Raw genomic sequence first — 112,059 nt, 5'->3', positions numbered from 1 at the left:
TCAACGAGCGAAGAAACGGCACTCCGTCATCAACGTATTCTGAGGCCATCGACCCGACGTACCCGACCGTGACTTCCTGAGCCACCTGCCCCAGTTGTACCTGACGCCATTCAGCGACCAATCAAACCACCCAGCCTCTCGCGGATGGTCAGTTCGAGCTCACGACCGCGATCAAACTCTCCGTACAGCTCTTGGGTGAGACGTTCAATCTTCTCGTCGATCGGCTCTGCATCTTCCTCTGCCGCCGCCGCACCGACGTACCGACCTGGGGTGAGGACGAAGTCGTGCTTCTCGACCTCCTCAAGCTTGGCAGCCTTCGCGAAACCAGGCACGTCCTCGTAGCCGCCGTCCCTGTTCCGCCACGAGTGATAAGTGTCAGCGATCTTCGCGACGTCGTCGTCATCCAGGACCCGCAATTTCCGGGACTCCATGCGTCCGAGCTGACGGGCATCGATGAACAGCACCTCACCCTTACGTTCACGGTGTCCGTTGCCGTGGCGGTTCTTCGAGAAGAACCACAGGCTCACCGGGATGCCAGTGTTGAAGAAGAGCTTGTCGGGCATTGCGACGACGCAGTCCACCAGTTCGGACTCCACCAACCTCCGGCGGATGTCTCCCTCGCCGCCAGATTTGGAACTGAGGCTTCCGTTGGCCAAGACGATGCCAGCATGCCCATCAGGCGCCAGGTGGTGAATGAAGTGCTGAATCCACGCGAAGTTTGCATTCCCCTCAGGCGGCAACCCGTACTTCCAACGCGGATCATCCTGAAGCTTGGGGTGAAACCAGTCACTCTGATTAAACTTCGGATTCGCGAGCACGTAATCCACTCGCAGATCAGGATGCAGATCTTCGGCAAAAGAATCGGCTGCCTTATTACCGAGATCAGCATCAAGACCGCGGATCGCCAGGTTCATCTTGGCCAGCTTCCACGTGGTGTGGGTGTACTCCTGGCCGTAGATCGAGATGTCATCCCGGTGGCCACCGTGGGCCTTCACAAAATCCATGGATTCGACGAACATGCCGCCGGACCCACAGGCCGGGTCAAAGACACGTCCCTTATAGGGCTCGAGCATCTCCACCAGCACCTTGACCACCGAACGCGGCGTGTAGAAAGCGCCCGCGTCCTTGCCTGACTCCCGACCGGCGAACTGGCCGAGGAAGTACTCGTAGACGCGGCCGAGGACATCGTCGCTGCCGTGGTCCTGCGATACATGGAAGCCGATAGAGCCGATGAGGTCCACCAACTCACCCAGCTTGCGCTGATCGAGCCCCTCACGGGCGTAGTTATTCGGGAGCACGCCCACGAGCGTGGGGTTCTCCTTCTCAATGAGGTCCATGGCCTGGTCGATCCGCTCGCCGACGCGCTCGGTCTTGGCCAGGTCCTGCACCGCGCTGTAACGAGCAGCCATAGGCACCCAGAAGACGTTCTCCGCGGTGTACTCGTCGCGGTCCTCCAGAGTCTCTGCGATCTCCTGAGGGTCAAGACCGTCCTCTTGGAGCTCTTCCTCGAGCTTCTGGCGGTGTTCGACGAAGCGGTCGGAGATGTATTTCAGGAACACGAGGCCGAGCACCACGTGCTTGTACTCGCCCGGCTCCTGATTTCCGCGGAGAGTCTCAGCTGCTTCCCAGAGCGTCTGCTCGAGGGTCTTCTTCGCCTGCCCCTTCGCAGCGCCCTTCTTCGCACCCCGCTTGGCGGTTCCAGCCTCAGCCAAATCTTTACCCCTCATCATGCGGTCTGGCCAACGGCATCAACTCTACCGAGAACCTACGACACATTTGCCTGACGGGAGGATGCCTGCCACCGCCAAGTTTTCCAGCTATCCAGTTCCCGTTGCCGCTGCTGTTGCCGCAGCGATCAGATTCACGGTGCCTCCTGAGATGATGCCGGCGGGCAGAGGAACCAGGACCTGCTCGCGGAGCCTCTGCCATTTGGACGGGACGTCGGATTCCACCTCGGCGGCTTGCATTGCAAAATAGGCATGCTGAACGGCCTCTTCAGTTGCAGACCTCCCGTGCCGCTCATACTCCCGCAAGCAAATAAGCAGCCGCTCAAGACATCTCCTGATGTAAGAACTGGTCGCCTCCGGCAGTGAGGAGTCCGCGTCCAGCACGCTCAACGACTCTTCCATAAGTTCGATAAGCCGAGCCTGAGACTCTGCATTGATGATGACTCGCATCTGATCAAGATCGAGAAGTTCACCGAGTTGGTCCAAGAGGTCAAGATCAGATTCCTTGAAGTCAGCTGCACCCGTGACTGGACGCTGAGTCCAGCGCGACTTAATAGCGAGGATGCCCCGACCGAGCCTTGGCCACAAATCCTGGTAGCCACGCACCTTGCGCCCTTTAGATGCCATGCGCTCTACTCGCTCCGCGATCTCCTCTAGCAGTCGCATAGCTGTCAGGTGCTTCCGAAGACCGGACGCAGACTTAGTACCTCGAAGGGCCTCCATGCTTCGCCCTTCACCCGCCTGCCATTCCCTGAGAATGACGGAGAGCTCTTCTGCGGGATTCCCCATACTGCCGCCTCACTTCCGATCGGTCCCTCAGCCCGAAGAGACCCGTAGCAAGGTTACAGCTGAGCTTCAGAACTTCGCTCGCGAGGCCGTTATATGACTCACACCAGCAGCCCTGTCAATCACGAGCCAAAACAATAGGCCTCGAGTTAAGGGAGGAAACTGCCGCTCACCAGCCAGGCCAGCTTCTGTGCCGATCGCGTCAGGTCATCCGCTCCCGACAGGCTCAGCCGCTCTGACCCAGATGGGCCCGGGCGAAGGCCAGGGACTCAGCCAGCCAGCGCTCCCGCTCCCCCACCTTCCGGGCCGACCGGGTGGAGACCTCCACCGCCACGACGCCGTCGAAGCCGCCGTCGCCGAACTCCGGGCTGCCGATGAGCTGCATGGCCTCGGCCACGCGCTGCTCTCCCTGGCCGGGGATGAGGTGGTCATCCTTGAAGCCGTTGGACCAGCCGTCAGTCAGATGGACATGGCGCAGGCGTGGTCCCAGCGCCTGCACTGCGCTGAGGGAATCTGCCTCCGCGGTGGCCGCATGGGAGAAGTCCCAGGTCACGTGGGGGTAGGGCTGATCCACCGGATCCCAGTGCGGAAGGTACATCGTGGCTTCACGTCCACCGGCCCGCCAGGGGTACATGTTCTCCACGGCGAAGAGGACTCCGGTGCGCTCCTCGATCTCCGCGATCCCCTCGGCGAATCCTTCGGCGTAGCCGGTCTGCCACCGGAACGGCGGATGCGCCACCACGACGCCGCAGCCCACGTCCAGGGCCAGCTGCGCGCTGCGGGCCAGCTTCTCCCAGGCCGAGCCCCACACCTGCTGGGTCAGCAGCAGGGTGGGGGCGTGGATGGCCATGATCTCCAGCCCGAACTTCTCCGACAGGCGGTTGAGCACCTCGGCCTGCTGGGTCTCGGTGCGGTGGGTGACCATCACCTCCACCCCGTCATAGCCGAGGTCCTGGGCGATGGAGAATCCCTCTGCGACGCCCAGCGGATACACGGAGGAGGTGGACAGGGCCACCGGGATGTCAGCTGTGGGCACGTTCAACCGCCGCCTCTGCACGCGGACGTCCGGCCGGACGCTGCGGCTTCTTCAGCTCACGGGCCAGGTCGACATGCCCGACGCCGGGCGCGTGGCTCACAACCTCGGCTTGGTCCCGGGCCAGCGTGTCCAGGCGCTGCAGGATCAGGCCCTCACGCAGAGCCCATGGACAGATCTGCAACTCCTCGATCCCGAAGACCTTCATCGCCTGCTCAGCGACCAGGGCACCGGCGAAGACCTGCGGGGCGCGGGTCACCGAGACCCCGGGCAGCTCAGCACGCTGCTCTGCGGACATCTCCCCCAGCTTCTTGACCAGGGGTTTCAGGCTCTTCCGGTTCAGGGTCCGCTTCACATAAGGTCCCTCGGCCGAGGGAGCGGCGCCTGTCATCCGGGCCAGCGAGCGGAAGGTCTTGGAGGTGGCCATCACCTCGGTATGGTGGTTCAGCGCCGGGAACTCAAGGCGGGCCGCCTCCAGCTCTTCGCGCACATAGGTCTTGAGCTCTCGGACCTGTTCCTTCGACGGCGGCTTCTCTCCCGGCAGCGCGTCCTTCGGGCCGGCCAACCAGTCGCGGGTCAGCCGTCCGGCGCCCAACGGGGCCGACATGGCCGTGGCCGGCAGCTCGTCCTGGCCGTAGGCGATCTCGAAGGATCCGCCGCCGATGTCGAAGTTCAGGATGCGTCCCGCGCTCCAGCCCCGCCAGCGACGCACGGCGAAGAACGTCATCGCCGACTCCTGGGCACCGGTGAGCTCCATAAGCTCCACGCCGGTCTCCTCGGTCACCCGAGCCAACACTGCATCACCGTTGCTGGCCTCGCGGATGGCTGAGGTGCAGAAGGACAGCATGTCATCAGCCCGGTGACGCGCCGCGAAACGGGTCGCCTCAGCGATGAAGCTGATCAGCTCCTCCTGGCCCTCAGCGGTGATGGCCCCGAACTCATCGAGGTACTTCACCAGAGACAGAGGGCGCTTATGGGAGGCGAAGGCGTCCGGCTTAGCACCGATATGTGCATCCACCAGCAGCAGATGCACCGTATTCGACCCGATGTCCAGCACGCCCAGACGCATAGCTGCGAACTCCTAGGAGGATCCGGCCTTGGTGCTGGCCGTCGACTTCTTCGATGTGCTCTTGGCGCCGCCGGACTTCTTGGCGGCAGGCTTCTTGGCCGTGGAGCTCTTGGGGGCGCTCTTCTTGGCCGGGCCCTTGGCCCGCTTCTCCGCCAGCAGCGAGTAGGCGTGCTCCTTGGTCAGCTGCTCCACCGAGACGCTGCGCGGCACCGTCACGTTGGTCTCACCGTCGGTGACGTAGGGGCCGAAGCGGCCGTCCTTGACCACCACAGGCTTCTCCGTGGTCGGGTCATTGCCGAACTCCGCCAGCGGCGGCTGAGCCGCGCGGCGGCCCCGCTGCTTGGGCTGGGCGTAGATCGCCTTGGCCTCGTCCAAGGTGATGGTGAACATCTGTTCCTCGGACTCCAGGGAGCGGGAATCGCTGCCCTTCTTCAGATACGGACCGAACCGGCCGTTCTGGGCGGTGATCTCCTCGCCGTCGTCGTCGGTTCCCACCACACGGGGCAGCGAGAGGATCTTCAGCGCGTCCTCCAGAGTCACCGTCTCCAGGGTCATCCCGCTCAGCAGGGACCCGGTGCGCGGCTTCTGCTTGGCCGGCTTCTTCTTCGGCTTCGGCTTGCCGTTCTTGTAGTACTCCGTGGGCTGCGCGTCCAGGTAGGCCTCCAGCTCCTCCTCAGTCATCTCCGGGATGACCTCGGTGACATAGGGACCGTAGCGCCCGTCCTTGGCGACGATCTCACGGCCGGTCTCCGGATCGTTCCCCAGTACCTTGCCCGAATGCTGAGCCTGCTCGAAGAGCTCCTCCACCTTGGCCGCGGTGAGCTCGTCCGGGGCCAGATCCTGAGGCAGATTGGCCCGCTGCATCTCCAACTCGCCCTCGGCGTTGACGACGCCGTCCGGGTTGGGACGCTCCAGATACGGTCCGTAGCGGCCCACCCGCAGATGGGTGTTCTCCGCCACCGCCATGGAGTTGATCGCCCGGGCATCGATCTCACCCAGGTTGTCCACCACGTCCTTCAGCCCCTGCTCACCGGAGGAGGCTCCGAAGTAGAAGCCCTGCAGCCAGGCCTCGCGTTCGATCTCTCCGCGGGCGATCTGGTCGAGGTCGTCCTCCATGCGGGCGGTGAAGTCATAGTCCACGTACCGGCCGAAGTGCTCCTCCAGCAGGCGGATCACGCTGAACGCGGTCCAGGAGGGCACCAGGGCCGAGCCGCGCTTGGTCACATAGCCGCGGTCCATGATGGTCGAGATGGTGGGCGCGTAGGTGGAGGGACGGCCGATCTCCCGCTTCTCCAGCTCCGCGACGATGCTCGCCTCGGTGTAGCGGGCCGGCGGAGTGGTCTCGTGGCCCTTGGCCTCGATGTCCTCACCGGTGAGCCTCTCACCCTCCTCCAGCTTGGGCAGCCGCTTCTCCGACTCCTTGGCCTTGGCGGCGTCGGACTCCTCCGACTCCTTGACCTCCTCGTAGGCGGCCAGGAAGCCCGGGAAGGTGATGACCGTGCCGGAGGCGCCGAAGGTGGCGCGGCGCCCGTCGGCGGCCTCACCGGTCAGCCGCACCGAGGCGGTGAAGCCCTTCGCGTCCTGCATCTGCGAGGCGACGGTGCGCTTCCAGATCAGCTCGTAGAGCTTGAACTCATCGGCGGAGAGCTCCTTGGCCACCTGGCCGGGCGTCCGGAAGTGGTCACCGGCCGGGCGGATCGCCTCGTGGGCCTCCTGGGCGGTCTCGTTCTTCTTGGCGTAGAAGCGCGGCTTCTCCGGGACGTGGTCCGCACCGAAGAGCTCGGTGGCCTGCCGACGGGCCGCCTGGATGGCCTCGTTGGAGAGCGTCACCGAGTCGGTACGCATATAGGTGATGTAGCCGTTCTCGTAGAGACGCTGTGCCACCTGCATGGTCACCCGGGAGGAGAAGCGCAGGCGGCGGGCCGCCTCCTGCTGCAGGGTGGAGGTGGTGAAGGCCGGCTGCGGGCGGCGGCTGTAGGGCTTCTCCTCCAGCGAGTCCACGGAGAAGGGGGCATCGGTCAGACCGGCCGCCAGCGACTCGGCGTCGTCCTTCTTCAGGACGGCGACCTCCTGCTTGGAGCGGGTCTGCTTGAGCTCACCACGGTCGTCGAAGTCGGATCCGGTGGCGATGCGGGCGTCGTCCAGCGCCGTCAGCTTGGCCGAGAACTCCTCACCGCCATCGGTGGAGAAGGTGCCGCTGAGGTCCCAGTACGACGCCGGGATGAACGCCATGCGCTCGCGCTCACGCTCCACCACCAGACGGGTGGCCACAGACTGCACGCGTCCCGCCGAGAGGCCCCGGCCGACCTTGCGCCAGAGCACCGGCGAGATCTCATAGCCGTAGAGCCGGTCCAGGATGCGCCGAGTCTCCTGGGCGTCCACCAGGTCCTGATCGATCTCGCGGACGTTCTCCAGCGCACGGGTGATCCCCTCGCGGGTGATCTCGGTGAAGGTCATCCGATAGACCGGGACCTTGGGCTTGAGCACCTCCAGCAGGTGCCACGCGATGGCCTCGCCCTCGCGGTCGGCATCGGGTGCCAGGTAGAGCTCATCGGCTTCCTTGAGCCGCTGCTTGAGCTCGCGCACCTTGGACTTCTTCGAGTCGGAGATCACGTAGTAGGGCTTGAAGCCCTCCTCCGGGTTCACCGCGAACTTGCCGAAGGGCCCCTTCTTCATGTCCGCAGGCAGATCGGAGGGCTGCGGCAGGTCACGGATATGCCCGGCCGATGCGTCGACGATGAAGTCGTCGCCCAAGTACTTGGCGATCGACTTGGACTTGGCCGGGGACTCGACGATGACGAGCTTCTTGCCTGCGGGCACTGCTCTCCTAGAACCGGGTGACGGGTGCGTAGACGACGGACGGGCCGTCGGAAGCTCACTATAACAGCGGGGTGAGACGGGGACTCTGCGGCCTGGACTCATCTATTGGCACGGATGTGTTGCCACAACGACCCCGACCCCACTCAGACGTGCCAATCGAGGCAGAAGTGACGGCCGCCGCGGCTCAAGGGTGGGTGAGGAAGCCTTCGACGTAGAGGTCGAGGACCTCATCGCGCAGCGGCTCCTCCTCGGCATCGACCAGGGACGCGACCGCGGTGATCAGCTGGGAGGCGGTGAACTCGCCGTCGGCGGCCCCCAGCAGGCCGGCCGCCGCACTGCTGACCGGGCGCACCCGGCGGAAGCCGCCGCCCTGCCGGGCGAGGATGACCTCCGGATGCTGGGCCCCGAAGCGCTGATAGCGCTCCTCGGTGACATCCTCCGGAGCGATGAGGATCTGATCCGTCACCTCGGCCGGACCGGTGCGCACCGCCAGGGCGCGCTCAGCAGTGCGTCCGATCACCGGACCCAGCGGCTGCTGGACCTCCCCGGTGAGCTCCTCGAAGCGCTGCCACAGACCGGAGGATCCGCCGGCGCCGTCGGGGCCGGACTGATCGAGGCCGGTGTCGTCAGGGGAAGGGTGATCGGGGACTGGCCCGGCCGGCCTCTGCAGCCAGATCATGCCGAAGCCGACTCCGGCCACACCCCGGTCCTCGAAGTCTTGCAGGTAGTCGGCATAACGACGCCGATAATCGGCCAGGTCGCGCTCCTCGGAGGCGTCCCGCAGCCAGGTCTCGGCATAGCCGGCCGGGTTCTGGAAGTCACGCTGGATGAACCAGGCATGCAGCCCGGCCGCCCGGGCCCAGATGCGCGGACGCTCCGACCAGCCGCCGGACTCTTCGGTCCCGGCATGGATCTCCCAGTTGCCGAGCATCTGAGCGGTGCCGCCCTCAGCCAGGATCTCCGGCAGACCGGTGATCAGCTCCTCCATGAGGGAGTCGCCCTCGCGACCGCCGTCGCGGTAGGTGTAGCGCTCCTCCTCCGCCTCATCCTGGGTCCGGGGCGTGATGACGAAGGGCGGATTGGAGACCACCAGGTCGAAGCTGCGTCCGGCCACCGGCTCCAGCAGGCTGCCGTGGAGCAGCTCCACGCGCGAACCGAGGTCCTCAGGATCCAGCCCCAGCGGCTCAGCGTTGAGCAGCAGATTGAATCGGGTGAACTCCAGAGCACGCTCGGAGAGATCGGTGCCCACCACATGCTCGGCGTGATCGAGCAGGTGGAACAGCTGGATCCCGCACCCGGTCCCCACGTCCAGGGCATTCCGCACGCTCGGGCGGTGCGTGATGGAGGCCAGGGTCAGGCTGGCCTGCCCGACGCCGAGCACGTGATCGGCGGGAAGCGGCCCGTCCATCTGGTGGGCGGAGAGGTCACTGGTCACCCAGAGATGGGCGGTCCCCTCCTGCTGCTCAGCCTCATAGGGACGCAGATCCACCTGCGGCCGGATGAAGGTCCCCTCCGCAGCGGTCTCGCTGCAGACCAGGTTCAGCCGCTCCAGGCCCTCGGTGCGGACCTGAGGCAGGGCGGCGTCGAGCTGCTCAGCGGTGACGTCCACCGCCAGCAGCCACAGTCCGGTGAGCACCGCACAGGGATCGATGTGCTCGGCCGTCGCCTGAGCGGTGATCGCGCGGCCGGCCCGCGGAGACAGCGGGGCCGATCCTGCACTCGGCCGCTCCCCCGCCTGGTCGCCAGGCCGGGGACGCTGAGCCCCGGCGGCCTGGGCGAAGAGCTCCAGGATGCGCAGCTGCCCCGGAACGATCTGCTCCCGGTCCAGCGCGGCGACGGCGTCGGGGCCCAGCAGCCGGGCCACCTCCTCGTTGGTGAACCGAGCTGTGACCAGGTCCTCGCGGAGGAGGGCGATCAGCTCCGTCTCCGCCGAGGCGGGGGCGGGAGGGGTCGGCGTCGTCGTCATGCACTTCCTTCTCTCGGAATCAGGCCTGCCGGGCGCGCCGGGGCTTCTCCAACGGACCCGAGTTGGGGTGGTCCGGGTCCTGCTGCAGCCGTGCCTGGCAGTTCTCGCACCGCTGGGTCTCCGGGATGTGCCGGCAGTCCTGGCAGTAGAGCTTCAGCGTGGAGCAGCCGCGGTCCATACAGTTGTAGAACTCGGAGGTGGGTCCGCTGCAGTTCGAGCACTCGCCGATCGTGACCGCATCCTCGCTGAAGCGGGTGTTCATGCGGCCGTCGAAGACGTAGAGCTCGCCCTCCCACAGCCCGGCGTCGCCGTAGGTCTCGCCATAGCGGACGATGCCGCCGTCGATCTGATAGACGTCCTGGAACCCACGCCGGCGCATCAGGGAGGAGAGCACTTCGCAGCGGATGCCGCCGGTGCAGTAGGTGACCACCGGCTGGTCCTTCAGATGGTCGTATCTGCCGGAGTCCAGCTCACGGATGAAGTCGCGGGTGGTCTCGGTCTCCGGGACGACGGCATCCTTGAACCGACCGATCTGGGCCTCCATGGCGTTGCGGCCGTCGAAGAAGGTGACCTCGGTGCCCTCCGCGCGCTTGCGCTCGACCAGCTCATGGACCTCCTCCGGCTTCAGGTGTTCGCCTCCGCCGACGACGCCGTCCTGGTCCACCTCCACCTCGTCAGGGACGCCGAAGGCCACCAGCTCGGGCCTGACCTTCACCGACAGGCGCGGGAACTGCTCAGCCCCGCCCTCGGACCATTTGAACTCCATAGACCGGAAGGGCGCATAGGAGCGTGTCTGCTTCACATACTTCTTCACGGCCTTCATATCGCCGCCGACAGTGCCGTTGATCCCGTGCTCGGAGATCAGGATGCGGCCTTTCAGGCCCAGCTCACGGCACAGCGTGTGCTGCCAGAGCTTCACTGCCTCCGGATCGGAGAGCGGCGTGAAGGCGTAATACAGGACGATGCGGGATTCACTCACTCCTACGAGGGTACCGTCCGGGTTGCGCGTGAGGCATCGGTCCTCACTGAGGTGCAGATTCCCTATGGTCTATCTCTCGGACCTCTTATATGGTCGTTGCATGACTAGTGAGCTGAACGACGCACTCGTCCGAGACTGGGTGACCGGCTGGGCGAGGACCCATGACTATGACGTCAGCCATGAGGGCAACGTCCATTCGGCCCTGCGCGCCGGCGACTCTGACGAGTGGGAATACGTCATCTACGCCCCCGAAGGCAGCGACCTGCGCAAGGCCGCCTCCAGCGTGGCCAAGAGCCCGAAGCGTCTGCTCACCATCATCAGCGGCCCCGACGACGAGACTGCCGACTCCGAGATCGAAGACGCTGAGATCGACGGTCTGGAACTGATCAGCGACGAAGAGAAGCTGATGGTCGTGGACATGGACACCCAGGACGTCGAGGATCCGATCACTCCTGAGGGCTTCACCACTCAGCGCGAAGACTTCGAGGGCTGGACACTGTTCACGGTCCTGCACGGCGAGGGCGCAGAGGCCCAGGTGGCGGCTCGCGGCCGCGTCGCCGTCGTGGGAAGCTACGCGATCCTGGATCGCATCTTCACCTCGCCCGACTACCGGCGCCAGGGACTGGGCACCTTCGTGACCCGCGCGCTGATCGCCATCGCTCTGGAGCAGGACGTCGAAGAGGGGTTGCTGGTCGCCACAGAGGACGGCCGCGAGCTCTACGAGTACCTGGGCTGGACACTGCTGGGCGAGGTTCGCGTATTCGGTGCGCCCGGAGCACAGAGCACCCGCTCCTCCTCGCATTCGCAGTTCGACGACCTGGCGCGCTGACGCTTTGTGTTCATGTGACGCTTTTGAACATATGCCCTGCGTGGCGGCGGTCTTGGGATAGGATCAGGGTGCTGCCACAGATATGATCAACAGTTCACGGCCGTAAGGGGCTTCAGCTTCTCCTGAAGACCCCTGACCAAGCGAGGCCTCGCCTCGGCCGCTCCTTCACGTGGCAGCTTCATGTCCCACGACTGAAAGGAGCGGTGATGACCGCCCCCACCTCTCTGACCGAGCGGCTCGACGCCGGCCCCGTCATCTGTGCCGAAGGCTTCCTCTTCGAACTCGAGCGGCGCGGTTACCTCAGCGCGGGCGAGTTCGTTCCCGAAGTCGCCCTGGAGTTCCCCGAAGCGCTGAAGTCCCTGCACGTGGACTTCCAGCGGGCCGGCTCCGACATCGTCGAGGCCTTCACCTATAACGGTCACCGCGAGAAGATGCGGGTGATCGGCAAAGAGGATCTGCTCGAGCCGCTGAACCGCTCCGCGCTGCGCATCGCCCGCGAGGTGGCCGACGCCCGTCCCGGGGATCTGATGGCCGGAAACATCTCCAACTCGAACATCTGGGACCCCGCCGATCCGGCCAAACAGGCTGAGGTGCGGACCATGTTCGAGGAGATGGTCGGCTGGGCAGTGGAGGAGGGCGCTGATCTCATCATCGGCGAGACCTTCTACTACGCCGGAGAGGCGCTGGCCGCACTCGAGATCGCCCGCGCCAGCGGCCTGCCGGTGGTGCTGACCCTGGCACCGATGGCCTTCGAGGAGATGGCCGACGGCGTCGGCGTCGTGGAGACCGCTCAGCGCCTGGAACAGGGCGGGGCAGATGTGGTCGGGCTCAACTGCTTCCGCGGCCCGGAGACCATTCAGCCGTGGCTGCGGAAGATCCGGGAGAAGGTCTCCTGCCACGTGGGCGCGCTCCCCGTCCCCTACCGGACGACGGCGGAGGAGCCCACCTTCTTCAACCTCTCCGATGTGCGCGCCTCCGCGCCCTCCCCGCATGGCCGCACCTTCCCCACCGCCCTGGACCCGCTCTTCCACAACCGCTACGAGCTCGGTGCCTGGGCTCAGGAAGCCCATCAGCTGGGCGTGAACTACCTGGGGGTGTGCTGCGGGGCTTCCCCGATGCACATCCGCGAAGTGGCTGAGGCCGTCGGGCGCACCACGGAGGCCAACCGGTTCTCCGAGAACATGAGCAACCACTTCATGTACGGCAGCAACGAACGGCTCCCGGAGAACATCACCGCCCTGGGCGCCTCGGCCTGATCGGCGCGCCGCCGCCTGAGCGGAGCGCGCCGCCGCGCCGATCGGCCGGGCGACGCCGGAGGCCGCTGTGCCGCCTACAGATCGGTACGCTGGACGTCAGTGACTGATGCCTACGATCTGCTCCAGCGTGCCGGCCTCTCCACCCATGTGGGCGAAGACAGCCGACTTCGGCATGTCCAGACGTTGCCTCCACGCCGGGCCCAGCGGGCCGGCTGGCCCTCCTGGGTGCCCCAGGAGGTGCGCGCGGGCTACCGGCAGGTCGGCGTCTCCGGCCTCTACACCCACCAGGTCCAGGCGGCCGAGGCGCTGCACGCCGGCCAGCACGTCATCCTGGCCACCGGCACGGCCTCCGGAAAGTCGTTGGGCACCCAGCTGCCCGGCCTGGCGTCGATCTGCGGAGCGGAGGCTGGCCCCACCGGCGCCACCATCCTGTACCTCTCCCCCACCAAGGCCTTGGCGGCCGATCAGCTGGACGCGCTGACCGAGCTGGCCGAGGCCATCGGACCGGCTGGACCGGCCGGTGGGGTGCGCCCGGCGTCGTACGACGGGGACACCGAGCAGCAGGAGCGCCGATGGGTGCGCCAGCACGCCAATGTGGTGCTGACCAACCCGGACATGCTCAACGTGGGGATCCTGCCCAACCACCGCGCGTGGGCCCGGTTCCTCTCCCGGCTGCGCTACGTGATCATCGATGAGGCCCACAGCTTCCGCGGGATCTTCGGCTCCCACATCGCCCTGCTGATGCGGCGGCTGCGACGGGTCTGCGCGCACTACGGCGGCGATCCGGTCTTCGCCGGGGCCAGTGCCACCAGTGGGGACCCGGCGGCCTCCTTCGCACGACTGATCGGCGCTGAGCAGGAGCAGGTCGCCGCGGTCACCGAGGACGGATCCCCCCATGAGGCCGTGGATGTCTACCTGTGGGAGTCCTCCCCGGCGGAGGCCACCGGAGACAATGATGCTCCGCTCAAGCGCAGCCTCACCGTGGAGGCCGCCGACCTGATGACCGACCTGGTGGTGGCCGGCTACCGCACGCTCTCCTTCATCAAGTCCCGCCGCGGGGCGGAGACCATCGCGCAGATCGCCTCGGACCAGCTGGCCGAGGTCGACCTCGAGCTGAAGGGGCGGGTGGCGGCCTACCGCTCCGGCTACCTGAAGGAGGAGCGGCGCGAGCTCGAAGATGCTCTGCGCGCAGGACGGCTGCTCGGGGTGGCCTCCACCCCGGCACTGGAACTGGGCATCGACATCTCCGGACTGGATGTGGTGCTGATCGCCGGATGGCCCGGAACCCGCGCTTCCTTCTTCCAGCAGCTGGGACGGGCAGGACGCCCGGGCGCCGACGGCTCCGCCCAGCGCGGCGCCGCCTTCTTCGTGGCCGGGGACGACCCGTTGGACTCCTACCTGCTCAGCCACCCGGAGGCGATCTTCGAAGCGCGGATCGAAGATGCGGTCACCGATCCCGCCAACCCGCATGTGGCCGCGCCGCATCTGCTGGCCGCCGCCCAGGAGCTGCCGATCGCCCCCGATGAGGCCGATGACACCGCGCTGTTCCCCGCCGGGCGTTGGCTGTTGGACGCGCTCACCGAGCAGGGGCACCTGCGACGCCGCCCGCGCGGATGGTTCTTCGCCCACGACGACGCCAGCGCCGCCGACTGGGTGAAGCTGCGCTCCGACGGCGGCGGGCCCTGCACGATCGTCGACGCCGAGGACGGTTCGGTCATCGGGGACATGGGCTCCGCACAGGCCCAGCCGCAGGCCCATCCCGGAGCGATCTACGTCCACCAGGGGCGCAGCTATCTGGTGGAGGACCTGGACCAGCAGGAGGGCGTCGTGCTGGTCTCGGCGGTGAATCCGCCGTACTACACCCAGGCCCGAGAGACCACCTCCATCGAGGTGCTCGAGACCTCCGACTCGGCCGCCTGGCGACGCTATGGGATCCACACCGGGACCGTGGAGGTGACCAGCGCCGTCGTCGGGTTCCAGCGCAAAGCTCTGGGCACCTCGGAGGTGCTCTCCGATGAGCCCCTGGAGCTGCCGCCGTCGACCCTGCGCACCCAGGCCATGTGGATCACCGCTCCGGAGACTGCCCTCTCCGAGGCCGGGGTGATCCCGGAGCACATCCCCGGGGCGCTGCATGCCGCCGAGCACGCGATGATCGGGCTGCTGCCGCTGCTGACCTCCGGGGACCGCTGGGACATCGGCGGAGTCTCCACTGCGCTGCACCGAGACACCGAGCAGCCCACGATCTTCGTCTATGACGGGCACCCGGGCGGGGCGGGGTTCGCTGAGCGCGGCTATGAGCTGGCCGAGGAGTGGAACCGCACCACGGCGGCAACCATCCGCAGCTGCCCCTGCGAGTCCGGCTGCCCCAGCTGCGTACAGTCGCCGAAGTGCGGCAATAAGAACTCTCCGCTGGAGAAGCTCGCCGCGCTGCACCTGCTCGAGGCTCTGCTGGACTCTGTGACGCGGACATGACGATTCCTCCGGAGATCCGCTACCCTGATTATCTGCTTCACGAGCAGCGACGATGAGCTGCGCGCGGCAACCCCGCGCCGGCTCGCAGGATCCGTTCACCGTCGCTCACCAACCCCATGTTCACGGGTGGTCCCGGATCCCGAAGCGGTCTGCTTTCACCGGCCTGGGCGTCACCCCGCCCGAGCCGGTACTGACTGGAGCGGACAAGAGCACACGGAAGGATACCGTTCGGCGTGATTGAGCTGAACGAGGTCAGCAAGGTCTACCCCGGCGGGGTGACGGCGCTGAACTCAGTGAACCTGCAGATCCCCGCAGGTGAGATCCACGGCATCGTGGGGCGCTCCGGCGCCGGCAAGTCCACTCTGATCCGCTGCCTGACCGGCCTGGATCAGGTGACCCAGGGGCAGATCAGCATCGACGGCGTCGATCTCTCCGCCGCCCGCGGAGCCGAACTGGTGAAGGCCCGCCGCAGCATCGGGATGGTCTTCCAGCACGTGAACCTGCTGGACTCGCGCACTGCCGCCCAGAACATCGCCCACCCGCTGGAGATCGCCCGGGTGCCCAAGGCCGAGAGGAAGCGCCGCGTGGCCGAGCTGCTGGAGCTGGTCGGCCTGGCCGACCGGGCGGACAACTATCCCGCCCAGCTCTCCGGCGGGCAGAAGCAGCGTGTGGGCATCGCCCGCGCCCTGGCCGCCGAGCCGGGGGTGCTGCTCTGCGACGAGCCGACCTCTGCCCTCGATTCGGCGACCACGCGACAGATCCTGGAGCTGATCGGCCAGCTGCGCGACCGGCTGGGCATCACTGTCATCATCATCACCCACGAGATGTCTGTGGTGCGCGAGATCTGCGACTCGGTCTCCCTGCTCGACGCCGGCAGCATCGTCCGCAGCGGTCAGCTGCTCGAGGTCATCTCCGACCGCAGCTCGCCGCTGTCCAAGGAGCTCATCTCTCTGCCGCCGACCTCCGCTCTGGAAGCCGGCGCGCAGCTGATCGATGTGCTGCTGACCGAATCCGATCGGATCAGCCACGTGGGTGACCTGTTCACCCTGCTCAGCGACAACGGGCTGCCCGCCCGGGTGGAGGCAGGCTCCATCGAGACCATCCAGGGACGCCAGGTCGGTCGGCTGCACATCCGCCCCGAAGGCGCCGCCGCGGCGCAGAAGACCCTCGAGGTCCTGAGCGCAGCCGGACTGCACGCCGAGCTGACCACTGCCGCCGCCCTGGAGACTGAGGCCGACGCCGGCGCAGAGGCGCAGGCCGGCCGGAAGGAGGAGTCCTGATGCTGCTCGCCGAGGGACGCTGGCTCAACAACCCGGTGGTGGAGAACCAGCTGCTCGACGCCGTCCTGGAGACGCTCTACATGACAGCGGCCACCGGCTTCTTCACCGTCCTGTTCGGACTGCCGCTGGGCGTGCTGCTGCATAACCTGGGGCCCAAGGGCCTGCGTCCGATGAGCCCGGTGTACCGCGCCCTCAGCCTGGTGGTGGACTTCGGACGCGCGGTGCCGTTCATCGTGCTGATGCTCTGGATCATCCCCTTCACCCGGCTGATCGTGGGCACCGCCATCGGCTGGGAGGCCGCCGTGGTGCCGCTGACCGTCGGAGCCATCCCCTTCTTCGCGCGCATGGTGGAGAACTCCCTGCGTGAGGTCTCCTGGGGCAAGGTGGAGGCGGTGCGCATGATGGGAGCATCAGACCTGCATGTCACCTGGAACGTGCTGCTGCGTGAGGGCCTGCCCGGGATCGTGGGCGGACTGACCATCACCCTGGTCACCCTGATCAGCTTCACCGCCATGGCCGGCGCTGTGGGCGGCGGCGGCCTGGGCCAGCTGGCCATCAACTACGGCTACAACCGCTACCAGGCCGATGTCATGCTCATCTGCGTGATCCTGCTGGTCCTGATCGTCACTGCGGTCCAGTACACCGGAAACTTCATCTCCCGACGGCTCGACCACCGCTGATCCGGCCGTCCCACCACGCATCATCCCTTCACACGAAAGAGGTACTGCCATGTCTCACCCCCGCACACACCGCGCGCTGAGCGTCTCCGCGGCCGCCGTCGCGGCTCTCGCCCTGACCTCCTGCGGCCTGGCCGGCGGAGACGACGAGTCCACCATTCCGGAGGCCGAGGACGGGATCACCACGCTGACCGTGGGCGCCTCCCCTGCCCCGCATGCGGCCATCCTGGAGTTCGTGGACGAGAACCTGGCCGAGGAGGCCGGACTCGACCTGGAGATCGAGGAGTTCGACGACTACCAGATCCCCAATGAGGCGCTGAACGACGGCGACCTCCACGCCAACTACTTCCAGCACCAGCCCTGGTTCGACAACGAGGTGGAGGAGAACGGCTACGATCTGGTCCACTTCGAGGACGTGCACATCGAGCCCTTCGCGCTCTACTCGAGCCAGATCGACGACGCCGAGGACCTTCCCGACGGCGCCACCATCGCGCTGAACAACGACCCCTCCAACCAGGCCCGCGGCCTGGTGCTGCTCCAGGAGGCCGGGCTGATCACCCTGGCCGAGGGCGCCGACGCCGAGTCCGCCACCTTCAACGACGTGGAGGACAACCCGCAGGACTTCGAGTTCGTCGAAGCCGACGCCTCCGCCCTGACCCGCACCCTGGACGACGTGGACGCCGCGGTGATCAACGGCAACTACGCCATGGAGGCCGGCCTGACCCCGGCTGAGGACGGCCTGCTGGTGGAGTCCCCGCAGGACAACCCCTACGCGAACTTCCTGGCGGCACGCAGCGTGGATGAGGAGCACGAGGCCATCGAGACCCTCGACGAGCTCCTGCACTCCGATGAGGTCCGCGAGTACATCGAGGAGACCTGGCAGGACGAGGAGGTCCTCCCGGCCTTCTGAGCCGGAGAGGCTGTGCTGAGCACCGACTGTGCTGAGCTCCGACTGAGCTGAGTCCCGTGAAGAGGGGCGGTCCGCTGCATGCGGGCCGCCCCTCTTTCGTGCCTGGGCGCGGGTGGGCGAGTGGGGCAGGTGGGACGTGGGGTACGCGGCGCGTTTCCGCCACAGGCGGGCAGGCCGGCGTCGGGACACTCCCGGGACTCCACAGAACAGGGGTGACCCCGCCACAGGCAGGGTGGCCGCGGTGACGCTGGAGGTCCTGTCCGCAGCCGCGGGCGGGGAATCCGATGGGAGAAGGAGTGAGGGCGATGACGGAGAGCATCCGAGCCCCAGAGACGAGTCTGGCGCAGCTGCACACCGAGGAGGAGGGACTGGCCACCGCGGAGTACGGGATCGTCATGCTGGCCAACTATTACGGAGCTAGGACGGGCTTCTGAGAGACCCTGATTGAGATGAGCGAGTAAGGCTGTACCCCTTGTTCGACAGTGAGCACCGCGATATAATGGAAGAGTCCGGCACAGACGCCGGGCCGCAACTCAGTTTCCCTGGGTTCCGTCGGCAGGCGGCTCCCAGCTAACAGATGCGGATCACATCTACGGATGTGATCGCCGACTTCAGCTGTGGTGGCTGGAGACCCGGTAACGATTCAACCCCTCGCTTCGAAACTTCACAGATATGGGTGCTTGAGCCTGATGGCTCGCACCGCCGCCGTCGGCTCTGGTAGGCCGACACTGCGGTATCGCTTCGACCGATTCATGAAGTTGCGCAACATCGAACTGATGGAGCGCACGAAGTGTCTAAGTACGTTGATTTGAAGGGTGCTTGCAAGCACACCGGTCGCAGCACTGCGACTATCAACCGCCGGGCCGCCTCCGGCGAGCTTCCCGTCTTCCGCGACTGGTCCGACGGCGGCAAGAATAAGTACCGAATCGAGGACCTCGACCATGTCTTCGGCCTGGAGCGGGTCATCCCGGCGAACGAGCGTGAAGCTCGTGAGTATGCGGATCTGAAGGCTGCCGCCAGGAAGATCGTCGCCAAGGCGCCGAAGATGACCGACGCAAAGCGCGAGGAGCTGGCGTCGATCCTGCAACCGGCCGTCACTGCCCTCTCTGGTGGTGAGGCCCGTGTCTGAGGCAATAGAAAACCCCGCCGCGGGCAACGACGGGGCTCCTGAAGAATCTTCCAGCTGGTCGGCTGTTACTGCTAATGCTAACGATTCTCATGAGGGGTCGTCAACGCCTGTTGACGCCAGCGCTGAGGATGAGGGAGGCGATGACTTTTTCCTCCGTCGCATCCCGCTTCATGAGGTCGCACACCTGACCATCGAGAAGCAGCTTGCCTCTGAGGACTTTGCTGCGGAGATGGAGGACGCTCGTCGTGCGGGCCACAGCGTGCTCAAGCAGGCTGGCCTGCGGATGCTCCACAAGGTCAACAATGGCATCGTCCTCGAGAACCGCCGCAGGGACTCATTCGACATGAAGTACGACTTGCTGATGCTTGCCGGTGGTACGTGGCCCGATTACGAGACCACTTACGACGGGGGGCAGAGGAAGCTGACTATAGATGAGGCCCTCCGGAAGGCCGGCGCCAGGATGCCGAAGCTGAAGCCCATCGAGAACCTCGACGAGGCGATGACAGCGAGGATCCTGATGAAGATGGAGACCATCATCAAGATCGACCTCGCTGGGCAGGGTGAGCATCACACTGCACCGCTGGCGATCTACAACGCTGCGTCCGGCCTGTACGTCACGGACGAAGGGCAGATCCGTTCGAAGCTGACCAGCCTGAACCCGGGCCTCAGCGGCAGGCAGCCAGACTCGGCGATGGAGCGTCTGCGTGATCTCGCTCCCCTGACGCAGCGGACCCGTGCGGCCCGCTATATCCCGGTGAACAACGGGATCTTCGACCACCAGAAGCAGGAGCTGCTGGACTTCAGCCCCGAGTTCGTGTTCCTCACGAAGTCGCCGGTGGACTACGTCGCTGACGCTCAGAGCCCGGTCATCACTCAGCCCGACGGCACCACCTGGGACTTCGACTCCTGGATCGAGTCCCTGTCGGATGATGAGGGCATCCCCCAGCTGCTGTGGGAAGGCCTCTCGGCTGTGATGCGTCCAGGCGTGAGGTACGACCAGGCGCTGATGCCCTACTCGCCGAAGGGGCGGAACGGAAAGGGCACCTACTGCCAGGTGGCCCGGAACCTGAAGGGCGAGAAGGGCTACGCGAGCCTGCCGATCAGCAGGTTCGACAAGCCATTCGCTCTGACGCCGCTGATGCACGCCGACGCGATCATCACCGATGAGAACCCCGTCGGGGTGTTCTCCCGGGAGCTGGATGTCTTCAAGTCGGTCATCACCGGCGATGTCTTCACCCTGGAGCGCAAGCACAAGGACCCTTACAACGCGAGGTTCGAGGGCGTGATGATCCAGTGCCTGAACGACCTGCCGAAGTCGAGTGACAAGTCGGCCTCGCTGACGCGGCGCCAGCTGTTCGTGCCGTTCAACAAGTCCTTCACGGGCGTGGAGAACAAGGCCATCAAGCAGGACTACCTCACCCGGCCTGACGTGCTCCAGTACGTACTGCGGCGCTGCCTGGAGATGACCCACACAGAGTTCTCCAATCCGCCGGCGTGCCAGGAGGTCATGGCTCGGTTCAAGCAGGAGAACAACCCGGTCGTGGAGTTCTGGCACGAGCTGAAGGACCGGTTCGTCTGGGACATGCTGCCGATCGCCTTCCTCTACGACCTCTACAAGGCTTGGTTCGGGCAGTCGAACCCCTCGGGCACGGTGGTCAACAAGACGGAGTTCAAGAACCGGATCGTCGATGCTGCTGAGGCTGAGGGCTGGAAGTTCAAGACTGGCGCAGTGCGACCGGGCAAGCGGATGGCAGCCCCGGAGCACCTGATCCACGAGTTCAGCCTCGAAGGCTGGATGAATCCGAAGGCGAAGGGCTCGGCAGACCTGAACAAGAAGTGCGCGCCAGTCCTGAAGCGGGAGTACTACGGGGCGCTGATCCGTGATGGTGCTGCGGCTTCTGATGATGCGGAGGACTGAGGCGAGCTGGTCGCGGCCACCCGCGCCAGCCCTCAGCCCATCCACCACCTGAGGTCCCCCGAATGGCGAGCGCGGGAGTCACCCGCCGACCACGAGACATAGACCCCCAGAAGGAAGTGATGACTGTGAACATCGAGACCACCGAGAAGAGCAAGTGCGTTCGTTCGTGCGGCCGCGAGATTCCCGAGGACTTCAACGACGGGAAGGGCCGGTGTCGGACGTGCTGGTACGTCGAGGACATGATGCACCGCCCCTGCCCCACCTGCGGAAGTACCGGTTGCGATGGCGACTGCGAGGAGCGGCGGAAGTGGCGTGAGAGCAACTGCGAAGAGTGCAAGTTCATCACGCTGGAGGTAACCGACTTCAACGTGGAGAGCGGCAGGGGCTTTCTGTTCACGAAGTGCTCTGTGTGCCGCGACCGCGACCACGAACCCGCTCCGGCGTAGGAGCGACCCCAGACCCGGACTCCGACATCGGAGTCACATCCATTACCCACATCGAAGGAGATTGGAGGCCACGCTGTGGCTACCACCAAGTTCAACCCCAAGGCACGCGCAGAGGAGATCGCTCGTCAGCTCAAGGAGGCGGAGGAGGCCAAGCAGGCTTACGACGCCGCCATCGACAAGGCCGTGAAGGACGCCGGCCGCACCCGCGCAGAGTTCGTCGAGATGCTCTACGAGTACTTCAGCATCGAGCCGGTGAAGGTCGAGCGTCGGGACAAGGAGACCAAGGAGCCGCTGCGTGATGAGGAGGGCAACATCGTGATGGTCAATACCGACCGCGACGAGTCCAAGCGGATCGAGCAGCTGGCCGAGAAGTTCGAGGAGATGGTCAAGGTCTACGAGGCCAGCCGTCACCCGAAGCCTCACGCCGCCTGAGGCGAAGCTCGTCGGGAAGAGCCCCGTCGCGGATCGCGGAGATCCCGGCGGGGTTTCTTCATGCCTGGGGTGAAGCAGGATCTGTGCAAGATCCATGCAAGATCACGACAGAGATTCGACAGGATCGCAGCACGACAGTCTGACGACAGGATCGCTGCAGAATTACGACAAGATCCGCGCACGATCCGTGCAACGGCTCCGAGCGGCTGCAGAGATACTGCAGGATCTCGACAACATCTGTGCAGAGATGCAACAGCGCTTCGGGCGTCTACAGGATTACTACAAGATCCATGCAGAATCTCGACAAAGTCGTGATCCTGCGCCCTCGCCGGCCGAAACGACGCCGAACAGGCGAGGTTCGGAGGGTGCCAAGCCCGTGGAGCGGGCGCCATTGCCTCAAGCGATGCGGCACTGCTGCAGCGCGCATAGCGGAAGGCCCACTGCACGCCGGAGCCCGAAGGGCGCAGGCGCTGCATGGGCCTGGAGCTGGGATTTATCCCCCGAGCCGGAGGAGGCCGAAGGCCGACGCAGGCGGATGGACCAGCACCCGTACTCCGGCCGCAGGCCGGGGAGGCGAGCGAAGCGAGCCTTATTTGTACTACGGGTGGAACTGGTCCTCGGGTTCGTTTCGCCCAGATTCTGTGCCAGGCGGCGGAGAATCTGGGCGAAACATCTGCTTGTTCAGCAGCGTGGCGGCATAGTAAACTGGTAGAGACCAGTTAGACGATGCGCACGATGTGAACAAGCAGGGAGGAGGTTGCTATGGCGGCACAGGCTCAGCGGCGTAAGCCGACGAAGTATGGCCGGCATCGCAACCTCCGTCTTGGTGTCGATGAGGAGAAGGCTGTCGCCGCGATGCGTCAGGCCCTGGCTGATGTTCGCGGCGTGGCGTTCGACGATGTCGACTGGACTGAAGCAGTGCGCATCCTGCTCGTGGAGAACGAGAAGGCTGCGCGCGTCATGGCCGGCCAGCCGGAAGCTCTGGCGACGGCTGGGGCGGCCACAGTGGCTGTACCGGATGAGGTGTGGGAGTCGCTGACCGACTGCCGCAACCGCACCAGCCACTCGCAGGGATCGCTGTACACGATCATGAAGAAGCTGAACTTCGGCGATGCTGTCACCAAGCAGCAGGTCGCTGAGGCTGCTCGAGACGTGAAGGAGTCCAAGGAAGCCATCCTCCGCATGGAGGAGCTCCTGATCGAGTTCGTCGAGTCTGAGCGGGCAGCCTGATGGCTACCGTCACCGCACAGTCCACGAGGCGCTCGGGTGCCTCGGCTAACTACGCGGGCAAGGACGCCGTGGCAATCTCGGCGGTCAATGCCCCGTCGAACCCCATCATGTTCGAGAAGCGACTCGGAGAGATCCGCGCTGCGCACGGCAAAGATGGCGTCCGGCCGATGCACGTGCTCGACGAGGCGGGGAAGAAGGTTCGCGACGAGAACGGTGAGCCTGTGCTGGCTCGGGACGACCGCGGCCAGATCATGTACGAGTCGGAGTACGTGCAGGCATATCCGATTGTGCAGAGCTTCGGTCTCGACGAGCTGGATCCGGATGATCCGGCGTCGTGGGAGGAAGCTCAGCGGCGAGGCCGGGCTCTGGCGGAGAGGATCGGCGATGGCCGTCCCGCGCTGATCGCCACCGAGGTCAACGGCAGGACCGGCTGCGTCCACAACCACATCATCATCGGTGCCGTGCATCCTGAGACGGGAAGGTCGCTGCGCTCGGACGCTGTGACTCACTCCAGGCTCTCGATCACCCATGACAAGGTGCTGGAGGAGCTCGGCGTCGAGCAGCGTGAGGATATGCGCGAACTCACCCGGCAGGCTGAGGAGCGGATGGCCGAGGCTCGGCAGCAGGTCGTCGACAACGCTGAGAAGGATCTGAGCCCGAACCAGCTGCGGAAGAGGATCGAGGCCGCGGAGAAGCAGGTGAAGCTGGAGCGGACCGATGATGCGCCGACGCCGCGGCAGAAGCAGCAGGACCGGCTGCAGCGAGAGTTCGAGCGTTATCAGCTGAATGAGCAGACCCGAGATGCAGCGGCAGACATCGGAGCCCCGGGCCCGAAGGAGAGGTTCAGCGAGATTGAGCTGAAGGGTCGCGTGCGCGAGACGCTCGCCGACCAGCGTGCGACCGACTGGCAGAGGCTGGATCAGGTCGGGCGCGAACGCGGTGTGACGATCTCCAAGTACACCAAGCGCTCTCACGACGTGAGCTTCGGGATGATGCTGGCCGACGAGGACGGCGTCATCCAGGAGCCGGCCAACGCTCATCGTCGCAAGGGATCACGCCTGGGCGAGGGCTACAGAGTCGAAGACGTGGAGGCTGCCCTCGAGCGCAACCGTGAGCTGGCTCAGGCGAAGCCGGTCAGTTGGCCCGCCGCCGAGCACCAGCGGGCCATGGAGCGTATCGGCGAGGAGGCTCAGCGTGAGGCTGAGCGGATGCTCCAGCAGTGGGCCAAGGAGCGTAAGCCGGCGCCGACGCTGGCAGAGACTCCTGTGGTGGAGACGCCGGCCGAGCCTGCCATTGAGGAGTCTCCGACCCAGAGAGCAGAGCGCGAGCGGCAGGAGCTTCGCCAATCGGCTGCTGAGGCTGCCGAGCGTGAGGCCAAGGAGCTCGAAGAGTTCCGTGCCCGGCAGGCCGAGTGGGACCGAGAGAGCCGGCAGTGGTTCGACAGCCTGATGGCGAAGGCTCCGAAGGAGCCGGAGACTCCCGAGGTTGAGACGCCGCAGGTCCCGCAGGCTGAGGCTGAAGAGCCTCGCGTGGATGCTGTCGAGGCGGAGCGGCCTCAGGCCGGGGACAGCAAGTGGTCCAAGCTCAAGGAGCGCGACGCCGAGCGCACGGCGCCGGAGCCGGTGGAGCAGGCCACAGTTCCCATGTCCCGGGAGCCCGGCCAGGAGGAGGGTCTCCGCGCTCTCAAGGGCTGGGATCTCAGGGACCGAGAGGTGCTGGCTGTGGCGACTGAGCTCGAGGATGGCTCAGCGAACGTGGACTACCAGCTGCGCCACGACGATCCGGTAGCGAAGGGTCAGCGCGGTCTGCATCTGATCGCTAAGGACGGCAAGGCGGTGCGGGCGAAGCTCTCAGCGGAGAAGTACCAGAAGCTGCAACGGCTGGCCGGGGACAACCGCACTGAGGCCGAAGGTAAGCAGGTCTACGCCCTGCAGGCGGATCTGCGGCCACGCGATGCCGGCTACGTCCCCAGCTACGACAGTGCGAAGGCATCCGAGCACAAGGTCGGTGCCGACGTGCTGGGCAAGCAGCGTGCGGCCGAGGATCGGGCTCGTGAGCAGAGCCCCGAGCGCAGCAGGGAGGCGTATCAGCAGGCTCGCCAGAGGCTGGTCGCCAAGGAGTCCTCACTGCAGAAGAGCTCCGAGCGTGAGTCTCGTGGGCTGGAGAGGTGATGAGCATGGCGATGAGTGCCGAGACGAAGCGCCGGCTGTACGTGAAGCACGGGATCGGCCCGGGGAAGGAGGAGATCCAAGCCAGGCCGAAGACCGATGCGGATCGGATCAGGGAGCTGGAGCGCGAGGTGGAGAGCCTCAAGCGACTGGTTCATGGCGAGCACCGGATCAGGGCCGGCAAGCGCAGACCGTTTGGAGATAACTGGCTCTTCGTAATTGAGGGTGTGGATCAGTGATTCCAGGACACGGCGTGGCGCTGCCCGGATAGACGTCGAGGTCTTCCGATGATGGAAGTTCTCGCACACTCCATCCGAAAGACCTCGACGTGTCCAAGCCTACTTTCTCATCTCCTGACCTCACGACATTCTGCCGACTCGACTCCCTCGACCTCAATTACGAAGAGCCCGCAAACTCGGCGTGTCCTGGCACACCGCGAACTCCGCGATCCTCGCGCAGGGACATCGACTGCTGATCGACGACCCGACCCGGTTCGACGGGGTCAGCGTCATTGGTGTCGACGAACACGTCTGGCGGCACACCAGGCACGGTGACAAGTACGTCACCGTCATCATCGACCTCACTCCCATCAGCCAGAAAGCAGGCCCGGCACGCCTGCTCGACATGGTGCCCGGACGGTCGAAACAGGTGTTCAAGCAATGGTTGAAAGCCCGACCGAAAGACTGGCGTGATGGCATCGACGTCGTCGCGATGGACGGATTCTCCGGCTTCAAAACAGCCTCCGTTGAGGAACTGCCCGAGGCTGTCGAAGTCATGGACCCGTTCCACGTCGTCAAACTCGCCGGTGATGCCCTCGACGAGGTACGCCGCCGCATTCAGCAGGAGACCACCGGGCATCGCGGACGAGCAACAGACCCGTTGTATCGGGCGCGCAGGACTCTGCACACCGGTGCTGATCTGCTCACGGCCAAACAGCAGGAGAGGATCGTAAGCCTCTTCGCCGACGCCAACTTCACCGCCGTCGAAGTCACCTGGGCCGTCTATCAAGACATTGTGAGCGCCTACCGAACCAACGACGGCAACGAGGGCACAAAGCTCTTACAATCAGTCATCGACGATCTGACGACGAATCTGCCGACAGGACTGGTCGAGCTCAAACGGTTAGGACGGACTCTGAAGCGTCGAGCTGCTGATATCCTGGCGTTCTTCACCCGACCGGGAACGTCGAACGGGCCTACTGAAGCGATCAATGGCAGGCTCGAACATCTACGCGGGTCAGCGCTGGGGTTCCGCAACCTCACGCACTACATCGCGAGATGTCTGCTCGAGTCCGGTGGCTTCAGACCAGTTCTACACTCTCAATTACGATGAGCCGGTTTAGTGCTACTCCGTCATGTTGAGTACGTCGATCGGTACGGTGTCTTGGGGATGGAATAAGTCGAGATCGACAGTCACCAAAACACCCGGATCGTCACGGCACCAGCGTGAGCATCAGATACGCAACAGGCTTGGTGACCTGCGGGTGATCAGATTCGAGGAGAACACGTTCGGTAAGGCTTGCGTGTTCCGTGCGGACCATATATAGCACGGTCATCGCCCTGCGGGCGCCCCCATTGTCGACGCTACCGGTCTGTCCCACAGGAGACGGTGGCCTTCCACGCACATGCCACTGGCGATCCGACGTCCCCATCCCACGGTTTTGCTCGCACCCGGTGATCGCACCCAGGAACACGTGCGAGATTGTCTCGTGCTCCGAGGAGGGCTGACATACTGCGGGAGTATGTCGCTGCGGGTTTCTGTTAAGCTCGTGGCACTCTAGACGTTGGCTAGCACCTTCGATACAGTCGTTCAACGACACGGGGTGCCCGAGAATGGGCTGAGATTACACCCGAGAACCTGATCGAATTAGCATTCGCGAAGGGATGTCAGTGCTCTGATGGGTCACATCTTTCGGCTCCGGTGGAGTGGGTGAACGCCAGGCCTCATTCTTGTCGCACGACCGTGTTCTGATCTCTTCTAGTCGCTTCTACACAACGTCGGAAAGGACGAGAGGACACTATGAGCCAACGATTCAGTCAAGAACTTCTCGAGACCAACCGGGAGACCTGGGAGCAAGCCATTAACCACCGGTTTGTGACCGAGCTTTTTGAAGGCTCTGTTGATGATGAGGTCATGGCCGGGTATCTGGACCAAGACTACCGCTTTTTTGAAGCCTTCTTGCAACTGCTTGGTGCCGCTATTACCACCGCAGATCGCCTCGAAGCACGGTTGCGCTACGCCAGTTTCGCTGGGGAGATGGCTAACAGCGAGGACACCTACTTCCAGCGGGCCTTCGAGGCTTTGGGTGTGAGCGATGAGCTCCGCGCTGCTACTCCGGACACCCCGAGTGCAGCCGGATTCTGCGATCTGATGCGAGAGGCTGCCGCGTCTCAAAACTACAGTGCCGTTGTGGCGGTCTTGATGGTCACCGAATGTCTCTACCGGGACTGGGCGGCCAAAGCCCCGCAGAACCGGCCCGAAAGCTTTATCTATCACGAGTGGATCACCCTGCACGATAACGCCGATTTCCTGGACTTTGCGACGTTTCTGGAACAAGAGGCGGACCGCTCTGGGGCCCAGGATGCCCAGACTGCTCACGACTACTTCCGTCGGGCGGTGGAGCTAGAACTCGCTTTCTTTAATGACACCTACACATACCCGCTGAACGGAATTCACGCATGACCTTGTTCCACGACCTTAAAGAGGCCAATCTTGAGGTATGGCAGTCCTATACCCGCCACGAATTTATCCGCAAACTCGCTGATGAGTCCCTGGAATTGGCAGCGTTCCAGCGCTATTTGATTCAGGACTACCACTTTTTGATTCACTTTGCCCGAGCCTACGGTCTAGCCGTGTACAAACAGACCACCTTGGAAGGTATTCAGCACTCCATGGACGGGCTCAAGAATATTGTCTGGGAGACCGGGTTACATACCTCGATGACCGCTGAATGGGGTATTAGCCCAGAGGAGCTCAACGCCACGCCCGAGGATCTGGGCACGGTGGCATACACCCGCTATGTGATTGACACCGCGGTGACTGGCACCCTGCTTGATTTGTACGTGTCGCTGTCTCCGTGCCTGATTGGATACGCCGAGATTGGCGCCGAAATCGCCCACGTATTGGAAGATAATCCAGACCACCCATATCGGCAATGGATCGAAACATATATCGACCCGCAGTTCGTTAAGGCCTCGGAAGAAGAAATCAAGAACCTCGACACGCTTGCCGGTGAGGGGCCGTTGTCTGAACAACGCTTTGCCGAGCTGTCACGGATCTTTGCCACGGCCTCGCGTCTCGAGGCAGAGTTCTGGCAACAAGCGCTGTGAACAACACTGTGACGCTTAGGCTCGCATGGCCATGTGATGGACAGGTCCGTGTCCGGTCTGCGGAGCGTAGGAGAGTTCCCATTCTGCTCCAGCGGCCAGGGCACGGGTCAAGTCGGTCTGCCCTTGACCAATGGCTGAAGACAGCGTGCACCCGGTGCCGTGGGTATTGCGGGTCGTGACGCGGGGAACCTTCAAGGAGTGCGCCGCACCGTCAATGACCACGACGTCGGTGATTTCTGGATCGTTATGGTCCAAGTGTCCGCCTTTGACTATGACCGCTCGTGGCCCGTGCTGGGCAAGAGCATGGGCTTGCCGGGCCATGTGCTCGAGTGTTTCGGCAGGTGATTCACCATGTCCAGAGCGGCATCATCGTCGGAGAGCGTGTCACCGCTGGTGGCCACCAGCACCGGGTCCAGCACGATCACACCAAACCTTGTGTGAGGCTCGGCAATGATTTTCGCGGTGGCTTCCACCGTTGCGGCAGAGCCGAGCATCCCAATTTTGGTGGCATCAACCGGAAGATCATCGAGCACCGAGGCGATCTGGGTCCGGAGGCCCTCCTGATCTGATCGCGTTCAGTTGTGGTGGCGGTGACGGGATAAGAGCCCTAGCGGCCAGATAACTGCTCATGCCACGGGTGTGACCCGGGGTGGTGAGCCCAGCAATCAGCAGCCGATACATGGATAGGTGATCGACAGTGGCACAGACCGAAACCCCGCTTCAGCAGCGGATGCGCCAGCAGCAGGGCGATGCGGAGTTCTCTCGCAACGTGAAGTCTCAGGCCGAGCAGCACCGGCTGATGGAGCAGCTCAACGAGCAGCAGCGCCAGCAAGAGCGCGACCAGGAGCGTCAGCTCCAGGATCAGGAGCAGGAAGCTGCTCAGCGTGAGGCCGCAGAGCAGGAGCGGCTGGCCCAGGAGGCCCGCGAGGAGCAGCAGCGTGAGCAGGAGATCGCAGAGCGTGAGGCTGCCGAGATGGACGCCCGCGAGACCGAGCAGGCTGAGCGTGACTCCCGGGAGGCATCAGAGCGAGAGGAGCAGTCCCAGGAGCAGGAGCGTCAGCCCTCCTCCCGTGAGCTGTTCGCCAAGCAGGCGGATCGCTCCCGTGAGACTGCACAGAGCCGAGGTCTCGGCCGGTGAGCGGCAAATCCTCCTCGAATGAGAAAACCCCCGGAGATCTGATCTCCGGGGGTTACTCGTGTGTGCGGTGAGGATCAGTTCTCGAAGAAGTCGTCGTCCTCCTCGGAGTCCTCGTCATCGGTGTCGCCGTCGCCCTCGCCTGAGTAGTCCCAGCCGAGGTCCTCGGTGCCCTCCTCGTTGGCGCCGTACATCTCGGTCATGGTGCCGTCGGAGGTGATGAAGAACTTCTCGGGACCGTTGGACTGCAGCGCTACCTCGAGAGAGTCCACGTCGAGGGGTTCCATGATGGTTTCGCCGGACTCATCATCAAACTCACCGGTGGAGATCTCCAGCTCCCGGCCCTGTAGCTCGCGGAAGACGATCTCGGCGATCTCGGGACCGACCTCCTCCAGGTGCTCAGGGTCCTCGAAACGCTGCATGAACACGGTGATCTCTTCCTCGCCGTCGAACTGCGGCTCGCCCTCACCGACCTCCTCGTCGATGATCGGCTGGATCTCACCCTCCAGTACGTCGTCCAGCGAGGTGGACTCCTCGACCTCCGCGTACTCGTTGATGGTTGATTCGCTCTGCGCCGTTTGGACGTGTACGTTGAGCTCCTCGATGGCTTCTACCTCATCAATGATGAGGTTGTAGACCTCCTGGCCGAGCTGCAGGCCGCGGGACATATTGTTCATCCCCTCAGCGGTGCGCAACGAGACATGAGCCCTCCCTGTTGCTGCGTAGAAAGAGACGGCGCTGCCGATCTCTTCCTCAACCTGATTCAGCTCGATCTGGTCCTGCTCGTCGAGGAAAGGCTCAACGACTTCTCGTATTTCGGCCTCTACCGCCTCGGCATCCTCCTCGGAGCTCTCTTCTTCAGACTCCTCTTCGGTGCCGTTCTCCTCGGCCTGGTTCTCCGGCTCCTGAGCCTCGGTCTCCTCGTTGCCGTTGTCGTCGCCGCAGGCGGTCAGTGCCAGCAGAGCGGCCAGGGAGAGTCCGGTGATGGTCTTGGTGTTCTTCATGGGTCGGCTACCTCCTAGTTGCTGATCCAGTTGCCGTTGGAGTCGTACTCCCAGCCGTCGATACCGGGGGCGTAGAGGGTGATGTTGCCCTCGGAGTCCACACCGGCCTCGACTTCGGCGAAGGCGGAGCTGGAGACGCTCATGGTGGTCCAGGTCGCACCGGTGTCGACCAGCTCCTGGTGACCCTCATCAGTCAGGTTGGTGCTGTTCCGACCGATCTCATCGGCGGACTCTTCCTCCCATTCAGCCGTGCGGAACTGGATCGGCGCAGTTTCACCGCTGCAGGTGAGATCGTGGGTCACGGTGGAGAAGTCTTCGGAGAAGGACTCCTTGCTGAAAGCGTCTTCGCTTTGGGTGACTCCGAGCATTTTGCTGTAGGTCAGATTCGGGTCATCCTGGACAACTCCATACGTGAAAGTCGCGCCGCGATAGTCGTGCGTGTCTTGATCGATGGTCTCGGTGACCAACTCCTCGACGATCTCTCCGTTGGAGGGTTCGAGTTGGTGGCCGCTGCTGTTCGGGAAGTCAGCGCCGGAGGACAACCTCTGGTCAACAGGATCTTCGGGTACGTTCTCGGAGTAGTTGTAGTCAGCCTCCAGAGCGCACTGACCAGCCTCGGCCTCTGCGGCACGCAGAGTCACCGACTCCAGCACGCGGTTCTCGGCGTACTCCGGCTCGTTCTCCAGCAGCTCGTCGGGGATCTGCACGGTCGCCTCGTCGTAGGGTCCCTGCTGGGACTCGGTGACGGGAGCCTCGAACTCGAAGACTTCGTCGGCGGTCTCTTCGCCGCCGTTGTCCTCGGTCGCGCCGTTCTCATCGCCATTGGACGTGTCGGCATCGTCGCCGTCACCGCAGGCAGTCAGGGCCAGCAGGGCTGCCAGGCTGAGTCCCGCGATCTTCGTGGTGTGGTTCTTCATGGAGTTCCTTCCGGTTGAGTGCGTGCTCTCTCTGGTGAGTTCTGTAGGGAATGTCAGACGAGCGCTCCCATCAGCGCGATGACGAGGACGAAGAAGATGATGGCGAGCATGATCGCGCCCAAGGCCATTCCGAGGATTCGCCTGCGGGATCTGTTGCCCTTCTTCTTCGCCTCTATGCCCTGCCAGATGGCCAGTGGGCCGAACAGCAGCGGCGGGATGAGGAAGAAGACCGAGAAGACGGTGATCAGCCCGAAGGTCAGTGAGAGGTTCGCGTTGGTGTGACCAGGAGGCGCCTCAGGGCCGCGTGCAGCCGGGCCGTGGACGGAGCGGGCACCCGTCCCGTACTCCGGGTAGCTGCCCGGCGGGATGGTCTGCAGGTGAGGCGGAATCCAGTCAAACTTCCTGGGGTGTTGGCCTTTAGCCACCACTTTGATCCAGAGGATGTAGATGAGCTCTGCCCAGTCTGAGACCAGCTGAAGACGCGCCTGGTCTTGGCCGTGCGATGTCCGGATCTCAATCTTGGAAGGCTCAATCCACTCGACCTTCTGCAGGTCCTGCCAGGCTCTCCCGTACTGGCCGTCCTCGTGGTCGATGTAGAAGCCGTAGTTACTGACGGTGAGGACTCCCTGGGGAACGAAGGGCATCCAGCGCTTCTGAGCCATCTTCTCGGCTTTGCGTTTGTTCCATGCGTGGCCGGCGAGGTTCCCAGCTGTCGCACCGAGGGCTAAGGCGGTTCCGGTCCGGTTGGCAAACCCGGTGGCCACTACGGGCACCCCGTCGCCGGAGTAGTACGTGCCGTCGCCGGGTGAGCTCCAGATGGCCATCTCGCAGGGCGCTGAGGCGAGCATCTTCTCGGCCTGGGGGAAGGTAGGCCGGACGAACTCGATCAGCTGAGGCGGCATAAGCCCGAAGTCGGTTGAGAAACCTCCAGTTGACTCGATCTCAGCCTGGAGGTCACGTGTCCTTAGGCGGGCGATGTCTGCGTTGGTCAGTTGGGTCATGTGCCGTGTGGGTCCTCTCTGGGATGTGGCTGTCGGGCTCAGGGGGCAGGGGCAGGAGGTGTTGCGCTGATCGCGCCTCGGTGCTGTCTTCTCCGGCGGGGCTCGGCGTGCCACTGGCGGCAGGGAGGCAGGGCCCAGAGCATCGCCGCGGCCGCGAACCCAAGGACACCCGAGGCCAGCAACACCCAGCCGCCGAAGCCGACTGCGAAGCCAGCCGCCCAGCCGATGCCGGGGATGGCTCGGATGCCCAGGGTTAAGGTGATGGCCCCGAGGAGGCCGCAGACGGCCAGGACCGTGGAGCTGACCCGACACAGCGGGAGCCTCAGCCGCAGAGCGACAATGCTGCCGATGTAGAGCATCAGCACTGCCAGGACCACGAGAACCCATACAGCCGGCAGGGCGAGAGCAGCCTGCTCCTCCGAGGCGGCTGCGTCGCCCTCGATCCCGCTGAGGAAGCGCCGGGAGAGCAGCAGTGTTCCGAGGACTCCGAGGATGGCGGCTGCCAGCAGCATCCTCTGCGAGATGCGCACCAGCTTCGGGCGGATGAGGCGCCCGTCTTCGCCGACCTCTGCTTCGGCGAGCCACCTGATCTTCTCGCGGACCTGTCCAGCGGTCTCAGTGAGGTTCTCCCGAGCCTTGGCCGCAGCCGGGGTCAGCGATTCACGAGTGGAATGGAGCTTCTCAGTGCCGGAGGTGAACGCTGTTCTGGCACCCTCTCCCAGCTTCTCGGCGTGAGGGCTGAGGCGCTCGCGGGCCTGCTGGATGTTCTCAGCAGAGAGCTTCTCGGAGGCCTGCGACTTGGCCTGCGAGATCAGGTTGTTCATGCGGGCTGAGGTGAAGCCCCGTCGCTGAGGTCGAGGAGGTGGAGGCTCCTCAGGTGTCTCGTCGTGCTCCATGCCTTCCGCTCCTGTCTGAGGCCTGCCCAACTCCGTTCAGCTTGATAAATCAGGACACACGCGTGATGTCCATCTATATCAGGCCTTCTATATAGGGTGTTGTGGAGCAGGCCTGGTTTACACGATTGTTAGGTGTCTTGGACTGAAGATGAGGCGAAGCGCCTCGGGGACGCAGTGCGGCGCCTGCGGAGCGATAGGGAACTCTCTCAGGAGGCCCTGGCTTTCACTGCTGGAGTGACAAAGAATCAGCTCCAGCTCATCGAGGCTGGCCGGGGCTCCGGCCGCAAGGGCGCCCAAGGCCCCTCGAACCCGCGCCTCTCAACACTTGCTGGCCTGGCCTCTGTGCTGCAGGTGAAGGTCTCCGAGCTGCTGGCCGAAGCCGGCATCTAGAGCACCTCGGCCTCGGCGTAGGCCTGCAGGGCTCGGTGCAGCGAGACTCCCGGAGAGATCACACTCTCCACCTGCCCGCCGCTCCATGCGGCGGTGAGCGTGGGGTTCTCGATCCGCCCACTGTCGTCGAACACTGCGGTCGCGGAGATCCGGGGCTCACCCTCGGTCAGCACCACGGTCATCTGGTGCTCCACAGTGATCTCGACCGGGGCCTCGTGGAGCATCTGGTGGGGATCGTGACTGCGATAGCTGTGCCCGGCGTCCAGGGCTGAGAGAATCCGCTCGAAGTGGTTCAGATGAGAGTCCAGCAGCTCGGCTGTGCTCTGGGAGATGGGGATCTGGTGATCGCTCATGGCCGCCATACTTGCGGGCCGAATGAGGGGTTTCAACCGGGTTAGAGACAGGGCTGGCGCCCAGCCGGTTTTCACTTCGTCATACTAGCAGTTGACGCATAATCCGTTGACTGATGATCCACACTCAAAATAGCCTCAGAGACGTGGAGAACCCGCCCCGTCACACTGTCCCGGAGTCCCACCGCGAGACCTTCGGCAAGCACCTCAGGTACCTCCGGCGGTCCCGCGTGACCTACTCGCAGGAGGAGTTCGCTCGGTACGTGGGCCTGGATCGGACCTACATCAGCGGACTGGAGCGCGGGAAGCGGAATCCGACCCTGGAGACGCTGGTGATCCTGGCTCGGGGGCTGGATATTCACCCCTCCGAGCTGTTGAAGACTCTGCCGAAGGAGAGCCTGGGGCGGGTGCGTCCGGCGAAGACCGGCAGAGACTCAGCATCGCCAGCGACTGGCGGCTGAGCATCAGAGCTTCCCGAGCCCGCTGGGCTGTCATATGCCAGCTGCGCCGAGCAGCGCGCAGGTGCTGCGGCACCGGCCCGACCAGCGGGGCTGTGGCATGGAGCCTCGCCAGTCCGGCCTGCAGAGCAGCGAGGTCGACCTGTATTCGGTCCATGGCCTCGGAGACAGCGTCCCGGGTGTCTTCCACGTGAGCCTCCTTCCAGAGAACAACTCTTCGCAGAACACACCCGAGGCGCCGCCTCCGGCGGCCTACCCAGCAGTACCGAACCTCCAGATGCCCGGAAGGTCCACCATGTACCCCTTCTTGCCGTAACGGAGGAGGCGACCTTCTTCCACAGACTTCGGAAGCAGATCCGTCGGGTTGGTGACCGGAACACGTTCGTAGGAGATGGATGACTTCGCCTGCGCATCGTGGGAGTGCCGGGCCACATCCTTCTCGCCGTCCCACCATGCCGCGGCCTCCAGAAGATCCTTCTCAGGAGCCCCCTCAAGGATGAGGTGAGCCGGGAAGACCTCACGGAGAACCTCGGCACCGTCCTCACCCCAACGCAGCTTCATCTGGTTGGTGCTCTGGACCGCACAGAGGAAGGCCACCCCAAGTCCACGGGCCTCGGTCACCCACTGCGGAAGGGCGGGGAGCGGAGCGGTGTTCACCAGCTCATCGACACAGCACAGGACACGGTCCAATCCGTACTCGATGCCTCGGCGCCAGTGCCTCACGATGGTCTCGATGGCGCCGACGGCAGCACCTGCGGCGACACCGTCGGAGGGGGCGATGATCGCAAGAGTCGGTTCATCTGGACCTTCCATCATCTTCGGGGTGAAGGGAATGGTGTTGTGCCCGAACCCTCGAACGTTGGTCAGCGCCCATGGAGTGAGTCCAGCCAGCATGGTCGCCTTCACGGAGTCGCGCAGCTTGCCGTCCATCTGCGTGACGGCCAGCAGCTTCTGCGCGTGGAACGAGGTATTGGCCACGTACTCGAACGCATTGGCCCAGGACGGCGAGGTGTCGTCGTCGGAGTCCTTCTCGAACTTGTCCACTGCCCGCAGCGCCCAGCTGATGCCATCGCCCTTCGCCTTGCCGGCCTGCAGGAGAGCGGCCATCGGCTGAGCAGCCTGGGTCTGCCAGAAGGCGTCCGAGCCTCCGCCGCCTTCTGCGTTGCCGGAGGCGCCCAGGGAACCGACCTTCATCAGCAGGGAGGCCATCGCCAGCGCGTCATCATCGTTGGCGATGAGGTGGCAAGGGTCAGAGGTGACCATGCTGTAGTCCACGCCCTGGAGCCAGTCGAATGACGGGTCGAGCTCGCCTGCAAGGTCCATGATGTAGACCGGGCCGCGCTGGTGGACACCCTTGGTGATCAGCCACTTCAGGTAGTCAGTCTTCGAGCTGACGACCACGCGGGGACCTTGCCACAGCAGAGCGGCAGGGGCGAGGACACGGGTGGTGTTGTGAGTGACGATGTGCCCCATGCCGGCTTGGAAGAGCTGGGACTCTGCGGCAACTTCGATGCAGGTCATCTCCTCCTCCCGGCCGAAGTCATGGATGCCTGCGATCAGCAGGTCCTCGCCCTCACGGGTGGAGCCGGCAGGCACAGAGAATCCACTGCGCTCCCCGGTGCGAGTCGCTGCGATGATCTCCCGCAGCGACATCGTCTCGAACGGTTCGCCCGCCCTGCGCTGGGCGCCATCGCGGACGTTCCAGAGATGCTCTTCACAGCAGTCGACAGTGGAGCCGTCTTCGAACCGCAGCCGGAAGACCGGCTTGAGTCCCTGGGGGTAGACGCCGACGACTTCAGTGGGTTTGCCGGTGACGCCCTCAAGGACCTTGTCACCGACGTCCAGCTGCCCGATGGGCACGTAGCGACGGAGGTCGGCCACCGGGATCATCGTGTGGTCGACCAGAGCTTTGCCTCGACCGGTAGGCCCGGAGACGAGCACGTGCGGGGCGGTCTCCTGCGGGATTCCCTCGAGGCACCCGGCATAGGGGGTCTGCTTGTCCTTGTCGATGACGTGGGGCTTGCGTTTCCTGGCCATGCTGATCAGCTCCTCTTGTAGCGCTGCTTCTCGGCGGTGACCTTGTCCTGGATGCAGGCGCTGAATGCCTGGTCCTGATCCAGAAGATCCAGAGCGGCGGCGATCAGCACTCGGGCGAACGGGCCGTGGCCGATGTCGTAGGTGACAGCTGTGGTTCGGAGGCGCTGCCGAGCCTCGGGTTCCATCGAGATGATCTGCCTCGCGTCGAGGTTGTCGGGTTTCACATCGCACTCCTTCACTAGTAGATCGCTAGTCTCTAGTATAGTAGAATACTAGACATAAAGTAACCGCCGATTAGAGAGGCAAGGCGATGAACGGTGGTATGTGGAAGCTCGTAGGAGTCCTGACGGTCATGGCGATCCCCTTCGTCCTGGGCCTGCTGATCGGCGGATCGTGGGGCACCTCCATGGCCGAGGAGGACTGCGACTGCGGGCAGGTCGAGGAAGAGGCCCCTGAGGAGGCCGCCGACGGCGAAGAGATCTCGGGATGACGGTGTACCGGCAGGAGGATGAGCGGGCCAACTGGCTGATTCAGCACGAGATCACCTGGACGCAGAGTGACCGGCGGCAGGCGCAGAGACTCAAGCGCAAGGCTGCGAAGCTGGCGCAGAAGGAGGCCGGGGCTGCGGACAGCAGCTTCCACGAGGCCCGGATTCCCTGGTTCCCAGCGCGATTCATCGCTCACGGTGACGATCCGAAAGAGCAGTTCGCGCGCATCATGACCCTGGTGCTGATCATCGCCCCGGCGATGGTGCTGCTGGCCGGCCCGGCGATGCTGCTGGCCAAGGGGCTGTATGCGGTCAGCTGGCTGGTGCTGCCGCCGAAGGGCAGGCGCATCCTGTGGTGGCCGTGGTTGGTCGCCTCCACTGCAGTCGGAGTGGTCGGCTACTTCGCCCTGAGTCTGCTGGGACTGTTCGACCGCTGGCTCTATCTCGAGCCGCGCTTCCCGCTGGTGTTCATCGACTACGGGGTTCTGGTCTGGCAGTACGGGTGGGTTCAGCTCGCTCTCGGGCTGGCGCTGGTGGCGTGGATCGTCCGATGTACCGGATGGCCCGGCGTGAAGAAGCAGGAGGCCGCAGCCCTGCCGACGATGCCCGAGTCTGCGGCAGCACCGAGCACGGTGCCTGCTCTGCCGGCGGTGGAGAAGACCACCGGAGAGCTTGAGGACCCCGACGACGAGGACTTCGTCGAGGTGGTCGACGACGAGACCCCGGAGCCTGCAGAGGCGGCTCCCCATGACAGTGAGCACTCCCTGGTGCCGGTGCTTCCGGCCGGGAACGACAAGAAGGAGGCCAGTGATGGCTGAGGAACACAAGACCGAGGCGCGTGAGCACATCGATGTTCATGTGAACACCCGGGTGGACTCGGGCCCGGACAACCACCTCTGGACGGTGATCGGCACCCTGCTGGCCTGCGGTGCCCTGGGGATGCTCGGCTGGGCGATCTCCGAGTCGGGCTACCGGGAGCTGGCAGCGACCGGACTGACGATGTTCGCCTTCCAGCTGATCTCGATGATGTTCAAGGTCGGGCTGATCCGAATCCCGGACCAGGCCACCGGCAACTTCAAGGAGACCTCCGGGTTCATCAAGACCGCGATCCGCGAGTTCTACGAGTGGCAGGCCCGCTCCCCGATCTGGAGGCTGGCTGCTCTGGCGCTGGCCTTCACCCTGGGCTTCCTCATCGTGCGCTGGGGCATCTCCACGGCTCTGGGGATCTTCTCCAACGTCTGGATCGCCGGGGCGGCCGCAGCGTTCCTGGCATCGCTGATCGTGGCCCCGCGGCTGTGGGGCAACATCACCCGGAACCTGAAGAACGTCACCTCGAAGAAGGAGGCCTGAGCTATGGGTCCGAAGCGCATTACAGCAGCAGTGCTGGTGGCAGGTCTGGGCCTGACCGCTTGCGCCTACGACGGCGGCGAGGAGTCTGAGGTCGAGGAAACCGCTGCTCCAGCGCCTGAAGAGACTGAGGGCAGTTCCCCTGAGCCTGAGGACCCCTCATCTGACGAGCAGGAAGAGGAGTCTTCGAGCTCGGAGGAGATCGACCCGGAGGACATGACCGACGAGGAGGTCGCCGAGAGTGTGCTGGAGGAGCTTGAAGCCGGGCTCCTCGAGGAGGCAGTGGAGGCCTTCATCCCCGAGGAGGGCGACACTTACGCCCAGTCCTGGCTGCAGGTCACCCCGCGGCTGAGCCTGTGGACCATCGTCGACGACGAGCACGGCAACCCGGTGCAGGTGGATGTGGTGAAGTACAACTGCACCGGAGAGGCGGTCGTCGAGGGCACCGGCGCACTGGAGCACGTCGAGAACAGCATCTACCGGGCCAACTGGGAGGATGCCTCCAACCCGCGGCGCGGGGATGTCCGGTCCTTCACCCGGATGACCTTCGATGAGGAAGTGCTGTCGATGGGAGGCGGGAGCGAGTTCGAGCAGTCCGCCGACATCGAGGCTGAGCTGGAGGAGCACATCTTCCAGTGCCGGCTGATCGGCGAGATGGTGCTGCCTTGACCGTCAGGAGGGGCGTAAGGTGAGTTGATGGGAATTGAAGAGATGCCCCACCCCTGTCCTGCTTGGTGCCGAGCAGACCATGACGAAATCCACGAGCAGGATCTCAGGCACGAGACCTTCGTGCGGACAGTACCGGCGATCGTCCGTGGAGGAGGTGTTGCTGAAACAGGCGAGCTGCACGTCTCCGGTTTCAGGGCCTTCGACGAGGACGAAGCCTGGGTCGCAGTCGATGGCCTGCACCTCACTCCAGAGAGCGCGCAACGACTGGTTCACCAGATCAGGACGCTGCTGGAGGAGTTGGGTGAGCGAAGGTGAGTATGACGACGCTGATCTCGTCCGAGCTCTCCGCTACCATCCAAGCGATGACCCGGCAGTGGTCCGACGACCTCCGGCGATCTCTAAGACCGCTCCTCGATCCAGAAGTCCTGCGCACCTTCCAGCGCAACTTCCTGCCGTCCAATCTGCGCGACTACGTCGACGAGGTGTCCGCACATCAGGTCTACGAGTTCCTCCAGCAGGAGGGCATACCCCTGTACCTCGTGCCTCGCGGCGCGACGGCGGTTCGCCTGCTCCGCGCCGGGGACCGTCAGGCGCGACGCAAGGTGCTCTCGGATCGATACTCCTCGATCGTCGAGGACTGCGAATCGGTCCTTGACGGGGCTCAGCATCCGGCTGTCAGCGAAGAGGTGGCTTTCATGCGCGACGGCATCGGTGCGATGCGGGCCGGACACACGAAGTCAGCGCAGGCGCTGTTCACCGTGACGCTCGACTCGTTGATTTCCCGCTTCTATCCCGACCGGCACGCGCGGACGCAGATCACCGTCCGGCAGAGCGCGGGCATCCCCGACATCATCGACTCGATGGGCGTGCACCAGGCGTTCGTTTGGCTGCCGGTGTGGAACGCGCACGAGCAGTTCTGGAAGGAGAAGGGCGACGAGATCCCGCACCACTACTCCCGACACGCCAGCGTGCACGGAGTCTCGAAGAGGCAGTTCAGCAAGCGCAACTGCGTCCAGGCCCTGATGCTCGTGACGAGTCTCATCGGGTACGCGGACGATCTGGTCTCCCGCGAGCGGGACTGAGTCGCAGGATCGGATGACTCTTGAGGTCTGTGCATGTGGTAGGTGGCGAGAGCAGATTCTGAGGATTGCCCATAGGAACAGAAGCCACGAGTAGGCTCATGAGCGCAGTGTTTCGCCCACGCCTGTCCAGAGCAGAAGGATCGCCGCTCCAAGGCCCTATTCTGGCAGCAGTGCCGATACGCTCGCGCGTGGGGAACGAACTGGTGACAACTGATCGTTAGCGCTGAGGAGCGCTGGCGGGGAGGATGTCATCATGCCTGGTCCTTATCCCAGAGAGTTCCGCGAGGACGTTATCGCGGTCGCTCGTAGCCGCGAGAGCGGCGTCACCATCAAACAGATCGCCGTCGACTTCGGTATCAGCGAAGCGACGCTGCAGAACTGGCTCCGCCAAGCCGACGTCGAAGAATGCAACCGTCCCGGTCAGACTGCGGCGGATGCGGCCGAAGCCCGCGAGTTGAAGAAGCGGATTCGGCTGCTCGAGCAGGAGAACGAGGTGCTCAGGAGGGCTGCGGCGTATCTGTCGCAGGCGAACCTGAAACTCGGTGGCTCCCCAAAATGACATACCCGCTCGTATCTGAGCTCGCCGAAGCGGGGATCCCCGTCACGGTGTCGTGCCGGGTCCTCAAGCTCGCAAGACAGCCCTATTACCGGTGGCGCAACGCTCCGATCCGGGACGCGGACATTCTCCGCGCGCACCGCCTCAACGCACTACATGACGCGCACCACGACGACCCGACATTCGGATAGCGATACCTGGCCGACGAGGCCCGGCGGGCTGGGTGGCGGATGAGCAGGCGGACGGCATGGAAGTTGTGCTCGCAGGCGGGGATTCTCTCGTCCGCGCAGCGCCGCCGGCGCGGGAAGGGGAAGAAGGCAGGCCCGCCCGTGTTCGACGATCACGTGCAGCGGGTGTTCCGCGCCGATGCCCCGAACCGGCTCTGGCTCACGGACATCACGGAGCATCGGACGAGTGAGGGCAAGCTCTACTGCTGCGCGATCAAAGACGTCCATTCCAACCGGATCGTCGGCTACTCAATCTCGGACCGGATGACCGCGAAGCTCGCCGTCGACGCCGTCCGCAACGCCGTCACCCGCCGAGGCGACGTCGCCGGATGCATTCTGCACGCCGACAGAGGCAGCCAGGCCGTATTCAACTGGTCGTCGCAACAGTGTGTTGTTGGACTGAGCGTAGTTGATCGGCGAACGCCTCGGCGGGAGTGCGCCACCCCAAGATCCCGCGTGGCCGGTTGTTCATGGCGGTGGCGATAGCTGCGATTTCGGTGGCGTTCCACCTGGAGAGGTCAGTGCCTTTCGGGAAGTATTGCCGAAGCAGACCATTGAGGTGCTCGTTGGAGCCACGCTGCCAGGGACTCTTCGCGTCAGCGAAGTACACCGGCAGCCCAGTCTCTTTCGTCAGCAGCGCATGTGCCGAGAGCTCTTTGCCGCGGTCCCAGGTCAAAGAACGGCGCAGCTGCTCAGGCAGATGGGTGATCGACTTCGCCAGAGCGTCTTTCATGGTCAACGCCCCATACCCCGCCAGTGCCGGGCCGTTCTTCGTTGGTCGAATTTGCCCGTACCCGGCCTGGCGGGGCAGGTGGACCAGTATCGCGTAGCGGGTGGTGCGCTCGATCAACGTGGCCACGGCCGAACGCTTCAGTCCGATGATCAGGTCACCTTCCCAGTGGCCGGCGATCTTGCGGTCCTCGACCTCCTTGGGGCGTTTCTGCAGCACGGTCTCGGCAGTGACATGAGCCCAGGCTTCCTGCCGTGTGCGGGCCCGGGGCATTCGCTTGGTGCGACCTCGGCGCAGGTGCCAGGACTGCTTCCGGGCAAGCCCGCCGCGGGATTCGACGTAGAGGGCCTGATAGATCGCCTCATGAGAGATCCTCATGGTCGGGTCATCGGGGAACTCCAGTGGCAGCCGCTTGGCAATCTGCTGCGGACTCCAGGCGGTGACCCATTCACGGTCCCCACGGTGGGGCTTGTTCTTTCCATCCCAGGCCGGGCCCTCGGGGCCGACAACTTCACCTTCGGCGGTGATGATCTCACCGCTGAGCTTGTCTTGGACGTACTGGCGCAGCCGGTCGTTGGTGACCATCTTCGCGGTCTTCGGACGGCGGGCGCGCCGCTCAGCATGCCACTGAGCAATCGAGGCCTTGTACTCCAGCTGATAGGTCCTGGTCGAGGCGTTACGCCGTAGCTCCCGTGAGATCGTCGATGGGCTACGCCCCAGCCGACGGGCGATCTCACGGACCCCGCTGTCTTGGGCTCGCCATAAAGCGATGTCCTCCCGTTCAGAGGAGGAGATATACCGTCCGGAAACAGTCGAGGCCAAGTGTGGATTCACGCCACCAGCATGTCGGAACCAACGGTGAGCTACAGGCTCGGAGACACCGGCGGCTTCACCGGCCTCTCGGGTCTTAGCTCCTGCAGCGATGGCCTGCCAGAACCGCACACGGTCCTCGCGCCAAGCCACCGTTGGGCGCCCAGGAGAGACGATCTGACCGCGATATTCCCTTGCCCTCTTCTGCCTTGGGCCAATGCCCATCGAACACCTCCATCAGGTAGGTGTTGCGACGACCACTTGAATACGGCCAGTTCCGGTCACGGAAGTTCGTGCACGCCCTGAACCGTCACCACCTCATCGGATCCATGGGCCAGGTCGGTGCTGCCGGCGATAACGCCGCCATGGAGTCCTTCTTCGCGCTGCTACAGAAGAACGTCCTGGACCGTAAGCGTTGGCAGACCCGAGAAGAGCTCCGAATCGCAATCATCACCTGGATCGAAAGGACGTATCACCGACGCCGCCGACAGACCCGTCTGGGCCGATTGACCCCCATCGAATACGAGACCATCATGAACCCGGCCGTGAGCCTCGCGGCCTGACACCCCCAACTGTCACCTAAATGTGCGGCAGTCCCGCCCTTAACCTATCCTTGCTGAAGCGGCATAGCCCAACCGACACCGTGTCCACGATCGAGGGTCAATGCCTGCCACAGTCCCTGGAACCGGAGGTCCATAATAGTATGTCCGACCCTTCACACCTATACCGAGGAGATGATGTGACACCGAAGGAGCACTCGCAGTCAACGCCCGCACCTGCGGAGCGGGACAGGGCCCGACGAAGAACCCCCCGAGCCGTACGCAGAGCCGTCGCGCTCGGAGGGGCTCTGTGCTTGGCAGTCGGCGCGACACTGACTGTGGCGACGTCGGCTTCCGCTGTCGAGTCCACGGTGCCGCCCGCTCCGAACCCGGCCTTGACGGACCAGTGTGAGCTGGACGTGGCGGTCAGCATCGATGTGTCGAACTCCATCGACAACCAGCAGCTCGACATGCTGCGTTCTGGCCTCGTGGACTTCGCGGAGTCCTTGGAGGAGTATCCGGTTCGGCTGGCGTTCCACAACTGGGCGTCGTATGCGCCTGCTACTTCTCAGGCGTCGAATCAGCCCTTGCGTCTCACCGATACTTCGGGCGCAGGACTGGAGACCATCGGCCAGCACGTGGATGGCATCCAGCGGCCAGGAACCATGCAGGGTGGCACGAACTGGGATCGCGCGTTTCAGGCGCTGAGCGGCGCTGGTGAGAGCTATGATGCTGTGCTCTTCGTGACAGACGGAAACCCGACCCAGTGGGGACTGCCGCCAAGGGGTCTGGGAAACGCCACTGATCAGGCCACGATCGATGCTGCCGTGACCAGCGCCAATCAGGTCAAGGAGGCCGGGACTCGCGTCATAGGCGTCGGAGTCGTCGACAACCTGACGCAGTCCGAGTACGGCCTGTTTCACGAGCACATGCCCCACGTCAGTGGACCGCAGTTTGGCGACGACTACCTTGAAGTTGACTTCGCACGACTGCGCAACGCCCTCATCGGTCAGATCGACAAGCAGTGTGCGGGCGTCTCGGTCGAGAAGAACGGTCTGTTCGTCGAGGGAGGGCCCGGGCACGCGGGAGATGATGTCCGTTACGAGTTCACCGTGACCAACACCGGGGCACTCACACTGCGGGACGTTCAGCTGACCGATGCCTTGGAGGGAATCTCTGAGATCGAGTACGGAGAGTGGCCGGATGAGCCCCATGTCCTTGCGCCGGGACAGTCAGTCAGCGCGTGGGCAACATACACCGCCACTGACGCAGATGCGGACGCAGGGATCATCGAGAACCACGTGACAGTGGAGGGGACGCCGCCGAGCGAGGGCGATCCGGTGACGGACGATGACGACCATGAGCTCCCGGTTGAGTCCGAAGAGGACGGTGGCACTGAGGACGGTGGCACTGAGGACGGTGGCACTGAGGACGGTGGCACTGAGGACGGTGGCACTGAGGACGGTGGCACTGAGGACGGTGGCACTGAGGACGGTGGCACTGAGGACGGTGGCACTGAGGACGGTGGCACTGAGGACGGTGGCACTGAGGACGGTGGCACTGAGGACGGTGGCACTGAGGACGGTGGCACTGAGGACGGTGGCACTGAGGACGGTGGCACTGAGGACGGTGGCACTGAGGACGGTGGCACTGAGGACGGTGGCACTGAGGACGGTGGCACTGAGGACGGTGGCACTGAGGACGGTGGCACTGAGGACGGTGGCACTGAGGACGGTGGCACTGAGGACGGTGGCACTGAGGACGGTGGCACTGAGGACGGTGGCACTGAGGACGGTGGCACTGAGGTGAGGACGGTGGCACTGAGGACGGTGGCACTGAGGACGGTGGCACTGAGGACGGTGGCACTGAGGACGGTGGCACTGAGGACGGTGGCACTGAGGACGGTGGCACTGAGGACGGTGGCACTGAGGACGGTGGCACTGAGGACGGTGGCACTGAGGACGGTGGCACTGAGGACGGTGGCACTGAGGACGGTGGCACTGAGGACGGTGGCACTGAGGACGGTGGCACTGAGGACGGTGGCGGCAAGCCGGGCGACGACCTCGCCTCCACCGGTGCCTCCGGCGCGGTGGGCCTGGGCCTGATGGCTCTGCTGCTCGTCATCGTCGGCTCCGGCGTGGTGGCCTTCGCGAAGGTTCGCCGCAACAGCTGACCGGCCATGAGCTGATCAGCCGATCACACGCAGCTGGCGGCGTCATTACCTGTACCGGTGATGACGCCGCCAGCTCGTTTGTTTCTGGCGTGCCCGGCACGAGACCCACCCTTGCTCGCCGTGACCCACGCCTGCTGATGCCGTTCCATTACCGCACCACCTGGAAAGTGACGAGGTTCCGTGACCAGACCCGACAAGGCCGAGGGACTGCGGGTCTGCTGAAGGTTCGGTTGACCGTCGGGCTTATGCCGCCAGGGCGACGGCATCCTTGTGAACGGTCTCGTATTCGACCGGAGTCAGCTTACCCAGCCTCCGCTGTCGGCGGCGGCGATGATAGGTCGCTTCGATCCAGTGAATGATCCGGGCTCGCAACTGATCCCTGGTGGCCCAGGACTGCCTGTTGAGCACGTTCTTCTGCAACGTCGAGAAGAAGCTCTCCATCGCCGCGTTATCCCCAGCAGCCCCGACCCGTCCCATGGACCCAGCCAGCTTGTATCCCTTCAGCGCCCGCTGGAATTTCCGTGAACGAAATTGCGACCCTCTATCCGAATGGACAATGCATCCGGCCACTTCTGAGGGTCCTCCGCGGCGGGAAACCGCATCATGCAGGGCGGCCACAGCCAGCCGTGATTTCATCCTGGAATCGATCGCATAGCCTACGATCCGGTTGCTGAAGACATCCTTGATCGCACATAGGTAGAGCTTGCCCTCACCGGTACGGTGCTCGGTGATGTCCACCAGCCATTTCTGATTCGACCTGGTGGCGGTGAAATCCCGGGCCAGCAGGTCATCACAGACTGGCGGGCCTGGCTTCTTGTGATTCTTCCTGCCCTTGCGCTGAGTGGCGGAGAAGATCTGCTGCTGTGAGCACAGCCGCCACACCCGCCGCTCAGAGGCCCGGTACCCGGCGGCGGCGAGCTCATCGGCGATGAACCGGTGCCCGAACTCCGGGTCATCAGCATGAACATCGATTGCGGCGTTGAGCAGGTGGGCATCCTCCCAATCCCGCTGAGAAATCGGGGCTGCTGCCCATTTGTAGAACGCTTGCTTGGTGAAACCCAGAACCCGGCAGGTCACCGCCACCGGCACCCCGGCGGCGGCAAGGTCACGGACCAGCGGGAACATCATTTTGGGGAGGCCCCACCCAGCTTCAAATTCGCCTGGGAGAGATACGCCGCAGCTTCGCGCAGGACCTTGTTCTCCTGCTCCAGCTCACGGATCCGGCGCAGCATCTTCGCCTGTTCCCGAGACTCCTCAGCATCCTTAGCCGGCTCGATCCCGTGCTCTTCGAGCTTCGCGGCCCGGACCCAGGACTGCAGCGCAGATTTCGAGCAGCCCATATCCGCGCAGACCTGCTTCTGGCTCATCCCGCCAGCAACCAGCTCCACGGCGGTCCGGCGAAACTCCTCGGTGTAGACGACTTTCGGCATGACTTCCATCCTTCCTGCTTTCTAAGCAGTCTTGAAGTCAACCGAACCTTCAGCAGACCCGCTTCTTCAGGCCGAGGTCTTCGAACTTATAGGAGAAGAAGTGGAAGAAGTTGCTCACCCGGGGGTCGTCACAGTTGCAGTAAACGACCTTGTCCTTGAAGTGGTGACGGTAGTGCTTCAGCTCGTTCTCGATGTCTTCGAGCTGGGTGTAGAACTCGTCTTCCTTGGCCTTCTTGGCAGCCTGAAAGTTGCTGTTTAGCGCCGATTCAGCCATTCGTCTCCCTCTGGTGCGTGGTCCTGGGAACCAGCTTAGTCAGACCTGAAGGTCCGTCGGTCTACGTGACGCGGCGATGCTCCTAGTCAGGCTCGGCCTAGGCCCCGCCGCTGCTCTTCGTACATCCGCTCGATATACTCCTCGAGCTTCGCATCCTCGATGCGCCACTGCCCGCGGCCGCCGATCTGGATGCCCTCGATCTCGCCGCGCTTGATCAGTGCCCGCATCTGCGACATTGAGATCGCCAGCGCCTCGGCGACCTCGTCGAGGGTATAGAACTTCCGCGCCATGTCTACGAGCCTAGCGGACCAGTCGATTCCGGCTCCCTGGCGAGCCGATAGTATCGACATGAGGCGAAGAGAGGGCGGCGATGACGACCGAGGGCGGAGCACATAGAGCGATTGTGAATGCGGCGGGGATCGGAGAGCTGGGACAGACGCTCGCCCAGAGCCCCTGGGCGGACGGACTGGGCGTATTAGAGGCCTATCAGCAGGCCATTGAGAGAAGCATTACGACGTGGCAGCCACAAACCTCAATAGCACCTTCCTTCACCGCGCTGTTGGAGGGCTCCGGGCCTGGAGCTGCACTCCAAGATGCCGCCGACGCTACGGACATCGCTTCCCTCGTCCAAGGCTCGTTGTCTACGGAGACCTTCTTCAAGGCGTTCGTCCCGCCTGTGCATGTCGCTGAAGGCGTGGGCAATGTGCTGGAGGCCATCGACATTACGCGACCCTTCCGGGAAGCTGTCGAAACTGGCATCACTGGCAGGATCTACGAGAACTTCCTCTCCAGCACGGAAGTCTCCACCTGGAGCGAAGTCTCTGCGTGGCGACTTCAATCTTCGTTCTTCGATTCCGTCGGGGACGAGCACTGGCGTCAGCTGATCGATTCGGTTCTGGAGCACTACAGCCCCGAAGAACTTGAGGAAGTAGCCGCTGAACCTGAGGTGCCCGAGCGTCTCGGCCTCTTCCATGAGCGAGTTCAGGAGCAGATCCTCAACGCTGCCCGCTGGCTGGAAGAGGACTATCCGCAGTACAAGGCGGGGGCGCTCGATGGCGTCAACATGCTAATCGCCATCTACCTGTGGACATGGTGGGTGCAGCTAGGGGGATTGCTGATCCTGGTCGGAGGTGCGCCGGGGCTAGTAGTGGCAGCGTTCATCACTGGCACAGCCAAGCTCTACAACGACCAACGCCGGGAACGTCTTGGACCCGAAGCGAGTCGAGCTCTCGACCACAGGTGCCCGTACTGCCAGGCGCTGATCAACATGTGGTGCATCACCCTCAAGGGCGCCCTCCCAGGGTCGAACGCCCGTGGTCTCCATGCTGAGCGGATCAAGCGCGGATTTGACCAGGAGTGACGTTCAGCTGCGTCTGGAGTGGCAGGGGAAGTTGGACCACCTGAAGTCACTGTGACCTTCACTGTAGAAAAAGAAGACCCCCGCACCGTGAGGTGTCGGGGGTCTTCTCGTCAGGCCCTATCGACCAGGTGCTGGAGAGCCTCCCGGACGTCCAGCGCGGCGTCGACCATCGCGCCCCATTCCCATTCCGGATCCGCCAGCACGTCGTCGAACCTCTGGATCTGGGCACGGATCGTCTGTTCAGTGGTGTCAGTTTCGGCGGTCACAGCGAGCCCCAGCCCAGCTTGGCGCAGGGGAAGAACAGCAAGTCCCAGAGCTCATCGTTGGTGGCGCCGTCGTCGATGAAGTCGGCATTGTAGTCATAGATGGCTTCACTGCGGGTGGTAACTTCAGCGCAGCCGGCGTGCTCAAAGCCCATCCGGGTCCTCCTGGTGATGTTGGAGCAGTCGGCTGCGTGGACCTCAGGGTCTGTGTGGGGAGAGTTCAGGTAGGCGATTGTGGTCATGTATTGCTCCTGGTGAGGGTCGTCTCCGGGTGAGCAAAGCTCCCTGGCTGTGGTGCCAGCGGGGCTTAAGGAAGCGTCAGATCAGCTCAGTGGTCACGGAAGATGTAGACACCTCCTTCGGCGGCGTCGAGAACGGTGTACTCGTGCTGCAGGTCGTCGGTCCAGGACTGCCAGTTGAAGTATCGGGTGATGTGCTCGGGGGCGTCAGCGAGCAGGCAGATGTCCTCGGCCAGCTGGTGGGCGTATTGGGTGAATGAGTCCCAGTGGCCGCAGTAGCGGTCGATGAACTCTCCGTGGTCGGGGAGATCTTCTCCGTCGAGGACGTGACTGCCGGAGCCGATCCAGGCGAGGAAGGCAGGCAGCAGGTACTCGTCGATCTCGTCGAGGTGACGGGCGAGCTTGGCAGCCTGGTGAGGTGAGCACTCACCATCGATGGGTAGATACTCGTGATCTAGGCACCACAGCTCCTCGTGGGAGGTCTGGTGGCCGTGGAGCTTCTCCGGGGTGACCTCGTCGGCAGTGATGGCCTCGAACCAGTCACCTGTGAGTCGGCCTGCGTTGTAGCAGGCGAGACACCCAATCCAGACGGCCGGGGTGACGGTGGAAGTGACAGACAAGGGCAGCTCCTCTCAGTGGGGATCACATTCGAGGAGCCACCCGGTGCCGCCTCCGGCGGTGCTACTGCTGCAGGATCTGGCAGGCCTCGGCGAAGGCTACCGAGGACTGCGGGTCCAGACCGGGCAGCAGCTCACCCAGGGACTCACGGATCGAGACGCCCAGCAGCAACAGCACCAGAGAGCCCACGCGACGGGCCTCGCCGGAGAGATGCTGGGGAACCTCGAAGCGATGGAGCCCGTCATCCAGCGGGAAGACGAACCCGATCCACCCACAGTCATCGCTGGCGACCAGGGCTGTGACCAGCTCCGCGTAGTGCGAGGAATGAGTCAGCAGATGAGTCGCAGCACGATGCTGAGGGGTGGATTCCATCGCCATCAGACGCTCGGCCTCGATGGGCTCGGCGACTAAGGGAGCGACCTGGATGGTGCGGAAGTGCTCGGCGTCCTCCTGAGTGAGGCCTGGGGCCTCGGAGGAACTCAGCGTCAGCAGGTGCTCGAGGTTATGGCGAGCCTCCTGCAGGCGCTGGACCACGAACTCGTGGTTCACCGGAGCGGGATAGATGCCCTCCAGCAGCGAGATCTGATCACGGATCAGAGACTGTGCTGCTGGGGACAGGGTGATGATGTCGTTCAAAGAACTACCTCCACTATGTGATTACCAAGCTGAGTACCCGGTGCAGCCTGCGGCTGCTTCTGGGCATGACAAACCCCGGTGGGGTCTCAGCTTGGGGAGGTAGCGCTGGAGAGACTATCAGGAACTCGCCGAGGCTTCACGCTCGTTGCGCTCAGCCTCCCGCCGAGCGATCTCCTCGCGCAGCTCCTGGTCGGTGAAGGCGGCCAGCACCCTGCGGGCCAGCCGGAGGTGAGCGGCCGCAGCAGCCTGACTCTCCTCATCGCTGGGCAGGGACTTCTCCAGCGCCGGCTCCTCGGAGAGCTCGTGGATCGCCCGGGCCCGGTTGGGGCTGGCCTCGCGAAGCTGCTGAGGAGTGATGGACAGGGCTCGGGCCAGCTTCACCAGGGTCTTGTCCGACGGCGGGGCCGGGATGGAGCCGCCGGTCTTGTAGCGCACTCCCTGGATGGCGGAGTGGATGGTGGCCTTCGACAGGCCGGTGGCCTCGGCCAGCTCGGGAACGGGGATGCCGGAGAGGGACTGGACCTCCTTGAGGAGCTTGGACTCAGGCGGGACGGTGTGCTCATCAGTCATGGGTGCGTACCTTCCTGGTCTACGAGGCCGTTGTGTGAATACTATCGCGCGTCTGGTGATCTACTAGGCGGGAGGCCTGGTGGGCAGGTGGATCTTCTTCTGCCCATGGGTGCTCAGCTGGCCTGACTGATGTCCCGCTCGGCCTGCCGGCCTCGCTCGGAGCACATGCCCGGGAGGTGGTGATGGATGATGTGGGTTTCGGAGCATGAAGCCGCCGGCCCCCAGCGGCAACTTGTCGGGTTTTGGTTCCTGTTTGTCGGGCCTTGGAGCGCGGAACCCGACAGCTCTGACCGGCAAAACCCGACAGGACATATCTCTCTGACCAGGGGTTTTAGTGCTTCTGTCGGGTATGTCGGGTCTTAGAGAGGGGTATACAGAGAAAAAATGTGTTGAAGTGCAGGGGTAGTGCTCCAGGGGTGTTCTCTCGGTATATAGAAAGTTTTGCTCAGGACACCCGACAAACCCGACAACGTGAACTTTCCCCTGCAATATCAGGGAAAAACATGTCGGGATGTGCGCCAGAGGCGCCCGACAGCGACCCGACAGCACCCGACAAAAACCCGACAGGTGCGGGCGCTGCAGTCTGGGGTCACTATCATGACTCTCATCTTCACCATGTGTTCTCAGGCCGAGGCCCTGCCTCTGCCGTCAGTCCTTCCAGCGGATCTCCACTGTCTCCGCGATGTTCTTCGCAGTGGTCCGTCTGCCTCCTCCGATCGGGTGGATCACCACGTCCATGAGCTTGCCGACAATGGCCCGCTGCCTCGCCAGCGTCGATGCGTTCCACCACGCCTCTACATCGTCGACACCAGCCAGCTCTGCCAAAGGGTCCTGCTTCACCGCCCTGGCGAGCTCGTTCTTCACGGTCTCCTGTTCCTGCCTGATCTCCTCCAGGGCAGGCTCCGCGGCCTCGCGGTTGAGCTGACCCCGGGCGATCATCAGCGCGATCTCACCCTCGCGGCCGTCCAAGGCCTTCTGCTTGGCGAACAGTGCCTCGAAGTCCGGCCCGTCGTCGATGGCCAGCAGATCCGCCAGGTCTGCGGTTGCCAGACGCTCGATGACCACCTGGGAGATGAACTCGTCAATGATGTCACCAGCCCGCTGGAAGCATCCGTTCCCGATGGTCGCGCACCGGTAGGCGTGATAGTCGTCGACGGCGACGCGCTTGCCGGTCGCCTTGTCTCGGACCCGTTGCGTCCCTATGGATGATCTGACCGGACCGCCACACTTGCCGCAGGTGGCCAGACCCGGCAGCAGCCACTTCCGGGCTGTGCCGTCGTGGTTGGGTTTGACCAGCGAGAGCTTGCCGCGGGCGGCCCGGAGCTGCTCTTCGGTGATGATCGGCTCCCATGCCCCGGTGATGCAGTTCTCCAGATCCAGGTTGTTGTAGTGGTGGCTGCCGGAGCCGTCGTAGGGCCGAGAGGGAGGCAGCAGCCCTGCGTAGTAGGGGTTCATCAGCATGCGCCGGATGGTCGATGCTCCCCACTTCGTGCCACGGCGAGTGCGTCGGCCTTTGTCGTTGAGAGCTCGGGCGATCTGCTTCATGGAGGCCTGCTTGTCGGGATCGGCCAGGAACTCGCTGAAGATGAACCTGACATCTTCAGCCTCATCCTCATCGATCTCATAGCGGGCCTGGGTCTGCGGATCACGGTTGGCCGCGGGCACCCATCTGTAGCCATGCGGGCCGCCGCCTGCATTGGGGTGGCCCTGCTTGTGGCGCTCGACGGCGTAGCGCTTGGCCCTGATCGTCTTCTCGCGGACCTCGTTCTTGGCCAGGACCACCTGGATGCCCAGCTGGACATCGCCGTGGTCGGTGTCCACGCCGCCGCGGGCGCTGACCACCCGGACGTCCCGGGTCTCCCTGACATCGAGCAGGTCGGTCAGCCGGCGGCTGAACCGGTCGGGCCTGTCGATCATCAGCACGTCGAAGAGGCCGTCATCGTAGGCCTGGAGCATCTTGGCCCACTGCGTTGCTGCCCCGCGCTCCTTGGAGCCGGAGACCTTGTTGTCGATGAACTCGTCGAAGACTCTCCAGCCGCGCTCCTCCACGGCTTTGCGGCAGTCGGCCAGCTGCTGCTCGATGCCCTGGTCCTCCAGGATCGACTGGCGAGCGTAGATGGCCACGCGGGAAACCGATGCGGAGGGTTTATCAGCCATATCAGCACATTACATGGAAGCCCGTCTTAGCTTCAGAAGTGTCGCGGCGGTGGGCTTCGCCGGGCTGCTGGTCACCGTGCTGTCCTCGGACACTGTGCAGGGCCTGCTGTCCGGGCTCGTGGAGAACGCGCTCAGCTACTGAGGCTGAGCGCCGTGGAGGGCAGGAGGATCGGCATGGGTGAGTTCGACGGCGCCTGCGAGCGCAGCGGCATCGGTACGGAGCCCGGGGCAGGACTCGAACCCGGAACAGGACCGGGGCCCGGAACGGGGCGGGAGCGCGGCTCGGTGAGCACGGAGTTCGCCGTGGCCCTGCCCGGCGTCGTGCTGATCCTGGGTCTGCTGCTGAGCCTGGCGATGCACGGGGCCGCTCAGGTCTCCCTGGAGGAAGGCGCTCGGGCCGCTGCCCGAGAACTGGCCCGCGGAGAGGACCCCTCGGCCGCGGAGCAGACGGCCTCTCGTGTAGCAGGCCAGGAGGTCAGCACAGCGATCTCCCGGGACGGCGAGTACTCCCATGTGGAGCTGACCCGGCCGGTGCGGCTGCTGGGCCTGGTGGAGCTGGATATGGATCAGACTGCCGAGGCCAGCGCGCGCACCGAGCATGTCCCGGCCGCGGAGGACTCACCATGAGGGCGCGGGAGACGGACACCGTGCCCGCCCGCGGGGACACCGAGCGGGGTGCTTCCGAGCGAGGGTCGGGGACCGTACTCGTCCTGGGGATGATCGCCGTCCTGGTGCTGCTGCTGGGACTGGTCCACCTGCTCAGCGCGTCGGCGACGGCCGCGGCCCAGGCTGCCCGTGCGGCAGACCTGGCCGCTCTGGCCGGCGCCGACGCCGCCCGCGGTCTGACCTCCGAGGATCCATGCAGCGTGGCCGAGGAGGTGGCCACCGCCAACGGGGCACAGCTCAGCTCCTGCACGGTCGGCGGGGACTTCGGCACGGAGATCACAGTGGAGACCACCCGCGATCTGTTGGAGGTCAGCCCACTGAATCCCTCCTGGCTGCCGCTGCCACAGATGCCGGCCAACGGGGTCTCCCGGGCCGGCCCTCCCGAGGCGTCGGAATGAGCGGCAGTGCGAGGCGGTTGCCAGGAGTGTGAGTTCAGCAGCGGCCGGCGATCCGGCATCCCAGACGCCGGAGCACGACACCCCGACGCCGGCACCCCAGCGATCCGCCGTGCCGATCCTGGCGATCGTGGTCACCGTCCTGATGTGGGCCTCCACCTTCGTGATCATGCGGTGGGCCGCCTCGGACATCTCTCCGGGGCCGCTGGCGCTGATCCGACTGCTGGCCGGCTCACTGACGCTGACCGTGCTGATCCTCTGGATCCGCCGCGGACAGCAGCTGCTCCCCCGCGGACGCGGCCTGGCCTACACCGCCGCCTTCGGCGTGATCTGGTTCGCCGTCTACACGCTGGTCTTCAACTGGGCCGGCCACTTCCTCGACGCCGGCACTGTGGCCATGATGGTCAACCTCGCTCCGCTGATGGTGGGCGTGGGCGCGGTGGTCTTCTTCAAGGAGGCCTTCTCGCGGCGCCTGTTCCTGGGGATGCTGATCTCGCTCTCCGGCATCGGCTTCATCACCGTCGCCGGCAGCACCGGACAGCTGGCCATGGCGGGGCTGGTCATCGCCTTCGGCGCTGCGGTGCTCTACGCAGCGGGCATGATGGTCCAGAAGCTCGCGCTGCGGGATGTGGACCCGCTGACCGCCACCTGGCTGGGCTGTGTGGCCGGAGCGCTGGCGCTGCTGCCCTTCCTCGGTCAGACCGCCGGCGAACTGGGCAGCCTCAGCACCGGCACGCTCCTCGGTGCGGTGTATATGGGCGTCGGGCCCTCAGCTCTGGGCTTCTGGTTCTGGGGCTACGCGATGAACCACTTCCCCACGGGCAGGGTGGCTTCGGCGACGTTGGCCGTGCCCGCCGTCGTCGTGCTGATGTCTGCCCTGACCCTGGGTGAGGTTCCCCCGCCGCTGGCCATCCTGGGCGGAGGCGTCTGCCTGGCCGGCGTCGCCGTGGCCCAGCTGCGCAGGCCACAGCGACGCCGCGGCATCACCCGCGCCGCCTGAGCAGCGGGACCCGCCGGCGTAGGCGAGCGCCCAGCGAGTGCGAGGTTCTGCGGGGACGGACCTCAGGCTTCGGACGCCGAGATCAGTGCTCGCTCAGGTAGTCCTCCACCCGCTGGACCTTCTCGGTGAGCTGGTTGTCGTGCCCGGGGCGGATGTCGGCCTTCACCACCAGAGAGACGCGGGAGCTGACAGCGGTGACCGCGTCGGTGGCCTCCTTGATCACGGCGAAGACTTCGTCCCACTCGCCTTCGATCGTGGTGAACATCGAATTGGTCTCATAGGGCAGCCCGGAGTCCCGAACGATGCGCACAGCCTCAGCCACTGCGCGGCTGACGGAGCCGTCCTCGCCGGAGGACGCGGCAGGTGCTACGGAGAATGCGACGAGCATCTTCTGTTCCTTTCCTCGGGTACCTTCCCCAGGCTACGCGCGTGCCGGCCTCAGACCGAGAGCCCTAAGATGCTCAGTGATGACCCTCTACATCGATCCGCCGTACTGGCCGGCCCACGGGACCGTCTTCTCCCATCTGATCTCGGATGAATCCTTGGAGGAGCTGCATGACTTCGCGGCCGCGGCCGGGATCAGTGAGCGCGCCTTCGACGAGGACCACTACGACGTCCCGGAGGTCCGCCACCCCGAGCTGGTCGCCCGCGGCGCAGTGCCGGTCAGCGGCAGCGAGCTGGCCCGAGTCCTGACCCGCTCCGGTCTGCGGGTGCGCGCACGGGAGCGCAGCGCCAAGCTCCGGCCCCGGCTCGGCCGCGCCTGGGGACGTCTGGGCGGGCGACTGCTGGACGCGCCCGTGCCACCTGCCCGGTGGGGCGGTCTGGGCGAGGACCTGTTGGACCGATGGTCTGAGCCGCACCGCAGCTATCACGCACTGCCGCATCTGGCCTCAGTGCTCCACGGCGTCGCCCTGCTGGAGCGTCATGGGGAATGCAGGGCTGAACAGTCACCGACGCTGCTGCTGGCCGCCTGGTATCACGACGCCGTCTACGCCGGCAGCGCCGGCGCCGACGAGGAGGCCTCAGCCCGGCTGGCTGAGCAGCAGCTGGATCCGGTGCTGCCCGACGCGGTCGTCGAGGAGACCGCGAGGCTGGTCCGGCTCACCGCCTCCCACGCTCCTGAGGAGGGGGACCTCTCCGGAGCGGTCCTGGTGGACGCAGACCTGGAAGTCCTGGGGCGCGAACCTGCGCTGTACCGGCGCTATGCCGAGCAGGTGCGCCGGGACTATGCCCATGTGCCCGAGGACCAGTTCCGGGCCGGCCGCGCACAGGTGCTCCGGCGGCTGCTGGAGGTCCCTGAGCTGTTCCGCACCGCCTCCGGACGGCGGCTCTGGGAGGACCAGGCCCGCATCAATCTGGAGCGGGAACTGGCTGAGCTCACCGCCGACTGAGCGCCGGCTTCGCCTCTGCAGAGTCCTCTGCAGCGTTCTCTGCTTCAGGATTCTGCTCCCCGATGCGTTCGTGCTCAGCCTGCTGGGCGCGACGCTCACGGCCCTTCTGGATGGTGGCCCGCACCCACACGACGGGAGCAGCGGCCAGCCGGATGACGCCCTCACCATAGCGGCGGATGCCCTCGTCCCACACCGGCAGAGCGAACAGCCAGGTGGTCAGTCCGGCCAGGAGGAAGCAGACGATCACCATCACAGGACCGGGCACGACTTCCAGGATGTCGTCCAAGGGGCGGTTCAGCGCTCGGACCATGAAGCCGTGCAGGAGGTAGACGGCCAGCGAGCGCCGGCCGACTGCGGCCCAGAATCCGGCGCCGCGAGGCATCCAGGCCAGCACGGCCACTGTGCTGAGCATGGCACAGAGCGCGATGATCGCCCGCAGCGCGGAGCCCTCGGCGGCTGTGGCGTCCAGGAAATCGAAGCCGCGGCTGCCGTAGAACCAGAGCTTCTCCACGTCGACGGCGTAGAAGACCCCCACAGGCACCATGGCGGCGCCCAGCAGACCGATCCGCTTGCCCAGTCCTCCCGAACCGGCCCAGGAGAGGATGCTGCGGCCGTAGAGCTTACCGATGACGAAGAACGGCCAGAACGTCAGCGCTCGGGCGAGGGAGAGCTCATAGTCGTATTCAGGGATGAGACCGCCGAAGAGACCTGCGGCCAGTGACAGGCTGAGCATGGCGCGCGGGAAACGCTCGATCAGCGGCACGGTCAGAAGCCACCACACCAGCGCGAGCAGGAACCAGGTGATCCAGTACGGCACCAGGAAGTCGAACTCGGGCTCCAGGCCGAGCATACTCATCCACCCGTAGTAGAGCGGCAGAGCCGTGGCCAGCAGGACCAGGAGGAACGCCACCCGGTGGGGGATCTTCCCGGAACGTGCGGTCACGCCGGTGAGGAAGACGAAGGCCGGCATGTGGAAGGCGTAGATGGCAGTCTGGAAGATCCGCAGCGAGGCGTCATCCCATGGAGACACTGCGGCCATGATGTGGCCCAGCACCACCATGAAGATCAGCACGCCCTTGGCGGCATCGAGTCTGTGGTCTCGGGAGGACATCCACGGAACGTAGCAACCCAGCTCAGACTCTGGCTCGATAACTCCTCAACGTCTCCTGGGAGTCTGAATCCTCTGAGGGTCTCAGCCCATCTGCCCCAGAGACTCCGGCACGAGCGCCAGGACCACCGGCACCACACCGAGCAGGACGAAGGCCGGCAGGAAACAGATGCCCAGCGGGATCACCATCTGAACCCCCAGCCGTGCGGCCCGCTGCTCGGCCTGCTGACGGTGCGCCGCCCGAGCCTGCCGCGCCCCGGTCTGAAGCAGCTCCACCGTGGGCGCCCCGGTGGCATGGGCGAAGGCCAACTGCTCTCCGAAGACCCGCAGCTCCGAATCCTCTCCGACGCCGGACCACGCCGTCTCCCACCCTGTCCCGGCGGTCAGGCTGCGGTGGACATGGGCCAGAGGCTCTGCCCCGGGCACGCAGGCGGCCAAACGGTCCAATGCCGCCTCGATACCCACGCCGGAGGAGAGCAGCGCGCCGGTGAGGTCCAGCAGCCCTGCCGCATCCACTGCTTGGGAGCAGCGCTGGACCGGTTCGTTCTGAGCCGACCCTTTCGGCCCACCGCGACGGCGGCCCAGGCGTCCGAGCAACCCTGCTCGGAGAGCCCCCTGAGACGAGCCCTCTGCAGGTCTGCCCCGAGAGGGGTTCAGCCGGACCGCAGGCGGGATGAGCAGCAGCACAGCAGCCGCGGCCACGAGCATCCCTGCCGATGCCGGGAGCAGCGGAGGCACCAGGTGCGAAGCCTGCGTCGGGGCCAAGACTGCGGTCAGACCCTGTGTCAGCTCAGACATGGCTGGTCACCCCGCGGATGAGCCGGGTGCTCCACCACCAGCCCGCCGCCAAGAGGCTCAGACCCAGCAGCAGGCACAGCCACCCCAGCGCAGTGCCGACCAAAGTGGTCAACGGACTGACGCCCATCATCTGGCCCAGGCCGAGGCCGCCCAAGGGCAGCAGGGCCAACACCACCTGGGTCAGCTTCGGTCCGGCGACGGCCGTCTCCACAGCGGCATGCAGCTCAGAGGCTTCGTCCATCCCCTCCGCCAGCTGCTCCACCAGTCGCGACAGGGGCGCGCCGGTCTGCTCGGACAGTGCCGTGACAGCGATCAGCTGTTCCACACAGCGCAGGACCTCCGGGGGCAGGGAGGACGAGCCTCCGCGCAGGCAGCGGCGCAGTCCGGCGGCACTCCCCTGTCCCAACTGTTCGCTGGCTGCGACCTGCCCACACACCACGGCGAAGGGATGCTCGCGGGTCTCCGCGTCGACTCCGCCGCCTGTGGGAGCTCGGCCCGACCAGTGGTCCCGCAGGTCGGACCAGACCTGAGACTCTGCCCGTCCCGACTGCAGCAGCGCAGAGAACTGACGCAGCAGCATCGCGGCGTCGCGGCGCAGGGCACCGCTGGAGTCTGCACCGAGGCCGCGGATCTTCGCGCGCATCGCGTGCAGGCTCTCTGACCAGAGGCGAGGTCTCCGAGATCCCCTCGCCGGACGGATCAGCATCAGCATGGCCGCGGCAGCGGCGGCGAAGACCGCGACGGCGCTCAGCAGCTCAGGCGGGTGCCAGCTCATCGCCGCCTCCTGCCACCGGATCCTCCCGCGAAGGATCAGCCGCCAGACCGGCACGCGCGGCGAAATCCGGCCAGCCCGCGCCGCGCCGTGTCCGGCCCCGATCCTGGAGGAGCACAGGTTCCATGAGCAGACGGCCCTGGCTGTAGCTGACCGTCGAGAGAGCCACCGGCATCCGAGCCCCGGCACGCCGGTCCACGTGAAGCACCACGTCCAATGCGGCGGCGGCCTGCAGGGCGACGGTCTCCGGACTCAGCCCCGCCAACGCCCCCATCGCCACCAGCCGCGCCGGAACCGACTCCGGGGAATTGGCATGCACCGTGCCGCCGGCACCCTGGTGTCCTGTGTTCATCGCCGTGAGGAAGTCCCGGAGCTCTGCACCGCGGCACTCGCCCACGATGAGACGGTCCGGCCGCATCCGCAGGGTCTCACGCACCAACCGGCCCATATCGACTCGTCCGGCGCCCTCCACATTGCCCTGCCGACCCTGCAGATGCAGCACATGAGGATGATCCGGGTGGAGTTCTGTGGTGTCCTCGACCACGACGATGCGTTCCTGAGGGCGGCACTCTCCGAGCATCCCGGCCAGCAGACTGGTCTTCCCGGATCCGGTGGCCCCGGAGATCAGCCAGTTCATCCGGCCTGTGATGATGCCCCGAACCGCCGGAACCCACAGCTTCGACTGGTCCCACTGCTGAGCGAGCTCGGCCATGCGGGTCACTGAGCTGCGCGAGACCCTGACCGAGATCATGGTGCCCTCTACGGCCACCGGAGGGATCACCGCGTGGATCCGGCAGTCACCGATCCGACCGTCCGCGCAGGGGTGGCCCTCATCCAGGCGACCGCCGGACATGGCGATCAGCCGTCGGGCCAGGCCTCGCACCTGCTCTTCGCTGCCCACCTGTACCCCTGTGGCCTGCAGACCGGCGGTCCCGTCGGTGTGGATCCGCCCCTGAGCCCCGACCAGAACATCAGTGACCCCCTGCTGGTCCACGAACTGCTGCAGCGGTCCGAGCCCCACCAGCTCATCGCGCAGCGAACGCACCAGCTGCTGTGTGGTGCCCGACCCCAGAGCCAACCCGGAGCTGCGCACAGCCTCAGCGATCCTCGCGGCCGTCAGCGGCTCAGAGGAGGCGGCCAGCTCCTCGCGCAGGTCCTGCAGCTCATCCATCGAGGACTCCGGTCGCCTGCAGGATCCCACTGATCATGGCCGCGCCCCGTCCCGAGCGGAGCAGCTCATAGGACTCCCCCACCTCATCGGCTCGCCGCAGCCATCGCTGCTCCGGAATGTCGGCGACGAGCTCCACATCCAGGGCGCTGCGCATCTCCGCGGCGCCCCACCCGGCCCGCGGCCGGCCGTTGAGCACCAGGCGGAAGGGAACTCCCGGCGCAGCGGACATCAGCTCATCGGCCGCATGCGCGGCACGGCCGCAGGACGGTGCCACCATCAGTACGCTCTCCAGGCGATCGGCCGCCGCGCGCAGCAGGGCGGGACGACGGCCGGCGTCGAGGATCACCAGGTCGAAGGCGCGCTTGCCCGCCCCGATCACCTCCTCCGCCGTGCGCAGCGGGGCAGGGTCCCGCTCCGGACCCGCTGCCGACTCCGCACCCGGACCGGTCTCACTGACCACATGGATGCCTTCGAGGACAGGCAGGGCCGCCTGCAGCTGGGAGGAGGAGAGCTCACCCTCGATCTGGGCCAAGGCCGACCACCCCAGGGACCCATCGGCGGCCCCCGAAGACGCTTGTTCCCGAAGCAGGGTGCGGATGCCGGACCCCGGATGAGGGTCCCCGTCCACCAGCAGCGCGCTCATCCCGCGGGCGGCCGCCTCCGCGGCCAGAAGATAGGAGACTGTGGTGGCGCCGACTCCGCCGAAGACCCCCGCCACACCGAGCACGCGGCCGGGGGCCCGGTCCATGACGCGTCCGCCCAGGTGCTCGCTCAGCCACACGTCGGCCTGGGGCAGCGGAACGGCCTGCATCCCCGGGCGGGAGGCGGCCAAGCGCCAGAGCGACTCCGGCTCAGGGTCGGCGCTTCTGACGTGGCCGAGCAGAAGGACCTGTTCAGCCGGAACTCCCGAGGGCGGGAGGGCATCCGGACCGCACATCATCGCAGCCCAGCCCCCGGCCGGCACGTCGGGCCAGCCGGGTCTGCAGTCCAGCCGTCCCCCGACGACGGCGGCGATCAGAGCCACATCGTCGCGCAGCTCCTCCTCCCCGGTGACCAGCAGGAAGGTCGGCTCCGCAGGGGCATCGGAGTCGGCACGGGCCGGGAGGAACGGGACACGGGATGAAGCCATGTCCCCACTCTGCGGCGCCGCCGGGCACCACAGGCAGCGGTGAGGCAGAACTGTGGAGAGCCGCGCGCGGCGTCGTCGGCGGCGCCGCAGCTGTGGAGGAATTCAACGGAGCCGACATCAGCGCAGCCTCAGCCCAGCCGCTGGTGCTCCCTCGGGTCCACAGCCCGTGTTTCATCCCACGGCTGGCTCCACCCCAGTCGGCTCACCACTCGGTCCACCAGAATTCCGGTGAAGCCCCAGATCAGCACCCCGTCAAAGAGGAAGGCCGGCGAGCGCCGCTCCACGCCCTTCCACCGGAGGACAGCACTGCGGCGGTTCTGGGGCTCGACCAGCTGGGCCACCGGCACACGCAGCACCCGCTCCACCTCCCCGGCCTGCGGCGTCAGCACCCCGGGGTCCGCCGCAGCGGCCACCACCGGAGTCACCATGAAGCCGCTGACCGGGACCGGTGCCGGGGGAAGCATCCCCACCAGACTCGCGCGGCTGACATCCAGGCCGATCTCCTCCTGCGCCTCGCGCAGAGCGCAGGCCGCCGGGCCGGCGTCGAACTCCTCCTGAGACCCCCCGGGCAGCGAGACCTGGCCCGGATGCTTGGCCAGGCCGGCCGAACGCTCCGTCAGCAGCAGATACGGCTCCGCGGCAGCGTCCTCAGGCAGACAGAAGAGGAAGAGCACCGCCGCCCGGCGCCAGGAGCTGACCACAGCAGGGTCCCAGTCCTCCTCATCAGGCCGCAGCTGCCACGACGCGCTCCCGGGCCCGGGGAGCTCGGCGGGCATGCGCTCCCACCACGCCCCCTCTGCGGCGCCCTGAGGATGTTCGCGGCTGTAGGCGGCGGCGTCGTGCACCAGAGCCTCCAGCTGGGACTCCAGCTGGCTGCGGCTCAGACGGCGGACAGAAGGATCAGGCACTGAGCGGATACCCCTCCTCGCGCAGCTGACGGCGTGTCCAGCCGGCGCGCATCTTCTCCAGCAGCTTCTCGCGGCCCGGCGCGAGCTCGTACTTCAGCAGCTCACGGGCGGCCTGCGGCTCCGTCTCACCGGCCCCGTAGGAGGGGCACCACTGCGCGATCGGGCAGGCCCCGCAGGCCGGCCGACGCGCGTGACAGACCCGTCGACCGTGGAAGATCAGACGGTGAGAGAGCATGGTCCAGTCCTTGGGCTCGAAGAGCTCAGCGACATCACGCTCCACCTTGACCGGATCCTCCTGGCTGGTCATGCCCAAGCGTCGAGCCAACCGGCCGAAATGGGTGTCCACGGTGAGCCCGGGACGGCCGAAGGCGTTGCCCAGGACCACGAACGCCGTCTTGCGCCCGACGCCGGGCAGCCTCACCAAGGCGTCCAGGTCACCGGGGACCTCGCCGTCGTGCTGCTCCACCAAGGCCCCTGCCAACCCCAGCAGCGCCTTGGTCTTGGACTGATAGAAGCCGGTCGGGCGGATGATCTCCGCGATGGCATCCTCCTGAGCCACCGCCATCGCGTGGGCATCCGGATAGCGGCGGAAGAGCTCCGGAGTGATGGAGTTGACCCGCACGTCGGTGGTCTGAGCGGAGAGCACCGTGGCCACCAGGAGCTCGAAGGCGTTGTCGAAGTCGAGCTCGGCCACAGCATAGGGATAGGTCTCCCCCAGCACGCGGTTGATCTTCCGGACCCGGCGCTTCGTGGCCAGCGGTGTCTCCTCAGCTGTCATCGCCCTCATTCTACGGATCCCGTCCTCTGCCGCTCGTCGCAGAAAGAGCACCGCTCATCGTGGCGCAGATCCGGAACATCGCGCAGAGCGCCCTACACTCCTGTCAGGACGTGACACACGTCTCGCAGGAGGTCAGCGCAAGCCTGTATTGTGATCGGCAGCACAGTTCCGCGCCGACGCATTCGTCAGTACCCCTAGGAGGAGCGCATGGAGAGCATGCAGAAGGAGACCCGGACCTTCCCGCCGAGCGAGGCATTCGCCGCAGACGCCGTCGCCACGGCAGAGAAGTACGAGAAGGCACGGGCCGACCGCCTCAGCTACTGGGCCGACGAGGCCCGCGCCACGCTGAGCTGGGACCGAGACTTCGCCGAAGTCCTCGACTGGTCCGAGGCGCCCTTCGCCAAGTGGTTCGTCGGCGGAGAGCTCAACGCCGCCTACAACGCCGTGGACCGCCACGTCGAGGCGGGCAACGGCGAGCGCGCGGCCATCCACTTCGAGGGCGAGCCCGGCGACAGCCGCACCTTCACCTACGCTCAGCTGAAGGATGAGGTCTCCCGCGCCGCCAACGCCTTCGAGTCCCTCGGCGTGACCAAGGGCGACCGCGTCGCCATCTACATGCCGATGATCCCCGAGAGCGTGGTCACCATGCTCGCCTGCGCGCGCATCGGGGCCATCCACTCGGTGGTCTTCGGCGGCTTCTCCTCCGACGCCCTGCGCTCCCGCGTGGACGACGCCGAGGCCAAACTGGTGGTCACCGCCGACGGCTCCTACCGCCGCGGCAAGCCCTCCCTGCTGAAGCCCAACGTCGACGCCGCCCTGGCCGAGCCGGGCCACACTGTGGAGAACGTCCTGGTGGTCAGGCGCAACGGCGAGGACGTCGAGTTCACCGCCGAGCGCGAAGACGGCGCCAGGGAGCTCTGGTGGCACGACCTGGTGGCCGGCCAGTCCGCCGAGCACGCCTACGTGGCCCACGACTCCGAGCATCCGCTGTTCATCCTCTACACCTCCGGCACCACCGGAAAGCCCAAGGGGATCCTGCACACCACCGGCGGCTACCTCACCCAGACCGCGGTCACCCACCGGGACACCTTCGACCTGAAGCCCGAGACCGACGTCTACTGGTGCACCGCCGACGTCGGCTGGGTCACCGGCCACTCCTACATCACCTACGGGCCGCTGGTGAACGGCGCCACCCAGGTCATCTACGAGGGCACCCCGGACAGCCCGCACAAGGGCCGGCTCTGGGAGATCGTGCAGAAGTACGGGGTCACGCAGTTCTACACCGCGCCCACCCTCATCCGCACCTGCATGAAGTGGGGCCGCGAGATCCCTGACGAGTACGACCTCTCCAGCCTGCGCGTGCTGGGAACGGTGGGCGAAGCCATCAACCCCGAGGCATGGATGTGGTTCCGGGAGGTCATCGGCGCCAACAACGGCCCCGGAAACCCGCCCAAGGAACACCCTGCGCCCATCGTGGACACCTGGTGGCAGACCGAGACCGGCGCCCATATGATCTCTCCGCTGCCCGGCGTCACACACACCAAGCCCGGCTCCGCCCAGGCCGCGGTCCCCGGCGTGGAGGTGGGGATCGTGGACGAGCTCGGCGAACCCCTCGACGTCGGTGAGGCCGGACTGCTGGTGATCAAGGAGCCCTGGCCCGCCATGCTCCGCGGCATCTACAACGACCCGGAGCGCTATCAGGAGACCTACTGGTCCCGCTTCGGCGACGTCTACTTCGCCGGCGACGGCGCCCGCACCGATGAGGACGGCGACATCTGGCTGATGGGCCGCGTGGACGACGTCATGAACGTCTCCGGCCACCGTCTGTCCACCACCGAGATCGAATCCGCCCTGGTCTCCCACGACGCCGTGGCGGAGGCCGCCGTGGTGGGCGCCAAGGACGCGACCACCGGTGAGGCTGTGGTCGCCTTCGTCATCCTCCGCGGAGACGCCGAAGATGCCGAAGGCCTCGAACAGGAGCTGCGCAACCACGTGGGACAGGAGATCGGTCCGATCGCCAAGCCCCGCAACGTGCTGGTGGTCCCGGAGCTGCCCAAGACCCGCTCCGGCAAGATCATGCGCCGCCTGCTCAAGGACGTCGCCGAAGGGCGCGAGGCCGGCGATGCCTCCACCCTGGCGGATCCGAGCGTGATGCAGCAGATCGCAGAGGATATGCGCACCAAGCACGGGGTGTAAGTCCCAGAACAGCGCGTCGGGGCCGCGGGACCTCTCCTCCCTGCTGAATGAAGCGCGCCGCGCGGGCAAGCCGCCCGCGTCGCTGTGAAGCTTCATTCAGAAGGGACCCTCCGAGGTCGCGCGGCCCCTTCTGCGCGTCCTCAGCTGTACGCTGAGGGGAGCATCGTCCCGTTCATGTCTTTCTGAGGAGTGTTGTCATGGCTGACAGTCCGTCGCGGATCGTGGTGGCCAACGGGCCGAACCTGAACCTCCTGGGCACCCGGGAGCCCGGACTCTACGGCTCCGCCACCCTCGCCGACGTCGAGACGCTGTGCACTCAGACAGGACAGCGCCTGGGGCTGGAGATCGACTTCATGCAGTCCAACCATGAGGGGGCCCTGGTGGACGCCATCCAGGCAGCCCGCGGGGCCGCCCAGGGGATCGTCATCAATCCCGCGGCCTATACCCACACCTCAGTGGCGATCGCCGATGCTCTGCGTGCCGTGGAGCTCCCGGTGGTGGAGGTCCACATCAGCAACGTCCACGCCCGCGAAGAGTTCCGGAAGCACTCCTATGTCTCGCCTGTGGCCGCCGCTGTGATCGCAGGTGCCGGCGTCGAGGGCTACCGCTACGCGATCGAGCACCTGGCCTCCCTGGTGGAGGACTGAGCCCGAACTTCCACAGCTCGTGCAGAGTCCCACAGCCCTATCGGCAGTGGAAGAAGGACAACGTGGTGGAACTCGGAGACGGGAAGGTGCGGCTCAGCGGTCCACGCACTGTCCGGTGGACACTGTCTCCGTGAAGCTCTCAGGATCGGTCAGCACCTCGCCGGCCTGCTGCGCCGTCAGCGCGAAGCCCACGGCGCTGCCCTCGACCGCCCGAGCGAAGACCACACCGATCACGCGGCCCTGCTCATCGACCAGGGGCCCGCCGGAGTTGCCCTGCCGCACATCGGCGTTGAGCTGATAGATCTCCAGCTCGGAGGGCGAGCCTCCGTAGATGTCATTGATCCGGGAGACGTCGCGCGCCTGGACGATGGCCGGACCGGCCACGAAGGGACCCCCGGCCGGATAGCCCATCACGTAGCCGGTGGCACCGGCGTCGGCAGCCTCCCCGATCTCCAGGGCAGGGACGTCCAGGGGATCCACCGCCAGCACGGCCAGGTCCTCAGCCGGATCGAAGTAGACCGTGCGTCCGGTGACCACTTCACCGCTGGCCATCTCCACTGAGGGCTCAGCCACGCCGGCGATCACATGTGCGTTGGTGACCACCCTGGTGGGGGAGATCGCGAAACCGGTCCCCGTCTGGCTCTGACCGCAGTGTTCGGCCACTCCGCTGATGCGCCCCACTGCTGCGGCGGAGTGTTCGGCGGCTTCGGTGAGCTCCACGTCGTCGGGAAGCTCCGCGGAGCTGGGGACCAGCGGCTGAGCGATCTCCGGGATGTCAGACTCCATCACCGCAGTGCGCAGCTGGGCGAACCACGCCTCAGTGCGCTCAGGGACCACAGAGTTGATGCCCTGGAGCACGGCGGACTGCTTCATGTGCTGGTTGATCGTAGGGAAGCCCATCGCCGAGACGGAGAACGACAGTGCGGCGATGACGAAGGCGGCGACCACCAGGTTGACCAGCCCGCCCACCAGCGAGCCCAGGGTGTGCAGCGTGGGTGAGTGGAAGAGGCGCTGGACCTCGGCCCCCGCCGTGGTCCCCAAGGCATGACCGGCGACCACCAGCACGACGGCGGCGGCCAGCACGGCGACCACCCTCCAGACCGGGTCCGAGACCCATTCGGCCACCAGCGGCATGGCGAAGAAGGCCGCCACTGCGCCCACCAGGAACCCGGCGGCACCGCCGACGGTGACCCACAGCCCCTTGCTCAGGCCGACAGCCAGGAAGCCGATCAGCACGATCACCAGAATCACATCGAGCAGGGTGATCCCCATGCATCGCTCCTGTCCGCCGTCTCTCTGTCCAAGTGCCGGAAGTCCTCGGACCCTGAATAGAATGACATACGCTCTGCGAAGATTCCTGGACGTTTCCCGCTCCGGGCTTGACCTGGTAACTTCGTAAGCAGTATCCGACGTCACATTGCCGGAGCCGTACAGCAGTTCTGGGCAGCGTCAGGTATGCTTGATATCTTTTCTGTGCCTCGAGAGGAAGAACGGAAGACCCATGGATCTTGAAGTGCTGCGTCGCGCCCCCCTTTTCGCGACGGTGGATGACGACGTCTTCGCCGCTCTGACTGCGGAACTCTCTGAGGTGGACCTGTCCCGCGGCGCCTCGGTCTTCCACGAGGGAGACCAGGGTGATCAGCTGTACTTCATCGTCTCCGGGAAGATCAAGCTCGGCCGCACCACCCCCGACGGTCGTGAGAACCTGCTGGCCGTGCTGGGCCCGGGTGAGATCTTCGGTGAGATGGCGCTGTTCAACCCGGCACCGCGCACTGCGACGGCGACGGCGGTCTCCGAGACCCGCCTGGCCGGCCTGAAGCACGACAGCCTGCGTGAAGTCATCACCCAGGCTCCGGATGTCTCCGTCCAGCTGCTGCGCGCTCTGGCCCAGCGCCTGAGCCGCACCAACGAGTCCCTGGCCGACCTGGTCTTCTCCGATGTTCCCGGCCGTGTGGCCAAGGCGCTGCTGGACCTGGCCGACCGCTTCGGCCGCCCGGCCCCGGACGGCGTCCTGGTGGCTCACGAGCTCACCCAGGAGGAGCTGGCCCAGCTGGTCGGCGCTTCCCGCGAGACCGTGAACAAGGCTCTGGCAGAGTTCGTCCAGCGCGGCTGGCTGCGTCTGGAGGCCCGCGCCGTGGTCATCCTGGACATCCAGCGCATCCGTCAGCGCAGCCGCTGATCTGAGGCACATACGACGAAGGGGCCGGAGGAATCATCCTCCGGCCCCTTCGTCGTATCAGGACCCCTCCCCTCCCGTGAAGTCCGGATTGCGCCGGGGTTTTGGCCCTTCTCAGCCTCGAAAGCGCCTCATAAGGGCCAGAACCCCGCTCGAATCTGCCGGGTAGCGACCGGGTGGCGACCGGGTGGCGGGGCGGGCCGCTGGCCTCAGACGCGAAGATCAGAGCCCATCGCGCCAGGAGGCGGAGGCGTACTTCTTGCGGTAGCGGGCCGCCCGCACCGCCAACCAGGCTCTGCGCAGCAGTGACCGGTCCCCGCGGTAGTGCAGCGGATTGCCGATCTTCTTCTCACGGATGAACCGGACAACGTCCTCGCGCACTGTGGGCTCGGTGACGTACTCCTTGAGGATGTACTTCGGCACCACGGTGAAGAGCACGTCCTCGTCCACGTAGGTGCAGTCGCCGCCGCGGCGGCCGCGCACCAGATCCTCCACCAGGTGCTGGGCCAGGTTCTGCCCCTGCATCGTGGCGTAGTAGCTGGAGCGGCCCTGGCGCACGTTGACCTCGAGGACTTTGAAGACGCCGTCGCGGGAGTCGTACTTCAGGTCGAAGTTGGCGATGCCGGTGTAGCCGATGGCCTCCAGGAAGCCCTTGAGCTGCTCCATGACCTCACGGTCGAAGCGCGAGATGATGGCGGTGTAGTTGCCGATGGCGCTGGCCTCGTGCTCCTGCAGCACCACCTGGCCGAAGTTCACGAACTCAGCCTCGCCGTCACTGTTGAGATAGAGCACCGAGTCCCAGATGTAGGTGTCGTCCCCGGGAATGAAGTCCTGGATGATCAGCGTGTCCCGATAGCCGCTCGCCTCGATCGTGGCGATGACCTCGCGGACCTCCTCCATGGAATTGACCCGGTAGACCTTCTCCTGGCCGGCGAACTTGTTCCGGTAGTACTCCACCCCGTTGCTGGGCTTCAGGATGGCGGGGAATCGGGAGATCTCCAGGTCCACCGGCTCGCCCACCTGGTGGATGTGGGTCTCAGGGATGGTCAGCCCGTGTTTCTGCGCCAGCGGATAGAAGGCCTCTTTGACCTGCAGCTGGTTGAGCAGCTCCTCGCTCGGGTAGTTGAACAGGTACCGTGCACGGAGCTGCTCGGCATGCTCGATGATCAGCCGGACATAGTGGTCGTTGGTCCCCACCAGCACCAGCGGAAGCTTCTGGGCTGTGCCGGCGTCGAGCTGATCGGCATAGCCGAGCAGCGCCTCGACGAAGACCTCGGCGTCGTCGAGGTTCTCCACCAGCGTCACCGTCTCGATGATGGTGCTGTAGTGGGTGAAGCCCATCTGCACCTTGCCGAGCACATGGGGCTTCACCCCGTAGGCCTCATGGAAGGAGGCCGCCATGTGGTACGCGTTGAGATCGGTCCCCACGATGACGGGGACAAAGTCAGTCTTCATCCTTCAGATGATCTCAGGATCAGGCGAAATGGGCGATCAGATCGACTTCCACCGGTGTGTCCAGCGGCAGGACGTTCACCCCCACGGCGCTGCGGGCATGCTGGCCCGCGTCGCCGAAGGCCTCGCCCAGCAGCTCGGAGGCGCCGTTGATGACCCGCGGCTGTCCGGTGAAGTCCGAGGCGGAGGCGACGAAGCCGCCGACCTTCGCGATCCGCGTGACCCGGTCCAGTCCGCCGTCGTAGTCCTTCAGCGCATGCTTCAGCGCCGCGATCAGGTTGATCCCGCACTGCCGGGCCAGCTCGAAGGCCTGGTCCTCGGTGACTTCGCCGCCGACCTTTCCGGTCATCGGCAGGGCGCCGTCCACCAGCGGCAGCTGGCCGGAGACATAGACGGTCCCGCCGCCGTCGGGACCCTCCACCACCACGGCGGGCTGGTAGGAGGCGACCGGCGGGACGACCTCAGGGATGCTGATCCCGGCCTGGGCCAGGCGCTGCTCGACCTCGGATGAGCTGTTCATCGCAGCCTCCGCTCAGCTCTTGGGCCGCTTGAGGTAGGCCACCGGAGCGTTGCCCTCCGGCCCGGGCAGCACGGTGACGAGCTCCCAGCCGTCCTCGCCCCACTGATCGAGGATTCCCTTGGTGTTGTGAATGATGAGCGGAATGGTGGCGTATTCCCACTGGATCGGTTCCGAAGCAGACATATCCCCACCCTAATGGACTTGACCATCCGGATACCATAGAGCCTATGGCGTCTCGTAAGTCCCCCCTCTTTGACACTGCCACTACGGTCGGCAAGATCATGTCCTTCCTGGGCGTGAGCGCGCTGTGCGGCCTGCTGGCAGCGGGACTCATCTTCCCCTTGGCAGCCACCGGCGGCGCCGCAGCGGCCGCCGGCTCCGACATCCTCGACGAGCTCCCCACAGAGCTCCACGAAGAGCCGCTCTCGACGCCGTCGCGCATCTACGCGAACGACGGCGAGACCGAACTGGCCACCTTCTACGCGGAGAACCGTGAGCCGGTGGGCATCGACGAGATCTCCCAGGAGATGCAGGATGCGATGGTCGCCATCGAGGATGAGCGCTTCTACGAACACGGCGGCGTGGACGCCCGCGGCGTGACCCGTGCGGCCATCCACAACCTGACCTCCAGCACGCAGCAGGGCGCCTCCACCCTGACCATGCAGTACGTGAACAACGTGCTGATCAACGCCGCCTACCTGCGCGGCGAGTCCCGGCTGACCATCTCCGGCACCGGCGAGAAGACCTACGCGGACAAGCTTCAGGAGATGCGCCTGGCCGTCTCGGTAGAGAACGAGATGACCAAGGAGGAGATCCTCGAGGGATACCTCAACATCGTCCTGCTGGGCGGACGGAACTACGGCGTCGAGGCTGCCGCCCAGTACTACTGGGGCGTCTCCGCCTCCGAGCTGGACATCCAGCGCTCCGCCGTCCTGGCCGGCATGGTCCAGTCCCCCAACGGCTACAACCCGGAGGTGAATCCGGAGGCCTCCCAGGCGCGCCGCGACGTGGTCCTGGACGCCATGTTGGAGACCGGCAAGATCACCCAGGACGAGTACGACGAGGCCGTGGCCGTGGATGTGGCCGAGGACCTGGAGATCAACCGCGAGGAGGCCGGCTGCGTCTCCTCCGACATGGCCAACTACTTCTGCGACTACGTCGAGGAGAGCATCCTCAGCGATGACACCTTCGGCCCGGACCGCGAGTCCCGCCAGGAGCTGCTGAACCGCGGCGGTCTGCGCGTGGTCACCACTCTGGACCCGGACACACAGCAGAACGCCGAGGAGGAGGCCCGGGCGGCCGTCCCGGCCGATGACCCGGAGGCCGTGGGCACTGCGCTGAGCACCGTGGAGCCCGGCACCGGCAACATCCTGGCCATGGCGCAGAACACCACCTACGACCCTGACGCCGAGGGCACGGGCAACACCACCATCAACTTCAACGCCGACTTCGACTACGGCAACAGCGGCGGCTTCGCAGCCGGTTCGACGCTGAAGCCCTTCGTGGCCGCCGCCTACCTGGAGGAGGGCGGCTCCATGGACGACGAGATCGACGCCTCTGAGGACCACTACCCCCAGTACGACACCTGGGACGCCCACTGCCTGCCCAACGGCAGAGCCACGATCCTCGACGACGACGGGTGGTCGATCGACAACGTCGCCGATGACGCCGAACGCGAGATGACAGTGGACTACGGCCTCTACTACTCGGTGAACACCGCGACGGCGGCCACCGCCAAGGGCGGCGACCTGTGCACCATCACCGAGCTCACCGACCGGCTGAACATCCATAACGCCTACAGCGGCGCCGGCCTGGATCCGTCCAACCCGTCCTTCGTGCTGGGTGCTGAGGAGGTCGCCCCGCTGAACCTGGCAGCGGCCTACGCAGCCTTCGCGGCCGACGGCGAGTACTGCACCCCGCGCGCCATCAGCGAGGTCACCGACACCCACGGCACCGAGTACGACGTGGCTGAGTCCGACTGCGAGCAGGTCCTCGACGAGGACGTGGTGGCTGAGGTCAACGACTCGATGATCAACATCGCTGAGGGCCAGATCGCCAACAACAACCCGAACTTCCCGATGGCGGGCAAGACCGGCACGAACGACACCTCCTCCTCCACCTGGTTCATGGGCTTCTCACGCGGGCTCTCCACAGCCGCCTGGGTGGGCCGCTACGACGGCAACGAGCAGCTCTACGACCGTTGGATCGACGGGCAGCACTACGAGGAGTTCTACGGCTCCACGATCGCCGGACCCATGTGGCTGGACTACATGAACGCAGTGGGCGAGAACTACAGCACCGAGGACTTCCCCGAGTCCGATGACTCACCGTTCGACGACCGCCGCGATATGAGCCGCTACGCCAACAGCGGAGGCGGCGGAGGCGACGACTCCGACGACGGAGACGACGATGACTGATCGAGGGAACGCCCGATGAGGGCATCCGCTGTGTTCACCGGCCTCGGCGCATGCGCCGGGGCCGGTGCTCTGCTCGGAGGGGCCATGCTCGTCTACGGCCACCGCGTCGGCCTGACCCGGTTCACCACCAGGGAGGTCCAGGTCGGACGCCGGCGGACTCCGGAGCAGAGGCCGCTGCGCATCCTGCACATCTCCGACATCCACCACGTCCCCGGACAGCGGCAGAAGGTGGAATGGATCCGCAGCCTGGCCGAGCTGGGACCGGACCTGGTGGTCAACACCGGGGACAACCTCTCAGACCATCACGCGGTCCCCGAGGTGCTCGAAGCCCTGGATCCGCTGCTGGAGATCCCCGGGGTCTTCGTCCCGGGGTCCAACGACTATTACGCGCCCACGCGGAAGAATCCGGCGCGGTACCTGGTGGGGCCCTCCCAGCTGGACGAGCATGCCGTGGAGCTCCCCTGGCGGGAGTTCTTCGAACAGCTGAGCGACCGCAGCTGGGTGAACCTGACCAACCGCACCTGGAGCGCCGAGGTCGCGGGGCATCGCCTGGAGTTCTCCGGCGTGGACGATCCGCATATCGACCTGGCGGAGTTCCCAGGCTGGCCCGCCGAGGAAGACTCAGCCGCAGCTGACCGCAGCAGCGCCACGCTGCGGATCGGCGTCGCCCACGCTCCGGTGCGCTCGGCCCTGCAGGACTTCGCCCGGCAGGACCCGGGCAGCGGCCAGCGCGCCGACCTGGTGCTGTGCGGACACACCCATGGCGGGCAGATCTGCCTGCCGGGTGAACACGCCCTGGTGACCAACTGTGACCTCCCCCGCCGGCAGGCCAAGGGCCTGAGCAGCATCCGCACACCTGACGGGCATGTCGTGCCGCTGCATGTCTCTGCGGGCATCGGCACATCGGCCAAGGCACAGGTCAGATTGAACTGTCCGCCTGAAGCCACGCTCCTGACCGTCTATCATTAGTTGTCATATGCAACAGAATGGTCTCTGGAGAACCCTGCGCCGGCTCGACCCCTACCTTGAGGGCCGCCGCATCCGCTGGGCCCTGGGGCTGATCTCCGCCATCGGCGCCGCCGTCGTCGCCCTGACCATCCCGCAGGTGCTGCAGGTGCTGGTGAACTCGGTCCTCGCCGAGGGGGCAGGCGCCCGCACCGTATGGATCGCCGGCGGGGTCATCCTGATGCTGGGGGCCCTGGAGGCCGGACTGATCTACATGCGCCGGTTCTTCGTCATCCCACCCTCCTCCGATGCCGAGACGGCCATGCGCACCCGGCTCTTCGACCGGCTGACCGACCTGCCCACCGCCTTCCACTCCGCCTGGGGCGCGGGCCAGCTGCAGTCACGAGCCATCGCAGACCTGAACCTGCTGCGCCGCTGGTTCGCCTTCGGAGCCCTGATGCTGGTGACCTCTGTGGTGGCGATGCTGGTGGGCTTCACCCTGATGTTCACCCTCTCCCCGCTGCTGACACTGGTCTTCCTGCTCGCCGCAGTGCCGGTGCTGGTGATCGGGCCGCGGTTCCGCCGGCTCTTCGTCCACTACTCGCGCGCCTCTCAGGACCAGGCCGGAGAGGTCGCCACCGCTGTGGAGGAGTCCGTCCACGGCATCCGGGTGCTCAAGGCATTCGGCCGCGGGAACCACGCACTGTCCGGCTTCACCTCCGAGGCCGATCAGCTGCGCCGCCTGGAAGTCTCCAAAGCCCACACGTTGGCCCGCTTCCTGGCCGCCATGGTGCTGCTGCCCGAGACCATCCTCGGACTGTGCCTGCTGATCGGGCTGTGGCAGGTCGCCCATGAGGAGACCACCGGGGTCACCGTGGGAGCGCTGGCCGCCTTCTTCGCCACCGCGGCCGTACTCAAAGGGCCCATCGAGAGCGTGGGCATGCTGCTGGGCATGACCTTCACCGCCAAGACCGCCATCGACCGACACATCGAGGTCATGGACACCGAGAACACGATCGCCTCCCCCGCCGAGCACGGCGGAGAACCGGTCAGCCCGCCGGAGCTCGGCCGGATCGAGCTGGACGACGTGCGCTTCAGCTATCCCGACGCCGAGCCGGACGGTCCCGCCGACGGGCGCTCCGAGCTGCTCGACGGCGTCACCCTGACCGTGGAGCCCGGAGAGACGATGGCATTGGTCTCCGGCACCGGCGGCGGCACCTCCACTCTGCTGAACCTGATCCCGCGCCTCTATGACGTCACCGGCGGCAGCGTGCGGGTGGACGGTGCAGATGTGCGCGACTTCGACCTGGCCGATCTGCGCTCGAGGATCGCCGTGGCCTTCGAGGACCCCACTCTCTTCTCCGCCTCTGTGCGCGGCAACGTCCTGCTGGGCACAGTCCATGAGCGCGACGACGACGATCCCCAACACCCGGCCCGCGCCCAGTCCCCGGCGCGTGAGGAGCTGGAGGAGGTCCTGGCCGAGGCGCTGCGGATCGCCGACGCCGACTTCGTCGAGGACCTGCCCGAAGGTGTGGACACCCGGATCGGCGAGGAAGGCCTGAGCCTCTCCGGCGGCCAGCGTCAGCGCCTCGCCCTGGCCCGGGCCATCGCCGCCAAGCCCTCCATCCTGCTGCTCGACGACCCGCTCTCCGCCCTGGATGTGCGCACCGAGGAGCGGGTGACCGCCCGGCTGCGCGAGGCGCTGACGGGCACCACGACGCTGTTGGTGGCCCATCGCCCCTCCACGGTGATGCTGGCAGATCGGGTCGCCCTGCTGCATCAGGGGCGCGTGGCCGCCGTCGGGACCCATACCGAGCTGTTGGGCAGCAGCGCCCTGTACCGCAGAGTGATGAGCACCGGAGCGGCGGCCGCCGGTGTGGACGCGCTGCTCGAGGAGACTCCCCATGGCTGAGCAAGCACCCGAAGACCGGGCAACAGAGGACCGGTTCAGGCATCTGCGCGGCACCGCCGGCGAGGAACAGGTGGAGCTGAGCCGTGAGGAGCGCCGCTTCATCCGCCGTCGTTCGTGGTGGCTGCTGGTCCGGCTCTCCGAAGGCGTGCGGCTGAAGCTGCTGCTGACCGGTCTGGCCGTACTGGTCTCACAGGCTTGCCAGGCGGCCACTCCGCTGATCGTCGCGTTCGCCATCGACTGGGGGCTGCCGCGGCTCAGCGAGGGTCAGAGCTCCGGGATGTGGCTGCCGGGAATCGCCTACATCGCCTGCGCGGTCATCGCCGCCGTACTGATCTTCCTCTACACCCGGATGACCGCCGAAGCCTCCCAACAGATGCTCTACCGGCTGCGCCGTGAGGTCTTCCGCAAGACCCAACAGCTGAGCCTGGACTTCCACGAGGACTACACCTCCGGCAAGGTCATCTCCCGGCAGACCTCCGACCTGGAGTCGCTGCGCGAGCTGCTCGACGGCGGGGTCAACTCACTGGCACAGGGCCTAGTGTTCATGACCTTCACCGCGGCCAGCATCTGGCTCATGGACTGGCGCTCCGGGCTGCTGCTGGTGGCCGCGATGATCCCCATCGCGTTGTTGGCCCGCTGGTACCAGAAGAACTCCGAGGTGGCCTACCGGCGCACCCGCATCTCCTCGGCACGGATGATCGTGCACTTCGTCGAGACGATGACCGGCATCCGGGCCGTGCAGGCCTTCCGCCGCGAGGGCACCCGCTCCCGCCAGTATCACCGGCTGGCGAAGACCTACCGGGATGACATGGTCCGCTCCATCGGACTCTTCGGCGTCATGCAGCCCTCCCTGGTGCTGATCGGCAACCTCACCGTCACCGCAGTGCTGCTCTGGGGCGGCTTCCGGGTCCTGGACGGGGGCCTCGGCGTCGGGGTCCTGGTGGCGCTGGTGCTGGCCACCAAGCGTGCCTTCCAGCCGCTGGACATGATCGCGATGTTCTACAACTCGCTGCAGTCGGCCACCGCCGCGCTGGAGAAGGTCTCCGGGCTGCTGGAGGAGGAGCCCACCGTCACCGAGGCCGAAGACCCCCAGCACCTCGAGGAGGCCCGCGGCGAACTGGAGTTCACCGACGCCGAGTTCCGCTACCCGGCCCGCGGGCAGAACGACGCCGGCCCGGTGGTGCTGCAGCGGATGGACCTGCATATCCCTGCCGGACAGACCGTAGCCGTGGTGGGACGCACCGGTGCCGGCAAGTCCACACTGGCCAAGCTGCTCGCCCGGTTCTACGACGTCAGCTCCGGCAGCGTGAAGCTGGACGGCATCGACCTGCGCGATCTCGCCCTGGAGGACCACCACCGGCACGTGGCCATGGTGACCCAGGAGGCGTTCCTGTTCTCCGGCTCCGTGCGGGACAACATCGCGCTGGGCCGCCCGGATGCCAGCGAGGAGGAGATCATCGCAGCCGCCCGCGCCGTCGGGGTGCACGAGTTCATCGAGGCGCTGCCCGAGGGCTACGCCACCGATGTGGCCACCCGCGGCGGGAGGCTCTCCGCCGGGCAGCGCCAGCTGGTGTCCTTCGCCCGGGCGTTCCTGGCCGACCCGGCCGTGCTGATCCTCGACGAGGCCACCTCCTCCCTGGACCTGCCCAGCGAGCATCTGGTGCAGCAGGGGCTGGAGCGGCTGCTGGGCCAGCGGACCGCACTGATCATCGCCCACCGGCTCTCCACTGTGGCCATCGCAGACCGAGTGCTGGTGGTGGACGAGGGACGGATCGTCGAAGACGGCAGCCCGGAGGAGCTCATCGCCGCCGGCGGCTACTTCGCGCGGCTGCACTCCGCCTGGCAGAACTCCCTGTCCTGAGGGGCGCGCTGCGGTCCCGCTTCAGCCGCGGCACCTCGGTGCGGATAAGCTGTCCGAGATGGCCGATTCTGTCTCCTCCGCGACCGCTGACCCTCGCAGCACCTTCCGAGTGATCCTGGGCGAGTGGGTCGAATCCACCCGCATCCAACGACTGATCATCCTGGTGATCCTGCTCAACGCCGCAGTCCTGGGCATGGAGACCTCCCCTGCTCTGATGGACTCCTTCGGGACAGTGCTGGTCAGCGTGGACACCGCCTGCCTGGCGATCTTCGTGGTGGAGATCCTCCTGAAGCTGATCGCCTTCGGGTGGCGGTTCTTCCGCGACCCCTGGAACGTCTTCGACTTCCTGGTGGTCGGCGTCGCACTGGTTCCGGCCGGAGCAGGCCTGGAGGTGCTGCGTACTCTGCGCGTGCTGCGTGTCCTGCGGCTGATCTCCCAGCTGCCCCAGCTGCGCAAAGTGGTCGGGGCGCTGCTGGCCGCCATCCCCGGGATCCTGTCCACCGGTGCGCTGCTGGCGCTGATCTTCTACGTCTCAGCCGTCATGGCCACCACGTTCTTCCGCGAAACCATGCCCGAATACTTCGGGAACCTGGGGTCCTCTCTGTTCAGCCTCTTCCAGATCGCCACGCTGAGCTCCTGGGAGACCATCGTCCGCCCAGCGATGGACGAGCACTCCTGGGCCTGGACGTTCTTCATCCCGTTCATCATCCTGGCCGCCTTCACCGCGCTGAACCTGATCATCGCGGTGATCGTCGATGCGATGAACACCCTGCACGACATGCCCAGTGCGAAGCTCGGTAAGGACCCGCAGGAGAACCTGGAGGAGGGCGCCGCGGAGCAGGCTGAGGGGGACGCTGAGCGCGCAGAGGCGGTGGCCGGCGTCGGGACCGGTGAGGCCGGCGTCGGGCGCCGTGGTGCCGGCCTCGGCAATGCCGAGGGTGAGCCCACCCGGGACAACGAGATCCTCTTCGAGGAGATCCGCGCGCTGCGGACCGAGGTCGCCCAGCTCAGCGAGTCCCTCCGCACCCGCTGACACCGCCACCCATCACCCAGGCGATTCGAGCGGGGTTCTGGCCCTTTTGAGCCCGAAAACCCTTCCATAAGGGCGAAAACCCCGCTCGAATCGCCTGTGGGGACGAATCGCCTGTGGGGACAGTGGGGAGGGAGGTCAGAGCTCCAGAGCCTCGCCGGTGAGCCGCTGGTAGGCGTCCAGGTAGCGCTCCCGGGTCGCGGTGACCACGTCCTGGGGAAGCGCCGGGGGGACGACGCCGGAGCTGCGTTCCCAGCCCGAGGCCGGCGAAGTCAGCCAGTTCCGCACGTACTGCTTGTCGAAGCTGGGCTGAGCAGTACCCTCGGCCAGGTGCTGCTCCCAGCTCTCGGCGGGCCAGAAACGGGAGGAGTCCGGGGTGAGCACCTCATCGGCGAGCACCAGCTGACCCTCGGCGTCCACGCCGAACTCGAATTTGGTGTCGGCCAGGATGATGCCGGCCTCACGCGCCCGCTGCTCAGCCAGTGCGTAGACCTTCAGCGCTGCATCCCGCAGTCGGGCGGCCTGCTCGGCGCCGATGGTCTGCTCCAGCTGGGCGAAGCTGATGTTCTCATCATGGCCGCCCTGCTCCGCCTTGGTGGAGGGGGTGAAGATCGGCTCGGGCAGCCGGGATCCGTCCTTCAGACCCTCCGGCAGGGCGATGCCGGTGACCGTCCCCTGCTCCCGGTACTCGGCGTAGCCGGAACCGGTCAGGTAGCCGCGGACGATGGCCTCAGCCTCGATCATCTGCAGGCGGCGCACGATGACGGCCCGGCCGGCCACCGCCTCGGGCACTTCGGTGGACACCACCTGGTTGGGGATGCCCTCGGCGGCCAGCTGCTCGAACCACCACAGACTCATCTGGGTGAGGATCTGACCCTTCTCCGGGATGCCGGGGCTCAGCGCAAAGTCGTAGGCACTGATGCGGTCGGTGGCCACCATGAGCATGACGTCCTCGCCGTCCCAGGCGGAGCCCGGGGCCGGAGCGTAGAGCTCACGGACCTTGCCGGAGGACAGGTGCACCCAGCCCGGCAGCTGTGGGACCACCTTGATCTGACCGGCCAGGGCCTCGCGGGCGATGTCGCTGCGGTGCTGGGCGCCCTCCCACGAGATCTTCTCCACTCCGGCGTAGGCGCGCTGCACCGCCTCCTCCAGTGTCGAGCCGGTGCCCACCACGGCGAGCACGCGCCCACCGGCGGTGACCAGCGGGCCGACGTCGGGGTCTGTGGGATCCTCAGCGCGGGCCGTGCCGGCGTGGAGCACGGCCACGCCCTCCAGCTCCGCAGCTTCCTGAAGGCCGCTGATCGGGTCACCCTTCCGCGGGCTGTCCGGGTAGTTCTGGGCGGCCAGCACGACGTCGGCGGCGTAGCCGTCCCGCCATTCCAACTCCGTCCCCTCGCGCTGGAGGCGCTGCCCCAGCGTTCCGGTGGCACAATCCATCAGCAGCTGGCCCAGCGGGGTGGCCAGACGCTCCAGGACCGCTTGGGTCTCCGGGTCGCCGAAGCGGGCGTTGAACTCGACCACGCGCACGCCGCGGGAGGTGACGGCCAGGCCGCAGTAGAGCACCCCCACGAAGGGAGTTCCGCGGCGGGCCATCTCAGCCACCGTGGGGCGGGCGACGCGCTCCATGACGATGCCGGTGAAGTCCAAAGTGGTGCCGGACTCGGGGCCCCCGACATCAGGGCCCCGTGCGGATGCGTCAGCATCCGTGCGGGCCGCGTCAGGGACGGTCTCGGTGTAGCCCTCCAGCCAGTCCAACGGGGTGTAGGCGCCCATGCCGCCGGTGTTGGGGCCCTGGCCGCCGTCGAAGATGCGTTTGAAGTCTTGGGCGGGGCTCAGCGGGACCAGGTCCTCGCCGTCGGAGAGCACGAAGAGCGAGACCTCGGGGCCGTCCAGGAACTCTTCGATGACCACAGAGCCGCCGGCCTCGAAGCAGGCCTGCGCGTGGGCCACGGCCTCAGCGCGGCCCTCGGTGACCACCACGCCCTTGCCGGCGGCCAGACCGTCGTCCTTGACCACGTAGGGGGCGCCGAAGCGGTCCAGAGCGGCCTCGGCGGTGCTGAGGTCCTGTGCATGTACCGAGCCTGCGGTGGGAACCTGCGCGGCCTCCATGATCTCCTTGGCGAAGGCTTTGGAGGCCTCCAGCTCGGCGGCCTGGGCGGAGGGGCCGAAGACCGGGATGCCGGCGGCGCGGACGGCGTCGGCGACTCCTGCCGCCAACGGGGCCTCGGGGCCGATGACCACGAGGTCATAGCCGCGCTCGGCGGCGAGGGCGGCCACGGCTGCGCCGTCCTCGGCGTCGACCCTGTGACAGGTCACGTCCTGGGCGATGCCGGCGTTGCCGGGAGCCGCCTCTACGGTCCGCACCGCCTGATCGCGCAGAAGTGCTCGGATGATCGCATGCTCTCGGCCTCCGGGGCCCACCACCAGTACCTTCACAGGCACCAGCCTAACCGGAACACACCCGGTATGAGGCCGCTCGAGTGCAGGTGCGGACCCGGGGCAGGGCGCGGTCCTAGACTGGAGCCTATGAGCAGCGCAGACACCGCAACCGTCGCAGAATCCGCCGAGCTCGCCGTGGTCACCCGGGCCGGGGCGGTGGAGTCCCGGCACATCGGCTCCGCCGTGGTGATCGGCCCCGGAGGCCAGACCCTGCAGAGCGTGGGCGCCCCGCAGAAGCCGACCTTCCCGCGCTCCACGCTCAAGCCCTTCCAGGCGATCGCCTCGCTGCGCGCCGGGGCGCTCATCTCCCCGGGGGCGGTGGCATTGGCCTGCGGCTCCCATGTGGGATCCCGCAAGCATCAGGAGCTGGCTGCGCAGGTCCTCGCCGATGAGGGCCTGGACGAGTCCGATATGAGATGTCCGGCGGCGCTGCCCTCCCGTGAGCTGGACCTGAAGGTCCACATCGAGGCCGGCAAACAGAAGACTCCGCTGGCCTTCAACTGCTCGGGAAAACATGTGGCCTTCCTGGCGGCCGCGCGCACGCAGGGATGGCGCCTGGCGACCTACACCAAGCCGGAGCACCCCCTGCAGCAGTCAGCCCTGGAGGTCATCGAGGAGTACTGCGGCGAGGCGCCCGGGGTGGTCGGCGTCGACGGCTGCGGCGCCCCCGCGCCGTCGATCTCACTGACCGGACTCGCGCGCGGGTTCGGAAGGATCGCCTCGGCCACCTCGCGGCGCGACGCCGAGGTCCACGCCTTCACCGTCAATCAGGCGATGCTCGACTACCCCTGGGCGGTCCACGGACGCAATGAGGCCAACACCGTGGTCATGGAAGACCTGGGGCTGCTGGCCAAGCTCGGCGCCGAGGGCGTGCTGGTGATCGCGGCCCCGGACGGCACCGCTGCGGCGGTGAAGATCCTGGACGGCAGCCAGCGCGCCGCAAACCTGGTGGCGCTGAGTCTGCTGGCCGGCCAGGGCGTGGTCGAGGTGGAGGCTCTCGGACCGGTGCTGAAGAAGATCATCAAGCCCATCACCGGGGGCGTCGACGGCGAGCAGGTCGGCAGCATCCGCCTCTCCGACGAGCTGCTCGCTCACCTGTGATGGCACGCCGACGGATCAGTGCGGCAGAGGGGCGCGCAGCAGTCGGACAGTGGTCGGCGTCGCAGGCCTCCGGGGAGGATCCCGGCCGGAAGGTGACCGCCGCTGCAGTGCGCTACCTGCTGGAGGAGCTGGCGGAACGCGCTCCGGGCAATTCTGTGGAGGTCAGGGTCCCTCCGTTCGGCGTGACCCAGTGCGTCGAGGGACCCAGCCATACCCGCGGCACTCCCCCGAACGTCGTCGAGCTCTCCGCCCAGACGTGGCTCAACCTGGCCGTGGGCCGCCTCAGCTGGGAGCAGGCCGCTGAGGCCGGGGAGATCTCCGCCTCCGGCATCCGCGCGGACCTCAGCGCGGTCCTGCCGCTGCTGCGGCTGAGGCCCGACGCCGACGTCGCCGGTGAGCGCGGGCCCGCCTGAGCAGCAGCCACAGCGGGCGCCGCCCACGGGCGCCTCAGGTCACTGCCCACGGGCGCCTCAGGTTGCCGCCCACGGGTACCTCAGGTCACGGCCACAGGTGCCTCGACCACGGCCCCACAGCCGCCTCGATCGCCACATTTTCCATGTTTACCTTGAAGACTTTTGGCTGACCTGCGGCCTTTAGTAGGTGGGTGCCGCATCCCAGACCCAGCGCCGAGCAAGCCGTCGCCTTCGGCGCGCGCCTGCGGCAGCTGCGACAGGAGCGGCACTTCTCTCTGGAGCAGGTGGCCCTGGAGACAGATATCTCCCTCCAACATCTGAGTCTGCTCGAGCGCGGCCTGAGCGATCAGGCCAAGCAGACTCCGGCCAATCCACGCCTGGGCGTGCTGCTGCAGCTGGCCCAGACGCTGGAGACCGACATCGCCGAGCTCATCACTCCGCTGAGCGGCAGCCTCCTCGAACAGGCAGAGCAGCAGGTCGAGGACGCCGAACAGCGCACCGGAGACGGCTCGCAACCCACCCGGCGCGCTGACCGCGGCTGAGCACAGACGGGCACACGTGCCTCAACCGGACACACCTGACGCAGCGGGCACAGACCTGCGCAGATGCTCCGGGACAGCAGGGATCCCCACAGGCCGGTAGACTGAAGACATGTCTTCTCAGGTCCCCGCCGATCGCCAGGTGACGGTCCGCCCCACGCCCAAGCTGGTCCCCTTCCTGGTGGCCGGAGTGCTTGTAGCGCTGGTGGCCGCCGTCGTCGTCGTGCTGATCACCGGCCCCGCCGAGGACTACGCGCTGGCCGCATCGATCGGCTACCTCACCCTTGTGCTCTCCCTGGCAACGGTGTCGGTCGCGGCCGGCATCTGGTTGTTCCTGGAACGGCGCTCCCGCCGTCGCACCCGCACCTACTCCGCGACAAGGAGTCAGAATGACCCGAGCTGACGGCCGGCTCAACCACAACCTCCTGGACGAGGATCCCCTTCCGCAGGACGAATGCGGAGTCTTCGGCGTCTGGGCCCCGGGCGAGGAGGTCTCCAAGCTCGCCTACTACGGCCTCTACGCGCTGCAGCACCGCGGCCAGGAGTCCGCGGGGATCGCCGCCTCCGACGGGCAGTCCATCCGTGTGTATAAGGACATGGGCCTGGTCTCGCAGGTCTTCGACGAGTCCACGCTGACCGCGCTGAACGGTCATATCGCCGTCGGACACTGCCGCTACTCCACCACCGGCGGCAACCAGTGGTCCAACGCCCAGCCCACCTTGGGCGACAGCCCCTTCGGCACTGTGGCACTGGGACACAACGGAAACCTGACCAACTCCGCCGACCTCTACGACCGGCTGGTGGAACGCCACGGCACCAAACCGTCCTTCGGAGAGCTGGGCCACGGCAACACCACCGACACCGCGCTGGTCACCGCCCTGCTGAAGGATCAGCCCGGCGAGGACCTGGAGGAGCAGTCGCTGAACCTGCTGCCCACTCTGAAGGGCGCGTTCTGCCTGGTCTTCATGACCGAGAACACCCTGTACGCCGCCCGCGACCCGCAGGGCGTGCGCCCGCTGGTGCTGGGACGGCTGGACCGGGGCTGGGTGGTCGCCTCCGAGCAGTCAGCTCTGGCCACCGTAGGCGCCTCCGTCATCCGAGAGATCGAGCCCGGTGAGTTCATCGCCATCGACGCCGACGGGGTGCGCTCCCACCGATTCGCCGAGTCGGCCCCGGCCCGCTGCGTCTTCGAATACGTCTATCTGGCCCGCCCCGACGCCGCGATCAACGGTCGTTCGGTCTACGAGTCCCGCGTCGATATGGGCCGCCAGCTGGCCCGCGAGGACTCCCACGACGCCGACATCGTGATCCCGGTCCCCGAATCCGGCACACCCGCGGCGGTGGGCTACGCCGAAGAGTCCGGGCTGCCTTTCGCCCAGGGCTTCATCAAGAACTCCTATGTGGGCCGGACCTTCATCCAGCCCTCCCAGACGCTGCGACAGCTGGGCATCCGGCTGAAGCTCAACGTGCAGGCCCACGTGGTCAAGGACAAGCGTGTGGTGGTCGTAGACGACTCCATCGTCCGCGGCAACACGCAGCGGGCCATCGTGCGGATGCTCAAGGAGGCCGGTGCCAAGGAGGTCCACGTGAAGATCTCCTCACCGCCGATCAAGTGGCCCTGCTTCTACGGAATCGACTTCGCCACCCGCGCCGAGCTGATCGCCAACGGCGCCACGATGGACGAGATCACCCAGGCCGTCGGAGCGGATTCGCTGGCCTACATCTCCGAGGACGGCATGATCGCCGCCACCGGTCAGCCGCGCTCGTCGCTGTGCACCGCCTGCTTCTCCGGGGAGTACCCCATCGAGCTCCCCCCGGAGGAGCGCCGCGGCAAGATGCTGCTGGAGCAGCCCTCGCTGCCCGGGATGAAGAAGCGCGCCCAGACCGGCTGCGAGCCCGGTCCGGACTCCGAGTTCGAGCTGGATGAGAACGAACCCCCGCTGAAAGAGAAGGTCTGACCCTTGAGCGAACCCATCACGTATGCCTCCGCCGGTGTGGACGTGGAGGCCGGGGACCGCGCCGTCGAGCTGATGAAGGCTCATATCGAGGCCACCCACGGCCCCCAGGTGATGGGCGGCGTCGGGGCCTTCGCCGGCCTGTATGACGCCTCCGAGCTCAAGCGGCTGCCGCACCCGTTGCTGGCCACCTCCACCGACGGTGTGGGCACCAAGGTGGCGATCGCTCAGGCGATGGACAAGCACGACACCATCGGCTTCGACCTGGTGGGCATGGTGGTCGACGACATCGTGGTCATGGGCGCCAAGCCGCTGTTCATGACCGACTACATCGCCTGCGGCAAGGTTGAGCCCACACGCATCGCCGACATCGTCTCCGGCATCGCGAAGGCCTCCGCTGAGGCCGGCACGGCCCTCGTCGGCGGGGAGACCGCCGAGCACCCGGGCCTGCTGGGTGAGCACGAGTACGACGTCGCCGGTGCCGCCACCGGCGTGGTGGACTCCTCCGCAGTGCTCGGCCCGGAGCGGGTCCGCGCCGGTGACGTGGTCATCGGCATGAAGGCCTCCGGCATCCACTCCAACGGGTACTCCCTGGTCCGCCGGGTCATCTCCGCGGCCGGATGGGACTGGTCCCGCCAGGTGCCGGAGTTCGGCCGCACCCTGGGTGAGGAGCTGCTGGAGCCCACCCGCCTCTACACCCAGCCCTGCCTGGACCTGATCACCGCGCTCAACGGCGATCCCGCTGAGGGACACATATCAGGGGCCTCCGCCGAGGGAGGGTTCCCTGAGAACGCGGAGCGTTCTGAGGGCCTCGGTGGGGATCTGCCCGTGCGCGGCTTCAGCCACGTCACCGGAGGCGGCCTGGCCGCGAACCTGGCCCGCGTGCTGCCCCACGGGCTCATGGCCACAGTGGACCGTTCCACCTGGTCCTGGCCGGCCGTGTTCAACGTGATCGCAGAGCTGGGCGGCGTACCCCAGGCGGACCTGGAACGCACGCTGAACCTCGGCGTGGGCATGGTCACCGTCGTGGCTCCGGAGAAGGCGGACGAGGCCGTGGCTCACCTCAGCGCCGCAGGTCAGAGCGCCTGGGTAATGGGCGAGATCGCCGAATACTCACCGGAGGACGTCACCGGCGCGGGCGATGACTTCGTCCAGGGCGCCAAGGGCGTGGACGGCGGCGGCGTGCTGCTGCGCGGCTCCTACGCCTGAGCAGGCGATTCGAGCGGGGTTCTGGCCCTTATGATCGTCGAAATCGGCTGAAAAGGGCCGAAACTCCGCTCGAACCGCCAGAATGGGGAGATGACATCCATTCCGCTGTTCCTGGACTGTGACCCAGGCATCGACGACGCCGTCGCGCTGGGCTATCTCCTCTGCCAACCCGATGTGACGATCACCGGCATCGCAGCCAGCGGCGGCAACGTCTCCACCGCACAGGTCGTCAAGAACACGCTGGGCTGGCTCGAGCTCGCCGGGCGCAGCGATCTGCCGGTGCACCGCGGCGCCGAGCACCCGCTGGCCGGAGCCAGCGAGTACGCCGAAGAGACCCATGGGGACACCGGTGCGGGCTACGCCCAGCTCCCCGACATCCAGCTCCCCACCTTCCCCGCTCCCGACGGCGGCGGCTCCCCTGGCAACCCCACCGACGGCCCTTCCGGCGGCCCCCACCTCGACGCCGCCCGGGCCTGGGTGGACGCGGCCCGGCAGCACCCGGGTGAGCTGATCGGCGTCGTGACCGGCCCGTGCACCAACCTGGCCCTGGCGCTGGAGCTGGAGCCCGAGCTGCCGCGGCTGATCCGCCGACTGTTCATCATGGGCGGTGCCTTCAACTATCGGGGCAACACCCGGCCCACCACCGAATGGAACATCACCTACGACCCGGAGGCCGCCCAGCAGGTGTTCGAAGCCTTCGGGGAGGCTGCGCAGCGTGAGAGCGCCCACCTGCCGGTGCTCGGCCCCATCGAAGCCACTGAGGCGGTGACCCTGACCCCGCAGCGCCTGGAGCAGATCACCTCCGCAGAGACCACCCCGGGCTGGAGCGCCTTCCTGGAACAGCTGGCCGAGGCGCTGCGCTTCTACTTCGAGTGCCACGAGGCGGACGGCCACGGTTACCTCGCCCATATCCACGACCCCTACGTGCTGGCCGCCGCAGTGGAGTGGGCGCGCAATTCGCCTGCCCGCCCGGAACCCGGCATAATCCCTTGGGCTGAGAGCGCCGTCGCGCCGGTCGGGGTCGAGCTGACCGGAACGCTGACCCGCGGCGAGACCGTCGCGGATTGGCTGGGCCGCTGGGACCTTCCCGCCAACGCCGAGATCGTCCGCAGCATCGACGCCGAGACCTTCCTCAGCCACCTGACCACATCACTGATGAGAGGACCACGATGACCTCCCCTGCCAGCGCCTCTGGGCAGGGGTCCGCCGCCATGGCCGCGGATCCCGGAGAATCCAAGACACCCGGCCCGCTGTGGGCCCACGCCCTGACGGCCGCCGGGGCAGCCGTCATCATCGCCACCTATCTGACGGTGCTGATGACCCAGCCGGCCACTCTGGGCCACGACCTCGGCCACACCACCCTCTGGGTGATGCTCGGCTATCTGGCCGGCGGCCTGCTGATCGCCGCCGGCACCCTCCCGCTGATCCCACGCACCATCCTGGCGGTCATGCCCGCCGCCATCGCCCTGAACATCGTGGTCGGGCAGATCGTCGGCACGATGACCCCGATCCCCCTCTATCTGGACTCGCTGGGCTCCGTGGTGGTCGGTGTGATCGCCGGACCCGCCGCCGGCGCACTGACCGCAGTGCTGACCAACGTCATCTGGGGTGTGACCATCAACCCCACAGTCATCGCCTTCACCGCAGGTGCCGCCTTCATCGGCGCGGCCGCCGGCTGGGCTGCACGGATCGGAGCGTTCCGCGCCGTCTGGTCCGCTCTGCTGACCGGACTGGTCGCCGGCATTCCGGCCGGCGCCCTGGGCGCCCCGGTGGCGGCCTTCGTCTTCGGCGGCGGGCTCGGCGTCGGGACCGGCGGTGTGGTGGCCACGATGCAGGCGGCAGGGCTGGAGATGCTCTATGCGACCACGCTGCAGAGCCTGCTCTCCGACACTGCGGACAAGGCCCTGATCTTCCTGCTGGCCCTGCTGGTGCTGCGCGCACTGCCGCTGCGCCTGCTGGGGCGACATCCCTTCACCCGGCATTCGCTGCCCGAACGCTGAATGCTCCGCCCGAACGGGCTGCATCCTGCCACCGAACTGGTCCTGCTGCTCTGCGGACTTCTGGTGGTCTTCGGGATCCCCTCTCCCCTGGTTCCGGCCGCTGTGCTGCTCTGCGCCGCGGCCTGCGCCGTGCTGTCCTCCGCAGTGAGCCTCAGACGCTGGCTGCTGACCGTGGCAGTGCTGGCCGGGCCCATGCTGATCATGGTCGGCCTGATCCAGGGGCTCTTCTATCCGGGGCAGGAGGTGACTGTGCTCTGGAGCGCCGGCCCGGCGGCAGTCACCGCGGAAGGTTTGACCGTCGCCCTGCAGCTGTGGCTGCGGGTCGCCGCGGTCATCGCCGTCTGTGCGCTCTTCGGTTTCAGCTCCGACTCCGCGCGGGTCTTCGACGCCATGACGCGGCTGCGCCTGCCCCTGAGCATCGCCTACGTCTGCTCGGCGGCGATGAGCCTGATCCCGCTGCTGCGGCACCGCACCGCCGATGCGTTGGCGTCCCGCTCGGCCCGCGGATGGGACGTCACGCGGCTCTGCGTTCGGCTGCGACTGCTGCCCGGAATCCTGGGCGGGCTGTTCACCTCAGTGCTGGTGCAGCTGGATCAGCGTCACGACACCCTCACCCAGCGGGGCTTCGGGCGCTGCCCCCGGCCCGCCCCGCTGCAGGACCATCACGACGCCGGCGCCCAACAGCTGCTGCGCTGGGCCGCTGCGGCGCTCAGCGTCGGTCTGGTCGCGGCGTCGGTGACTGGTGTGCTGGTGCTGCCCGGCGCCGGAGACCTGCTGGGGCTCCTGGGGATCGAGCTGCGGACAGGAGGTGGTTCCGGTGAGTGATCACACAGCTGAGCCGGTCCTGGAGCTGACCGGGGCCGGTTTCCATCACCGGGGTGCCAGATCTGCCGCGCTCTCCGGTGTGGATCTGCGCATCGCCCCCGGGCAGATGGTCTCCGTACTGGGCGCCCAGGGATCTGGAACCTCCACGCTCTGTCGGCTGGCGGCAGGACTGCTGGAGGACCGCGGCAGGGTCAGCGGCACCCGTACTGCGGCGGCTGGGTCCGGCGTCGTGATGTTGGGCGATGATCCGGAGGCCCAGCAGACCGGGATGACCAGCTATGTCCGTGATGAGCTGCGGCTTCCCGGACGGCTCCGAGGGCGCGAATCCCACTCTGAGCCCGGTGCCGGAACAGGGGCCTGCGATCATGCGGCGGAAGCGGCACTGGCTGATCTCGGCGGCGCGCATCTGCTGGACCGGCGGTTGGATTCGCTCTCCGGCGGGGAGCGGCAGATCGTCGCCCTGGCCGGGCTGCTCGGACTGCGCCCTGCCCTGCTGGTGCTGGATCAGCCCGGACTCTCCTTGGACGCCGCCGCACGAACACGCCTGCTGCACGGGCTGCGGCAGTACTGCGCCGAGGGTGGGGCGGTGCTGATCGCCGGGCATCAGGAGGATGAGCTCAGCGCGGCCTGCGAGCGCAGAGCCTTCCTGCGGGAGGGGCAGCTGGTGGAGCTCCCCGCTGGCGAGGCCTCCTCAGCAGATGACGGAACTCTGGAGGAGTTCGGCGTCTGGTCCAGCCTGCCAGGACAGACTCAGGCCCAGCCGATGAGTTCGAGCCCAGGGCAAGCCCGCGACGCCGGGCTCGGTTCCCGCGGATCAGACGCATCGGAGGTCGCCGAGTCAGCCGGGCCAGCCGGGTCAGCTGGGCCAGCTGAGGCCGCCGGGCAGGCTGCTCCTTCAGCGGTGGATGCTGTCCGCCCTGTGCTCACCGTGGAGGAGCTCAGCGTCTCCCGCGGCGGGACCCCGACCCTCGAAGACTTCCGCCTGAGCCTCGCCCCGGCTGAGATCGTGACGCTGGAAGGGGCCAACGGGTCGGGGAAATCCACGCTGTTGCGTGCCCTGGCGGGCCTCCTGGGCCGCGATGCTGATGTCAGCGGACGGATCTGCAGCGCAGAGCTCGCACTCGACGAACTGCCGGCCCACCGGCGCGCGGGCACGCTGGCGTGGGTGGGGCAGGATCCGAGCGCCCAGCTCTCGGCCTCCACCGTCCGCGCCGAACTGGAACGTTCTGTGCCGCTGCCGCGTCACCGGCGTCGGGACCGCGCGGCGGTCCGGGCCGCACGCGACGGCGTCGTCACGGAGCTGCTGCACCGGACCGGGCTGTCGGAGGCGGCCCAGTCTCACCCCTATGACCTGTCACCTGCCCGGCAGAAGGACCTGGTGATCGCCACGGCGCTGCTGCTGCGTCCGCAGGTCCTGCTGCTGGATGAGCCCACGCTGGGCCGCGACCATCCCGGCATGCAGCGGCTGACCGGGCTGCTGCGCGACGTCGCCGCCGCCGGGGCGGCCGTGCTGACCACCACCCACGACCTGGCCTGGGCCGAGCAGGTCGCCCAGCGGCGCGTTCGTCTGGACTCGACGCACGACCACAGCTCGACGCACCGCCCCCGCACGACCGCTGAGACTGACCCTCCCGAGCCGAAAGGACCCTGATGACCTCCTCTGAAGCCCACTCCTCCGAGCCCCGCTCTTCTGAGACGAGATCCTCCGAGCCCCGATCCCTCGAAGGCCGCAGGGCCTCGTTCGCGCATCCGGGCAGCCAGTACTACGCCGTGCTGGTGGCCCTGCTGACCGCCTTCTACCTGATCTCCAACATCGCCGCCACCAAACAGATGGACTTCGGTGGCTGGGTGGTCGACGGCGGAGTCTTCCTCTTCCCGCTGACCTACCTGCTCGGTGGAATCATCTCCGAGGTCTACGGCTTCCGGGCGGCCATGCGCGCAGTGCTGGTGGGCTTCGGAGTGATGGTGATCGGCGCGGCGGTCTTCGGTCTGGTCACCGCCTCGCCCGCCCTGGGTGACACGGAGAATCAGGAGGCCTTCGAGGTGCTCTTCGGCTGGGACGGGATCTACCTCCGGATCCTGGTGGCCTCATTGGCCGGCTTCCTGGTGGGGCAGCTGATGAACAGCCTGGTGATCGTCCGGGTGAAGCGGCGGTTCGGCGAATCCAATCTGTGGGCACGCATCATGTCCTCCTCCGTGTTCGGGCAGAGCCTGGACACAGCGATCTTCGGCATCATCGCCTTCAGCACCGTCCCCACAGTCCTGAACGTGATCCCCGGCGTCGATCTCTTCCCACTGATGAGCTGGGCCGAGTTCGGCAGCTACGTGGTGCTCGGCGTGGTCTACAAATGCCTGGTGGAGTTCATCCTGTTCCCTGTGACCTTCACCGTGGTGCGCGTGCTGAAGCGCCGGGAGCCCAGCTACCGGAGCTGAGGCGGGCGGCCGGGATTCCTGCTTCCCGATCTCAGGTATCCGGGGATCAGCCGCGCGCCCGGCCCGATCCCCGCCGAGCGAAGGCCAGCATCCTCTGGGCGCGCTCTTCACGTGCGCGCCGCTTCTGCGCCTGTCGATCGTAGAAGCCCTGCTCTCTGAGGTCGTGGTACTTCACGTAGATCGCCATAGCGAAGGGGATCAGGAAGACCGTGAAAGCCACGTGCGCAACGAAGAAGAACGTCGATGCGCCGCCCTCAGGCGGGTAGAAGCTCATCGAGTTGTAGAAGAAGATCAGAAAGGTCACGATCGACCACCCGATGTGGAACTTCGCCCGTGCCGGCGTCTTGACGACGTCGCCGAAGAACCAGCGCTCAGCGCGCGACCGGCCGAAGAGCAGCTCAGACTCCTCCGCGGTGCTCCGCGCGCGGTCGGTCTTCTCAGGCATCAGCACTCCTGGTCGGGGCCACATTCCTACCCTATCGAGGGAGCGCGCTGCTGTGCACAGGATCAGCCGCCGCAGGTGAACGGCCGGCGTCGAGGTCAGTCGCCTCAGGCCATCCGGGTCATCTCGCGGAGCAGCCGATCGTGCAGAGCCGGGTCCAGGCCCTCACTGTCCAGCGCCTCATAGAGCCAGAGGCCGTCAGCGGCCAGACGGGCGAGGAAGGCCCGCACCGCCTCGGCGTCGTACTCGCTGCCGGCGTCGTGACCTGCTGCGGATCCGGCGCCGGGTGCCTCTCCACTCTGCTCTTCTCCAGGCTGCTCTTCCCCGCTCTGCCCCTGACCGCTCTGCGCTTCCGCCCCGGACTCGTCCCGGCGGGCCTGCGGCACCGGCGGCGCCCAACGGTTGTGCACCACCTGCCAGATCGCATCGGCGGCCTCGTGCTCGCTGGCCTCCAGCATGAGCAGCAGCTCCGCACGGGCCGGGGTCTCATGCAGGCGGGCGTAGGCGCGGAACCGGGAATCGGCGTCGACCTCTGCCGCCGGTCCGCCGGCGTCGGCCTCCATGGCTGCCTCCCACTGGCCGGCCACATGCTCATGCAGGGCCAGCAGCAGGGCCTTACGCGAGGGGAAGTGATAGAGCAGCCCGCCCTTGGTCACCCCGGCCTCCTGGGCCACCGATTCATAGGTCAGCGCGGTGACGCCGTCGCGTTGGACCACCCGGCTGCCGGCTTCGAGGATCAGAGTTCGCTTGGACTGTCGCATGAGGACCTCAGTGGTTGTCGGGGTAGGCCTGGGACTGGGTGCCAGGAGTGTAGCGGCGCAGGATCCAGGAGACGCCGACCGCCCCCAGCGCCGTGACGAGCGCGACGGCGATCAGCACCACCAGATATGCGTCTTCGAAGGCCGCCGAGGCCGCTGCTGTCACTGCCTCGTTCCCGGAGGACAGCGCCCCGGAGGGAGAGGCGGAGGACCACTCCCCCGCGCCCTCGGGCAGGATCAGCATGCGGGTGTAGACCATGGTCAGCAGGCCGCCCAGCAGGGCCACACCCAGCAGGTTGCCGAACTCATAGGAGACCTCCTCCGTGGAGGCGGCCATCCCGGCCCGGTGCGGCGGCACGTTGCCCATGATCGCGGTGGAGGCCACCGAGACCGCACCACCCATGCCCGCACCCATGACAACCAGGGACACGGCCAGGCCGGGCAGCGAATCCGCCAGGGCGGCCAGCACAGCGCAGGTGGCGCCCACTGCGGCTACGCCCATGCCGCCTCCGATGAGCAGCAGCAGGCCCAGACGGTGCAGCAGCGCACCGCCCAGCAGGGTGAAGGGCACGGACCCGATGGCGACGGCGGTCACCAGCAGTCCGGCCTGCAGCGGCGTGAAGCCCTCCATCAGCTGGAAGCGCTGTGTGATCACCAGCTGCACCCCCGCGGTCAGGAAAGTGGTCAGACCCGCACCGATGAATCCGCCGGAGAAGCCGGCGTTGCGGAACATCGCGAAGTCCACCAGGGGCTCCGTGGTCCGGGACAGGCGCAGCTGACGCCGGGTGAACAGGGTCAGCACGACGACGGCGACCACCGTGGAGACCACGGCCAGCGTCCAGTCCAGTGGGGCCTGAGCCCAGGTCTTGATGGCCAGGACGGCGGCGGCCAGGCCCACCAGTGCCTGGGCCGAGGAGACGGCGTCCCACCGGCGGGCCGGATCGGCCAGATTCACCGGACCCAGCGCAGCCATCAGCACGGAGGCGAGCAGCACGATGGGCACGTTGACCAGGAACACTGCGCCCCACCAGAAGAACTCCAGCAGCGTGCCCGAGACGATGGGGCCCAACGCCATCCCCAGGGTGAAGGTGCCTGCCCAGACGGCGATGGCGACGTTGCGTTCGCGCTCCTGCCGGAAGGTGATGCGGATCAGCGCCAGCGTGGCCGGAAGCATCAGCGCCCCACCCACGGCCAGCAGTCCGCGGGCACCGATCAGCGAGGCCGGGGCCGTGGAGAAGGCGGCCCAGGTGGAGGCGACGCCGAAGATGACCAGGCCGACCTGGAAGACCCGCTTATGCCCGAACCGGTCCCCCAGAGCGCCTGATCCGGGCAGCAGTCCCGCCATGAAGAGCGGATAGATGTTGAGGATCCACAGCTGCTGGGAGGCGCTGGCGTCCAGGTCGGAGGTCAGCACCGGCAGCGCGGTGTAGAGGATGGTCATGTCCAGCGAGATCATCAGCAGCCCGGTGGAGACCAGAGCAAGCACCGCCCAGCGTCGGCCGCGGCTGAGCTCCGGGGTGCGGCGGAGGCGAGGGTCGGCGTCAGACGCGCTGACCACGGGCATCTGACCGGACAGTGGTCCGCTGGGGTACTCCGAGAAGCTGCTCACAGGGTCAAACTATACCTTTTGTCAGGCTGTCCCATCGGGGCCCCGCTCCAGGGGCGTCCGCCCCTCCAAAGAGCCGATCACAGGGAGAGATATCCCTGGACAGGGGACACCCATCTCAGCAGGAGAGCAGCTGCTCCAGCTCCTCCAGAGCCGGGGTGATCCGCGTGCGCCAGCGCCACTGGGCCTTGGCATCGGCGCGGGAGGGACCGCCGTTGATCACCGCCACGGGCTTGCCGGCACGGTGCATGGTCAGTGCGATCTTGAATCCGCTCATCACGGCCATGGAGCTGCCCACCACCAGCAGGGCGGAGGCCTGATCGGTCAGCCGATCCACGGCGGCCTTGCGCTCGGCCGGGACGTTCTCACCGAAGTAGACCACGTCAGGTTTGAGCTTCTGGGATCCGCAGACCCGGCAGGAGACCATCACAAACTCCTGGACCCAGGAGTCGGCCAGGGTGACGTCGCCGTCGGGGTTGATGTTCTCCGCGGCCTGCCAAGCGGCCTCGGCGTAACCGGGATTGGCCTCTTCCAGCCGAACATCCAGGCTGGGGCGGTGCTCGGAGTTGCCGCAGACCAGGCAGACCACAGTGTCCAGGTCCCCGTGCAGAGTGACGATGTCCTCGGCAGTGCCAGGGTTCAGGGCCTCAGCCGCCTGTCGGTGCAGACCATCCACGTTCTGGGTGACCAGTCCGGTCAGCATCCCCCGGGACTGCCACTGAGCCAGCAGCTCATGCGATCGGTTGGGCGCTGTGCCGTGCATCTGGCGCCACCCCACAAAGCTGCGCGCCCAATAGCGGTGGCGCGCGGCGGCGTCGTGTTGGAACTCCTGATAGGTCATCGGCCGGTGCCGATGCAGCGAGCCCTGCGGGCCGCGGTAGTCGGGGATCCCCGAATCGGTGGAGACGCCGGCTCCCGTCACACACAGAACATCGCCCTCATGGAGGAGGGAGAGGATTCCGCTGCGGGCCTTCTCAGGATCCTGCGGCGGGACCGTCTCCGTCACCACTCGGGCGATGGACCGCAGAGCCGCCTGGTGTGCGCGCTCGGCAGAGGTAGGGAGGTTCAACGACCGTAGGGGTCGTAGTCGTCGTCGTAGTCGTCCGACTCCTGGGCGCCATCAGTGTTCTCACCACGCGCCTCTGCCAGCTCCCGCTCGAGAGCCGACAGATCGGTGTTCGGGGTGAAGTACTTGATTTCCCGCGCCTGCTTGGTTGCTTTCGCCTTTTGACGGCCGCGCCCCATGAGCGAGACCCCCTCTGTCATCTCTAGGTCCGCGCGATGCCGGGCAGGGTTCATCGCGGGAGGAACTGTACTGTCTAGTGTTTCGTGCTAACAAGGCTATCAGCATTCTCATTCCCCGTTCCACGACGCCACGGGGCTCCCCGGAGAATGTCTCCGGGGCCCGCACCGATCCCACCGGGACCCTTGCGAATCTCACCTGAAACTCCGGAACGATCCAGCTCAACCCCCGCAGACTGCGACCGGTGATGCGACTACCATAGGAGAGCAGCACCAGCGGGAGCCTCGGGAGGAACAGGACCACCATGACGCAGCCCGGAGGGCCAGACCGCCGCGACGACGCCGAGAAGCAGACTCCGCTCGACGGCACAGCCCACGACAGGACTGATCAGAACAGAACTAAGGAGACCGGCACCCAGTCCCCCGACGACGCCGACTCGCGTACGGAGCCGCCTGAGGAGACTGAGTCCCTCGGCGAGGGCTCCGAGAGCCGCGCCGAAGATCCCGAGGCCGCCGATGCGTCCGCCGCTGAGGAGGATTCGGACGAGCCTGAGACGCCCGACGCCGAGACCTCCGACACAGCTGCATCTGACACCGGCACCGGCTCCTCCCGCCGGAGCCGCCGCGAGGCCGCCGGGGACGTACCCGCTGAACGGCTGAGCGCTGTGCCGTTCGTCCTGGCCGCGGTGCTGGTGATCGTGCTGACCGGCGGCGCCCTCTGGTGGTTCCTGGGCCGGGAGGATGAGGAAGAGCCGGTGGAGCAGACCCGCGCAGAGGAGGCCACCAACGGCATCATCCTCGCCCAAGCCCCGCCGGAGGAATGGGCGGCCGGCGACTGCCTGCGTGACTTCGATCCCGAGGACGATCTCTCCCCGGCGACCATCATCTCCTGCGACTGGGACTATGACGCCCAGCTCATCCACTGGGAGGACCTGGACGGAGACGAGCACCCCGGCGAGGACGCCGTGCGGGAACAGGCCATGGCCCTCTGCGACGCCGCCCAGCAGGAGGTGCTGGACCAGGAGGCCACAGCTGGCTACCACCCGCTCGAAGGCGTGGTGGTGCACCCGGATCAGAGCACCTGGGAGGATGACCGTCGGGTCAACTGCCTGCTCCAGCGCGCAGACGGCGAACAGATGAACGGCAACTTCGTGCAGGACCCTGAGGAGGACTCCTCCGCAGAGACCGACGATGAGGACGGCGGCGGCGAGACCGACGTCGAAGAGACTGAGGAGACCGAATGAGCGACGCCGACTTCCTGCCCGAGCTGCGCTGGTCGACTGCCTCCCTGGGCGACGACTTGGGATCCATGGTGGTGATCCACTCCCCGGAGGATGAGACCATCCGCGCGGCCGGACTGGCCCGCCCGCAGGGCCAGGAGCCGGAGGTCGCCGCCATCGGGAGGCTGCTGGAACACATGATGGAGCGGCTGGAGACCACCGCCCCGCAGACCGCGGCCCGAGAGATGAACCCGCTGCCCACTGACCGGGGCGCCGTGGCCGAGGCGGTGCTCGCCTACAGCGAGGGCGAGCCCACCGCCTTCGACCGGATCGCTGTGGAGCAGCCGGGCTCGGCCTACCGCCAGGACGTCTGGGCAGCCATGCGCGAGGTCCCCGCCGGGGAGACCGTCTCCTACGCCGAGCTGGCCCAGATGGCAGGCCGACCGCAGGCCCATCGGGCTGCGGCCAGCGCCTGCGCGAACAACCTGGTCGCCTTCGCCGTGCCCTGCCACCGGGTCATCCGGTCCGACGGCGGGCTGGGCGGCTATGGCTTCGGCGGGGTGGGCACCAAGCGCAGCCTGCTGGCCCGCGAGGGTGTACACCTCTGAGGCCGGCAGACTGCGTCGGGGCTTCCCGCAGCGGAGGCCCCTATTTGCGGACCACGGACAACCCGTGCGCCGAATCCTCCTCGAGGGAGAGGTCGGCACGGTCCACCAGGACGGTGTCCCCGTCCTCGACCTGACCGGACAGCAGCAGCTTGGCCAGCTGATCGCCGATCTCGCGCTGGACCAGCCGCCGCAGCGGACGAGCGCCATAGGCCGGGTCGTAGCCGGTGAAGCCCAACCATTCCTTGGCTGCGTCGGTGACCTCCAGCGTGAGCCGGCGGGAGGCCATACGCTCCTGCAGAGAGCTGATCTGCAGATCCACGATCGAGGTCAGCTGCTCCATGGACAGCGGATCGAACATCACGATGTCATCCAGCCGGTTCAGGAACTCCGGCTTGAACGAGGCGTTGACCACGCTCATGACCTTCTCACGCCGAGCGCTCTCCTCCTCGGACTGGTCCACCAGGAACTGGCTGCCCAGGTTGGAGGTCAGGATCAGCACCACGTTCCGGAAGTCCACAGTGCGGCCCTGCCCATCGGTGAGCCGGCCATCGTCGAGGACCTGCAGGAGGATGTCGAAGACCTCGGGATGGGCCTTCTCCACCTCGTCCAGCAGCACCACGGAGTAGGGACGACGCCGCACAGCCTCGGTCAGCTGCCCGCCCTCGTCGAAGCCCACGTAGCCCGGAGGCGCACCGACCAGTCGAGCCACGGAGTGCTTCTCCGAGTACTCGGACATGTCGATGCGGACCATGGAGCGCTCGTCGTCGAAGAGGAACTCCGCGAGCGCCTTGGCCAGCTCCGTCTTGCCCACACCGGTCGGTCCCAGGAACAGGAAGCTGCCGGTGGGACGGTCCGGATCAGCCACGCCGGTGCGGGCACGGCGGACGGCGTCGGAGACCGACTGCACGGCCTGGTGCTGTCCGATGAGCCGAGAGCCCAGCAGCTCCTCCATCTGGAGCAGCTTCTCGGTCTCGCCGGCCATCAGCCGCCCGGCGGGGATGCCGGTCCAGGCCGAGATGACCTCGGCGATGGCATCGGAATCCACCTTCTCGGGAACCATGCGCTCAGGTGCGTCACTGTCGGAGACCGGGGCCGCCTCAGCGGCCTCCGCCGCGGCGAGCTCCTTCTCCAGCTCAGGGATCTCCCCGTAGAGCAGGCGTGAGGCCTCAGCGAAGTCACCGTCGCGCTGAGCCTTCTCCGCCTGGGACTTCAGCTCATCGCGGGTGGCACGCAGCTCGCCGGCTCGGTTATGGGCACCCTTCTCGGTCTCCCACCGGGCCTCGAGCTCACCGAGCTGTTCCTTCTTATTGGCCAGCTCCTCCTGCAGCGCGGCCAGGCGCTCGCGGGAGGCGGGGTCCTCCTCCTTGGTGAGCCACTGACGCTCGACCTCCAGGCGCTGGACGGCGCGGCGCAGCTCATCGATCTCCACCGGGTCCGAGTCGATCTCCATCTTCAGCCGGGAGGCGGCCTCATCGATCAGGTCGATGGCCTTGTCCGGCAGCTGACGACTGGTGATGTAGCGGTCGGAGAGGCTGGCGGCGGAGACCAGGGCGGCGTCGGAGATCTCGACGCCGTGGTGGGCCTCGTACTTCTCCTTGATGCCGCGCAGGATGGCCACCGCGTCCTCCACGGAGGGCTCCCCCACGTAGACCTGCTGGAAACGGCGCTCCAGGGCGGCGTCGGACTCGATGTTCTCGCGGTACTCGTCCAGGGTGGTGGCACCGATGAGCCGCAGCTCGCCGCGGGCGAGCATGGGCTTGAGCATGTTGCCCGCGTCCATGGCACCCTCGGAGCCGCCGCCGGCGCCGACCACAGTGTGGATCTCGTCGATGAAGCTGATGATCTGCCCGTCGGCGGACTTGATCTCATCCAGGACGGCCTTGAGCCGCTCCTCGAACTCACCGCGGTACTTGGAGCCGGCGACCATCGCACCCAAGTCCAGCGAGATCAGCGTCTTGCCCTTGAGCGCATCCGGGACATCCCCCTGCTCGATGCGCTGGGCCAGACCTTCGACCACGGCCGTCTTGCCCACGCCCGGTTCACCGATGAGCACCGGGTTGTTCTTGGTGCGGCGGGAGAGGACCTGGACCACGCGGCGGATCTCGGCGTCGCGGCCGATGACCGGGTCCAGCTTGCCATCCTTGGCGAGCTGGGTCAGGTCCGTGCCGAACTTGCCCAGAGCATCGAAAGTGCCCTCCGGGTCAGGCGTGTTGACCTTACGGTCCCCGCGGATGCCCGGCAGCGCGGCCTTCAGCGCCTCGAGCGTGGCCTCGTTCTCGGAGAGTGCGCGGCCTGCAGGGCCCCGGTCGGCGGCTACGCCGAGCAGCAGGTGCTCGGTGGAGACGAAGTCATCGCCGAACTGATCGGCCTCTGCCTGGGCGGCCTGGATCGCAGTGAGCCCGGCCTGGGAGAACTGCGGCGTGGAGACCGAGTCCCCGCTGGTCGAGGGCAGGGACCTGATCGCCGCGGAGGCGCGGGTGGAGACGGCGTCGGGATCTGCGCCGGCGGCCTTGAGCAGCGCGACGGCCACCGATTCCCGCTGGTCCATCAGCGCCTTGAGGAGGTGGGCAGGCTCGATCTGCGGATTGCCCGCAGTGTTGGCGTTCATCGCGGCCGCAGAGACGGCCTCCTGAGACTTGGTGGTGAGTTTGACGTCCATATCGCTCCTCCCGTGATGGCGGTGGATCAGCCTCCACCTGAAAAGTTGAGTCGCTAATACTCAACTTTAGTGGAGGAGAAGTTATTCCGGGAGGGGTGCGGAGTACCGGATGTGGCCAGAGACGCAGATCGCCCCGGGCTCTTCCCGGAGATCGGCTCATCACGCCTGATCTCAGGAGAAGCCCGGGGCGATCCGGGAGACAAGACTGCTCACCTCAGAGCTGGCGCTCCACGGTGGGCCAGACCTGATTGAGCACATCGGACCAGGTGATCACGCCCAATGCGCGCCCTTCGCTCTGGACCACGGCGAGCTGCTCGCCGTTCTCACGCATCGTCTGGAAGGTGTCGTAGACCGATTCTCCGGAGTCCACCACCAGCGGCGTGCGCGCCATCTCCGCCGCCGGACTCTCCGCCGGCGCTCGGAGGGTGTCGCGGATGTGGATCACCGCAGGGATCCCGCCGTCGGGCGCAGCCATCAGGATCCGCAGGTGCCCGCTGGTCTGTGCCGCCCGCTGCACCTGCGCCACTGTGGAGCCTGCCGGGACCTCAGTGGGGCGCGAACTGCGGGTGGCCAGCACGTCATCCACGGTGAGCTTCTCCAGACCGATGATGCTGGAGATCTGACTGCCGGAGGCCTCATCCAGGACACCGACCTGCGTGGAATGCTCCACGAGCCCGCCGATGGTCTCAGCGTCGTACCCGGCGGCCGCGGCACGGTCCACCGGCTCCACACCGGTGGCGGCCACGAGCCGGTTGGCCATCCCGTTGATCCACATCAGCAGGGGCCGGAAAGCCCGGATGAACGCCCGCGCCGGCAGCGCCACCATCCGTGCGGAGAGCTCGGGATGAGCGATGGCCCAGGACTTCGGCGCCATCTCCCCGACCACCAGGTGCAGGAAGGTCACGCCCACCAGTGCGACGCCGAAGGCTGTGGCATCAGCCAGCCAGGTCGGCAGGTTCCAGGCCGCCAGAACCGGCATCAGCGCATAGTGGACCGCAGGCTTGGTCACCGCACCCAACGCGAAGGTGCAGGCAGTGATGCCCAGCTGGGCACCGGCGAGCATGACCGTCAGCTCGTTGAGGCTGCGCAGCGCCGCCCGCGAGGTGGCCTTGGTCTCGGCAGAGTCCTCCAGCCGGTGCCGCCGGGCAGCCAGCAGCGAGAACTCGATGATCACGAAGAACGCGGAGAGGACGATGATCCCCGCAGTCACCAGGACTGTCAGCAGCGGACTCATGCCGCATCACCCTCTTCCGAATGCTCCTCGATCAGCCTGATCTCGATCCTCGAGGGAACGTTGCGCTCCACGCTGAGCACGTGGATCTCCGCGGCCCGCCGCACCGGATCCTCCACGAAGTCGGCCGGGTCCGGCGGCAGCTCGACCTGCATGATCCGACCCTCTTCCAGCAGTCCGCCCTCCTGGGCGATCAGCAGTCCGGATACGGTCTCGTAGTCGCCGTCGGGCAGCTGGTGACCCAGGCGTCGCTCCACCTCGTCCAGGTGGATGTCCGCCTCGGCCTCCCAGCGCCCCGGGCCGAGCTCACGGATCTGCTCATCGCTTCCGTCGTCGTGCTCATCGGTGATCTCTCCGAGGATCTCCTCGGCGAGGTCCTCCACGGTGATCACCCCGACGAAGCCGCCGTACTCATCGATCACACAGCCCATCTGCGCCTTGGTCTCAGCCAGGCGCCGCACGGCATCCGGCAGAGGCATCAGCGTGGGCAGGATGATCGGCTCACGCATCAGCGCCGAGACCGTCTCCTGGTCGCTCAGCTGTGTACCCAGCAGGTCGATCAGATGCACGACGCCGACCGGCTGGTCATCCTCATCGATCACCGGATAGCGGGTGTGCTCAGTGGCCATGAGCTCGCGGACCTCGCCGACCGTGGTGCGCGGCTGCACCGTCCCCGCCCGAGACCGCGGGATCATGGCGTGCTCCACGTCGTGGTCGGGGAAGTCCAGCACCCGGTCGAGGACCAGGTAGAGCTCCTCGGGCAGCTCGCCGGCCTCGCGGGAGGAGGAGACGATGTGCTCCAGGTCAGCGGCGGTGGCGCTGGAGTCGACGTCGTGCACCGGCTCGATCCGCAGCAGCCGCAGCAGCGCATTGGCTGAGAGGTCGAAGAAGGAGATGAGCCAGCCGAAGACCGTCAGATAGATGCGGGTCGAGGCCGCCAGTCCCTTGGCGAGCGGGACGGGATTGGCGATGGCGTAGTTCTTGGGGAACAGCTCACCGAAGATCATCTGCACCACTGTGGAGACTGCCAGCACGCCCACAGTGGTGACAGCGATGCTCGCCGCGGCCGGGATGCCGGTGACGCCCAGCAGAGTGCCCAATGACCGTCCGATCAGCGGTTCGGCCACATAGCCGACCAACAGGCCCGTGACGGTGATGCCCAGCTGCGCGCCGGAGAGCATGAAGGAGGTCCGCTCGGTGACCTTCAGCGCCCGCGCGGCCGCGGAGTCTCCCGCCTCGGCCTGGGCACGGAGCCGGTTCCGGTCCACCGACATGTACGCGAACTCCTGGGCCACGAAGTAGCCGTTGATCGCGATGATCACAAGCACCACCACGATGCCCAGAAGCAGGGTGAGGACAGCGGCGATCATCGATGCCGCTCCCAGGGTGGGAGAACCTCGTGGGTTCCGGTCAGAACATTCACACAGCAGAGTGCATACCGATGGGGCATGCGTTGATCAGAGTCCACTGATGTGGAGGCACCTCCTGGGCCGTCGATTCATGTGGCTTATATAGTACTCAGCCCAGATGTACGGGAGAAGAGGGCGGGTGGACTGCCGGGGCGTCCCGCTGGAGCCGCAGCGTCAGTGTTCCAGTGAGGTCTCCAGGGGCTTCTCCTCCACGAACAGCAGCAGCACAGTGCTGACCAGCACCAGGGGCGCCATCCAGAGGAACAGCGGGACCAGGGCGTCGTTGTAGCCCTCGATCACCACACTGTGCAGCGAGGCCGGCAGCTCCCCCACGGCCTCCGGGGTCAGCGAGCTCGGGTCCAGGTCGGTCTCCTGGACGGCTCCGGCGGGCAGCCTCTCCGCCAGCAGGCTTCCCAGCCGCGAGGCGAAGAGCGCACCCACCACGGCCGAACCCAGCGTGGCCCCGACCTGTCGGAAGTAGTTCTGGCCCGCCGTCGCCGTTCCCACCAGCTTCTGGGAGAAGGAGTTCTGGGCCACCAGCGTCAGCAGCTGCATGGTGCAGCCCAGGCCCAGCCCCATGATGCCCATGTAGAGGCATTCGAGGACCACCGGTGTATCTGCATGCAGCGTGGAGAGCAGCACCAGGCTCAGCGCCGTCAGCAGGCTGCCGACCACCATGATCCGCTTATAGCGCCCGGTCTTGGCGGTGCGCCGCCCCATCGTGATGGAGGTGGTGAGCATCATGCCCATCATCGGGATCATCAGCAGCCCCGCCACGGCCGGACTGTAGCCGGTGACCATCTGGAGGTAGGTGGGCATATAGCTCAGCGCCCCGAACATCGCCACACCGGTGATCAACCCGGCGAACATGGTCAGCAGGAAGTTCCGGTTGCGGAAGAGCAGCAGCGGCATCACCGGCTCCTGCGCACGCCACTCCACGACGACGAACAGCACAGCGGCGACGACGGCGACGCCGATCAGCCCCAGGATCAGCGGAGAGGTCCAGGCGTACTCCACCCCACCCCATGTGGAGAGCAGCACCACGGACGAGGTGGCTGCGGCCAGCAGCATCATGCCGGTCACGTCGATCCGGCCGTTGCCGCCGCGGCTGCGAGTGGGCAGCCGCAGCAACAGCAGCACCATGATCAGCGCCAGCAGACCGAGCGGAACGTTCATCCAGAGGGTCCAGCGCCAGCCGGGCCCTGCGGTCAGCCAGCCGCCGAGCAGCGGGCCCGCTACCGAGGAGAAGGCGAAGACTCCGCCCATGGCACCCATGTAGCGGCCGCGCTCACGGGCGGGCACGACGTCGGCGATCGTCGCCTGAGAGAGCAGGATGAGGCCACCGCCGCCCAGCCCTTGGACCACACGGGCAGCGATGAGCTGATTCATCTCCTGAGCGGCTCCGCCGGCGGCCGAGCCGATGATGAACAGCGTGATCGCCACGATGAACAGCGGCTTGCGGCCATACATGTCTCCGAGCTTGCCGTAGATCGGCATCGTGATCGTCGAAGTCATGATGAAGGCAGTGATCACCCAGGCCATATGTTCGACGCCGCTGAGCTCACCCACGATGGTCGGCAGGGCGGTGGCCAGCACAGTCTGCCCCAGCGAGGCCATGAGCATGGCCATGACCAATGCGGAGAAGATGAGCTTCAGGCGCCGACCGTCCGGCTCCCCCTCCGGGGAAACCATCGGCGTCGAACCCGTGACGGGTTGGGTCTCGGCACTCATCTGGCCTGTTCCTCTCCGAAGGAACCGCTGGCCAGGATGGCGGTGCGGAATTGTGCGATGGACCCCTCCAGAAAGTCCTCCACAGCCGCGCCGCGGTCCGCAGCGGCCTGCGGCTCCCCCTCGAAGTATTGGGTGAAGGAGTGTTTGATGATGACCCCGGAAAGCATGAGGAGCACCTCTTGGGAGGCGGGGTCACCGGCATCCTCCCGGCGCGCGGCGGCCTCCTGCATGGCCTCGCGGACCAGCTCCTCCACCTTGGTGATCAGCTGGCCCAGCCGCCCGCGCAGACTGGGGTGCTGGGCGACGATCTCGCGGCGTCGCACTGCCGTCTCCTCGGTCAGTGCTGTGCGCAGCACGGAGACGAAGGCATGGACCGTGCGGGTGAGCTCGTCCTCCTCCGAGGTGGTCAGCCGCTCCACCACAGTCTCGTCCAACCACGGCAGGCGGGTGCCCAGGATGGCGTCCTCCTTGGTGGGGAAATAGTTGAAGAAGGTGCGCCGGGAGATTCCGGCCTGTGCCGCCACGGCCTCCACTGTGGCCGCCCCGAGGCCCTCGTCCCGCGCGAAGGTATGGGCCGCCTCATAGATGGCGTTCCACGTGTCTCGTTGATTGCGTTCGCGTTGGGTCAGAACATCGGGAGAATTTTCTTGCACTCGTGCATTTTATGCACTCGCGCCGATTCTGCACAAGTGCATTTTTTGGGATCTCGGCCACATGCGGCACCTCAGACGGGGCCGCGGGCCGGGTGTGGCAACCGGGGCGTCGCGGGCGGGAGCTCGCTGGCCGGCCGGAGCGTCGACGCCCGAGATCATCCCGAGAATCCCCCGTCAGGGGGAGGACGCCGCGCCCCTCCTCCGAAAGAATGAGGACATGATCGAATCACTGCCTGCACTGACCGACTCGCTGACCGTGCTCGCCTCCACCGGCCCCACCCAGGAGGACCTCCTGGGTGACACCTGGATCGGCTCCATGCGCGACTGGGCTGATGCGCTGGGCGCAGCCGTGCAGTGGCTGGGCGTGATCGCCATCGGCGCGATCCCGCTCCTGGAGGCCTACGGTGCCGGACTGGTGGGCGTACTGATCGAGATGCCCTTCTTCCTGGCCGTGCTGCTGGGGGCCATCGGCAACTTCCTCTGCGTGGCCGTACTGGTCTTCGCCGCCCACGGGACCCGCAGCGCAGTGACCGCACGGCAGGAGCCCAAGCCGAGGACCCCGCGTCAGCAGAAGCGCAGGGAGAAGGCCAAGCGCACCTTCGACCGCTTCGGCGTTCCGGGTGTGGCCCTGCTGGGACCGCTGGCGCTGCCCAGCCAGTTCACCGCTCCCCTGATGGTCTCCTTCGGTGCCAACCGCAATGCGGTGCTGCTCTGGATGTTCGTCTCCATCGTGGTATGGGCCGTCATCGGCGCCTTCCTCGGCATCGCGATCATCAACCTGGCAGCCCAATAGTCACCACCGACGCCGCCAGCGCGGCAGGCGCGGCCAGCGCGACATCACTGCTCTGCGGCACAGCTGAGCTCAGCGCTGCGCCTCGTCGCGCGGGTAGCGCTGGGCCTCACGGGAGCCCTGGGTCAGGTTCTTCAGGTCGGCGTCGTCGTCGAAATTGGACCCGATGGCGCCGGCCACAACCCCCATCGAGGCCGAGAGCCATGCGATGTCTATGTAGTTGAGGAAGGCCGCGTCCTCTCCGATCTCCTGAGTCATGAATTCGGGATCGATCAGCAGCAGCGCCATGCCCAGGATGCCCAGGAACAGCAGCAGGTAGAGCGCGGAGACACTCACCAGCAGGCTGGTGATGGTGGACGCGTTGTACATGAACGCCTCCTTCTTGCCGCCGACCCCGCTGGAGCGGTCCCACAGGCGGTTGGCAAGAATCAGCCAGACCACCACCAGTGCTATGGCGATGAGGGAGACCACCACCAGGCGCCACCCGGGCAGGAAGGTGGCCATCTCCCAGATAGTGCTGAAGAAGACGCCGAAGGCACCGGTGGCCGCCGCCGCGGAGAACATCCCGGAGAGCTTGGGCATCGACATGAAGGGCTCGTTGGAGGCCACCATGCCCAGGGTCAGCCAGAGGCGGCCGGGGAACAGCGGATTCGTCGTGGAGTAGACGGTCTCCGGATCATCCCCGCTGCCCTCCTGCCCCGCGGTGCCGCTCTGCCCGCGGTCCCGCTGCTCGAAGACCCGGTCCGTGGCGCGCTTCTCGCGGGCTTCCTGGGCGGAGTCGTAGACCAGCGCGTCCACCGCGCGGCGCAGCTCGCGGCGCAGGCAGTGGCGCAGCCGGATGGGTCCCAGCGTAGGCAGGGAGATCACGGCCAGTCCGTCGCGGAAGTGCAGCTCGGTGCGTTTGACGCGGCGGCCGGCCATCCGCGGAACCTCGGTGATGACCACGGAGATGTCGGCGTCGTCATCGCGTGCCCAACCCTGCACAGCCTCGAGGTCCACAGTGGAGTCCTCGCGCAGCGGGATGAGCACCTGCTTATGCACAAGCTCCGCGCCCCGGCTCCAGCCTTCGCCCTGATCCTCCAGGAGTCGGCGCACCCACAAGGATGTCCGCCCGGGGTCCGAGTAGAGGACGATGGTGAACTCTTCGGCGTCGTCGCTGCGCCTGTCCGGCTCGCCCGTGCGTCGGCCGGAATCGCTGCTGTCCTCGACCTCCTGCTGCCCCTGGTTGGCGTTGCTCTCCTCGCGGGGGGATCGACTGGGCTGGCCTTCCTGCCCCGAGGGACCGTCCTGATTCGGATCCTGTCGACTCCAATGATCCCGCTCGTCACCCATGCCACTCCTCCATCACGTCTTCAACCCTCTACCCCAGAATAGACACGGGGCTGGGGATCAGCTAAAAATCTCCGCAGATTCCGAGGACACCCCCACCAGCTTGTTTCAGATTTGAAGGAATGATGCGGAGCGGTGCGAGGTTATGACCACCATGACGACCTCGCACCCCGCTTCCATCAGCACCGAGCGCCACGCCGAGCAGTTCGAGTTCGGCCTCCACACCTTCGGCGACGTCACCAGCACACCCGACGGCGAGCGCCAGCTCTCCCAGCCGGAGGTGCTCCGCAACGTCCTGGCCGAGGCCACACTGGCCGATGCCTCCGGCCTCGATGTGATCGGCATCGGCGAGCACCACCGGCCCGACTATGCGATCTCAGCACCCGACGTCGTGCTCTCCGCCGTGGGGGCCGCCACTGAGCGGATCAAGCTGATCTCTGCGGTGACCGTGCTCTCCTCTGACGACCCGGTGCGGGTCTACCAGCGGTTCGCCACCATCGATGGGCTGACCGGCGGCCGCGCCGAGGTCTCGCTGGGCCGCGGTTCCTTCATCGAGTCCTACCCGCTGTTCGGCTACGACCTCTCCGACTACGAGACCCTCTTCGAGGAGAAGGTGGACCTGTTCACCAAGCTGCGCGCCGAGAGCCCGGTGACCTGGTCCGGCAGCACCCGCGCCGGGCTGAAGAACCAGCGGATCTACCCCACCACAGACCACGACGCCGGCCTGCCCACCTGGGTGGCCGTGGGCGGGACCCCCAATTCAGTGATCCGTGCGGCCCGGCACGGGCTGGGCCTGGAGCTGGCGATCATCGGCGGCGCCCCGCAGCGGTTCGCCCCGCTGGTGGAGCTGTACCACCGGGCACTGGCCGAGTTCGGCGTCGAGGGCGAGCGCCGCGTGGCCTCCCACTCCCACGGATTCGTGGCTGAGACCGACGAGCGCGCCGAGGAGCTCTTCTACCCCTCCTGGGCCGAGTCGATGCACCAGATCGGCAAGGAGCGCGGCTGGGGCAACAGCTACCCCAGCCGGGAACAGTTCCAGCAGGAGATCGCTCAGGGCGCGCTGTTCGTGGGATCCCCGGAGACGGTGGCCAAGAAGATCGTGGAGACGCAGAAGTCCCTGGGGATCTCCCGGTTCGGCCTGAAGTACGGCAACGGCTCGCTCGCGCATGAGCACATGATGGAGGCCATCGAGCTCTACGGCACCCGGGTCAAGCCCCTGGTGCTGGACATGCTCTCCGAGTCCTGAGACCGGTTGCCTGGCGGTCACACCAACCCGTCGCCCGGCCCATCGCCCGACCCGACCCCCACCCGACCATTTGTTTGGGCGAAGAAGGTGTCTCTGAGCGGCTTTTCGACGCTGAGACGGCCCATCTTCGCCCAATCAACTGAGGAGTGGGGGTAAGGAGTGAGCGCGAGGGGTGGGCCAGCGCGAGGGGTGGAATCGATCCCTCAACGCATACGAGCCGCGGCGCGCCCCACCGCTGCCGTGAGTCGGTCAAGGGCCGGGGTCGTGGTGGTCCAGTGCTGCCAGTGCAGCGCTGACTCCTCCGGGCCGATCTCCTCGATGACCTGCAGATCCGCATGAGTCCCCTCCATGACTCCGGCGGGCATCATCCCCTCGGGGATCATGCCCCAGCCCAGCCCGTACCCGACGGCGGCGTTATAGGCCTCCACCGAAGGGATCAGGTGGGTGACCCGAGGGCTGTCCACGCCCACCCGGTGCAGGGCGGTGCGCTGGAGCGAGTCGCGGATCGAGTAGTCCACCACCGGGACCGCCTGCCAGTTCAGGGCGCCGGCTTCATCGCGATGCCGGTCCAGCAGCTCCACGCTGGCCACCGGCCAGTAGCGCATGGTCCCCAGCGGCAGGGAGCGACAGCCGGAGACCGGCGTCGGATGCTCGGCGACGGCGGCCACCACAGTTCCGTTCCGCAGCAGCTCGTGGGTGTGCTCCTGGTCCTCCGGATACAGGTGCAGCTCGACGTCGTCCCAGGTGGCCGCCTCCTGCAGCACGCGGATGAACCAGGAGTAGAGGGAGTCGGCGTTGACCGCCACCGAGAGCGTGGTGGTAGGCATGTAGTTCTTCGAGGAGCCGCGGAATCCCAGACTGCGGCGAGCCTCGTCCTCCAGCAGCACCATCTGCCGGGCCGTACGCAGCAGGTCCTCGCCGGCCGGGGTGGTGTGCACCGGGACCGTGCGGGTCACCAGCACCTGGCCGACCTCCTTCTCCAGGGCCTTGATGCGCTGGGAGAAAGCCGAGCCTGAGATGCGCAGCAGCGCCGCGGCGGCCTCGAAGGTGCCCTCGTCCACTGCCGTGACGAAGGCCCGCAGATGATCTGTGTTCATGTCGAACCTCCCTGGTCACGCTGAACAACGTCCCGACGCCGCACCCTCTCCCGAGGCCGCACCGTTCCTGACGCCCTCCGGCACCTCTGCCACATTCTAGCCCTGCTGAAGCAAGACTTCAGATGTTGAAGGATCATGCGATGGATTTCATCGCGGCCTCACCGAAGAATGGAGGCCATGACCGTTCTGCTCACCGGACTCCTGACCTGCCTGGCCCTGATCGTCGCCATCGGCCCGCAGAGTGTCTGGCTCCTGCGCCAGGGCCTGCGCCGCGACCGCGTGATGCTCGCCATCGGCTGCTGCCTGGTGGGCGATCTGCTGCTGATCGGGCTGGGTGTGGCCGGCGTCGGCGTCGTGCTGGACCACGCTCCCTGGCTGCTCGACGTGATCCGGTGGCTCGGCGTGGCCTACCTGCTGTGGTTCGCCGCAGGCTCCTTCCGCAGCGCCTTCCGTCCGCGCCAGGACCTGAACCTGACCGGCCAGAGTGCCGCTGAGCAGGCCGGCGCCCCCACCACGCAGCCGCTGCGGACAGTGCACGTGGAGATGGACTCTGGGGAGACGGACTCGCGGCAGGCGCCCGACGCCGACTCTGCCACTGGGGCCCACGCCGACTCCCGGTCGGCCACCGGCACGCTGGAGGCCGTACGCGTCACCAAGGTCTCCTCCGTCACCTCCGTCGCAGCCACCGGACTGAGCGTCTCCGTGCTGAACCCGCACGCCTGGGTGGACACGATGGTGGTGCTGGGCACGATGGCCAACACCTTCGGCGACGAACGCTGGCTGTTCGGTGCCGGCGCAGTGCTGGCCTCCGCCACATGGTTCGCGGTGCTGGGCCTGGGCGCGGCCGGACTCTCCCGGTTCCTCACCAGCGCACGGACCTGGACGATCATCGATCTCTCCGTGGGCGTGACCATGGTGGCCGTGGCCGGACTGCTCGCCGTCGGCGGCTTCTGATCACACACCCTTCGGAATGTGCTGAATCCTCACTCGATACTGTGCTGAATTGACATCACCGTACGTGCTGAATTGTCACTGGCGATCTTGGGAGGCGACCACGGCCTCACCCAAGGAGAACTGCTGGGCTCAGAACGGGCCCGCACCTTCATCGACCGAGCCTTCACCGGCGACCTGCCGACCGGAACTCTTCCCCACGCACCAACTGTCGCGGATTACGCCCGACAATCTAAGGCCGGCGGCTTCCCAGAAGCCGTGGGGAAATCTCCGACAAGATCTGGTCCCTGCCGATCTCCAGCATCTGGAGCTGATCCCAGGAGGATCACGCGTACTCTCTGAGCACCCGCTGGGCAGCGTTGTAGCCGCCCATGCCGTGGGCGCCGCCACCGGGCGGCGTGGAGGACGAACACAGATAGATCGCCTCCATCCCGGAGGTGTAGGGCTCCAGCGGAGCCGCCGGCCGCGAGACGAACTGGCGCAGCGTGGGCGATCCTCCGGAGATCGCCCCACCGACGAGGTTCGGGTTCCAGGACTCGAGGTCCTGCGGGGTCCATACGCGCCGAGCGAGCAGCTCGGAGCCGAACCCGGGAGCCTGACGTTCGATCTCAGCGTCCACCAGGTGGGCGGCCCGCTGAGCAGCGGATGCGGAGACCCCCTGCGGGACGTGAGCATAGGCCCAGACCGCGTGGCGGTGATCGCCGGTGCGGCTCGGATCCGCCACCGAGGGCTGAGTGAGCAGCACGTAGGGCCGGCCCGGCAGGACTCCGCGCGCCACGGCAGACTCCGACCCGGCCAGCTGTGCCGCGGAACCGCCCAGATGCACCGTTCCGGCACGGCCCAGCTCCTCGCGGGCCCACGGGATGGGCCCGTCCACCAGATAGTCCACCTTCACCACAGCTGGCCCGTAGTCCCAGCGACGCATGGCGCGGCGGTAGCGCTGCGGCATGTGGAGCCCGTCCATCTGCAGCAGCTGCGCCGGGGTGAGGTCCAGCAGCACCACATCAGCCACCTCGGTGGAGCTGCGGCGGCGTCGGCGCGCGCCCGCCGCCGTGTTCCCTTCGATCTGGTATCCGCGACGCTTCAGATTCCGCCGCACTCCGCGGCGGGCACCGCTCAGGGCCACATCCTTGATCCCGGTGACCTCGAAGCCGGTGCGCAGCTCTCCGCCGTGGGCCTGAAGGTCCGCCGCCAAAGCCCGGGTGACCTCCCCGGATCCGCCCCGGGCGAAGGGCCATCCCGTCACATGTCCTGTGGCACCCATCATCACGCCGAAGGCGCCGCTGAGCGGGTTGCTCAGCGGCATCGTGGCGTGGCCGGCCAGACCTGCGAAGAGGGCTTTGGTCCGTTCCTCACGGAAGATCCGGTTCACCGCAGTGGCCGGCCAGGCTCCGCGCCCGCCCAGCTGAAGATAGGCCTTGATCCGGCTCAGCGGATCGGCGCTGCCCCCGTTGGAGAACGGCCTGGTCGGAGGGGCCAGCGCAGCGCGGCCCACCTCAGACCAGTTCTCCACCACCGCGCCGAAGATCCGACGCCACCGGTCGGCGTCGCGCCCCAGCCCCTCGGCAGTGAGGTCCATGTCCCGGTGCAGCAGCGCCGGCTCCCCAGGGCCGCTCGGGCTGCCCGGGCGGCCCGGCTTCGCTCCGTCCATCCCATGGGCGGCCGCGATCTCCGGCGTCGCCCAGTCCAGGCCGTAGTCCTCCAGCGACAGCTCCTGGAAGGCCAGAGAACTCTCTCGGAAGGGAAACACGGAGGCCCCGTAGTCGCTGAGCACCCCCTCAGCCAGCAGCTCCCCGGAGCGCACCGCCCCGCCGGGCGCCTCGGCCTGTTCATAGACGGTGACCTCCCAGCCCGCCCGAGCGAGCAGAGAGGCGGCCACCAGACCGTTGGGACCGGAGCCGACGACGGCGGCGCGGACAGTCATGGGGTCTCAGCCTCCTGGGATGCCGCCGTGACCTGGGCGAGCATCGCTGCGATGTGACGGATGAACACGATCAGCCATGAGAAGAGGATCCCGGCAGCGATGAGCTCCAGGGAGGTCAGGTTGTAGTAGCCGATCGGTCGCCACAGCGAACCGGCGAAGATCAGCG

109 protein-coding genes, 5 pseudogenes and 1 riboswitch (2 of these 115 cut by a window edge) are annotated in these 112,059 nt (G+C 66.5%); of the genes and pseudogenes, 61 read left to right on the top strand and 53 right to left on the bottom strand.

Annotation, left to right across the window (positions count from 1 at the left end; translation table 11 throughout):
• The 8 genes from JOF45_RS12755 to trhO all read right to left on the bottom strand — a co-directional run.
• Positions 1–85, bottom strand: the beginning of a protein-coding gene (locus JOF45_RS12755) for a restriction endonuclease subunit S (RefSeq protein WP_210051071.1). The gene continues 1,103 nt to the left of window position 1, outside the view; 85 of the gene's 1,188 nt are visible here — the first part of the coding sequence; its start codon is at positions 83–85; the stop codon falls past the left edge of the window.
• A gap of 25 nt (positions 86–110) precedes the next feature.
• A complete protein-coding gene (locus JOF45_RS12750; RefSeq protein ID WP_210051062.1) occupies positions 111–1,727 on the bottom strand; it encodes a class I SAM-dependent DNA methyltransferase in 1,617 nt (538 codons plus the stop codon).
• 90 nt (positions 1,728–1,817) lie between these two features.
• Positions 1,818–2,354 carry a hypothetical protein gene (locus JOF45_RS12745; protein ID WP_210051052.1) on the bottom strand — a complete coding sequence of 179 codons (537 nt, stop codon included), beginning with the start codon at positions 2,352–2,354 and terminating at the stop codon, positions 1,818–1,820.
• 385 nt (positions 2,355–2,739) lie between these two features.
• Positions 2,740–3,549: a sugar phosphate isomerase/epimerase family protein gene (locus JOF45_RS12740; RefSeq protein ID WP_342591498.1), complete on the bottom strand. Its 810-nt coding sequence runs from the start codon at positions 3,547–3,549 to the stop codon at positions 2,740–2,742.
• Positions 3,536–4,615: a Ppx/GppA family phosphatase gene (locus tag JOF45_RS12735; RefSeq protein WP_210051040.1), complete on the bottom strand. Its 1,080-nt coding sequence runs from the start codon at positions 4,613–4,615 to the stop codon at positions 3,536–3,538. The genes JOF45_RS12740 and JOF45_RS12735 overlap by 14 nt, the downstream gene beginning before the upstream one ends.
• Positions 4,616–4,627: 12 nt before the next feature.
• Complete coding sequence (gene topA / locus JOF45_RS12730; protein ID WP_210051038.1) at positions 4,628–7,537, bottom strand: type I DNA topoisomerase; 2,910 nt, start codon at positions 7,535–7,537, stop codon at positions 4,628–4,630.
• Between the two features lie 82 nt (positions 7,538–7,619).
• Complete coding sequence (locus JOF45_RS12725) at positions 7,620–9,401, bottom strand: DUF7059 domain-containing protein (protein WP_210051035.1); 1,782 nt, start codon at positions 9,399–9,401, stop codon at positions 7,620–7,622.
• A 19-nt stretch (positions 9,402–9,420) separates the two neighbouring features.
• The gene (gene trhO / locus JOF45_RS12720) at positions 9,421–10,380 is read right to left on the bottom strand and encodes an oxygen-dependent tRNA uridine(34) hydroxylase TrhO (RefSeq protein WP_210051033.1); all 960 of its coding nucleotides are present in this window, start codon (positions 10,378–10,380) and stop codon (positions 9,421–9,423) included.
• Positions 10,381–10,480: 100 nt separating this feature from the next.
• On the opposite strand from trhO, the gene JOF45_RS12715 reads away from it, so the two are divergent.
• The 17 genes and pseudogenes from JOF45_RS12715 (at position 10,481) to JOF45_RS12640 (ending at position 28,456) form a co-directional block, all read left to right on the top strand.
• Positions 10,481–11,209 carry a GNAT family N-acetyltransferase gene (locus JOF45_RS12715; RefSeq protein WP_210051031.1) on the top strand — a complete coding sequence of 243 codons (729 nt, stop codon included), beginning with the start codon at positions 10,481–10,483 and terminating at the stop codon, positions 11,207–11,209.
• A 206-nt stretch (positions 11,210–11,415) separates the two neighbouring features.
• Complete coding sequence (locus tag JOF45_RS12710; protein ID WP_210051029.1) at positions 11,416–12,465, top strand: homocysteine S-methyltransferase family protein; 1,050 nt, start codon at positions 11,416–11,418, stop codon at positions 12,463–12,465.
• A 99-nt stretch (positions 12,466–12,564) separates the two neighbouring features.
• Positions 12,565–14,937, top strand: a complete 2,373-nt coding sequence (locus JOF45_RS12705; RefSeq protein WP_378579430.1) for a DEAD/DEAH box helicase — start codon at positions 12,565–12,567, stop codon at positions 14,935–14,937.
• Between the two features lie 233 nt (positions 14,938–15,170).
• On the top strand, positions 15,171–16,217 hold the full coding sequence (locus JOF45_RS12700; protein ID WP_210051026.1) for a methionine ABC transporter ATP-binding protein: 1,047 nt from the start codon (positions 15,171–15,173) through the stop codon (positions 16,215–16,217).
• Positions 16,217–16,897: a methionine ABC transporter permease gene (locus JOF45_RS12695; RefSeq protein WP_210051016.1), complete on the top strand. Its 681-nt coding sequence runs from the start codon at positions 16,217–16,219 to the stop codon at positions 16,895–16,897. Before JOF45_RS12700 ends, JOF45_RS12695 begins: the two co-directional genes overlap by 1 nt.
• Before the next feature lie 49 nt (positions 16,898–16,946).
• The gene (locus JOF45_RS12690; protein WP_210051014.1) at positions 16,947–17,804 is read left to right on the top strand and encodes a MetQ/NlpA family ABC transporter substrate-binding protein; all 858 of its coding nucleotides are present in this window, start codon (positions 16,947–16,949) and stop codon (positions 17,802–17,804) included.
• Positions 17,805–18,109: 305 nt separating this feature from the next.
• Positions 18,110–18,238, top strand: a complete 129-nt coding sequence (locus tag JOF45_RS13540) for a hypothetical protein (RefSeq protein WP_281069682.1) — start codon at positions 18,110–18,112, stop codon at positions 18,236–18,238.
• Between the two features lie 356 nt (positions 18,239–18,594).
• Entirely contained in the window at positions 18,595–18,933 is a 339-nt protein-coding gene (locus tag JOF45_RS12685) for a hypothetical protein (protein WP_210051013.1), read from the top strand.
• 229 nt (positions 18,934–19,162) lie between these two features.
• Positions 19,163–20,851, top strand: a complete 1,689-nt coding sequence (locus tag JOF45_RS12680; protein ID WP_210051012.1) for a DNA primase family protein — start codon at positions 19,163–19,165, stop codon at positions 20,849–20,851.
• 119 nt (positions 20,852–20,970) lie between these two features.
• Positions 20,971–21,297 carry a hypothetical protein gene (locus JOF45_RS12675; protein WP_210051011.1) on the top strand — a complete coding sequence of 109 codons (327 nt, stop codon included), beginning with the start codon at positions 20,971–20,973 and terminating at the stop codon, positions 21,295–21,297.
• A 75-nt stretch (positions 21,298–21,372) separates the two neighbouring features.
• Positions 21,373–21,729 (top strand): hypothetical protein, encoded by a 357-nt coding sequence (locus JOF45_RS12670; protein WP_210051003.1) that lies wholly within the window; start codon positions 21,373–21,375, stop codon positions 21,727–21,729.
• A 762-nt stretch (positions 21,730–22,491) separates the two neighbouring features.
• Positions 22,492–22,959, top strand: coding sequence for a hypothetical protein (locus JOF45_RS12665; protein ID WP_210051001.1), 468 nt, complete (start codon positions 22,492–22,494; stop codon positions 22,957–22,959).
• Positions 22,959–25,130: a relaxase/mobilization nuclease domain-containing protein gene (locus JOF45_RS12660; protein ID WP_210050998.1), complete on the top strand. Its 2,172-nt coding sequence runs from the start codon at positions 22,959–22,961 to the stop codon at positions 25,128–25,130. The genes JOF45_RS12665 and JOF45_RS12660 overlap by 1 nt, the downstream gene beginning before the upstream one ends.
• Complete coding sequence (locus tag JOF45_RS12655) at positions 25,130–25,366, top strand: hypothetical protein (protein ID WP_210050990.1); 237 nt, start codon at positions 25,130–25,132, stop codon at positions 25,364–25,366. Before JOF45_RS12660 ends, JOF45_RS12655 begins: the two co-directional genes overlap by 1 nt.
• A gap of 160 nt (positions 25,367–25,526) precedes the next feature.
• Positions 25,527–26,459, top strand: a pseudogene (locus tag JOF45_RS12650) (ISL3 family transposase); the annotation flags it as partial.
• 476 nt (positions 26,460–26,935) lie between these two features.
• A riboswitch (TPP riboswitch) is annotated at positions 26,936–27,028 on the top strand.
• 118 nt (positions 27,029–27,146) lie between these two features.
• A complete protein-coding gene (locus JOF45_RS12645) occupies positions 27,147–27,809 on the top strand; it encodes a TenA family protein (protein ID WP_210050980.1) in 663 nt (220 codons plus the stop codon).
• Positions 27,806–28,456 carry a TenA family protein gene (locus JOF45_RS12640; RefSeq protein WP_210050970.1) on the top strand — a complete coding sequence of 217 codons (651 nt, stop codon included), beginning with the start codon at positions 27,806–27,808 and terminating at the stop codon, positions 28,454–28,456. The genes JOF45_RS12645 and JOF45_RS12640 overlap by 4 nt, the downstream gene beginning before the upstream one ends.
• A gap of 15 nt (positions 28,457–28,471) precedes the next feature.
• On the opposite strand, the pseudogene thiD reads toward JOF45_RS12640, so the two are convergent.
• Positions 28,472–28,989, bottom strand: a pseudogene (gene thiD / locus JOF45_RS13815) (bifunctional hydroxymethylpyrimidine kinase/phosphomethylpyrimidine kinase).
• Positions 28,990–29,153: 164 nt separating this feature from the next.
• On the opposite strand from thiD, the gene JOF45_RS12625 reads away from it, so the two are divergent.
• Positions 29,154–29,594, top strand: coding sequence for a hypothetical protein (locus JOF45_RS12625; RefSeq protein WP_210050957.1), 441 nt, complete (start codon positions 29,154–29,156; stop codon positions 29,592–29,594).
• 74 nt (positions 29,595–29,668) lie between these two features.
• On the opposite strand, the gene JOF45_RS12620 is transcribed toward JOF45_RS12625, so the two are convergent.
• Genes JOF45_RS12620 through JOF45_RS12605 form a run of 4 tightly spaced genes read right to left on the bottom strand, consistent with a single transcriptional unit; the run spans position 29,669 to position 33,409 of the window.
• Entirely contained in the window at positions 29,669–30,595 is a 927-nt protein-coding gene (locus JOF45_RS12620; protein WP_210050955.1) for a hypothetical protein, read from the bottom strand.
• 14 nt (positions 30,596–30,609) lie between these two features.
• Positions 30,610–31,512, bottom strand: a complete 903-nt coding sequence (locus tag JOF45_RS12615; protein WP_210050953.1) for a hypothetical protein — start codon at positions 31,510–31,512, stop codon at positions 30,610–30,612.
• 53 nt (positions 31,513–31,565) lie between these two features.
• The gene (locus JOF45_RS12610) at positions 31,566–32,513 is read right to left on the bottom strand and encodes a hypothetical protein (RefSeq protein ID WP_210050951.1); all 948 of its coding nucleotides are present in this window, start codon (positions 32,511–32,513) and stop codon (positions 31,566–31,568) included.
• 38 nt (positions 32,514–32,551) lie between these two features.
• Entirely contained in the window at positions 32,552–33,409 is an 858-nt protein-coding gene (locus JOF45_RS12605; RefSeq protein WP_210050949.1) for a hypothetical protein, read from the bottom strand.
• Between the two features lie 132 nt (positions 33,410–33,541).
• On the opposite strand from JOF45_RS12605, the gene JOF45_RS12600 reads away from it, so the two are divergent.
• A complete protein-coding gene (locus JOF45_RS12600) occupies positions 33,542–33,799 on the top strand; it encodes a helix-turn-helix domain-containing protein (RefSeq protein ID WP_210050947.1) in 258 nt (85 codons plus the stop codon).
• On the opposite strand, the gene JOF45_RS12595 is transcribed toward JOF45_RS12600, so the two are convergent.
• The gene (locus tag JOF45_RS12595) at positions 33,796–34,152 is read right to left on the bottom strand and encodes a hypothetical protein (protein ID WP_210050945.1); all 357 of its coding nucleotides are present in this window, start codon (positions 34,150–34,152) and stop codon (positions 33,796–33,798) included. The two genes, JOF45_RS12600 and JOF45_RS12595, sit on opposite strands and share 4 nt — an antisense overlap.
• Before the next feature lie 143 nt (positions 34,153–34,295).
• Between JOF45_RS12595 and JOF45_RS12590 the strand changes: the two genes are divergently transcribed.
• On the top strand, positions 34,296–34,610 hold the full coding sequence (locus JOF45_RS12590; RefSeq protein ID WP_210050944.1) for a helix-turn-helix domain-containing protein: 315 nt from the start codon (positions 34,296–34,298) through the stop codon (positions 34,608–34,610).
• A 249-nt stretch (positions 34,611–34,859) separates the two neighbouring features.
• Here the strand turns inward: JOF45_RS12590 and JOF45_RS12585 are convergent, their stop codons facing one another.
• Positions 34,860–36,644 (bottom strand): TraM recognition domain-containing protein, encoded by a 1,785-nt coding sequence (locus tag JOF45_RS12585; RefSeq protein ID WP_210050941.1) that lies wholly within the window; start codon positions 36,642–36,644, stop codon positions 34,860–34,862.
• Between the two features lie 5 nt (positions 36,645–36,649).
• Complete coding sequence (locus tag JOF45_RS12580; RefSeq protein WP_210050925.1) at positions 36,650–36,868, bottom strand: hypothetical protein; 219 nt, start codon at positions 36,866–36,868, stop codon at positions 36,650–36,652.
• A gap of 86 nt (positions 36,869–36,954) precedes the next feature.
• Here JOF45_RS12580 and JOF45_RS12575 point away from each other — a divergent pair, with 86 nt between their 5' ends.
• The 8 genes from JOF45_RS12575 to JOF45_RS13810 all read left to right on the top strand — a co-directional run bounded on the left by JOF45_RS12575 (position 36,955) and on the right by JOF45_RS13810 (position 41,498).
• Positions 36,955–37,134, top strand: coding sequence for a hypothetical protein (locus tag JOF45_RS12575; RefSeq protein ID WP_210050914.1), 180 nt, complete (start codon positions 36,955–36,957; stop codon positions 37,132–37,134).
• Positions 37,131–37,949: a hypothetical protein gene (locus JOF45_RS12570; RefSeq protein WP_210050911.1), complete on the top strand. Its 819-nt coding sequence runs from the start codon at positions 37,131–37,133 to the stop codon at positions 37,947–37,949. Before JOF45_RS12575 ends, JOF45_RS12570 begins: the two co-directional genes overlap by 4 nt.
• Positions 37,942–38,481 (top strand): hypothetical protein, encoded by a 540-nt coding sequence (locus tag JOF45_RS12565; protein WP_210050909.1) that lies wholly within the window; start codon positions 37,942–37,944, stop codon positions 38,479–38,481. The genes JOF45_RS12570 and JOF45_RS12565 overlap by 8 nt, the downstream gene beginning before the upstream one ends.
• Positions 38,482–38,484: 3 nt before the next feature.
• Positions 38,485–39,147 (top strand): hypothetical protein, encoded by a 663-nt coding sequence (locus tag JOF45_RS12560; RefSeq protein WP_210050907.1) that lies wholly within the window; start codon positions 38,485–38,487, stop codon positions 39,145–39,147.
• 27 nt (positions 39,148–39,174) lie between these two features.
• A complete protein-coding gene (locus JOF45_RS12555; protein ID WP_210050904.1) occupies positions 39,175–39,462 on the top strand; it encodes a DUF6907 domain-containing protein in 288 nt (95 codons plus the stop codon).
• A 2-nt stretch (positions 39,463–39,464) separates the two neighbouring features.
• Entirely contained in the window at positions 39,465–40,229 is a 765-nt protein-coding gene (locus JOF45_RS12550) for a hypothetical protein (protein ID WP_210050902.1), read from the top strand.
• Between the two features lie 253 nt (positions 40,230–40,482).
• On the top strand, positions 40,483–40,788 hold the full coding sequence (locus tag JOF45_RS12545; protein WP_210050899.1) for a transposase: 306 nt from the start codon (positions 40,483–40,485) through the stop codon (positions 40,786–40,788).
• Positions 40,789–41,015: 227 nt separating this feature from the next.
• Entirely contained in the window at positions 41,016–41,498 is a 483-nt protein-coding gene (locus JOF45_RS13810; RefSeq protein WP_210050888.1) for a DDE-type integrase/transposase/recombinase, read from the top strand.
• Here the strand turns inward: JOF45_RS13810 and JOF45_RS12535 are convergent.
• Positions 41,380–42,777 carry an IS30 family transposase gene (locus JOF45_RS12535; RefSeq protein ID WP_210047787.1) on the bottom strand — a complete coding sequence of 466 codons (1,398 nt, stop codon included), beginning with the start codon at positions 42,775–42,777 and terminating at the stop codon, positions 41,380–41,382. The two genes, JOF45_RS13810 and JOF45_RS12535, sit on opposite strands and share 119 nt — an antisense overlap.
• A 47-nt stretch (positions 42,778–42,824) precedes the next feature.
• Here JOF45_RS12535 and JOF45_RS12530 point away from each other — a divergent pair.
• The 3 genes and pseudogenes from JOF45_RS12530 to JOF45_RS13800 form a co-directional block, all read left to right on the top strand.
• Positions 42,825–43,115 (top strand): annotated as a pseudogene (locus JOF45_RS12530) (integrase core domain-containing protein); the annotation flags it as partial.
• Positions 43,116–43,135: 20 nt separating this feature from the next.
• Positions 43,136–44,428: pseudogene (locus tag JOF45_RS13805) on the top strand (vWA domain-containing protein); the annotation flags it as partial.
• 13 nt (positions 44,429–44,441) lie between these two features.
• Complete coding sequence (locus JOF45_RS13800; RefSeq protein WP_425352355.1) at positions 44,442–44,900, top strand: histone H1-like repetitive region-containing protein; 459 nt, start codon at positions 44,442–44,444, stop codon at positions 44,898–44,900.
• 607 nt (positions 44,901–45,507) lie between these two features.
• On the opposite strand, the pseudogene JOF45_RS12520 reads toward JOF45_RS13800, so the two are convergent.
• The 3 genes and pseudogenes from JOF45_RS12520 to JOF45_RS12510 form a co-directional block, all read right to left on the bottom strand.
• Positions 45,508–46,694: pseudogene (locus JOF45_RS12520) on the bottom strand (IS3 family transposase).
• Between the two features lie 49 nt (positions 46,695–46,743).
• Positions 46,744–46,968 carry an adenine-specific methyltransferase EcoRI family protein gene (locus JOF45_RS12515; protein WP_210050875.1) on the bottom strand — a complete coding sequence of 75 codons (225 nt, stop codon included), beginning with the start codon at positions 46,966–46,968 and terminating at the stop codon, positions 46,744–46,746.
• 86 nt (positions 46,969–47,054) lie between these two features.
• Complete coding sequence (locus JOF45_RS12510; RefSeq protein ID WP_210050872.1) at positions 47,055–47,258, bottom strand: helix-turn-helix domain-containing protein; 204 nt, start codon at positions 47,256–47,258, stop codon at positions 47,055–47,057.
• Positions 47,259–47,338: 80 nt separating this feature from the next.
• On the opposite strand from JOF45_RS12510, the gene JOF45_RS12505 reads away from it, so the two are divergent.
• Positions 47,339–48,328 carry a zinc finger domain-containing protein gene (locus JOF45_RS12505; protein WP_210050869.1) on the top strand — a complete coding sequence of 330 codons (990 nt, stop codon included), beginning with the start codon at positions 47,339–47,341 and terminating at the stop codon, positions 48,326–48,328.
• A 110-nt stretch (positions 48,329–48,438) separates the two neighbouring features.
• Here the strand turns inward: JOF45_RS12505 and JOF45_RS12500 are convergent, their stop codons facing one another.
• The 6 genes from JOF45_RS12500 to JOF45_RS12475 form a co-directional block, all read right to left on the bottom strand.
• Positions 48,439–48,594, bottom strand: coding sequence for a hypothetical protein (locus JOF45_RS12500; RefSeq protein WP_210050866.1), 156 nt, complete (start codon positions 48,592–48,594; stop codon positions 48,439–48,441).
• Positions 48,591–48,833 (bottom strand): hypothetical protein, encoded by a 243-nt coding sequence (locus JOF45_RS12495; RefSeq protein WP_210050856.1) that lies wholly within the window; start codon positions 48,831–48,833, stop codon positions 48,591–48,593. The genes JOF45_RS12500 and JOF45_RS12495 overlap by 4 nt, the downstream gene beginning before the upstream one ends.
• An 86-nt stretch (positions 48,834–48,919) precedes the next feature.
• Positions 48,920–49,450, bottom strand: coding sequence for an antirestriction protein ArdA (locus JOF45_RS12490; RefSeq protein ID WP_245324234.1), 531 nt, complete (start codon positions 49,448–49,450; stop codon positions 48,920–48,922).
• A 61-nt stretch (positions 49,451–49,511) separates the two neighbouring features.
• The gene (locus JOF45_RS12485) at positions 49,512–50,084 is read right to left on the bottom strand and encodes a hypothetical protein (RefSeq protein WP_210050853.1); all 573 of its coding nucleotides are present in this window, start codon (positions 50,082–50,084) and stop codon (positions 49,512–49,514) included.
• Positions 50,085–50,201: 117 nt separating this feature from the next.
• Positions 50,202–50,654, bottom strand: coding sequence for a helix-turn-helix domain-containing protein (locus tag JOF45_RS12480; protein ID WP_210050850.1), 453 nt, complete (start codon positions 50,652–50,654; stop codon positions 50,202–50,204).
• Between the two features lie 648 nt (positions 50,655–51,302).
• Positions 51,303–52,811: a recombinase family protein gene (locus tag JOF45_RS12475; protein WP_245324233.1), complete on the bottom strand. Its 1,509-nt coding sequence runs from the start codon at positions 52,809–52,811 to the stop codon at positions 51,303–51,305.
• Between the two features lie 13 nt (positions 52,812–52,824).
• Here JOF45_RS12475 and JOF45_RS12470 point away from each other — a divergent pair, with 13 nt between their 5' ends.
• From JOF45_RS12470 to JOF45_RS12455, 4 genes are read left to right on the top strand one after another with little or no spacing between them, the layout of a single operon-like run.
• Positions 52,825–52,953 carry a DUF4244 domain-containing protein gene (locus JOF45_RS12470; RefSeq protein WP_245324232.1) on the top strand — a complete coding sequence of 43 codons (129 nt, stop codon included), beginning with the start codon at positions 52,825–52,827 and terminating at the stop codon, positions 52,951–52,953.
• A gap of 32 nt (positions 52,954–52,985) precedes the next feature.
• Positions 52,986–53,438: a TadE family type IV pilus minor pilin gene (locus JOF45_RS12465; protein WP_210050835.1), complete on the top strand. Its 453-nt coding sequence runs from the start codon at positions 52,986–52,988 to the stop codon at positions 53,436–53,438.
• Entirely contained in the window at positions 53,435–53,875 is a 441-nt protein-coding gene (locus tag JOF45_RS12460) for an Rv3654c family TadE-like protein (protein ID WP_210050832.1), read from the top strand. Before JOF45_RS12465 ends, JOF45_RS12460 begins: the two co-directional genes overlap by 4 nt.
• 28 nt (positions 53,876–53,903) lie before the next feature.
• Entirely contained in the window at positions 53,904–54,872 is a 969-nt protein-coding gene (locus JOF45_RS12455) for a DMT family transporter (RefSeq protein ID WP_210050829.1), read from the top strand.
• An 82-nt stretch (positions 54,873–54,954) separates the two neighbouring features.
• On the opposite strand, the gene JOF45_RS12450 is transcribed toward JOF45_RS12455, so the two are convergent.
• Positions 54,955–55,260, bottom strand: a complete 306-nt coding sequence (locus tag JOF45_RS12450; protein WP_210050826.1) for an MTH1187 family thiamine-binding protein — start codon at positions 55,258–55,260, stop codon at positions 54,955–54,957.
• A gap of 79 nt (positions 55,261–55,339) precedes the next feature.
• Here JOF45_RS12450 and JOF45_RS12445 point away from each other — a divergent pair, with 79 nt between their 5' ends.
• Positions 55,340–56,263: a DUF4031 domain-containing protein gene (locus tag JOF45_RS12445; protein ID WP_210050824.1), complete on the top strand. Its 924-nt coding sequence runs from the start codon at positions 55,340–55,342 to the stop codon at positions 56,261–56,263.
• Here the strand turns inward: JOF45_RS12445 and JOF45_RS12440 are convergent.
• From JOF45_RS12440 to nth, 7 genes are all read right to left on the bottom strand, one after another.
• The gene (locus JOF45_RS12440; protein WP_210050821.1) at positions 56,250–57,374 is read right to left on the bottom strand and encodes an acyltransferase family protein; all 1,125 of its coding nucleotides are present in this window, start codon (positions 57,372–57,374) and stop codon (positions 56,250–56,252) included. The two genes, JOF45_RS12445 and JOF45_RS12440, sit on opposite strands and share 14 nt — an antisense overlap.
• 81 nt (positions 57,375–57,455) lie before the next feature.
• A complete protein-coding gene (locus tag JOF45_RS12435) occupies positions 57,456–58,169 on the bottom strand; it encodes a type II secretion system F family protein (protein WP_210050818.1) in 714 nt (237 codons plus the stop codon).
• Positions 58,162–58,944 (bottom strand): hypothetical protein, encoded by a 783-nt coding sequence (locus tag JOF45_RS12430; RefSeq protein ID WP_210050815.1) that lies wholly within the window; start codon positions 58,942–58,944, stop codon positions 58,162–58,164. Before JOF45_RS12430 ends, JOF45_RS12435 begins: the two co-directional genes overlap by 8 nt.
• A complete protein-coding gene (locus tag JOF45_RS12425; RefSeq protein ID WP_210050806.1) occupies positions 58,925–60,112 on the bottom strand; it encodes a TadA family conjugal transfer-associated ATPase in 1,188 nt (395 codons plus the stop codon). The genes JOF45_RS12430 and JOF45_RS12425 overlap by 20 nt, the downstream gene beginning before the upstream one ends.
• Positions 60,105–61,241: a CpaE-like family protein gene (locus tag JOF45_RS12420; RefSeq protein WP_210050797.1), complete on the bottom strand. Its 1,137-nt coding sequence runs from the start codon at positions 61,239–61,241 to the stop codon at positions 60,105–60,107. The genes JOF45_RS12425 and JOF45_RS12420 overlap by 8 nt, the downstream gene beginning before the upstream one ends.
• Positions 61,242–61,369: 128 nt before the next feature.
• Positions 61,370–62,149 carry an NUDIX hydrolase gene (locus tag JOF45_RS12415; protein WP_210050795.1) on the bottom strand — a complete coding sequence of 260 codons (780 nt, stop codon included), beginning with the start codon at positions 62,147–62,149 and terminating at the stop codon, positions 61,370–61,372.
• Positions 62,142–62,936: an endonuclease III gene (gene nth / locus JOF45_RS12410; RefSeq protein WP_210050792.1), complete on the bottom strand. Its 795-nt coding sequence runs from the start codon at positions 62,934–62,936 to the stop codon at positions 62,142–62,144. The genes JOF45_RS12415 and nth overlap by 8 nt, the downstream gene beginning before the upstream one ends.
• A 198-nt stretch (positions 62,937–63,134) precedes the next feature.
• Between nth and acs the strand changes: the two genes are divergently transcribed.
• Complete coding sequence (gene acs / locus JOF45_RS12405) at positions 63,135–65,123, top strand: acetate--CoA ligase (RefSeq protein WP_378578255.1); 1,989 nt, start codon at positions 63,135–63,137, stop codon at positions 65,121–65,123.
• A gap of 197 nt (positions 65,124–65,320) precedes the next feature.
• Positions 65,321–65,770 (top strand): type II 3-dehydroquinate dehydratase, encoded by a 450-nt coding sequence (gene aroQ, locus JOF45_RS12400; protein WP_210050790.1) that lies wholly within the window; start codon positions 65,321–65,323, stop codon positions 65,768–65,770.
• A 93-nt stretch (positions 65,771–65,863) separates the two neighbouring features.
• Here aroQ and JOF45_RS12395 read toward each other — a convergent pair whose 3' ends face one another.
• On the bottom strand, positions 65,864–67,042 hold the full coding sequence (locus tag JOF45_RS12395; RefSeq protein ID WP_210050789.1) for a MarP family serine protease: 1,179 nt from the start codon (positions 67,040–67,042) through the stop codon (positions 65,864–65,866).
• A 229-nt stretch (positions 67,043–67,271) separates the two neighbouring features.
• On the opposite strand from JOF45_RS12395, the gene JOF45_RS12390 reads away from it, so the two are divergent.
• Complete coding sequence (locus JOF45_RS12390) at positions 67,272–67,949, top strand: Crp/Fnr family transcriptional regulator (protein WP_210050776.1); 678 nt, start codon at positions 67,272–67,274, stop codon at positions 67,947–67,949.
• Between the two features lie 219 nt (positions 67,950–68,168).
• Here the strand turns inward: JOF45_RS12390 and JOF45_RS12385 are convergent, their stop codons facing one another.
• From JOF45_RS12385 to sp36, 3 genes are read right to left on the bottom strand one after another with little or no spacing between them, the layout of a single operon-like run.
• Positions 68,169–69,401 carry a carboxylate--amine ligase gene (locus tag JOF45_RS12385; RefSeq protein ID WP_210050772.1) on the bottom strand — a complete coding sequence of 411 codons (1,233 nt, stop codon included), beginning with the start codon at positions 69,399–69,401 and terminating at the stop codon, positions 68,169–68,171.
• Between the two features lie 19 nt (positions 69,402–69,420).
• On the bottom strand, positions 69,421–69,918 hold the full coding sequence (locus JOF45_RS12380; protein WP_210050770.1) for a RidA family protein: 498 nt from the start codon (positions 69,916–69,918) through the stop codon (positions 69,421–69,423).
• Positions 69,919–69,930: 12 nt separating this feature from the next.
• On the bottom strand, positions 69,931–70,101 hold the full coding sequence (gene sp36 / locus JOF45_RS12375) for a Sp36 family protein (protein WP_210050767.1): 171 nt from the start codon (positions 70,099–70,101) through the stop codon (positions 69,931–69,933).
• 44 nt (positions 70,102–70,145) lie between these two features.
• Here sp36 and JOF45_RS12370 point away from each other — a divergent pair, with 44 nt between their 5' ends.
• From JOF45_RS12370 to JOF45_RS12350, 5 genes are read left to right on the top strand one after another with little or no spacing between them, the layout of a single operon-like run.
• On the top strand, positions 70,146–72,335 hold the full coding sequence (locus JOF45_RS12370) for a transglycosylase domain-containing protein (RefSeq protein WP_245324231.1): 2,190 nt from the start codon (positions 70,146–70,148) through the stop codon (positions 72,333–72,335).
• Positions 72,336–72,350: 15 nt separating this feature from the next.
• Positions 72,351–73,304, top strand: a complete 954-nt coding sequence (locus tag JOF45_RS12365; RefSeq protein WP_210050765.1) for a metallophosphoesterase — start codon at positions 72,351–72,353, stop codon at positions 73,302–73,304.
• A 7-nt stretch (positions 73,305–73,311) separates the two neighbouring features.
• Positions 73,312–75,192, top strand: a complete 1,881-nt coding sequence (locus JOF45_RS12360; RefSeq protein ID WP_210050764.1) for an ABC transporter ATP-binding protein — start codon at positions 73,312–73,314, stop codon at positions 75,190–75,192.
• Positions 75,185–77,053 (top strand): ABC transporter ATP-binding protein, encoded by a 1,869-nt coding sequence (locus JOF45_RS12355; RefSeq protein ID WP_210050761.1) that lies wholly within the window; start codon positions 75,185–75,187, stop codon positions 77,051–77,053. The genes JOF45_RS12360 and JOF45_RS12355 overlap by 8 nt, the downstream gene beginning before the upstream one ends.
• A 58-nt stretch (positions 77,054–77,111) precedes the next feature.
• Positions 77,112–78,086 carry an ion transporter gene (locus JOF45_RS12350; RefSeq protein WP_210050759.1) on the top strand — a complete coding sequence of 325 codons (975 nt, stop codon included), beginning with the start codon at positions 77,112–77,114 and terminating at the stop codon, positions 78,084–78,086.
• A gap of 135 nt (positions 78,087–78,221) precedes the next feature.
• On the opposite strand, the gene JOF45_RS12345 is transcribed toward JOF45_RS12350, so the two are convergent.
• Entirely contained in the window at positions 78,222–80,519 is a 2,298-nt protein-coding gene (locus JOF45_RS12345) for a phosphoribosylaminoimidazolesuccinocarboxamide synthase (protein ID WP_210050757.1), read from the bottom strand.
• A 90-nt stretch (positions 80,520–80,609) separates the two neighbouring features.
• Here JOF45_RS12345 and JOF45_RS12340 point away from each other — a divergent pair, with 90 nt between their 5' ends.
• From JOF45_RS12340 to JOF45_RS12290, 11 genes are all read left to right on the top strand, one after another.
• Positions 80,610–81,623, top strand: coding sequence for an asparaginase (locus tag JOF45_RS12340; protein WP_210050755.1), 1,014 nt, complete (start codon positions 80,610–80,612; stop codon positions 81,621–81,623).
• Complete coding sequence (locus JOF45_RS12335; protein WP_210050753.1) at positions 81,623–82,036, top strand: sterol carrier family protein; 414 nt, start codon at positions 81,623–81,625, stop codon at positions 82,034–82,036. The genes JOF45_RS12340 and JOF45_RS12335 overlap by 1 nt, the downstream gene beginning before the upstream one ends.
• Before the next feature lie 191 nt (positions 82,037–82,227).
• Positions 82,228–82,578: a helix-turn-helix domain-containing protein gene (locus JOF45_RS12330; protein ID WP_210050751.1), complete on the top strand. Its 351-nt coding sequence runs from the start codon at positions 82,228–82,230 to the stop codon at positions 82,576–82,578.
• Between the two features lie 109 nt (positions 82,579–82,687).
• Positions 82,688–82,978, top strand: a complete 291-nt coding sequence (locus tag JOF45_RS12325) for a hypothetical protein (protein ID WP_210050749.1) — start codon at positions 82,688–82,690, stop codon at positions 82,976–82,978.
• Positions 82,965–84,533, top strand: a complete 1,569-nt coding sequence (purF, locus tag JOF45_RS12320; protein WP_210050747.1) for an amidophosphoribosyltransferase — start codon at positions 82,965–82,967, stop codon at positions 84,531–84,533. The genes JOF45_RS12325 and purF overlap by 14 nt, the downstream gene beginning before the upstream one ends.
• Positions 84,534–84,536: 3 nt before the next feature.
• Complete coding sequence (purM, locus tag JOF45_RS12315; RefSeq protein WP_210050746.1) at positions 84,537–85,739, top strand: phosphoribosylformylglycinamidine cyclo-ligase; 1,203 nt, start codon at positions 84,537–84,539, stop codon at positions 85,737–85,739.
• Positions 85,740–85,829: 90 nt separating this feature from the next.
• Positions 85,830–86,912 carry a nucleoside hydrolase gene (locus JOF45_RS12310; protein ID WP_210050744.1) on the top strand — a complete coding sequence of 361 codons (1,083 nt, stop codon included), beginning with the start codon at positions 85,830–85,832 and terminating at the stop codon, positions 86,910–86,912.
• Positions 86,909–87,739, top strand: a complete 831-nt coding sequence (locus JOF45_RS12305; RefSeq protein ID WP_210050727.1) for a histidine kinase — start codon at positions 86,909–86,911, stop codon at positions 87,737–87,739. The genes JOF45_RS12310 and JOF45_RS12305 overlap by 4 nt, the downstream gene beginning before the upstream one ends.
• Complete coding sequence (locus JOF45_RS12300; RefSeq protein WP_210050725.1) at positions 87,740–88,564, top strand: energy-coupling factor transporter transmembrane component T family protein; 825 nt, start codon at positions 87,740–87,742, stop codon at positions 88,562–88,564. It begins immediately after the preceding gene.
• Positions 88,557–90,215: an ATP-binding cassette domain-containing protein gene (locus JOF45_RS12295; protein WP_210050718.1), complete on the top strand. Its 1,659-nt coding sequence runs from the start codon at positions 88,557–88,559 to the stop codon at positions 90,213–90,215. Before JOF45_RS12300 ends, JOF45_RS12295 begins: the two co-directional genes overlap by 8 nt.
• Positions 90,215–90,997, top strand: a complete 783-nt coding sequence (locus JOF45_RS12290; RefSeq protein ID WP_210050709.1) for a queuosine precursor transporter — start codon at positions 90,215–90,217, stop codon at positions 90,995–90,997. The genes JOF45_RS12295 and JOF45_RS12290 overlap by 1 nt, the downstream gene beginning before the upstream one ends.
• A gap of 46 nt (positions 90,998–91,043) precedes the next feature.
• Here JOF45_RS12290 and JOF45_RS12285 read toward each other — a convergent pair whose 3' ends face one another.
• The 5 genes from JOF45_RS12285 to JOF45_RS12265 all read right to left on the bottom strand — a co-directional run bounded on the left by JOF45_RS12285 (position 91,044) and on the right by JOF45_RS12265 (position 95,048).
• Positions 91,044–91,442 carry a hypothetical protein gene (locus JOF45_RS12285; RefSeq protein ID WP_210050699.1) on the bottom strand — a complete coding sequence of 133 codons (399 nt, stop codon included), beginning with the start codon at positions 91,440–91,442 and terminating at the stop codon, positions 91,044–91,046.
• A gap of 104 nt (positions 91,443–91,546) precedes the next feature.
• Positions 91,547–92,200, bottom strand: a complete 654-nt coding sequence (locus JOF45_RS12280; protein WP_210050696.1) for a TetR/AcrR family transcriptional regulator — start codon at positions 92,198–92,200, stop codon at positions 91,547–91,549.
• Positions 92,201–92,207: 7 nt separating this feature from the next.
• Positions 92,208–93,806, bottom strand: a complete 1,599-nt coding sequence (locus tag JOF45_RS12275) for an MFS transporter (RefSeq protein ID WP_342591494.1) — start codon at positions 93,804–93,806, stop codon at positions 92,208–92,210.
• Between the two features lie 115 nt (positions 93,807–93,921).
• On the bottom strand, positions 93,922–94,872 hold the full coding sequence (locus JOF45_RS12270; RefSeq protein WP_210050695.1) for a Sir2 family NAD-dependent protein deacetylase: 951 nt from the start codon (positions 94,870–94,872) through the stop codon (positions 93,922–93,924).
• Complete coding sequence (locus JOF45_RS12265) at positions 94,869–95,048, bottom strand: DUF3073 domain-containing protein (RefSeq protein WP_210051483.1); 180 nt, start codon at positions 95,046–95,048, stop codon at positions 94,869–94,871. The genes JOF45_RS12270 and JOF45_RS12265 overlap by 4 nt, the downstream gene beginning before the upstream one ends.
• 302 nt (positions 95,049–95,350) lie before the next feature.
• Between JOF45_RS12265 and JOF45_RS12260 the strand changes: the two genes are divergently transcribed.
• Positions 95,351–96,289 carry a flagellar basal body-associated FliL family protein gene (locus JOF45_RS12260; RefSeq protein WP_210050693.1) on the top strand — a complete coding sequence of 313 codons (939 nt, stop codon included), beginning with the start codon at positions 95,351–95,353 and terminating at the stop codon, positions 96,287–96,289.
• Complete coding sequence (locus tag JOF45_RS12255; protein WP_210050685.1) at positions 96,286–96,873, top strand: methylated-DNA--[protein]-cysteine S-methyltransferase; 588 nt, start codon at positions 96,286–96,288, stop codon at positions 96,871–96,873. Before JOF45_RS12260 ends, JOF45_RS12255 begins: the two co-directional genes overlap by 4 nt.
• Positions 96,874–96,913: 40 nt before the next feature.
• Here JOF45_RS12255 and clpB read toward each other — a convergent pair whose 3' ends face one another.
• From clpB to JOF45_RS13435, 5 genes are all read right to left on the bottom strand, one after another.
• Positions 96,914–99,532 carry an ATP-dependent chaperone ClpB gene (gene clpB / locus JOF45_RS12250; RefSeq protein ID WP_210050684.1) on the bottom strand — a complete coding sequence of 873 codons (2,619 nt, stop codon included), beginning with the start codon at positions 99,530–99,532 and terminating at the stop codon, positions 96,914–96,916.
• A gap of 214 nt (positions 99,533–99,746) precedes the next feature.
• The gene (locus JOF45_RS12245) at positions 99,747–100,766 is read right to left on the bottom strand and encodes a CNNM domain-containing protein (protein ID WP_210050675.1); all 1,020 of its coding nucleotides are present in this window, start codon (positions 100,764–100,766) and stop codon (positions 99,747–99,749) included.
• Positions 100,763–102,133: a hemolysin family protein gene (locus JOF45_RS12240; protein ID WP_210050672.1), complete on the bottom strand. Its 1,371-nt coding sequence runs from the start codon at positions 102,131–102,133 to the stop codon at positions 100,763–100,765. The genes JOF45_RS12245 and JOF45_RS12240 overlap by 4 nt, the downstream gene beginning before the upstream one ends.
• A gap of 213 nt (positions 102,134–102,346) precedes the next feature.
• A complete protein-coding gene (locus JOF45_RS12235; protein WP_245324230.1) occupies positions 102,347–103,903 on the bottom strand; it encodes an MDR family MFS transporter in 1,557 nt (518 codons plus the stop codon).
• Positions 103,900–104,556, bottom strand: a complete 657-nt coding sequence (locus JOF45_RS13435; protein ID WP_342591493.1) for a TetR/AcrR family transcriptional regulator — start codon at positions 104,554–104,556, stop codon at positions 103,900–103,902. Before JOF45_RS13435 ends, JOF45_RS12235 begins: the two co-directional genes overlap by 4 nt.
• 217 nt (positions 104,557–104,773) lie before the next feature.
• Between JOF45_RS13435 and JOF45_RS12225 the strand changes: the two genes are divergently transcribed.
• On the top strand, positions 104,774–105,349 hold the full coding sequence (locus JOF45_RS12225) for a small multi-drug export protein (RefSeq protein WP_210050670.1): 576 nt from the start codon (positions 104,774–104,776) through the stop codon (positions 105,347–105,349).
• 69 nt (positions 105,350–105,418) lie between these two features.
• Here the strand turns inward: JOF45_RS12225 and JOF45_RS12220 are convergent, their stop codons facing one another.
• Entirely contained in the window at positions 105,419–106,678 is a 1,260-nt protein-coding gene (locus JOF45_RS12220; RefSeq protein ID WP_210050668.1) for a phage holin family protein, read from the bottom strand.
• A gap of 151 nt (positions 106,679–106,829) precedes the next feature.
• On the opposite strand from JOF45_RS12220, the gene JOF45_RS12215 reads away from it, so the two are divergent.
• Entirely contained in the window at positions 106,830–107,921 is a 1,092-nt protein-coding gene (locus JOF45_RS12215; protein WP_245324229.1) for an LLM class flavin-dependent oxidoreductase, read from the top strand.
• A 203-nt stretch (positions 107,922–108,124) separates the two neighbouring features.
• On the opposite strand, the gene JOF45_RS12210 is transcribed toward JOF45_RS12215, so the two are convergent.
• Positions 108,125–109,018 carry an ArgP/LysG family DNA-binding transcriptional regulator gene (locus tag JOF45_RS12210; protein WP_210050663.1) on the bottom strand — a complete coding sequence of 298 codons (894 nt, stop codon included), beginning with the start codon at positions 109,016–109,018 and terminating at the stop codon, positions 108,125–108,127.
• Between the two features lie 177 nt (positions 109,019–109,195).
• Between JOF45_RS12210 and JOF45_RS12205 the strand changes: the two genes are divergently transcribed.
• Complete coding sequence (locus tag JOF45_RS12205; RefSeq protein ID WP_210050660.1) at positions 109,196–109,972, top strand: LysE/ArgO family amino acid transporter; 777 nt, start codon at positions 109,196–109,198, stop codon at positions 109,970–109,972.
• Positions 109,973–110,294: 322 nt separating this feature from the next.
• On the opposite strand, the gene JOF45_RS12200 is transcribed toward JOF45_RS12205, so the two are convergent.
• Both JOF45_RS12200 and JOF45_RS12195 read right to left on the bottom strand, forming a co-directional pair.
• Positions 110,295–111,893: a phytoene desaturase family protein gene (locus JOF45_RS12200; protein WP_210050652.1), complete on the bottom strand. Its 1,599-nt coding sequence runs from the start codon at positions 111,891–111,893 to the stop codon at positions 110,295–110,297.
• Positions 111,890–112,059 carry the 3' end of a hypothetical protein gene (locus JOF45_RS12195; RefSeq protein WP_210050650.1) on the bottom strand. 1,015 nt of this gene lie beyond the right edge of the window, so only the last 170 of its 1,185 coding nucleotides appear in the window; the start codon falls outside the window, past its right edge; its stop codon occupies positions 111,890–111,892. Before JOF45_RS12195 ends, JOF45_RS12200 begins: the two co-directional genes overlap by 4 nt.

The organism is Nesterenkonia lacusekhoensis, assembly GCF_017876395.1.
GTDB classification, from domain to species: Bacteria; Actinomycetota; Actinomycetes; order Actinomycetales; family Micrococcaceae; genus Nesterenkonia; species Nesterenkonia lacusekhoensis.
Note: the sequence above shows the minus strand (reverse complement) of the source record. Positions and strands in the feature narration are given on the sequence as shown.

What these genes read in the sequence shown, in the direction of transcription:
- JOF45_RS12750 (WP_210051062.1), bottom strand. Translation starts at nt 1,727, where the DNA reads ATGAGGGGTAAAGATTTGGCTGAGGCTGGAACCGCCAAGCGGGGTGCG.
- JOF45_RS12745 (WP_210051052.1), bottom strand. Translation starts at nt 2,354, where the DNA reads ATGGCATCTAAAGGGCGCAAGGTGCGTGGCTACCAGGATTTGTGGCCA.
- JOF45_RS12735 (WP_210051040.1), bottom strand. Translation starts at nt 4,615, where the DNA reads ATGCGTCTGGGCGTGCTGGACATCGGGTCGAATACGGTGCATCTGCTG.
- topA (WP_210051038.1), bottom strand. Translation starts at nt 7,537, where the DNA reads ATGAGTCCAGGCCGCAGAGTCCCCGTCTCACCCCGCTGTTATAGTGAG.
- JOF45_RS12725 (WP_210051035.1), bottom strand. Translation starts at nt 9,401, where the DNA reads ATGACGACGACGCCGACCCCTCCCGCCCCCGCCTCGGCGGAGACGGAG.
- JOF45_RS12715 (WP_210051031.1), top strand. Translation starts at nt 10,481, where the DNA reads ATGACTAGTGAGCTGAACGACGCACTCGTCCGAGACTGGGTGACCGGC.
- JOF45_RS12710 (WP_210051029.1), top strand. Translation starts at nt 11,416, where the DNA reads ATGACCGCCCCCACCTCTCTGACCGAGCGGCTCGACGCCGGCCCCGTC.
- JOF45_RS12695 (WP_210051016.1), top strand. Translation starts at nt 16,217, where the DNA reads ATGCTGCTCGCCGAGGGACGCTGGCTCAACAACCCGGTGGTGGAGAAC.
- JOF45_RS12690 (WP_210051014.1), top strand. Translation starts at nt 16,947, where the DNA reads ATGTCTCACCCCCGCACACACCGCGCGCTGAGCGTCTCCGCGGCCGCC.
- JOF45_RS13540 (WP_281069682.1), top strand. Translation starts at nt 18,110, where the DNA reads ATGACGGAGAGCATCCGAGCCCCAGAGACGAGTCTGGCGCAGCTGCAC.
- JOF45_RS12680 (WP_210051012.1), top strand. Translation starts at nt 19,163, where the DNA reads ATGGAGGACGCTCGTCGTGCGGGCCACAGCGTGCTCAAGCAGGCTGGC.
- JOF45_RS12675 (WP_210051011.1), top strand. Translation starts at nt 20,971, where the DNA reads ATGACTGTGAACATCGAGACCACCGAGAAGAGCAAGTGCGTTCGTTCG.
- JOF45_RS12665 (WP_210051001.1), top strand. Translation starts at nt 22,492, where the DNA reads ATGGCGGCACAGGCTCAGCGGCGTAAGCCGACGAAGTATGGCCGGCAT.
- JOF45_RS12660 (WP_210050998.1), top strand. Translation starts at nt 22,959, where the DNA reads ATGGCTACCGTCACCGCACAGTCCACGAGGCGCTCGGGTGCCTCGGCT.
- JOF45_RS12655 (WP_210050990.1), top strand. Translation starts at nt 25,130, where the DNA reads ATGAGCATGGCGATGAGTGCCGAGACGAAGCGCCGGCTGTACGTGAAG.
- JOF45_RS12645 (WP_210050980.1), top strand. Translation starts at nt 27,147, where the DNA reads ATGAGCCAACGATTCAGTCAAGAACTTCTCGAGACCAACCGGGAGACC.
- JOF45_RS12640 (WP_210050970.1), top strand. Translation starts at nt 27,806, where the DNA reads ATGACCTTGTTCCACGACCTTAAAGAGGCCAATCTTGAGGTATGGCAG.
- JOF45_RS12620 (WP_210050955.1), bottom strand. Translation starts at nt 30,595, where the DNA reads ATGAAGAACACCAAGACCATCACCGGACTCTCCCTGGCCGCTCTGCTG.
- JOF45_RS12615 (WP_210050953.1), bottom strand. Translation starts at nt 31,512, where the DNA reads ATGAAGAACCACACCACGAAGATCGCGGGACTCAGCCTGGCAGCCCTG.
- JOF45_RS12610 (WP_210050951.1), bottom strand. Translation starts at nt 32,513, where the DNA reads ATGACCCAACTGACCAACGCAGACATCGCCCGCCTAAGGACACGTGAC.
- JOF45_RS12605 (WP_210050949.1), bottom strand. Translation starts at nt 33,409, where the DNA reads ATGGAGCACGACGAGACACCTGAGGAGCCTCCACCTCCTCGACCTCAG.
- JOF45_RS12595 (WP_210050945.1), bottom strand. Translation starts at nt 34,152, where the DNA reads ATGAGCGATCACCAGATCCCCATCTCCCAGAGCACAGCCGAGCTGCTG.
- JOF45_RS12585 (WP_210050941.1), bottom strand. Translation starts at nt 36,644, where the DNA reads ATGGCCAGGAAACGCAAGCCCCACGTCATCGACAAGGACAAGCAGACC.
- JOF45_RS12575 (WP_210050914.1), top strand. Translation starts at nt 36,955, where the DNA reads ATGAACGGTGGTATGTGGAAGCTCGTAGGAGTCCTGACGGTCATGGCG.
- JOF45_RS12570 (WP_210050911.1), top strand. Translation starts at nt 37,131, where the DNA reads ATGACGGTGTACCGGCAGGAGGATGAGCGGGCCAACTGGCTGATTCAG.
- JOF45_RS12565 (WP_210050909.1), top strand. Translation starts at nt 37,942, where the DNA reads ATGGCTGAGGAACACAAGACCGAGGCGCGTGAGCACATCGATGTTCAT.
- JOF45_RS12560 (WP_210050907.1), top strand. Translation starts at nt 38,485, where the DNA reads ATGGGTCCGAAGCGCATTACAGCAGCAGTGCTGGTGGCAGGTCTGGGC.
- JOF45_RS12555 (WP_210050904.1), top strand. Translation starts at nt 39,175, where the DNA reads ATGGGAATTGAAGAGATGCCCCACCCCTGTCCTGCTTGGTGCCGAGCA.
- JOF45_RS12550 (WP_210050902.1), top strand. Translation starts at nt 39,465, where the DNA reads ATGACGACGCTGATCTCGTCCGAGCTCTCCGCTACCATCCAAGCGATG.
- JOF45_RS12545 (WP_210050899.1), top strand. Translation starts at nt 40,483, where the DNA reads ATGCCTGGTCCTTATCCCAGAGAGTTCCGCGAGGACGTTATCGCGGTC.
- JOF45_RS13810 (WP_210050888.1), top strand. Translation starts at nt 41,016, where the DNA reads ATGAGCAGGCGGACGGCATGGAAGTTGTGCTCGCAGGCGGGGATTCTC.
- JOF45_RS12535 (WP_210047787.1), bottom strand. Translation starts at nt 42,777, where the DNA reads ATGGGCATTGGCCCAAGGCAGAAGAGGGCAAGGGAATATCGCGGTCAG.
- JOF45_RS13800 (WP_425352355.1), top strand. Translation starts at nt 44,442, where the DNA reads ATGACGACCATGAGCTCCCGGTTGAGTCCGAAGAGGACGGTGGCACTG.
- JOF45_RS12515 (WP_210050875.1), bottom strand. Translation starts at nt 46,968, where the DNA reads ATGGCTGAATCGGCGCTAAACAGCAACTTTCAGGCTGCCAAGAAGGCC.
- JOF45_RS12510 (WP_210050872.1), bottom strand. Translation starts at nt 47,258, where the DNA reads ATGGCGCGGAAGTTCTATACCCTCGACGAGGTCGCCGAGGCGCTGGCG.
- JOF45_RS12505 (WP_210050869.1), top strand. Translation starts at nt 47,339, where the DNA reads ATGACGACCGAGGGCGGAGCACATAGAGCGATTGTGAATGCGGCGGGG.
- JOF45_RS12495 (WP_210050856.1), bottom strand. Translation starts at nt 48,833, where the DNA reads ATGACCACAATCGCCTACCTGAACTCTCCCCACACAGACCCTGAGGTC.
- JOF45_RS12480 (WP_210050850.1), bottom strand. Translation starts at nt 50,654, where the DNA reads ATGACTGATGAGCACACCGTCCCGCCTGAGTCCAAGCTCCTCAAGGAG.
- JOF45_RS12475 (WP_245324233.1), bottom strand. Translation starts at nt 52,811, where the DNA reads ATGGCTGATAAACCCTCCGCATCGGTTTCCCGCGTGGCCATCTACGCT.
- JOF45_RS12470 (WP_245324232.1), top strand. Translation starts at nt 52,825, where the DNA reads ATGGAAGCCCGTCTTAGCTTCAGAAGTGTCGCGGCGGTGGGCTTCGCC.
- JOF45_RS12465 (WP_210050835.1), top strand. Translation starts at nt 52,986, where the DNA reads ATGGGTGAGTTCGACGGCGCCTGCGAGCGCAGCGGCATCGGTACGGAG.
- JOF45_RS12460 (WP_210050832.1), top strand. Translation starts at nt 53,435, where the DNA reads ATGAGGGCGCGGGAGACGGACACCGTGCCCGCCCGCGGGGACACCGAG.
- JOF45_RS12450 (WP_210050826.1), bottom strand. Translation starts at nt 55,260, where the DNA reads ATGCTCGTCGCATTCTCCGTAGCACCTGCCGCGTCCTCCGGCGAGGAC.
- JOF45_RS12445 (WP_210050824.1), top strand. Translation starts at nt 55,340, where the DNA reads ATGACCCTCTACATCGATCCGCCGTACTGGCCGGCCCACGGGACCGTC.
- JOF45_RS12440 (WP_210050821.1), bottom strand. Translation starts at nt 57,374, where the DNA reads ATGTCCTCCCGAGACCACAGACTCGATGCCGCCAAGGGCGTGCTGATC.
- JOF45_RS12435 (WP_210050818.1), bottom strand. Translation starts at nt 58,169, where the DNA reads ATGTCTGAGCTGACACAGGGTCTGACCGCAGTCTTGGCCCCGACGCAG.
- JOF45_RS12430 (WP_210050815.1), bottom strand. Translation starts at nt 58,944, where the DNA reads ATGAGCTGGCACCCGCCTGAGCTGCTGAGCGCCGTCGCGGTCTTCGCC.
- JOF45_RS12425 (WP_210050806.1), bottom strand. Translation starts at nt 60,112, where the DNA reads ATGGATGAGCTGCAGGACCTGCGCGAGGAGCTGGCCGCCTCCTCTGAG.
- JOF45_RS12420 (WP_210050797.1), bottom strand. Translation starts at nt 61,241, where the DNA reads ATGGCTTCATCCCGTGTCCCGTTCCTCCCGGCCCGTGCCGACTCCGAT.
- nth (WP_210050792.1), bottom strand. Translation starts at nt 62,936, where the DNA reads ATGAGGGCGATGACAGCTGAGGAGACACCGCTGGCCACGAAGCGCCGG.
- acs (WP_378578255.1), top strand. Translation starts at nt 63,135, where the DNA reads ATGGAGAGCATGCAGAAGGAGACCCGGACCTTCCCGCCGAGCGAGGCA.
- aroQ (WP_210050790.1), top strand. Translation starts at nt 65,321, where the DNA reads ATGGCTGACAGTCCGTCGCGGATCGTGGTGGCCAACGGGCCGAACCTG.
- JOF45_RS12395 (WP_210050789.1), bottom strand. Translation starts at nt 67,042, where the DNA reads ATGGGGATCACCCTGCTCGATGTGATTCTGGTGATCGTGCTGATCGGC.
- JOF45_RS12390 (WP_210050776.1), top strand. Translation starts at nt 67,272, where the DNA reads ATGGATCTTGAAGTGCTGCGTCGCGCCCCCCTTTTCGCGACGGTGGAT.
- JOF45_RS12385 (WP_210050772.1), bottom strand. Translation starts at nt 69,401, where the DNA reads ATGAAGACTGACTTTGTCCCCGTCATCGTGGGGACCGATCTCAACGCG.
- JOF45_RS12380 (WP_210050770.1), bottom strand. Translation starts at nt 69,918, where the DNA reads ATGAACAGCTCATCCGAGGTCGAGCAGCGCCTGGCCCAGGCCGGGATC.
- sp36 (WP_210050767.1), bottom strand. Translation starts at nt 70,101, where the DNA reads ATGTCTGCTTCGGAACCGATCCAGTGGGAATACGCCACCATTCCGCTC.
- JOF45_RS12370 (WP_245324231.1), top strand. Translation starts at nt 70,146, where the DNA reads ATGGCGTCTCGTAAGTCCCCCCTCTTTGACACTGCCACTACGGTCGGC.
- JOF45_RS12365 (WP_210050765.1), top strand. Translation starts at nt 72,351, where the DNA reads ATGAGGGCATCCGCTGTGTTCACCGGCCTCGGCGCATGCGCCGGGGCC.
- JOF45_RS12360 (WP_210050764.1), top strand. Translation starts at nt 73,312, where the DNA reads ATGCAACAGAATGGTCTCTGGAGAACCCTGCGCCGGCTCGACCCCTAC.
- JOF45_RS12355 (WP_210050761.1), top strand. Translation starts at nt 75,185, where the DNA reads ATGGCTGAGCAAGCACCCGAAGACCGGGCAACAGAGGACCGGTTCAGG.
- JOF45_RS12350 (WP_210050759.1), top strand. Translation starts at nt 77,112, where the DNA reads ATGGCCGATTCTGTCTCCTCCGCGACCGCTGACCCTCGCAGCACCTTC.
- JOF45_RS12340 (WP_210050755.1), top strand. Translation starts at nt 80,610, where the DNA reads ATGAGCAGCGCAGACACCGCAACCGTCGCAGAATCCGCCGAGCTCGCC.
- JOF45_RS12335 (WP_210050753.1), top strand. Translation starts at nt 81,623, where the DNA reads ATGGCACGCCGACGGATCAGTGCGGCAGAGGGGCGCGCAGCAGTCGGA.
- JOF45_RS12325 (WP_210050749.1), top strand. Translation starts at nt 82,688, where the DNA reads ATGTCTTCTCAGGTCCCCGCCGATCGCCAGGTGACGGTCCGCCCCACG.
- purF (WP_210050747.1), top strand. Translation starts at nt 82,965, where the DNA reads ATGACCCGAGCTGACGGCCGGCTCAACCACAACCTCCTGGACGAGGAT.
- JOF45_RS12310 (WP_210050744.1), top strand. Translation starts at nt 85,830, where the DNA reads ATGACATCCATTCCGCTGTTCCTGGACTGTGACCCAGGCATCGACGAC.
- JOF45_RS12305 (WP_210050727.1), top strand. Translation starts at nt 86,909, where the DNA reads ATGACCTCCCCTGCCAGCGCCTCTGGGCAGGGGTCCGCCGCCATGGCC.
- JOF45_RS12300 (WP_210050725.1), top strand. Translation starts at nt 87,740, where the DNA reads ATGCTCCGCCCGAACGGGCTGCATCCTGCCACCGAACTGGTCCTGCTG.
- JOF45_RS12290 (WP_210050709.1), top strand. Translation starts at nt 90,215, where the DNA reads ATGACCTCCTCTGAAGCCCACTCCTCCGAGCCCCGCTCTTCTGAGACG.
- JOF45_RS12285 (WP_210050699.1), bottom strand. Translation starts at nt 91,442, where the DNA reads ATGCCTGAGAAGACCGACCGCGCGCGGAGCACCGCGGAGGAGTCTGAG.
- JOF45_RS12280 (WP_210050696.1), bottom strand. Translation starts at nt 92,200, where the DNA reads ATGCGACAGTCCAAGCGAACTCTGATCCTCGAAGCCGGCAGCCGGGTG.
- JOF45_RS12265 (WP_210051483.1), bottom strand. Translation starts at nt 95,048, where the DNA reads ATGGGGCGCGGCCGTCAAAAGGCGAAAGCAACCAAGCAGGCGCGGGAA.
- JOF45_RS12260 (WP_210050693.1), top strand. Translation starts at nt 95,351, where the DNA reads ATGACGCAGCCCGGAGGGCCAGACCGCCGCGACGACGCCGAGAAGCAG.
- JOF45_RS12255 (WP_210050685.1), top strand. Translation starts at nt 96,286, where the DNA reads ATGAGCGACGCCGACTTCCTGCCCGAGCTGCGCTGGTCGACTGCCTCC.
- clpB (WP_210050684.1), bottom strand. Translation starts at nt 99,532, where the DNA reads ATGGACGTCAAACTCACCACCAAGTCTCAGGAGGCCGTCTCTGCGGCC.
- JOF45_RS12245 (WP_210050675.1), bottom strand. Translation starts at nt 100,766, where the DNA reads ATGAGTCCGCTGCTGACAGTCCTGGTGACTGCGGGGATCATCGTCCTC.
- JOF45_RS12240 (WP_210050672.1), bottom strand. Translation starts at nt 102,133, where the DNA reads ATGATCGCCGCTGTCCTCACCCTGCTTCTGGGCATCGTGGTGGTGCTT.
- JOF45_RS12235 (WP_245324230.1), bottom strand. Translation starts at nt 103,903, where the DNA reads ATGAGTGCCGAGACCCAACCCGTCACGGGTTCGACGCCGATGGTTTCC.
- JOF45_RS12225 (WP_210050670.1), top strand. Translation starts at nt 104,774, where the DNA reads ATGATCGAATCACTGCCTGCACTGACCGACTCGCTGACCGTGCTCGCC.
- JOF45_RS12220 (WP_210050668.1), bottom strand. Translation starts at nt 106,678, where the DNA reads ATGGGTGACGAGCGGGATCATTGGAGTCGACAGGATCCGAATCAGGAC.
- JOF45_RS12215 (WP_245324229.1), top strand. Translation starts at nt 106,830, where the DNA reads ATGACGACCTCGCACCCCGCTTCCATCAGCACCGAGCGCCACGCCGAG.
- JOF45_RS12210 (WP_210050663.1), bottom strand. Translation starts at nt 109,018, where the DNA reads ATGAACACAGATCATCTGCGGGCCTTCGTCACGGCAGTGGACGAGGGC.
- JOF45_RS12205 (WP_210050660.1), top strand. Translation starts at nt 109,196, where the DNA reads ATGACCGTTCTGCTCACCGGACTCCTGACCTGCCTGGCCCTGATCGTC.
- JOF45_RS12200 (WP_210050652.1), bottom strand. Translation starts at nt 111,893, where the DNA reads ATGACTGTCCGCGCCGCCGTCGTCGGCTCCGGTCCCAACGGTCTGGTG.